The 91,586-nt window shown below is 69.3% G+C and carries 82 protein-coding genes and 9 pseudogenes (1 of these 91 only partly in view); 59 read left to right on the top strand and 32 right to left on the bottom strand.

Features of this window, described 5'->3' with window-relative positions; translation table 11 throughout:
• From ABZV00_RS13990 to ABZV00_RS13980, 3 genes are all read right to left on the bottom strand, one after another.
• Positions 1-242 (bottom strand): FAD-dependent monooxygenase (locus ABZV00_RS13990; RefSeq protein WP_355605565.1); only part of this gene is annotated, 242 nt, incomplete at its 3' end.
• Positions 243-323: 81 nt separating this feature from the next.
• Complete coding sequence (locus ABZV00_RS13985; RefSeq protein WP_355605562.1) at positions 324-611, bottom strand: hypothetical protein; 288 nt, start codon at positions 609-611, stop codon at positions 324-326.
• Positions 612-956: 345 nt separating this feature from the next.
• Positions 957-4,142, bottom strand: a complete 3,186-nt coding sequence (locus ABZV00_RS13980) for a penicillin acylase family protein (RefSeq protein ID WP_355605559.1) — start codon at positions 4,140-4,142, stop codon at positions 957-959.
• 480 nt (positions 4,143-4,622) lie between these two features.
• Here ABZV00_RS13980 and ABZV00_RS13975 point away from each other — a divergent pair, with 480 nt between their 5' ends.
• A complete protein-coding gene (locus ABZV00_RS13975; RefSeq protein ID WP_355605556.1) occupies positions 4,623-5,219 on the top strand; it encodes a hypothetical protein in 597 nt (198 codons plus the stop codon).
• Between the two features lie 137 nt (positions 5,220-5,356).
• On the opposite strand, the gene ABZV00_RS13970 is transcribed toward ABZV00_RS13975, so the two are convergent.
• From ABZV00_RS13970 to ABZV00_RS13960, 3 genes are all read right to left on the bottom strand, one after another.
• Positions 5,357-7,699, bottom strand: a complete 2,343-nt coding sequence (locus tag ABZV00_RS13970; protein WP_355605553.1) for a flippase-like domain-containing protein — start codon at positions 7,697-7,699, stop codon at positions 5,357-5,359.
• A gap of 397 nt (positions 7,700-8,096) precedes the next feature.
• A complete protein-coding gene (locus ABZV00_RS13965; RefSeq protein ID WP_355605551.1) occupies positions 8,097-8,780 on the bottom strand; it encodes an ABC transporter ATP-binding protein in 684 nt (227 codons plus the stop codon).
• The gene (locus ABZV00_RS13960) at positions 8,777-9,826 is read right to left on the bottom strand and encodes an ABC transporter permease (RefSeq protein ID WP_355605549.1); all 1,050 of its coding nucleotides are present in this window, start codon (positions 9,824-9,826) and stop codon (positions 8,777-8,779) included. Before ABZV00_RS13960 ends, ABZV00_RS13965 begins: the two co-directional genes overlap by 4 nt.
• 229 nt (positions 9,827-10,055) lie before the next feature.
• Between ABZV00_RS13960 and ABZV00_RS13955 the strand changes: the two genes are divergently transcribed.
• Together ABZV00_RS13955 and ABZV00_RS13950 are read left to right on the top strand one after the other, a co-directional pair.
• Positions 10,056-11,270, top strand: coding sequence for a sensor histidine kinase (locus tag ABZV00_RS13955; RefSeq protein WP_355605546.1), 1,215 nt, complete (start codon positions 10,056-10,058; stop codon positions 11,268-11,270).
• Positions 11,267-11,902 carry a response regulator transcription factor gene (locus ABZV00_RS13950; protein ID WP_355605543.1) on the top strand — a complete coding sequence of 212 codons (636 nt, stop codon included), beginning with the start codon at positions 11,267-11,269 and terminating at the stop codon, positions 11,900-11,902. Before ABZV00_RS13955 ends, ABZV00_RS13950 begins: the two co-directional genes overlap by 4 nt.
• A 1,060-nt stretch (positions 11,903-12,962) precedes the next feature.
• On the opposite strand, the gene ABZV00_RS13945 is transcribed toward ABZV00_RS13950, so the two are convergent.
• A complete protein-coding gene (locus ABZV00_RS13945) occupies positions 12,963-13,394 on the bottom strand; it encodes a hypothetical protein (protein WP_355605540.1) in 432 nt (143 codons plus the stop codon).
• Between the two features lie 22 nt (positions 13,395-13,416).
• Between ABZV00_RS13945 and ABZV00_RS13940 the strand changes: the two are divergent.
• The 19 genes and pseudogenes from ABZV00_RS13940 to ABZV00_RS13850 form a co-directional block, all read left to right on the top strand.
• Positions 13,417-13,992: pseudogene (locus tag ABZV00_RS13940) on the top strand (cytochrome b); the annotation flags it as partial.
• 314 nt (positions 13,993-14,306) lie between these two features.
• A complete protein-coding gene (locus ABZV00_RS13935; protein WP_355605538.1) occupies positions 14,307-16,325 on the top strand; it encodes an FAD-dependent oxidoreductase in 2,019 nt (672 codons plus the stop codon).
• Positions 16,326-16,381: 56 nt separating this feature from the next.
• Positions 16,382-17,455 (top strand): class I SAM-dependent methyltransferase, encoded by a 1,074-nt coding sequence (locus ABZV00_RS13930; protein WP_355605535.1) that lies wholly within the window; start codon positions 16,382-16,384, stop codon positions 17,453-17,455.
• Positions 17,455-17,766 carry a hypothetical protein gene (locus ABZV00_RS13925; protein WP_355605532.1) on the top strand — a complete coding sequence of 104 codons (312 nt, stop codon included), beginning with the start codon at positions 17,455-17,457 and terminating at the stop codon, positions 17,764-17,766. The genes ABZV00_RS13930 and ABZV00_RS13925 overlap by 1 nt, the downstream gene beginning before the upstream one ends.
• Entirely contained in the window at positions 17,766-18,158 is a 393-nt protein-coding gene (locus ABZV00_RS13920) for a hypothetical protein (RefSeq protein WP_355605530.1), read from the top strand. The genes ABZV00_RS13925 and ABZV00_RS13920 overlap by 1 nt, the downstream gene beginning before the upstream one ends.
• A 27-nt stretch (positions 18,159-18,185) precedes the next feature.
• A complete protein-coding gene (locus ABZV00_RS13915) occupies positions 18,186-19,292 on the top strand; it encodes an ABC transporter substrate-binding protein (protein ID WP_355605527.1) in 1,107 nt (368 codons plus the stop codon).
• Positions 19,293-19,319: 27 nt separating this feature from the next.
• Entirely contained in the window at positions 19,320-20,144 is an 825-nt protein-coding gene (locus ABZV00_RS13910) for an ABC transporter ATP-binding protein (protein ID WP_355605524.1), read from the top strand.
• An 11-nt stretch (positions 20,145-20,155) separates the two neighbouring features.
• Positions 20,156-21,019 carry an ABC transporter permease gene (locus ABZV00_RS13905; protein WP_328415148.1) on the top strand — a complete coding sequence of 288 codons (864 nt, stop codon included), beginning with the start codon at positions 20,156-20,158 and terminating at the stop codon, positions 21,017-21,019.
• The gene (locus ABZV00_RS13900) at positions 21,016-21,774 is read left to right on the top strand and encodes an SDR family oxidoreductase (RefSeq protein WP_328415146.1); all 759 of its coding nucleotides are present in this window, start codon (positions 21,016-21,018) and stop codon (positions 21,772-21,774) included. Before ABZV00_RS13905 ends, ABZV00_RS13900 begins: the two co-directional genes overlap by 4 nt.
• 28 nt (positions 21,775-21,802) lie before the next feature.
• Positions 21,803-23,185 (top strand): M20/M25/M40 family metallo-hydrolase, encoded by a 1,383-nt coding sequence (locus ABZV00_RS13895; RefSeq protein WP_355605520.1) that lies wholly within the window; start codon positions 21,803-21,805, stop codon positions 23,183-23,185.
• Positions 23,182-23,994: an alpha/beta fold hydrolase gene (locus ABZV00_RS13890; protein WP_328415143.1), complete on the top strand. Its 813-nt coding sequence runs from the start codon at positions 23,182-23,184 to the stop codon at positions 23,992-23,994. The genes ABZV00_RS13895 and ABZV00_RS13890 overlap by 4 nt, the downstream gene beginning before the upstream one ends.
• 22 nt (positions 23,995-24,016) lie before the next feature.
• A complete protein-coding gene (locus tag ABZV00_RS13885) occupies positions 24,017-24,478 on the top strand; it encodes an Ohr family peroxiredoxin (protein WP_328415141.1) in 462 nt (153 codons plus the stop codon).
• Positions 24,465-25,448, top strand: a complete 984-nt coding sequence (locus tag ABZV00_RS13880) for an EamA family transporter (protein WP_355605516.1) — start codon at positions 24,465-24,467, stop codon at positions 25,446-25,448. Before ABZV00_RS13885 ends, ABZV00_RS13880 begins: the two co-directional genes overlap by 14 nt.
• 46 nt (positions 25,449-25,494) lie before the next feature.
• A complete protein-coding gene (locus ABZV00_RS13875) occupies positions 25,495-26,355 on the top strand; it encodes an IclR family transcriptional regulator (RefSeq protein WP_355605513.1) in 861 nt (286 codons plus the stop codon).
• Positions 26,356-26,436: 81 nt separating this feature from the next.
• On the top strand, positions 26,437-27,642 hold the full coding sequence (locus ABZV00_RS13870) for a CoA transferase (protein WP_328415135.1): 1,206 nt from the start codon (positions 26,437-26,439) through the stop codon (positions 27,640-27,642).
• A gap of 119 nt (positions 27,643-27,761) precedes the next feature.
• Positions 27,762-28,604 (top strand): cyclase family protein, encoded by an 843-nt coding sequence (locus tag ABZV00_RS13865; protein ID WP_328415133.1) that lies wholly within the window; start codon positions 27,762-27,764, stop codon positions 28,602-28,604.
• A complete protein-coding gene (locus tag ABZV00_RS13860) occupies positions 28,597-30,030 on the top strand; it encodes an MmgE/PrpD family protein (protein WP_328415131.1) in 1,434 nt (477 codons plus the stop codon). The genes ABZV00_RS13865 and ABZV00_RS13860 overlap by 8 nt, the downstream gene beginning before the upstream one ends.
• A complete protein-coding gene (locus ABZV00_RS13855; protein WP_355605509.1) occupies positions 30,027-31,487 on the top strand; it encodes a dihydroorotase family protein in 1,461 nt (486 codons plus the stop codon). Before ABZV00_RS13860 ends, ABZV00_RS13855 begins: the two co-directional genes overlap by 4 nt.
• Positions 31,488-31,492: 5 nt before the next feature.
• Positions 31,493-32,368 carry a CoA ester lyase gene (locus tag ABZV00_RS13850; RefSeq protein ID WP_355605506.1) on the top strand — a complete coding sequence of 292 codons (876 nt, stop codon included), beginning with the start codon at positions 31,493-31,495 and terminating at the stop codon, positions 32,366-32,368.
• Positions 32,369-32,509: 141 nt separating this feature from the next.
• On the opposite strand, the gene ABZV00_RS13845 is transcribed toward ABZV00_RS13850, so the two are convergent.
• Positions 32,510-32,665: a hypothetical protein gene (locus ABZV00_RS13845; protein ID WP_355605503.1), complete on the bottom strand. Its 156-nt coding sequence runs from the start codon at positions 32,663-32,665 to the stop codon at positions 32,510-32,512.
• A 118-nt stretch (positions 32,666-32,783) separates the two neighbouring features.
• Between ABZV00_RS13845 and ABZV00_RS13840 the strand changes: the two genes are divergently transcribed.
• The 3 genes from ABZV00_RS13840 (at position 32,784) to ABZV00_RS13830 (ending at position 34,537) form a co-directional block, all read left to right on the top strand.
• On the top strand, positions 32,784-33,026 hold the full coding sequence (locus ABZV00_RS13840) for a hypothetical protein (protein WP_355605500.1): 243 nt from the start codon (positions 32,784-32,786) through the stop codon (positions 33,024-33,026).
• A complete protein-coding gene (locus ABZV00_RS13835) occupies positions 33,023-33,319 on the top strand; it encodes a hypothetical protein (protein ID WP_355605497.1) in 297 nt (98 codons plus the stop codon). Before ABZV00_RS13840 ends, ABZV00_RS13835 begins: the two co-directional genes overlap by 4 nt.
• 75 nt (positions 33,320-33,394) lie before the next feature.
• On the top strand, positions 33,395-34,537 hold the full coding sequence (locus ABZV00_RS13830) for an EamA family transporter (RefSeq protein WP_355605495.1): 1,143 nt from the start codon (positions 33,395-33,397) through the stop codon (positions 34,535-34,537).
• Between the two features lie 24 nt (positions 34,538-34,561).
• Here the strand turns inward: ABZV00_RS13830 and ABZV00_RS13825 are convergent, their stop codons facing one another.
• Positions 34,562-36,673: an MMPL family transporter gene (locus ABZV00_RS13825; protein WP_355605492.1), complete on the bottom strand. Its 2,112-nt coding sequence runs from the start codon at positions 36,671-36,673 to the stop codon at positions 34,562-34,564.
• Between the two features lie 105 nt (positions 36,674-36,778).
• Positions 36,779-37,348, bottom strand: coding sequence for an integrase core domain-containing protein (locus ABZV00_RS13820; protein ID WP_355605490.1), 570 nt, complete (start codon positions 37,346-37,348; stop codon positions 36,779-36,781).
• A 202-nt stretch (positions 37,349-37,550) separates the two neighbouring features.
• Between ABZV00_RS13820 and ABZV00_RS13815 the strand changes: the two genes are divergently transcribed.
• The 10 genes and pseudogenes from ABZV00_RS13815 to ABZV00_RS13770 all read left to right on the top strand — a co-directional run.
• Entirely contained in the window at positions 37,551-40,016 is a 2,466-nt protein-coding gene (locus ABZV00_RS13815) for a hypothetical protein (RefSeq protein ID WP_355605488.1), read from the top strand.
• The gene (locus ABZV00_RS13810) at positions 40,013-43,456 is read left to right on the top strand and encodes a DUF6603 domain-containing protein (protein WP_355605486.1); all 3,444 of its coding nucleotides are present in this window, start codon (positions 40,013-40,015) and stop codon (positions 43,454-43,456) included. Before ABZV00_RS13815 ends, ABZV00_RS13810 begins: the two co-directional genes overlap by 4 nt.
• A complete protein-coding gene (locus tag ABZV00_RS13805; RefSeq protein ID WP_355605483.1) occupies positions 43,453-46,620 on the top strand; it encodes a hypothetical protein in 3,168 nt (1,055 codons plus the stop codon). Before ABZV00_RS13810 ends, ABZV00_RS13805 begins: the two co-directional genes overlap by 4 nt.
• Complete coding sequence (locus ABZV00_RS13800) at positions 46,617-51,509, top strand: hypothetical protein (RefSeq protein WP_355605480.1); 4,893 nt, start codon at positions 46,617-46,619, stop codon at positions 51,507-51,509. The genes ABZV00_RS13805 and ABZV00_RS13800 overlap by 4 nt, the downstream gene beginning before the upstream one ends.
• Positions 51,510-51,546: 37 nt before the next feature.
• Positions 51,547-53,430: a hypothetical protein gene (locus tag ABZV00_RS13795; RefSeq protein ID WP_355605477.1), complete on the top strand. Its 1,884-nt coding sequence runs from the start codon at positions 51,547-51,549 to the stop codon at positions 53,428-53,430.
• A gap of 361 nt (positions 53,431-53,791) precedes the next feature.
• Positions 53,792-54,061: pseudogene (locus ABZV00_RS13790) on the top strand (plasmid pRiA4b ORF-3 family protein); the annotation flags it as partial.
• A gap of 7 nt (positions 54,062-54,068) precedes the next feature.
• Positions 54,069-54,254 carry a hypothetical protein gene (locus ABZV00_RS13785; protein WP_355605475.1) on the top strand — a complete coding sequence of 62 codons (186 nt, stop codon included), beginning with the start codon at positions 54,069-54,071 and terminating at the stop codon, positions 54,252-54,254.
• Positions 54,255-54,351: 97 nt separating this feature from the next.
• Positions 54,352-55,050 carry a hypothetical protein gene (locus ABZV00_RS13780; protein ID WP_355605472.1) on the top strand — a complete coding sequence of 233 codons (699 nt, stop codon included), beginning with the start codon at positions 54,352-54,354 and terminating at the stop codon, positions 55,048-55,050.
• 177 nt (positions 55,051-55,227) lie between these two features.
• Positions 55,228-55,515, top strand: coding sequence for an alcohol dehydrogenase catalytic domain-containing protein (locus tag ABZV00_RS13775; RefSeq protein ID WP_355605470.1), 288 nt, complete (start codon positions 55,228-55,230; stop codon positions 55,513-55,515).
• Positions 55,516-55,712: 197 nt separating this feature from the next.
• A pseudogene (locus tag ABZV00_RS13770) lies at positions 55,713-55,907 on the top strand (hypothetical protein); the annotation flags it as partial.
• 16 nt (positions 55,908-55,923) lie between these two features.
• Here the strand turns inward: ABZV00_RS13770 and ABZV00_RS13765 are convergent.
• The 4 genes from ABZV00_RS13765 to ABZV00_RS13750 all read right to left on the bottom strand — a co-directional run bounded on the left by ABZV00_RS13765 (position 55,924) and on the right by ABZV00_RS13750 (position 57,486).
• Positions 55,924-56,103 carry a helix-turn-helix transcriptional regulator gene (locus tag ABZV00_RS13765; protein ID WP_355605597.1) on the bottom strand — a complete coding sequence of 60 codons (180 nt, stop codon included), beginning with the start codon at positions 56,101-56,103 and terminating at the stop codon, positions 55,924-55,926.
• A gap of 67 nt (positions 56,104-56,170) precedes the next feature.
• Complete coding sequence (locus tag ABZV00_RS13760) at positions 56,171-56,374, bottom strand: hypothetical protein (protein ID WP_354968209.1); 204 nt, start codon at positions 56,372-56,374, stop codon at positions 56,171-56,173.
• Positions 56,364-57,026: a cytochrome b/b6 domain-containing protein gene (locus tag ABZV00_RS13755; RefSeq protein ID WP_355605468.1), complete on the bottom strand. Its 663-nt coding sequence runs from the start codon at positions 57,024-57,026 to the stop codon at positions 56,364-56,366. Before ABZV00_RS13755 ends, ABZV00_RS13760 begins: the two co-directional genes overlap by 11 nt.
• Before the next feature lie 4 nt (positions 57,027-57,030).
• Positions 57,031-57,486 (bottom strand): hypothetical protein, encoded by a 456-nt coding sequence (locus ABZV00_RS13750; protein WP_355605465.1) that lies wholly within the window; start codon positions 57,484-57,486, stop codon positions 57,031-57,033.
• A gap of 116 nt (positions 57,487-57,602) precedes the next feature.
• On the opposite strand from ABZV00_RS13750, the gene ABZV00_RS13745 reads away from it, so the two are divergent.
• From ABZV00_RS13745 to ABZV00_RS13735, 3 genes are all read left to right on the top strand, one after another.
• Positions 57,603-58,118 (top strand): sigma-70 family RNA polymerase sigma factor, encoded by a 516-nt coding sequence (locus tag ABZV00_RS13745; RefSeq protein WP_355605462.1) that lies wholly within the window; start codon positions 57,603-57,605, stop codon positions 58,116-58,118.
• On the top strand, positions 58,111-58,815 hold the full coding sequence (locus ABZV00_RS13740) for a hypothetical protein (RefSeq protein WP_355605459.1): 705 nt from the start codon (positions 58,111-58,113) through the stop codon (positions 58,813-58,815). The genes ABZV00_RS13745 and ABZV00_RS13740 overlap by 8 nt, the downstream gene beginning before the upstream one ends.
• 842 nt (positions 58,816-59,657) lie before the next feature.
• Positions 59,658-60,146 carry a GNAT family N-acetyltransferase gene (locus ABZV00_RS13735; protein WP_355605456.1) on the top strand — a complete coding sequence of 163 codons (489 nt, stop codon included), beginning with the start codon at positions 59,658-59,660 and terminating at the stop codon, positions 60,144-60,146.
• Here ABZV00_RS13735 and ABZV00_RS13730 read toward each other — a convergent pair.
• A complete protein-coding gene (locus ABZV00_RS13730; protein ID WP_355605453.1) occupies positions 60,073-60,555 on the bottom strand; it encodes a hypothetical protein in 483 nt (160 codons plus the stop codon). The genes ABZV00_RS13735 and ABZV00_RS13730 overlap by 74 nt on opposite strands.
• Before the next feature lie 512 nt (positions 60,556-61,067).
• Positions 61,068-61,661: a TetR/AcrR family transcriptional regulator gene (locus tag ABZV00_RS13725; protein ID WP_355605451.1), complete on the bottom strand. Its 594-nt coding sequence runs from the start codon at positions 61,659-61,661 to the stop codon at positions 61,068-61,070.
• Between the two features lie 74 nt (positions 61,662-61,735).
• Here ABZV00_RS13725 and ABZV00_RS13720 point away from each other — a divergent pair, with 74 nt between their 5' ends.
• A complete protein-coding gene (locus ABZV00_RS13720; RefSeq protein ID WP_355605448.1) occupies positions 61,736-62,107 on the top strand; it encodes a nuclear transport factor 2 family protein in 372 nt (123 codons plus the stop codon).
• 480 nt (positions 62,108-62,587) lie between these two features.
• Here ABZV00_RS13720 and ABZV00_RS13715 read toward each other — a convergent pair whose 3' ends face one another.
• Entirely contained in the window at positions 62,588-63,181 is a 594-nt protein-coding gene (locus ABZV00_RS13715; protein WP_355605445.1) for a hypothetical protein, read from the bottom strand.
• A gap of 158 nt (positions 63,182-63,339) precedes the next feature.
• Positions 63,340-63,927 carry a SigE family RNA polymerase sigma factor gene (locus tag ABZV00_RS13710; protein ID WP_355605594.1) on the bottom strand — a complete coding sequence of 196 codons (588 nt, stop codon included), beginning with the start codon at positions 63,925-63,927 and terminating at the stop codon, positions 63,340-63,342.
• A 209-nt stretch (positions 63,928-64,136) separates the two neighbouring features.
• On the opposite strand from ABZV00_RS13710, the gene ABZV00_RS13705 reads away from it, so the two are divergent.
• On the top strand, positions 64,137-64,520 hold the full coding sequence (locus ABZV00_RS13705; RefSeq protein WP_328414693.1) for a VOC family protein: 384 nt from the start codon (positions 64,137-64,139) through the stop codon (positions 64,518-64,520).
• Positions 64,521-64,764: 244 nt separating this feature from the next.
• Here the strand turns inward: ABZV00_RS13705 and ABZV00_RS13700 are convergent, their stop codons facing one another.
• From ABZV00_RS13700 to ABZV00_RS13690, 3 genes are read right to left on the bottom strand one after another with little or no spacing between them, the layout of a single operon-like run.
• Positions 64,765-65,997: a DUF6596 domain-containing protein gene (locus ABZV00_RS13700; protein WP_355605441.1), complete on the bottom strand. Its 1,233-nt coding sequence runs from the start codon at positions 65,995-65,997 to the stop codon at positions 64,765-64,767.
• Complete coding sequence (locus tag ABZV00_RS13695; RefSeq protein WP_355605438.1) at positions 65,994-66,317, bottom strand: YciI family protein; 324 nt, start codon at positions 66,315-66,317, stop codon at positions 65,994-65,996. Before ABZV00_RS13695 ends, ABZV00_RS13700 begins: the two co-directional genes overlap by 4 nt.
• Before the next feature lie 53 nt (positions 66,318-66,370).
• Positions 66,371-67,240, bottom strand: coding sequence for a dihydrofolate reductase family protein (locus ABZV00_RS13690; protein WP_355605435.1), 870 nt, complete (start codon positions 67,238-67,240; stop codon positions 66,371-66,373).
• Positions 67,241-67,930: 690 nt separating this feature from the next.
• Between ABZV00_RS13690 and ABZV00_RS13685 the strand changes: the two genes are divergently transcribed.
• The 3 genes from ABZV00_RS13685 (at position 67,931) to ABZV00_RS13675 (ending at position 70,631) form a co-directional block, all read left to right on the top strand.
• Positions 67,931-68,296, top strand: a complete 366-nt coding sequence (locus ABZV00_RS13685) for a helix-turn-helix domain-containing protein (protein WP_355605592.1) — start codon at positions 67,931-67,933, stop codon at positions 68,294-68,296.
• Positions 68,247-70,154 (top strand): transketolase, encoded by a 1,908-nt coding sequence (locus tag ABZV00_RS13680; protein WP_355605589.1) that lies wholly within the window; start codon positions 68,247-68,249, stop codon positions 70,152-70,154. Before ABZV00_RS13685 ends, ABZV00_RS13680 begins: the two co-directional genes overlap by 50 nt.
• Before the next feature lie 69 nt (positions 70,155-70,223).
• Positions 70,224-70,631, top strand: coding sequence for a DUF2267 domain-containing protein (locus ABZV00_RS13675; RefSeq protein ID WP_355605432.1), 408 nt, complete (start codon positions 70,224-70,226; stop codon positions 70,629-70,631).
• Positions 70,632-70,701: 70 nt separating this feature from the next.
• Here the strand turns inward: ABZV00_RS13675 and ABZV00_RS13670 are convergent.
• The 3 genes and pseudogenes from ABZV00_RS13670 to ABZV00_RS13660 all read right to left on the bottom strand — a co-directional run bounded on the left by ABZV00_RS13670 (position 70,702) and on the right by ABZV00_RS13660 (position 73,435).
• Positions 70,702-71,389 (bottom strand): annotated as a pseudogene (locus ABZV00_RS13670) (IS6 family transposase).
• Between the two features lie 190 nt (positions 71,390-71,579).
• Positions 71,580-72,470, bottom strand: coding sequence for a peptidase M23 (locus ABZV00_RS13665; protein WP_355605429.1), 891 nt, complete (start codon positions 72,468-72,470; stop codon positions 71,580-71,582).
• 647 nt (positions 72,471-73,117) lie between these two features.
• Positions 73,118-73,435: a DDE-type integrase/transposase/recombinase gene (locus ABZV00_RS13660; protein ID WP_355605427.1), complete on the bottom strand. Its 318-nt coding sequence runs from the start codon at positions 73,433-73,435 to the stop codon at positions 73,118-73,120.
• Between ABZV00_RS13660 and ABZV00_RS13655 the strand changes: the two are divergent.
• Positions 73,404-73,583 (top strand): annotated as a pseudogene (locus tag ABZV00_RS13655) (MMPL family transporter); the annotation flags it as partial. The gene ABZV00_RS13660 and the pseudogene ABZV00_RS13655 overlap by 32 nt on opposite strands.
• 51 nt (positions 73,584-73,634) lie before the next feature.
• Here ABZV00_RS13655 and ABZV00_RS13650 read toward each other — a convergent pair.
• Positions 73,635-73,757, bottom strand: a pseudogene (locus tag ABZV00_RS13650) (RNA polymerase sigma factor); the annotation flags it as partial.
• 414 nt (positions 73,758-74,171) lie between these two features.
• Between ABZV00_RS13650 and ABZV00_RS13645 the strand changes: the two are divergent.
• From ABZV00_RS13645 to ABZV00_RS13630, 4 genes are all read left to right on the top strand, one after another.
• Positions 74,172-74,624 carry a pyridoxamine 5'-phosphate oxidase family protein gene (locus ABZV00_RS13645; RefSeq protein WP_355605424.1) on the top strand — a complete coding sequence of 151 codons (453 nt, stop codon included), beginning with the start codon at positions 74,172-74,174 and terminating at the stop codon, positions 74,622-74,624.
• Positions 74,625-74,741: 117 nt separating this feature from the next.
• Positions 74,742-75,257, top strand: a complete 516-nt coding sequence (locus ABZV00_RS13640; RefSeq protein WP_355605421.1) for a polyketide cyclase — start codon at positions 74,742-74,744, stop codon at positions 75,255-75,257.
• A 589-nt stretch (positions 75,258-75,846) separates the two neighbouring features.
• Positions 75,847-76,011: a hypothetical protein gene (locus tag ABZV00_RS13635; RefSeq protein ID WP_355605418.1), complete on the top strand. Its 165-nt coding sequence runs from the start codon at positions 75,847-75,849 to the stop codon at positions 76,009-76,011.
• Positions 76,008-76,226 carry a zinc ribbon domain-containing protein gene (locus ABZV00_RS13630; RefSeq protein WP_355605587.1) on the top strand — a complete coding sequence of 73 codons (219 nt, stop codon included), beginning with the start codon at positions 76,008-76,010 and terminating at the stop codon, positions 76,224-76,226. Before ABZV00_RS13635 ends, ABZV00_RS13630 begins: the two co-directional genes overlap by 4 nt.
• A 43-nt stretch (positions 76,227-76,269) precedes the next feature.
• On the opposite strand, the gene ABZV00_RS13625 is transcribed toward ABZV00_RS13630, so the two are convergent.
• Entirely contained in the window at positions 76,270-76,899 is a 630-nt protein-coding gene (locus tag ABZV00_RS13625; RefSeq protein WP_355605415.1) for a TetR family transcriptional regulator C-terminal domain-containing protein, read from the bottom strand.
• Between the two features lie 77 nt (positions 76,900-76,976).
• Between ABZV00_RS13625 and ABZV00_RS13620 the strand changes: the two genes are divergently transcribed.
• The 4 genes and pseudogenes from ABZV00_RS13620 to ABZV00_RS13605 form a co-directional block, all read left to right on the top strand.
• Positions 76,977-78,017, top strand: a complete 1,041-nt coding sequence (locus ABZV00_RS13620) for a hypothetical protein (protein ID WP_355605412.1) — start codon at positions 76,977-76,979, stop codon at positions 78,015-78,017.
• A gap of 167 nt (positions 78,018-78,184) precedes the next feature.
• Positions 78,185-78,733, top strand: coding sequence for a dihydrofolate reductase family protein (locus tag ABZV00_RS13615; RefSeq protein ID WP_355605410.1), 549 nt, complete (start codon positions 78,185-78,187; stop codon positions 78,731-78,733).
• A 248-nt stretch (positions 78,734-78,981) separates the two neighbouring features.
• Positions 78,982-79,326, top strand: coding sequence for a DUF1801 domain-containing protein (locus ABZV00_RS13610; protein WP_355605407.1), 345 nt, complete (start codon positions 78,982-78,984; stop codon positions 79,324-79,326).
• A 338-nt stretch (positions 79,327-79,664) separates the two neighbouring features.
• Positions 79,665-79,796 (top strand): annotated as a pseudogene (locus tag ABZV00_RS13605) (aminoglycoside phosphotransferase); the annotation flags it as partial.
• Between the two features lie 116 nt (positions 79,797-79,912).
• Here ABZV00_RS13605 and ABZV00_RS13600 read toward each other — a convergent pair.
• A pseudogene (locus ABZV00_RS13600) lies at positions 79,913-80,158 on the bottom strand (integrase core domain-containing protein); the annotation flags it as partial.
• A gap of 305 nt (positions 80,159-80,463) precedes the next feature.
• Positions 80,464-81,405 carry a DUF4253 domain-containing protein gene (locus ABZV00_RS13595; protein WP_355605404.1) on the bottom strand — a complete coding sequence of 314 codons (942 nt, stop codon included), beginning with the start codon at positions 81,403-81,405 and terminating at the stop codon, positions 80,464-80,466.
• A 276-nt stretch (positions 81,406-81,681) separates the two neighbouring features.
• On the opposite strand from ABZV00_RS13595, the gene ABZV00_RS13590 reads away from it, so the two are divergent.
• The 6 genes and pseudogenes from ABZV00_RS13590 to ABZV00_RS13565 all read left to right on the top strand — a co-directional run bounded on the left by ABZV00_RS13590 (position 81,682) and on the right by ABZV00_RS13565 (position 87,862).
• Positions 81,682-82,155: a DUF6223 family protein gene (locus ABZV00_RS13590; RefSeq protein WP_355605401.1), complete on the top strand. Its 474-nt coding sequence runs from the start codon at positions 81,682-81,684 to the stop codon at positions 82,153-82,155.
• A gap of 223 nt (positions 82,156-82,378) precedes the next feature.
• A complete protein-coding gene (locus ABZV00_RS13585; RefSeq protein ID WP_355605399.1) occupies positions 82,379-82,924 on the top strand; it encodes a hypothetical protein in 546 nt (181 codons plus the stop codon).
• Between the two features lie 290 nt (positions 82,925-83,214).
• Entirely contained in the window at positions 83,215-84,996 is a 1,782-nt protein-coding gene (locus ABZV00_RS13580) for a glycoside hydrolase domain-containing protein (protein WP_355605397.1), read from the top strand.
• A 367-nt stretch (positions 84,997-85,363) separates the two neighbouring features.
• Positions 85,364-85,543, top strand: coding sequence for a hypothetical protein (locus ABZV00_RS13575; protein ID WP_355605394.1), 180 nt, complete (start codon positions 85,364-85,366; stop codon positions 85,541-85,543).
• Positions 85,544-85,594: 51 nt separating this feature from the next.
• Positions 85,595-86,695, top strand: a pseudogene (locus ABZV00_RS13570) (TIM-barrel domain-containing protein); the annotation flags it as partial.
• A gap of 552 nt (positions 86,696-87,247) precedes the next feature.
• Positions 87,248-87,862, top strand: a complete 615-nt coding sequence (locus ABZV00_RS13565; protein WP_355605391.1) for a hypothetical protein — start codon at positions 87,248-87,250, stop codon at positions 87,860-87,862.
• 36 nt (positions 87,863-87,898) lie between these two features.
• Here the strand turns inward: ABZV00_RS13565 and ABZV00_RS13560 are convergent, their stop codons facing one another.
• The 4 genes from ABZV00_RS13560 to ABZV00_RS13545 are packed head-to-tail and all read right to left on the bottom strand — an operon-like array spanning position 87,899 to position 91,459.
• Positions 87,899-88,657, bottom strand: a complete 759-nt coding sequence (locus ABZV00_RS13560) for an amidohydrolase family protein (RefSeq protein WP_355605388.1) — start codon at positions 88,655-88,657, stop codon at positions 87,899-87,901.
• Complete coding sequence (locus ABZV00_RS13555; RefSeq protein ID WP_355605386.1) at positions 88,654-89,394, bottom strand: hypothetical protein; 741 nt, start codon at positions 89,392-89,394, stop codon at positions 88,654-88,656. Before ABZV00_RS13555 ends, ABZV00_RS13560 begins: the two co-directional genes overlap by 4 nt.
• Positions 89,391-90,287 (bottom strand): dihydrodipicolinate synthase family protein, encoded by an 897-nt coding sequence (locus ABZV00_RS13550; protein ID WP_355605383.1) that lies wholly within the window; start codon positions 90,285-90,287, stop codon positions 89,391-89,393. The genes ABZV00_RS13555 and ABZV00_RS13550 overlap by 4 nt, the downstream gene beginning before the upstream one ends.
• Positions 90,284-91,459 (bottom strand): DegT/DnrJ/EryC1/StrS family aminotransferase, encoded by a 1,176-nt coding sequence (locus ABZV00_RS13545; RefSeq protein WP_355605381.1) that lies wholly within the window; start codon positions 91,457-91,459, stop codon positions 90,284-90,286. Before ABZV00_RS13545 ends, ABZV00_RS13550 begins: the two co-directional genes overlap by 4 nt.
• Positions 91,460-91,539: 80 nt before the next feature.
• Here ABZV00_RS13545 and ABZV00_RS13540 point away from each other — a divergent pair, with 80 nt between their 5' ends.
• On the top strand, positions 91,540-91,586 hold the start of the coding sequence (locus tag ABZV00_RS13540; RefSeq protein WP_355605379.1) for a hypothetical protein. The gene runs 1,174 nt beyond the window's last position; only the first 47 of its 1,221 coding nucleotides appear in the window; it begins with the start codon at positions 91,540-91,542; the stop codon falls past the right edge of the window.

Here is a 91,586-nt window from a genome sequence, read left to right as displayed (position 1 = left end):
CGCCCCCGTGCATGCAGACACAGCCTCACCGCGCGGTTCCCGACGGCCACCATCTCATCGGCCACCCCGAGACTGGCGAGCACCTCCAGGGTGCGGGGCTGAATCGCCAGGGCACGGGACTCGTGCACCCGGTCGACAGATCGATCTACCACCCGGACCCGCACACCCAGGGCGGCCAACTGCCCGGCCATGGCCAGTCCGGTTGGCCCCGCCCCGACCACCAGAACCTCGACGGCGCTCACCGGACATCGACCCGTCGAGAGCCGATGATCGCGACCGGTGCCTCCAGCGGGCCGGCTGAGGTACCGAACGCGATCACGTACTCAATGCCGACCATCCAGATCCCCTGGCTCGACGCGCGACTGACCGTCACGACCCGACGGTAGCCCCAGCTGCATCATCGACGCGATCTGCCGACGAAACTCATCCGGGGATCGAACGTATGCCCTGGTGCTTGTGCCAGCCTTGCCAAACAGCCGCGCGCCGTTGATCTCGGCAAACGCGGTGAGAACGATCAGCGACAGGAAGCGGCCGAGCGCTGGTGGGTGCCGAGGCGGCCCGCGGCCAGCGGCGACCACGCCTTCCGGATTGAGGTGGCCAAGGTGGCTCATGTCGAAGCTGGTTGGGCGTCGGGTTACCTCTGGCCTCGTCCCGGATCTCGTCGCCACTGACTTCGACGGGAAATTGCGTCGGCTCGGCACGATGGGCGTTCAGCCCCGTCTGCCTGATCAACTCGGCACTGACGCTGAACGACCTGCTCGACGTGGAGGCCGACGCCTGGCGCCGCCGGTAGAGCGCCTCAGCCGAGATGGCTGCGACGTGGATCGTCGTCCCCGCCCGGACCGCCGGCACCACGATCGCGTTCGGGAGAGCCTGCAGGCCCCGCCCGCCGGCCGTGGCGCTGCGCACGCCCCGCAGGGGCCGGCGGGTGGTTCCCGCCGGCCCTCCGGCCGAGGTCACCGTCCATAGAGCTCGAATTCGTAGAGCGAGAATCCGTATGAGGTGGCCCGGTTGACCCCGTACACCCGCACGTAGCGGGCGCTTACCGGGGTGAAGGTGGCGTTGTCGACGCCGCCGTTGCCGGTGGTGGTGCTGAACACCGGCTGCCAGGAGGTACCGTCGCCGGAGACCTCGATCCGGTACCCGATGCCGTACGCGGATTCCCAGCGCAGCACCGCCCGGCTGACCGTCCGGGCCGCGCCGAGGTCAACCCGGAGCCACTGGTTGTCCTTGTAGCTGCTGGACCACCGGCTGCCGAGACTGCCGTCGACTGCCTTGTCCGGGGTGTTGCTGGTCAGGAACTGGGTGCTCGACGCGGTGGCCGGACGGCCCTGCGCCAGGTTGGTGACGTTGTCGCCGCGTCGCGCCGGAAACGAGACGACCTGCTGGTAGGTGGGACGGTTCTGCCAGGCGATCAGCGGGTGGGTGATGCCGCCGAGCCCGGACTGGGCGATGGAGTCGGCGCACCACTGGTCGCCGGCCCCGCAGGACGTGTCACCCGGGTAGACCGTCGTGGCCGGCACCGCGGTGGCGCGGCCGAGCGTCTCGAGCAGCGCCTGCCGGCACGCGCCAAGGTTGCCGTTGCCGCAGTACGCGCGCCCCAGCCCGCCGGCGACGGGGTCGCCGAGCACGGTGCGCAGGTCCTTGTCGACGTAGCCCCACCAGCCGTACTGGAACGACGAACCCTTGTGCGCCTGCCCTTGCAACGCCCAGCTCACGGCGCCGTCACGCCCGCCGTTCTGGCCGCCTGACGGCGCCTCGTTCACCTCGATGGCATCGACCAGGGCGGCATACAGGTCGGGCCCGAGGCCGGATCGGAACTGGGCCGCGGCCAGCAGCGGCCACCAGGCGTCGAAGATCCGGATAGCCTCGGCGTGCTGGTAGACCTTGGAGCCGGGTGACGTCTCCACCCGGCGGGAGCCGGCCTGCTGCCAGGCCCGCAGTTTGCTCACGGCGGCGGCCAGCGCCGGGTCGGTGACCGGGGTGCTGTCGAGCACCCGCAGCAGTTCGCCGAGAACCTGCTGGCCACGCAGGTCGGTCACCGCCGCCTCGGCGGTGATCTTCACAATGTCGGCGCGGCCGAGCTTGCGCTGGGCGATGGCTGCGCGCACCGGACCGTCGAGCAGTTGACCCCGGTGCACCGCGCCGTAGCTGAAGTTGCCGTCGGCAGCGGCGAAGTCCTGCGCCTGCTTGTTGTTCCAGCTGACGTAGTAGTCCTGGTTGACTGACTGCGGGTGAGCCGACGCCGGGGTGTAGGTGGCGTCGTTGGTGTCCGGGTTCCAGCCCACCCACTCGTAGGCCGGCTCGGCCTTCGTCGGCAGGTTCGGGTCGGCGGTGGCGGGCCGGACCGGGTTCGAGCCGGAGTTGAAGTACGCCGCCTCGGTCGAGTTGACGTAGAACCAGTTGAACGCGTACCCGACGTTGGCCGCGGACGCCTGGAACGCCGCCGCGCTGCCCATGGCCGACGGGTCGTTGTACGCCTGGAAGCCGATCGCCGAGTCGGCCTCGTGCCGGTAGGTCGAGCGCAGCTTGGTGAACGCGGTCGGCTGCCCATTCACCAGGCCCCGGTAGGCCACCAGCCCGTACTTGGTGCGCAGCGCGCGCAGCGTGTACGAGCCGGCAGGGGTGGCGTCGGCCAGCGTCGGCGACCAGGAGTTGCGCCGCTCCAGCACCTCCATCGCCAGGCACTGGCCCCGGTAGAGGTAGCGGTTGGAGCGTAGCGTCGGGGCACTGCCGTCGGTGGTGCACAGCGGCACCGCGTACGTGTCGGTCAGGTCCTGGGAGGCCGAGGTGGCGCTCCAGGCGTAGTCCTGACCTCGACCGAGCAGCACGTAGAGGTTCAGCCCGGCGAACGCGGCGCCGCGCGCGCTGATCCCCGGCCCTTGGAGTTCCTGGAGCATGAGCAGCTGCGGGGCGAAGTAGCCGGTCTGCGGGCCGAACACGGCGACCGGGTTGCCGGTGGTGGTGTGCCGGCCGGAGACCACCACCGCGTTGGACATGCCGTGTGCGCGCAGGTTGGACAGCCCGCCGAGCAGCCCGTGGGTGGCTGTGCTGGCACCGGCGCGGGCGGCGGCCCCGCCGCTCTGTTCGTAGGCGAGGGGCTCGGCGATCACCGTGCCGGCGTCGGGGAGTACCGCGCTGGTCGCGCCCGGCGGTGTCGCGCCGTAAGGGAAGCTCTGCCCGTCGTGCAGCGTGAGCACGGTTTCCGGGTCGTTCTGCGAGCGGAACGCCTGCCAGACCCGGTCGCCCTCGGTGGTGCCGTACTTGGCCCGGGCGGCCACCCGGACCAGCGCGGACTGGATCTCGCTGCCACCGCCCCCGCCGAAGAGCCCGCCAACCACACCGGCGGTGGCGATCAAATCGGTCATGGTGAAGTGCGTCGGCTTGCCAGCGCCGGTCAGCACGTATTCGCCGGGGTAGTTGTCGTCGGCGATCGACTTGTCAATGTAGGCGTTGATGCCGGTGATGTAGTCGACCACGTCGGTGTAGAGCTGCTGGCCCCGGGTGCCCTTGAGGCGCAGCGCGTCCACCTGCGCCTGGAGGTCCGCCTCCGCGTAGGGCGAGTTGGCCCAGATGCTCTGCTCCAGCTCACGGTTGCCCGGCGCGCCGCCGGCGAACGAGGTGAGCGTGCCGCGACCGGCGTGCCGCAGCAGGTCCATCACCCAGAGCCGGTCCTGGGCCCCGGCGTAGCCGGCGCCGAACATGGTGCCGGCGCGGGTGGTTCCGGTGACGTGCGGGACGCCGGTGGCCTTGTCCCGCACGATGGTCACGTCCGCCCGCGGCGAAATGGTGCTTTCGACCTGCGCGGCGGGGACGCCGAACGAGGCGTCGTTGTAGAAGTGGGCGATCTGCTCGTCGGTCAGCCCGGCGTAGTTGTAGACCAGGTTCGCGTACTCGTCGAGCTGGTCGCTGGAGTGTGCCGGGCGGGTGCCGAGCGTCTGGTGGGCCAGGATGGCGACCAGCGTGGCGTTGCCGTTCTGCCCGGGGGGCAGGATGTCGGCGCACTGGCCGAGGCAGTAGTCGTCGGGGGTGAAGGTGGTGGCGGCGAGCGCCGGTGACGGCGGGGTGACCGTCAGGACGCTCATGGTCAGGGCGGCGGCGGTGAGCGCCGCGAGCCGGGCGCGAAGGGCGGGTCTGGGCATGGCGATCCTCCGGGGACGCGGAGTCGGGCCGTTCGGTACGCCCGGCTGCTGGTGCCGACCTCTCGCCTCCGTGCCCGGGCGTTCCGCCTGGAGGTGAGAATGACTCATGTCGATCTGGGGCAATGATCGGCGCAGGACCGCCGTCCGGGATAGCCGTCGTTCACCACGAGCCAATGCCGACGTTTCGCCGTCTTCCGCCGCCCGGAACCGGCACGGTGGGGGTGGCGCCGTTGCCACCCCGTGTTGCTCTTCCGCTGGTGCGACCAGTCACCAACTCCGTCCGCCGAGCAGTTCCAGCGGAGCGGTGACGGGTCCATAGCTGCGCAGCGCGTCCTGGAAGCCGCTGGTGTAGCTGGGCGGGCGATGCGAGTCGGACGCGGGCCCGAATGGCTCATCGACAGGACCGGTAGGGCTGGTTGGGGCGATGGCCACGAGATGCCCCGCTGCTGGGTCCTCGTACGCGGCAGTGATACTGGGTCAGTGCGAGGATCATGGGTTCATGTCGGCCGGCTGTGGACCAACGGTGAACCGTTCCTCGCTATCGACGCCATGCGTCGGAGCGAATGGTGCGGTTACAGCAACGACGACTTCGAACGGGTCGTTGACATGGCGACAGAGGACACCGCCATCGTCGTCGGGGCTGGCAGGGCGGCTCTGGTCGGCGGGGACGGGGTTGTCCGCGACGACAGTTGGGTTGAGGTCTTCCAGTCCGAGGGCGGCACGCTCGCCTTCGTGCAGGCATCTGGGCCCGACTACCCGCGTGTGCTCGCTGCAGCACTGGAGTATCCGGACGCCGAGGACGACGAGGGTGATGACCTCGCCGTCGGCAGTGGTGAACTGGCGGTCTTCAGCACAGCAATCGACGGCGCCGGCGAGTACTCGGCCCCGTTGTTGCCGGCACGGCCAGGGCCGGTGCCAATCGTTCACGGTCCACCGCAGCGAGAGCCTGACCCGGGCATGCTGATCCAGACGGGTGACATCACAGCGTATCGGTTCAAGATCCGGTGGCACACCGAGCTGGACGACGAAAGCTGCTTTGCGCGCTGGCTCCTTATCCCTGCTGGAGACGATCGCTGAGGGCGCTACAGGCGCGGCCGCTGAACCCGGACATCGCACCAGTGCAACGTTGCCCTGGTGTCGTGTGCCCTTGGTGGTCCGCTCCCGTCGAGTGTGGGCCGCAGCGCTGGTCGTCGTCTCGTTCTGCGCAGTCGCGGTTACAGCAAGCGGTGACGGGTCATGTGGCGGAGGGCCAGGTAGCCCGGCGGCACCGGGAGCCAGAAGGTCGCGAGACGGTAGATCAGGACGCCGGCGACGGCGGTGTCCAGCGGCACTCCGTAGAGCAGCAGGCCGGAGACGAGCGCGGCCTCGGTGGCACCGAGCCCGCCGGGGGTGGGCGCGGCGGAGGCGACGCCCTCGCCGATGACGCAGACCAGGATCACCGGAGGTAGTAGCGCGATGTCGACGGGCTGGCCGGTGGCGAGTAGGGCGAGGTAGAGGCAGAGGCCGTAGGTGAGGGTGAGCGTCACGGACGCGGCGACGAGCCGCCGGAGCCGGTGCTGGTGAGTCAAGGTGCGCAGGGCGGCGATGACACGGCCGGCCGCCGCGCGTGCGCGCCGCTGGATGCGGGGTGCGGCGAGGACGGCCGCGAGGACGAGCAGCGCGACGAGGGCGCCCAGCAGCAGCGGCAGCGCCTTGGTCGCGCCGTGGGTGAGGGTGCGGGCGGGCTGCCGCGCGAAGGGCAGCAGGATCGGCAGCAGCACCACGACCGAGACCACGCCGGCGGTGCGGGAGACGACCACGGCGGTGACCGCCGCCGCGGTGTCGAGTCCTTTCTGGTGCAGGTAGCGCAGGCTGAGCGCGGCACCGCCGAGGCTGCCGGGGGCCAGCCGGTTCGCGAACGACGCTGCGACCTGCACCAGAGTGGCCTCGCCGAGCGGTACCCGGTTGGCCGCGGCCAACCGGAGCACGACGGCGCTGAGGAGGTAGGTGAGGGCCGAGCCGAGCAGCGTTGCCACGACGGCCACCGGGTTCGCGTGCACCATCAGGTGGATTGCGGTGCGTAGCTCGCCAAGTTGCGGGAGCAGGAGGTGCACGATCAGCCCGAGGACCACTAGCAGGAGGATGTCCCGTGGCGCTGTCCGGACCACCTTGGCCGGGGGCCGCTCCCGGTCCGGGCAGCGCCGCAGGATCTCCTCGCGGAGGCACTTCAACAGGTCGGGGTGGGCGTGTAGGACGTTGCGGCCGGCGCGGGAGAGCACCGGCGGTTGCAGGAACGGGACGCTGTCCGCGACCGTTTCGGCGCCGAGTCGGTCGACTGCGGCTGCGACCACACTCGCCGGGTCGACCCGGCTGGCGAGGGCGACCAGTAGTTCGACGATGTCCCGGGCCCGCTGGTCGGCCGGGGCGTCGTCGACGCCGAACCCGAGGTCGACCAGGTACGCGCGGTCGCCGTCGACGAGCACGTTGGCGGCCCGCAGGTCGCGGTGCGCAATGCCCGCCCGGTGCAGCAGCGCCACCTGTCCCCATGCGTCCCGCACGGCGGCGATCGGGACCGGCCCGACGACGGCGCTGAGCGGGGCCGCGTCGATGAACTCCTGCACCAGCAGGGCGTTTCCGCCGGGTGCGGTGGCGGTCGTGACGACGGCCGGGACTCGGACGCCGGCGCGTTCGGCCAGCAGGGTCAGGTAGGTTTCGTGTTCGCTCTGCTGCTCGGGACTCAGGTATGGCGGTGTGTCGGCGACGTGCCGGTAGCGCAGGCTCCGGTAGAGCTTGTAGGCCCAGTCCGCATCGCGTTGCTGGCCGCCGGTCACCTTCACGAACAGCCGCTGTCCATCGGTGGTGACCGCCTGCCACGGCTGGGAGCCGCGGGCGTCACCGCCGATCGATTCCAGCCGCCGCACGTCGAATCCGCGTCGCCGCAGCGTCTCGCGTAGATCGTGGGTGGACTGCTGCGGTCCGACCTCGCCGACGGCGAGCCGGGTCAGGCCTACCGCGAGCCAACCGACGAGGATCCCACCGACCGCGTCGACTGGCAGATGAGCGCCGACGTGGATCCGCGCTACGGCGACCAGAGCGATCACCGTCCAGGCCAGGCGGTGCCAGCGGGAGTTGCCGGCCTGCGCCGCGACGAGGGCCAGGGCGGTGGCGACCGCGACGTGCCCCGAGGGGTAGCCGAGCGCTCCGGTGACCGTGTCCCGGAGGGTCAGTTCGGTCAGCAGCGCCGCCGGTCGTTGCCGGGCGACCGCGGCCTTGACGGCGACGGCGAGCCAGTACGCGAGGTTGCCGGCCAGCAGGAAACGCCACGCGACGCCGGTGCGCCGCAGGATGACGGCCGCCGCGGCGGCGACGAACACCGCCGCGTAGGAGCCGGCCTGCATGACGACGACCAGCATCGGCGTCAGCCATGAGGGTAGGTGGTTGATCAGGACGAACAGGTCCCGCTCCCACAGCGCTACGGGTCGGTGCCGCACCAAGACGCTGACGACGACCAGCAGACTGGCCGAGACGGCCAGGCTGACCAGCAGCGCCGGCGACGGGCGATGCCTCCGCGTTACCACCGGTCCTCGGCTGACCCCTCATCCGGCTCGATTCCCGCTGTCGGTCCGAACCCTACGGACCGCCCGCGGGCGGAACGGTTCTTGCCCGAAAATCAACCCGCTAGGGGCGACAATCAGCAGGTGGACAAGGTAATCGCGGTGCTCAGCGGTTACCGCCGGGCCTCGGCCTGGCCCTGGTACTCGTGTTGCCGGCGCTGGAGTCCGCTCGCGGGAGTGCACTCGCCGGACCTTGCCGCAGCCTGCTCGATTTCGAGCGACTACACACCAGACTCCCGGGGCTTGTGAGCTGACGGCGATCGCGGTCGCGCGGAGGATGTTGTGGGCGGCGGTCAGGTCCGCATCTTGGTGGAGCACGTCTTGGAAACCGGTCGACTGTTGGGCGTCTCGAGAACAGTGGTTACGGCATCGGTGTGGGCACTTTGAGTCGGCCGTCGTGGACCTCGGCGATCTGGTCCACTGCGGCGAGGCGGGTGTGGTCGTGGGTGACGAGCACGGTGGCGGTGGCCTGTTGATGGGTGAGTCGGGTGATCAGGTCGATGATGGCGGCACCTCTTTGGTGGTCGAGGGCGCTGGTGGGTTCGTCGACTAGGAGCACGGTGGGGTCGTTCATCAACGCCCGGGCGATGTTGACGCGCTGGCGCTGGCCGCCGGACAGCTGGTGGGGGCGCCGTTCTGCCTGTGCGGCAAGGCCGACGTTGTCGAGCAGTTCCATGGCTCGGCTGCGGGCCTTGGCCGGGGAGCGTCCGTCGAGGTGTGCCATGACTTGGAGTTGTTCGGCTGCGGTGAGCGACGGCAGCAGGTTGGGCTGCTGGAACACGATGCCGATCTTGTTCCGGCGCAGGGTCGTCAGTTCTCGGCGGCTCAGGCCGGTGGTTGTGGTGCCGTCGATGGTGACGGTGCCGGCGTCGGGGCTGATGAGGGTGGCGGCGACGGCGAGCAGGGTGGACTTTCCGGAGCCGGAGGGGCCGACGACGGCGGTCAGGCTGCCCTTGGGCACGTTCAGGGTGACGTGGTCGAGGGCGGTCAGGCGGGTGTCGCCGTCGGGGTAGGTGAGGGTGATGTCGTGCACGTTGAGGCTCATCGGGCGCTCCCCAGGGCGGTCAGCGGGTCGACGGAGGTGATGCGACGGATGGACAGGGCGGCCCCGAGTGCTCCGAGCGCGATCATCACGGCGGCCGGGACGAGGATGGTGGCGGGAGTGAGGATGAAGGGCACGGCGGCGCCGGCGACGAGGGCGCCGAGGCCGGCGGCGAGGCCGGTGCCGAGCAGTGTGCCGCCGGTCAGCAGGACGACGGCTTGGCCGAGCGCGTCCTTGAGCAGGTTGGTGGTGGAGGCGCCCAGGGCTTTGAGTACGGCGAGGTCGGCGCTGCGCTGGATGGTCCAGACGGTGAAGAAGGCGCCGATGACGAGTGCGGAGATCGCGAACAGGAAGCCGCGCATGAGCTGCAGGGAGCTGTTTTCGGAGGTGTAGGAGCCGATCGCGGACAGTGAGTTGGTCTTGGCGACCGTTGTGGTGCCGGTGGCCTTGTCGGCGGCCTGTACGTCGGCGTCGGTGGTGGTGTTCAGGGCGATGACGGTGGCGGTGGCGGTGGCGGTGGGACCGTTGGGCTTGTCGGTGGGAGGTGTCAGCTTCTGCCACAGGTCCAGGCTGGTCCAGACGACGGGGGTGTGGCTGAAGGAGGCGTCTCCGTGCACGGCGGCGACGGTCACCTGCTGTCCGCCGAGGGTGAAGGTGTCGCCCATGGCTACATCGAGGTTGTCGGCGGCGGTGATGGACAGGACCGCCGCGCGCTCGTTGATCTTGCTGCTTGCCGGGGCAAGCGTCGAGCCGGGCTGGACGCCGAAGGCGGAGACCCCGATGGTCTTGTCGCCGGCGGCGGCCTTGGTGGTAGTGATGCCCAGTGGTTGGGCGTTCTGTACGCCCGGGGTCCGGGCCCACTGCTGCCATTGGTTCTCGGTGACGGTGGAGTTCGAAAACGACAGCTTCTCACCGGTGCCCGTCGCGTTGAAAGCGATCTTGTTGGCCGCCAGGCCGGTGATCGCGGAGATGTTCTGCTGACCGAGGCCGGCGGTCAGCCCGGACAGCAGCCCGACCATCAGGGTGATCAGCACGATGACGGTTCCCATCAGGGCAAAACGCCCTTTGGCGAACTTCAGATCTCTCCAGGCGACGAACACGGCTTTGGCCTGCCCTTCATGGGGGTGGAACTGGGATGTCTCTAGCGTCGCCGCGCACCCTCTGAGTCCGCGTCTGGCGCAGGGCAGCTCCTGGTGCGTCGAAAGGCTGCACGCCGGTTCTAACTTTTGATCGAGGCCGTCCCGGGAGATGACTGCCTAGGCTGGAAGAACTGTGAGGATGACTGCTACGGCCTTGACGCCCGCAACCCGCACCCTGACCTGGTGTGTGCACGTGCTGGTCGTCGGCCTGCTCGCCCTGACCGCCGGACGGGCGGTCGTTGACAGCCGTCCGCACGCCGGGGCGGTCATCGCTGTGGCCGCAGCGTGTGGGCTGGTCTACGCGGCCGGACCTTTCCTGCCCCGCATCAGCCGCTCCCGGCGCGCCGCCGCGGTATGGCTGACCGCCGTGGTCGCCATGTGGCTGATGCTGCTGGTCCTATCGGCCGACGCGGTGTGGGTGGCCTTCCCGCTCTACTTCCTGCAACTGCACCTGCTGTCACGCCGCGGCGGCCTGGCCGCCGTCGTGATCACGGCGGCGGCGGCCATCGCAGGCTTCGGCGCTCACCAGAGTTCCGTCAGCCCGGCGATGGCGATCGGCCCGGCACTCGGCGCCGCCGTGTCGATCGCGGTGGTTTGGGGGTACCAGGCCCTGTACCGCGAGAGCGAACACCGCCGGAAGCTGATCGACGAGCTCATTGCGGCCCGCACCGACTTGGCCACGGCACAGCACACCGCGGGCGTGCTCGCCGAACGCGAGCGCCTCGCCCGGGAAATCCACGACACCCTCGCTCAAGGCCTATCCAGCATCCAGCTGCTGTTACGCGCCGCTGAACGGGCATTGCCCTCCACACCGCAGAAGGCCACCCGCTACGTCGAGCAGGCCCGCCAGGCCGCCGTTGACAACCTCGCCGAGGCTCGCCGTTTCGTCGCCGCCCTCGCCCCACTTGACCTCGAAGACACGACCTTGGCTGGCGCCCTGGAACGACTGTGTGCCACCACCAGCGCTCGCCACCGGCTCACCGCACGTTTCCACCTCACCGGCGAGCCCCGGCCGCTGCCAACCGAGCACGAGGCGGCCCTGCTGCGCATCGTCCAGTCCGCCCTCGCGAACACCGTGCGCCACGCCGAGGCAACCACCGCCGACGTCACCCTCAGCTACCTCGGCGACCACGTCGCCGTGGACATCATCGACAACGGGCACGGCTTCGACCCTCACCGGCTTCCCGCACCCGACGCCCAGAACGGCGGATTCGGGATGCCCGCGATGCGCGCCCGCGTCCTGGCCCTCGGCGGCACCCTTACCGTCGAATCCGCCCCGGGCCACGGCACCGCCCTGGCCGCCCAGTTGCCCCTTGCCTCCCCCGCCGACCACAGCGTCGAGGCAAACTCGTGACCGACAAGCCCATCCGCCTGCTCCTGGCCGACGACCACCCCATAGTCCGGGCCGGGCTGCGCGCCGTACTGGAAACCGAACCCGGCATCACAATCGTGGCCGAAGCCGCCACCGCCGAGGAAGCCGTCACCCGCGCCGGCCGCGGTGACATCGACGTCGTCCTCATGGACCTGCAATTCGGCAAAGGAATGAACGGCGCTCAGGCCACCGCCGCCATCACCGCCCGCCCCGGCGCACCCCGCGTACTGATCGTCACCACCTACGACACCGACGCCGACACTCTGCCCGCCATCGAAGCCGGCGCCACCGGCTACCTCCTCAAAGACGCTCCACCTGAAGACCTCGCCGCCGCCGTACGCACCGCCGCCACCGGCCGCACCACCCTGGCCCCCGCTGTCGCCGACCGGCTCATGAGTCGGCTACGCGACCCCCGCACCGCCCTGACCCGCCGCGAGACCGAAGTCCTCACCCTGGTCGCCGACGGCCTGTCCAACCAAGCGATCGGCTCCCGGCTTCACCTCACCGAAGGCACAGTCAAGTCCCACCTCGCCCACATCTACACCAAGCTCGGCGTCGAGTCCCGCACCTCCGCCGTCGCAACCGCAACCCAGCTCGGCCTCATCCGACGCTGACCTGACCGACCGCCCGCTGCTGGGGAGGCTCAAGCCATGGCTTCACGGTCGCTGCCGAATCTGCAGATGACGACGTGCTGCCGGCGGTGCCGATGGCGGCAGGGTCGTGGGCGGCGATCGTCGGGATGGCTCGACTCGGTGTGACCGCGGCCGCCGAGTACGAGCCGGATCTCGTGCGTCTCGTGCATCCCCGACCCAGGCACGCAGTAGCAACCGCCATCGCGGCGCTCATTGCCGGCGCCGACGTGGTCGGGCCACCCAGCCGAGATTCCCGCTGGTGTCGCTCACTGTTGGGGCGGCCCGGCGATGCCTACCCCGCAAGACGACCGCCGCGACGCCGAGGAAACACCAGGGGTCACTATGTTTCCCTGAGAAGACGCCCCGACGCCTTGAGCCTCGTCCGAACGAGCCTTAACGATTGCAAGCACGTCAGGCTCGGGACCTGACGGACTGTCGCGGTCAGGCACAGCGCCGGCGGTCGACGCGTTTGCTCGATTGCAGCGGCCGTGTGACCTGTTGATCTGCAGAACCCTCCGAAGAGGACCCGAACCTACGACACACGGTTTAGGAAACCGATGCTCTATCCCCTGAGCTACCGGGGCGCGAGGGCCTAGTCTCGCGACCTGGGCGTTCACCTGGGGTGGCAGGGGGTGGCCCGCGTTCATCCACGTCACCCGGGCCCCTGTTCGCCCAGCCCAGGACCACACCCGGAGCACACGAACCTCGGTTTGCGACCAGCGGTCGGTCGCGGTGACCCGCGTTGGCACCGGTTCACCCTGGTTGGCATCCGCTGGAGAGCACACACCGCGCACATCATCGAAGATCAACAACGTCGCGTCCATATACCCACCTTCGGCGTCGCCACCGGAGGACCACGGAGCGTTCACGCCGGGGCGCTCGGACCCCGCCGTGATACCGACTACTACGGTCCCCACCGAGCGTTCGCTCATGCCGAAGAGCGCGCACACGGCAGGGGAAGCGGCGTCTCCCCGCCCGGCTCATCACAAGCCGATGAGGCCCGGTAGGTCTCGGGAACCTCGTCCGCGCGGCGGCAATGCGTTTACGCCCGTGGCTGGATGAAGAGCGGCCGGAAGAACGATGCCTCCTCGGGGTCGGCGTGGAGGTGCCGACGCCAACCGAGAGATGACCAGAAGCCGTCGGCGCCCTCGGAGAAGGCCACGAGGCGACGGTCTGGGTAGCGGTTGTGAAGGAGGCCGATGACAGCGCGGCCGGTGCCGCGGCCGCGGTGATCGTCGTGCACCTCAATGAACTGAATCTCGAGTGCAGTGGCTCCAAGTGGCGGCACGTCGGCATAGTGATCGATCTCGACCTCGTTGTCGAGGTGAACCCGCGCGACCTCGCTGTTGTTCTCTAGGACACGCAGAAAGATGCTCTTGGAATGGGGATAGACGGGGCTGCCGTACCACCATTGGTCGTTGAATCCGAGGCCTGCTTCCTCGTACGTGAACGGGAACCAAAACCGCTCGCCCACTGAAGTGATCTCAACAAGATTCGTGTAGGTAGCGGTATTCGACTATCCGTTCATCGAGGCGCGGCGCAACAAGGACAACGAGCTGCACAACCTGCTCCAGCGGCCGCGCGACGTCCCGAACCGCACCGCCCTGGGCGCGATGGCCATCTCGTTCTACGTGGTGCTGACCCTGTCCGGCGGTAACGACGTGATCGCCGACAATTTCCACATCAGCCTGAACGCGATGACCTGGGCGGGCCGAATCGGGCTGATCCTGCTCCCGCCGCTGGCCTACTACGTCACCTACCGGATCTGCCTCGGCCTACAGCAGCACGACCGGGAGGTGCTGGCCCACGGCGTGGAGACCGGCATCATCCGGCGGCTGCCGGACGGTCGGTTCATCGAGGTGCACCAGCCCCTCGGCGCGACCGACGAGCACGGCCACGGCGAGTTCGCCGGTTGGGTCGTACCGAAGAAGATGAACCGGCTCGGCGCGCTAGGCCCGGCCATCAAGGGCTTCTTCGTGCCGATCGAGAAGCCGGCCGAGGCGCCGGTCTCCCCCGGCCACCCGCCGGTCTCGGCCCCTCCGAAGGAGAAGGAGATCAGCGGAAAGCGCTGACCGCCCGCAACACACGACCGTGGCGCCCGCCGGAATCGGCGGGCGCCACGGTCGTTTCCGTTGCCGTACGTGCCCGCCTCCATCCCGGGTCAACTGCCGGGATCCTGCCCTTGACCAGGGCGAAACCTTGCTGACTCATGAACCCGGGCCAGAATCCGGCTACCACCCGGTCACACAAAGTTAATGAACTACGAACCGTTGACTACCCGGCAAGCCTGCCTCTAGCGTTCCCCTCAATCGAACGGCGTACGGCACATCGGAACACTGTCGGATCCGTTCGGTCGAGTGGGACAGCCTGGACAGGAGGTCCGGTCGTGGCCATCGATGATCTACACCGTCTATTCGCGCCGGTCCAACTCGGCCAGGTCGCGCTGCGCAACCGGGTCTTCGTGCCCGGACACACCACCAACTTCGGGCGGGCCAACCAGCCCACCGACCGCCATGTCGCGTACCACGCAGAGCGGGCCCGCGGCGGCGTCGGCCTGATCATCACCGAGGCCGTCCGGGTGCACCCGACCAGCGCCGGCCGGCACATCAGCCTCGGCAGCTTCGACGACGCCTCGATCCCCGCCTACGCGGCGGTGGCGACGGCCGTACACGAGCACGGGGCGGCGATCTTCGCCCAGATCATGCACGCCGGCCGGCAGGCCAACGGAGACGCGACCCGGACCGCGGCCTGGTCCGCGTCGCCGCTGCCGTGGGCCGCCGGCGCGCACGTGCCGCATGCGATGGGCCACGACGACATCGCGGTGGTCGTCGAGGCGTTCGCCGCCGCCGCCCGCCGGATGCGCGCGGCCGGCTACGACGGGCTGGAGGTCCACGCCGGACACGGCCACCTGCTCCAGCAGTTCCTCTCCCCCAGCACCAACCTGCGCGACGACCGGTACGGCGGCAGCCCGGCCAACCGGCTGCGGCTGACCCGCGAGGTGTTGGCCGCGGTGTTCGCCACCGCCGGCGACCTGCCGGTCGGGTTGCGGGTCAGCGCCGACGAGTTCCTGCCCGGCGGCCTCGACCCGCGGGCCGTGCTGGAGATCGTCGCCCAGCTCCGCGCCGAGTTCCCGCTCGCCTTCGTGCACGTCAGCCACTCCGCCTACCACGGCAGCTACTCGCTGGCCACGCAGATGGCCGACATGAGCTTCGGGCACGCCCCGTTCCGCCACCACGCCGCCCTGTTCAAGCGGGAGTTCGCCGACCTGCCCGTACTGGCCGTCTGCCGGCTGGACAGCCTGCCCGAGGCGGCCGAACTGGTCGCGGCCGGCGACGCCGACCTGGTCGGCCTGGCCCGCCCGCACATCGCCGACCCGCACCTGGTCCGCAAGGCGATGACCGGCCGGCAGCACGAGGTGCGCTCCTGCCTGGCCTGCAACCAGGGCTGCATCGGGCGGCTGGAGACCGGGCTGCCGATCTCCTGCGTGGTCAACCCCGAGGTGGGCGCGGAACGCGAGTGGGCCGCGGCCTGGTCGGACCGGCCCGCCGTACGGCGGGTGCTGGTGATCGGTGGCGGCCCGGCGGGGCTTTCGGCGGCGCTCGGCGCGAACCGGGCCGGCCACCGGGTGACCCTGGTCGAGGCCGCCGACCGGCTCGGCGGTCAGGTCGAACTGGCCGCCCGCGTACCCGGCCGGGAACGCCTCGGGCTGCTCACCGACGACCTGGTCCGGGACGCTACCGCGGCCGGGATCGAGGTACGGCTCGGCGAACGGGTGGACGCCGCGACGGTAATGACCGGCGACTTCCAGGACGTGATCGTGGCGACCGGTGCCCGGCCGGCCCGCCGCGAACTGCCCGGCGGCCCGCCGGTGCTCGACCTGGCCGACGCGGTGGCGGACCTGATCGAACCGGCCGGGCCGGTCACCGGCACCGTCGTGGTGCTCGACGACGACGGCACCTGGGCGGCGGCGTCGGTCGCCGAGCAGCTGGCCCGGCTCGGGGCCAGGGTGCACCTGGTCTCGCCGACCGCGAGCGTCTGCGCCCGGATCACCACCTACTCCAAGCTCGCCCTGCTGCGCCGGTTCGCCGAGCTGGGCGTACGGGCCCAGCCGATGCGCACGGTCCGTGGCGTCGACGGGTCGACGGTGGAGTTCGTCGACGTGCTCAGCGGCGACGCCGTACGCGTGGACGGGGTCAGCGCCGTCGTCGACGCCGGCTCGGCGATCGCCGACGACGAGCTCTACCGCGCGCTGGAGGCCCGACCGGACGGCCCCCGGACACACCTGGTCGGCGACGCCAACGCACCCCGCACCGCTTTCGAAGCCATCTACGAGGGACGCCTCGCCGGCGCGTTCCTCGGCCAGTACGACACCGAGCCGGCCCGCCGGGTGCTGCTCGCCCACTAGCTCGTGTTCCACCTGGCCGGACGACCAAACCGATCGATCAACCAAGGGAGACCGACATGTTCGATGTCGAGGAACGGCTCACCCTGGACGAGCGTTCCGCCGTCGACTTCGTACTCAATCTGCGCAAGCGGTGGGCCGACACGGTCTACCCGGCGCTGCGCCAGGAGTTTAACGCCGTCGGGGAATCGGCGACGACCATCGCCGACGCCGAGACCCGGCTGCGCGAGCTGCCGCTCTATCCGTGGTTCAGCCACCTGGAGCGGGTGCAGCAGAAGATGCTGTGGAAGCTGGCCGGCGACGCGGTGCTGAGCCGCCGTACGGAGCTGGTGGACCAGTTGGCCCAGCCGGCGCAGCCGAAGGGCGCGCTCAAGCTGGACGCCGACCTGGACCTGCCCGGCTGGTACACCGACTACGACATCCACATCCAGCCCGGCGGATTCTTCTCCGACGACATGTCGGCCTACGTGTACGAGTTCGGCGCCCGCATCGTGATGCTGCGCGACAACGACGGATACAAGTTCCACTCGCTGTTCACCAGCACCGCCCTGCCGGAGGTGCCCGCGGCGACCCGGGTGGTCGACATCGGCTGCGGGTTCGGCAAGAGCACCCGCCCGTTGGTCGGCAAGTACCCGGACGCGGAGGTGATCGGCGTCGACTTCGCCGCCCCCGGGCTGCGGCTGGCGCACGTCGAGGCCGAGGCGGCCGAACTGGCCATCGACTTCCGGCAGGCAGACGGCCGAGACACCGGCATCGACGCGGACTCCTGCGACGTGGTCACCGGAACGATGGTGCTGCACGAGATGCCGGCCGAGGCGATCAGGGAAACCATCGTCGAGGCGGCCCGGCTGCTCAAGCCCGGCGGTGCGCTGCGGTTCCTGGAGTTCCAGCTCACCGGCGACCCGCTGCGCGACGCGACCGTCTACGAGCACGCCGAACGCAACAACGAACCCTTCTTCCACGCGCTGTTCGGCAGCGACCTGCTGCAGATCTGCGCCGAGGCCGGCCTCACCGAGGCCTCCTGGACCCCGTTCGACGAGCGCATGCACGGCGTACGGCCGGAGGGCTGGGGCGACCGGTTCGAGTGGCACTTCCCGTGGGCGGTCCTGTCCGCCACCAAGCCGGAGGCATGATGAGCACCGAATTCGCCTACCTGGGCGACGCGAAGTCCAGCAAGCTGTTCGACCTGGTCCTGCAGCTCGCCACCGACCTGCACGTGACCCGGCAGCGGCTGCGGGCGGTCGAGGCCCTGCTGGTCCGCGGCGGGCAACTCGACGGCGACGCCGTCGACGGGTTCACCGCGACGCCCGCCGAGCAGCCGGCGTTCAACGCCGACCGGGACGGGTTGCAGGCCCGCCTGCTCCGGATCCTCACCGAGGACGGCCCCGCCGAGCACCCGCTGCGCAACCAGTGGGAAGCGGCCATCGAGACGCGCAGCCGCTGATGGGCACCGAAGATCCGGCCGGCCTGATCGACCGCTACCTGCAGTTGTGCGAGGACCGGCAGTTGGCCGAGGCGAGCCGGCTGCTCGCCCCCGGCGTACTGATCGTCTTTCCGGGTGGTCGGGTCTTCGGCTCGCTCACCGAGATGGCCGCGGCGGCCACCGGGCGGTACCGCTGGGTACGCAAGCACCGGGACCGCTACCTGGTCGGGACCGAGGCCGGCGGCGACCGGACCTCGGTGACCTCGCTCGGCACGCTCTACGGCGAGGACAACGACGGGTCGCCCTTCGACCGGATCCGCTACGCGGACGTGTTCCTGCTACAGGACGGGCTGATCACCGAGCAGCACGTCTACAACGACCTGGCGGTCGACCTTCCGACCAGCCGCAGCTGATCCCGACTTGTGACGAGGTATTTCGAGATGAGACATGGACTACGGGTGCTCGTGGGGGCCATGGCCGCCACGCTGGTACTGACCGGTTGCAACAGCGGCGACTCCGGCGGCGACGGCGCCGCTGGTGAGCCGGCCAAGCTGACCTTCGCCATCGCCTCCGCGGTGATCGGGCCGAAGGAGGAGGTGGCCGCGTTCGCGGTCGCCAAGGAACTCGGCTACTACGCCGAGGAGAAGCTGACCGTCGAGACCATCAACACCGACGGCTCGGTCGCCGCGCTGCAGGCGGTCGCCAGCGGCAGCGGCAGCGTCACCGCCGCCGACAGCGGCTCGATCCTCGGCGCGGTGGAGAAGAACGTGCCGGTCAAGGCGGTTGGCGGGCTGGTGCAGAACTGGCCCTGGGTGATCGCCGTCAAGCCGGACAGCACGATCACCGGCGGGGCCGACCTGAAGGGCAAGAAGATCGGCGTGATCAGCCTTGCGTCGGGCTCCGCGCCGTACGCCCGGGCCTTCGTCCGCGCGGCCGGGCTCGACCCGGAGAAGGACGTCGAACTGCTCCCGGTCGGTGTGGGTGCGCCGGCGGCGGCCGCGCTCAACGGCGGCCAGGTCGACATGCTGGCGCTCTACACCCAGGCGTACACGGTCATCGAGAACGCCGGCACCACACTGAAGTACCTGCCCAACCCCGACTCGCTGACCGGCATCCGGTCGCTGTCGTGGGCGGTCAGCTCGCGCAACGAGAACAGCGACGTCAACACCCGGTTCCTGCGGGCGTCGTACAAGGCGATGCTCTTCTCGGCGAAGAACCCCGAGGCGGCCATGCGGATCGGCTACAAGGTCTTCCCGCAGATCCTCGCCGGCCAGTCGGTCGAGTCGCGGCTGGCGGCGGATACCGCGAGCCTGCAGGCCTGGCTGAAGACGGCCACCCCGGCCACCGGTACGCCGGAGGACTTCCCGGCCTGGGGCGCGATCAGCGACCAGGAGTGGGCCAAGACCCAGGCGTACACCAAGGAAGCCGGCCAGATCACCGGCGAGGTCGAGCTGAGCAAGGTGTGGGACCCGAGCCTGCTCGCCGGCGCCAACGAGTTCGACAAGGCCGCTGTCCTGCAGCAGGCCGCCAGTTACACCGCGAAGTAGCCGACCGGACACGCGGAGGGATACCCGATGGCCTACCGAACAACGGCCCGCCAACTACCGACGCCCACAGTGGTCGAGGAAAGCACCTGGATCGAGGTTGATGGCCTGCACAAGCTCTATCAACCCAAGAAGTCCGATCCGACGCTGGCCCTGAGCGACGTCAGCTTCTCCGTACGGCGGGGCGAGTTCATTTCGGTCGTCGGGCCCTCCGGGTGCGGCAAGACCACCCTGCTGAAGATCCTGGCCGGGCTGAGCCCGAAGTCGCAGGGCGTGGTGAGGATCGCCGGCCGGGAGGTGACCAAGCCGCTCCCCCAGGTCGGGATGGTCTTCCAGGCCCCGACGTTGCTGCCCTGGCGAACCATCTTCGAGAACGTGATGGTGCCGGCCGAGGTCCAGAAGCTGGACCCGGCCCGGCACCGAAAGCGGGCCCAGGAACTGCTGGAGATGGTCGGTCTCGACGGCTTCGAGCAGAAGTACCCGCACGAGCTCAGCGGCGGCATGCAGCAGCGCGCCGGGATCTGCCGGGCACTGGTGCACGACCCGGCCGTACTGCTGATGGACGAGCCGTTCGGCGCGCTGGACGCGATGACCCGCGAGTACATGAACGTCGAACTGCTGCGGATCTGGCGGGAGAGCGGGCAGACGGCGGTTCTGGTCACCCACTCGATCCCGGAGGCGGTCTTCCTGTCCGACCGGGTGGTCGTGCTCAGCCCGCGGCCCGGCCGGATCGCCGAGATCATCTCCATCGACCTGGAGCGGCCACGGGAGCTCGGCGTAATGTCCTCGGACCGCGCCGGCGTCTACGTGGAACGCATCCGCCGACACTTCAACGCCGCCGGCGTTATCGACTGACGGGGTTCGTTATGGCTACCACCAATCCGGTAAAGGATCCGGTCCGCCCGCGTACCGGGTCGCCCGCGCCCGCGCCGAAACCCGCCTGGCCAAAGCTGGACCTGCGGGACCGCCCCCAGCTCTGGCTGGTCCCGACGGTCTTCGTCGTGGTCGTCCTGGCCTGGGAGTACGGCGTACAGGTGTTCGGCGTGGACGAGTACGTGCTGCCGCGCCCGACGCAGATCGTCGACGCGCTCTGGCTGCAACTCAACGACGACCTGTTCTGGGGGCACCTGTGGGTGACCACCCAGGAGTCGCTGGTCGGCTTCGCGATCGGGGTGGGTGCGGCGGTCCTGCTGGGCACGTTCATCTCCCAGATCAAGATCGTCGAAGCCACCCTGATGCCGTACATCGTGGCCTTCCAGACGGTGCCGAAGGTCGCGCTGGCCCCGCTGTTCGTGGTCTGGTTCGGCTTCGGCCTGACCAGCAAGATCGTGATGGCCGCGGTGATCTCGTTCTTCCCGATGCTGGTCAACGTGATCGAGGGGCTGCGGGCCGCCGACGCCGACAAGATCCAGATGCTGACCGTGTTCGGCGCCAACAAGATGCAGATCTTCCGGATGGTCCGGCTGCCCAGTGCCCTGCCGTTCATCTTCGCCGGGCTGGACATCGGCATCGTCTTCGCCATCCTCGGCGCCGTGGTCGGTGAGTTCATCGGCGCCAAGGAGGGGCTGGGTTACCTGCTCCTACAGACCAACTACAACTTCGACATCGCCGGCATGTTCGCCGTGCTGGTGGTGCTGTCGGTAATGGGCCTGCTGGCCCACTTCGTGATCCGGCTCATCCAGCGCAAGGTCGCGTTCTGGGCCGAGGACACGAAAGTCATCGGCGCGTGAGCCGGCCGGGGGCCGACCCAAATCGCTTCGACGGGCGGGTCGCGCTGGTCACCGGCGCGGCCCGGGGCATCGGGGCGCGGATCGCGGCGACCCTGGCCGAACGCGGCGCGACCGTCGCCCAGGCCGACGTCGTCGAGCCCGACGGGTGGGCGGCGGCCGAGCTGGCCGGCGCGCACAGCCGGCACCACGTCGACGTCCGGTCGGCCGCCTCCTGCACCGACCTGGCGGCGGCCGTACTGGACCGGCACGGCCGGCTCGACCTGCTGGTCAACAACGCCGGCGTGGTCCGGCGCGGACCGGCGGCCACTATGTCCGAACAGGACTTCACCGACGTCCTCGACATCAACCTGACCGGCACGTTCCGGATGTGCCAGGCCGCGTACCCGGCCCTCCGCCGGGCGGGTGGAGCCGTGGTCAACATCGGCTCCACCAACGGGCACATCGCGGTGCTGGACACGCTCGGCTACTGCGTCAGCAAGGCCGGGGTGATGCACATGGCCCGGGTGCTGGCGCTGGAATGGGCGCCCGACCAGATCCGGGTCAACGCGGTCGGCCCGACCATCGTGCCCACCGACATGACCAGCGACCTGCGCGGCGACCCGGACTACCTGGCCGCCAAGCTGGCCACCATCCCGCTGGGCCGGATGGCCGGCGAGCAGGACGTCGCGAACGCGGTCGCCTACCTGCTCAGCGACGCCGCGGCCATGACCACCGGTCAGACGATCTTCGTCGACGGCGGCGTCACCATCCACTGAGCCCGACCTCCCAAGAGGAGCTACCACCATGTCATCGCCGGATATCAAGGCGGTCCTCGACGCGGTCGACGAGCACTTCGACACCTTCGTCGAGGAACTGCAACAGCTGTGCCGGATCCGCAGCCGCCGGCAGGAGCCGGACCAGATGGCGGCCACCGCCGAGTTCCTCGCCGGTTCGGTACGCCGCTGGGGCGGCACCGCCGACGTCGTCCCCTGGGCCGACTCGCACCCGTACGTGCTCGGCGAACTCGCCGGCGGGCCGCGCTCGCTGCTGCACTTCAACCACTACGACGTCGAGGTCGAGCCGGCCGGGGACGACGCCGACTGGATCAGCCCGCCGTACGCAGCGGAGATCCACGACGGCAGGCTGTACGCCCGCGGCGTCGCCGACGACAAGGGCGCGCTGATGTCCCGGATCCACGCCGCCGCGGCCTGGCGGCTGGCCGGTCTCGCGCCCCCGGTCACCAGCCGGTTCCTGATCGAGGGCAAGCAGTGGCTGCACAGCCCCGGCCTCGGCTCGTTCGTCGAGGCGCACGCCGACCGGCTGGAAAGCGACGGGACGCTGTGGGAGAACTCCTGGCTGGACGCGGACGGCCGGCCACTGCTCAAGCTCAGCGAGAAGGGCGTGCTCTACCTGCGCCTGTCGTTGCGGACCCTGCCCCGCGACCTGACCAGCCAGAACACCGCCCTGCTCGCATCGGCCACGATCCGGCTCGCCGCCGCGCTGGCCGCGCTACAGGACCCGGACGGCACGGTGCTGGTCCCCGGCTTCGCAGCCGGCGCCCGCCCGGTGACCGACGCGGAACGCGAACTGCTGGCCCAGGTCGCCTTCGACGGTGACTTCCTGCGCGCCCGCGCCGGCGTCGACGGGTTCGTCGGCGGGCTGGACGACCGGGCGGCCGCGGTGGCGATCCGTACCGTGCCCACGCTCACCGTGGCCGGCTTCGACGGCGGCGACATGCGCGACGACGTGACCCTGGGCATCCCGTCGCTGGCCCGGGCCAAGGTGGAGATCCGGCTGATCGCCGGCCAGGCCCCGGAGCGGGTCCTGGACGCGCTGCGCAGGCACCTGGCCGAAAGCGGCTTCGGCGACGTCGACATCGAGGTGATGGCGACCAGCCGGCCGAACATCACCGACCACCAGGACCCGTTCGTCACCCTGGTCGCCGACGCGGCCCGCCGGGCGTACGGCAACGAGCCGGTGATCGAGCCGTACACCCAGTGGATCGGCAACCAGGGCGTGCTGCCCGGCCGGCCGATCGTCGGCATCGGGGTGTCCCGGGCCGACTCCGGTGTGGACGGTCCGAACGAACAGATCCGGCTGGACGACTACCGCACCGGCATCAGGCACGTCATCGAGGTAATGGCAGCGATGGCCGCCAGTGCCGAGCGAAGCGAGGTGACGGCGTGAGCAGGATCCGGGGCACTGCCCAGCGTGGATACGTCGACCTGCCCTGGGGGCAGGTGCACTACCGGCACGGCGGTACGGCCGACCAGCCGGTGCTGCTGGTGCTGCACCAGTCGCCGCTGTCGTCGGCGACGTACGACGCCGTGATCGCGCCGCTGGCCGAGCGTGGCGTGCGGACGATCGTCGTCGACACCCCCGGGTTCGGGATGTCCGACGCACCGCCACGGCCGTGGTCGATTCCCGAGTACGCCGACGCGGTGTGGCAGGTCGCGGACGCGCTGGGGCTGGGCGCCGTACACCTGCTCGGGCAGCACACCGGGGCGACGATCGGCGCCGAGGCGGCACTGCTCGCCCCGGCCCGGGTGCACCGGCTGATCCTGCAGGGCCTGCCGCTCTACGACGACGCCGAGCGCAAGGCCAAGGTGGAGTCGTACGCCCCCGGATACGTCCCGGACCGCGACGGCAGCCACCTGCGGGTGATCTGGGACCGGGTGTACGGCCTGTACCCGCGGCTGACCCCGGACGAGGCGAACCGGCAGGTGGCCGAATACCTGATGACCGGGCCGGACTACGCGACCGCGTACCGGGCGGTCTTCGCGCACCGGTTGGACACCGCGGCGCTGGCCGCGATCCCGACGGTGCTGCTGCACGGCGGCGACGACCTGGTGGACCGGATGACGCCGGTGGTGACGGCTGCCCTGCCGCACGCGCCGCTGGTCACCATCCCGGGCGGCACGGACTTCGTCGCCGACGAGCAGCCCGAGGCGTTCGCCGACGCGGTCGCCGCCCAGGTCGTCGGGCAGGCGTCGTGAGCGAGCGCAGCGAGGTGGCGTCGTGACCGAGATTCCGGCCGGGCCCGCGAGCGTGGTGCCGGACAACGTCGTCTACACCGCGACCGTACAGGTCTCGGGTGGCCGGGGCGGGCGGGCGGAGTCGCTGACCGGCTCGTTCCGGGCCACCCTGACCCGCCCGGCACAGCGCGGCCCCGACGCCCCGGGCACCGACCCGGAGGAGTTGTTCGCCGCCGGCTACGCGGCCTGCTTCGACAGTGCGCTGACGGCGGTCGGCCGGCAGGAGCGGATCAGCCTCGGGGCGACCCGGGTCACCGCCTCGGTCTCGCTCGGCACCACCGACGGCGGCGGGTACGCGATCGCCGTACTGCTGGAGGTGAGCGCTCCGGAGTGTCCGCAGGCCGACCTGGAACGGGCCGTCCACGCGGCACACCGGATGTGCCCGTACTCGAACGCCATCCGGGGCAACACACCGGTGACGATCCGGGTCGATGGTCGACACTGATTCCGCGCCTGCCCGGACCACCGCCACCGGCGGTGGTCCGGACAGTGGCGGCGGCCGGACGGCGCTGGTGGTCGGCCTCGCCCTGATCTACACCCTGTGGGGTTCGACCTACCTGGGCAACCGGATCGCCCTGGAGAGCCTGCCGCCGATGGTCACCACCGCCGGCCGGTTCCTGCTCGCCGCGGTGGTACTGCTGGTGATCGCCGGGTTGCGGCGGTCGCCCCAGTTGGTGCCGACCCGGGCGCAGTTCCCCGGCGTCGCGGTCACCGGCATCCTGCTGATCGGGGTAGGCAGCACCCTGCTGGCGGTCGGGCAGCAGTACGTCGACTCCGGCCTGGCCTCGCTCGTGGTCGCCGCCGTACCGCTGTGGGTGTTGGCGCTGCGGGTCTGCACCGGACAGCGACCGTCGGCGCTGGTCGTGGCCGGGGTGTTCGGCGGGGTGGCCGGGCTGGCCCTGCTACTGCTCGCGCCGGGCACCCAACTGCACCTGGCTGGCACGTTGACGGTGCTCGCGTCCAGCGGGGTGTGGGCGGTCGGTTCGTGGCTGTCGCAGCGGATGGCGCAGCCGGCCGATCCGCTGGTCGGCATCGCCTGGCAGATGCTGATCGGCGGGCTGGCGGTCGCCGTGGCCAGCGCACTGACCGGTGAGCTGGGCGGGCTGCGGCTGGCCGAGGTGTCCGGCCGTTCCTGGATCGCCTGGGGATATCTGCTGGTGGTCTGCACGATCGTCGGCTACACCGTCTACTCCTGGCTGTTGCGGCGGGCGCCGCTGCAACTCGTGGCCACCTACGCCTATGTGAACCCGGTCGTCGCGGTCGGTTTGGGGATGATGGTGCTCGACGAGCGGTTGACCGGCCGCCAGGTGCTGGCCGGGGTGTTCGTGCTCGCCTCGGTGGCGGTCGTGGTCGCGGTGGAACGCCCCCGGCAACGCGGACCGTCGTCGCCCGCCGCACCGGCCACGCCCACCTAGGCTCCGGTTGCCCGCACAGCACATTGGACAGACAGCGAGGACCACGATGACCATCACACCTGCCGTCGACAGCGAGGACAGCCGTACCAGGTCTGGCCTGGGCCGGGCGCTCTCGGTGATCAACATGATCGCCGAGCGCTCGCCGCAGACCCTGGGCGTGTCGACGATCGCGCGTGAACTGGAGCTGCCCAAGGCGGTGGCGCACCGGATCCTCAAGGAGCTGGTCGGCGACGGTTTCCTGAGCTTCGACGAGGAGACCAAGCAGTACCAGCTCGGCCCCGGCGCGCTGGCGGTGGGGTTGGCCGCGTTGCGGGCCCTGAACGTGCCGGACATCGCCCGCCGCTACATGGTGCGGCTGGTCCGGGCCACCGGCGAGACGGCGACGCTGTCGATGCGGCAGGGCTGGTCCCGGGTGTACGTCGACCAGGTGCTGTCGCCGCACGAGGTGCGGATGTCGGTGTCGTTGGGCACCAGCCATTCGCTGCACTCGGGTTCGTCGTCGAAGGCGATCCTGGCGGCCCTGCCGGACACCGAGGTCGAGGACTATCTCGACAACCACCGGCTGGAGCAGGTGACGGCGGCGACGATCACCTCGGTGGACCGGTTGCGGGCGGAGATCGCCCACATCCGGCAGCAGGGGTACGCAGTCAGCCTCGGCGAGCGGCAGCCGGGTGCGGGCAGTGTGGCGGCCGCGGTGCTCTATTCGACCGGTCAGGTGTTCGGCTCGCTGTCGTTGTGCGGGCCGCAGGACCGCTTCGACGCGCGGGCGTGTGCGGCGCACGGTGCCCTGGTCGCGGAGGCGGCCGGCGAGATCTCGGCCGAGATCGGCTTCCGTCCGGTACCGCGCCAGGCCGGTACCCGTGATCACACGACCACTGGCTCACAGCCGCTGGTCCTGCGGTTGTGAGCGTGGTTAGGATGACGACGATTCTGTTCAGCGGACCGGCGTTTCCCTCAGCCGAACAGACCGATTGTGTGGGAGGTACCCGTGGGTGACGGACCGCTCGAAGGACTCCGGGTGCTCGACATCTCGACGATCCTGGCCGGCCCCCTGTGCTGCCAGATCCTGGGCGACTTCGGCGCCGAGGTGGTCAAGGTCGAGCACCCGCAGGCCGGCGACAGCATGCGCGGGCACGGCAGCGCCAAGGACGGCCATCCACTGTGGTGGAAGGAGATCTCCCGCAACAAGCGCACGATCGGCCTCAAGCTCTCGGCGCCGGCCGGCGCGGATCTGCTGCTGCGCCTGGCCGAACAGGCCGACGTGCTGGTGGAGAACTTCCGGCCCGGCACGCTGGAACGCTGGGGCATCGGGCCGACCGAGCTGCACCGGGTCAACCCGCGCCTGGTGATCGTCCGGATCACCGGGTTCGGGCAGACCGGGCCGTACGCCGCCCGGGCCGGCTTCGGCACCTTGGCCGAGGCGATGAGCGGCTTCGCGCACCTGACCGGCGCGCCCGACGGACCGCCGACCCTGCCGGCGTTCGGGCTGGCCGACAGCATCTGCGGGATCGCCGCCTCGTCCGCGGTGATGATGGCGCTCTGGCGCCGCGACCGCCCCGGCGGGGCCGGCGGCGGGCAGGTCATCGACATGAACCTGCTCGAACCGATCATGACCGCCGTGGGACCGGGCCCGACCGTGTACGACCAGCTCGGCATCATCGGCCAGCGCAACGGCAACCGGTCGAGCAACAACGCGCCCCGCAACACGTACCGGACCAAGGACGGCGCCTGGGTCGCCGTGTCGACCAGCGCGCAGACCATCGCCGAACGGGTGCTCGAACTGGTCGGCCACCCCGAGGTGATCGACGAGCCGTGGTTCCGGACCGGCAGCGGACGGGCCGCGCACGCCGACGAACTCGACGCGTACGTCGGGGCCTGGATCGGCGAACGGACCCGCGACGAGGTGTCCGACGCCTTCGCGGCGGCCGGTGCGGCCGTAGCCCCGGTCTACACCGCCCGGGACATCGTCGAGGACCCGCACGTCCAGGCCACCGAGATGATCACCACGGTGGACGATCCGGACCTCGGGCCGATGCGGATGCACAACGTCATGTGGCGGATGTCGGACACCCCGGGCCGGATCAGGTTCACCGGCCGGAGTCCCGGCGCCGACACCGAAGCCCTGCTGGTCGACGAACTCGGCTGCGACCCGGCCGAGATCGCCGACCTACGCAGCCGCCAGATCGTCGCCTGACCGCAACCGTCGCCGACCGCGACAGGAACCCGATGGTCGCCACCGGCGACAGGAACCAGACCGTCGCCCCGGCGACAGGAACCAGACCGTCGCCCCGGCGACAAGGAACGCGAGGAACCGTGACCGCCACCAGCTCCACCACCACCGATCGCCTGCTCGCCGCCGTGCAGGAGGGGGTCGAGGTCTACGACCTCGGCCGGCGACTGTTCTTCGGCATGCCGCAGTCGCCGAACCACCCGGCGTTCCTGCTGACCCTGCCGCGCCGGCACGGGGACTCGGTACGCGCCGACGGCGGCTCGGCGGCCAACGACCTGCTGGTGATGGGCACCCACGTCGGTACGCACGTCGACGCCCTCGCCCACGTCTCGCAGGACGGCCGGCTGTACGGCGGCGCGGACGCGGCGGCGGCCGGTACCGGCGGCCGGTACGTCGAACTGGGGGCGCACACGATCGAGCCGATGGTCCGCCGGGGCGTACTGCTCGACGTGCCGGCCGCGCTGGGCCAGGACGTCAGCCCCGACGGGTACGAGATCACCCCCGACGACCTCGACGCCACGGTGGCCCGACAGGGCAGCCCGGTCGGTGCCGGCGACGTGGTGCTGATCCGGACCGGCTGGGGCCGGCACTTCGACGACCCGGACCGGACCCGGTACATCGGGCACGACTCCGGCGTACCCGGGGTGAGCGCGGCCGGGGCCCGCTGGCTCGCCGACCGGGAGGTGCACGCGGCCGGCGCGGACACCATCGCCTTCGAGCGGCTCGCCCCCGGCGCCGGGCACAGCTCCCTGCCGGCGCACCGGATCCTGCTGGTCGAACACGGCATCTATCTCATCGAGGCGATGGACCTGGAACCGATCGCCGCCGCCGGGGTGCACGAGTTCACCTTCATCATGGCGCCGTTGCCCCTGTTCGGGGCCACTGGTTCGCCGGTCCGGCCGCTCGCGGTGGTCTCCCATGGCTGAGCCGACGCTGGCCCGCCAACTCGCCGAGTTCGCCGCCGGCACCGGATACGACTCGCTGCCGGCCCCGGTCGTCGACAGCGTCCGGAAACGGATCCTGGACATCCTCGGGCTGTGCGTCGCGGCCGGACCACTGCCAACCAGCCAGGCCGCCCTGGCGTACGTCGCCGAGCAGGGCGGGCGCGGGCAGGCCCGGGTCATCGGCCTGGCCGAGGCGGTGCCGGCGCCGCTGGCCGCGTTCGGCAACGGGGTGCTGGCGCACTCGCTGGACTACGACGACACCCACCTGCCGTCGGTGCTGCACCCGAGCGCGGCGGTCGTACCGGCCGCGCTGGCCGCCGCCGAACTCGCCGGCGCGTCCGGTCAGGACACCGTCGCCGCGATCGCGGTGGGCCTGGAGGTCTGCGTCCGGCTCGGTATGGCCGGCTACGACCTCGAGGCCGGCAACTCGGTGTTCTTCGAGCACGGCCAACACGCCACCTCGATCTGCGGGGCGCTCGGCGGCGCGGCCGCGGCGGCCCGGCTGCTCGGGCTCGACGCGGCCGGCATCCTCGACTCGCTCGGCATCGCCGCCTCGATGGCGTCGGGCCTGATCGAGGCGAACCGCACCGGCGGCACCGTCAAGCGCATCCACTGTGGATGGTCGGCACATTCCGCGGTCAGCGCCGCACTGCTGGCCAGGCGCGGCATCACCGGACCGCCGACCGTACTGGAGGGCCGGTTCGGCTTCTTCGAGGCGTTCCTGCGCGGCGAGTACGACGCCACCGCGATCAGCCGTGGGCTGGGCACGCAGTGGGCCGTACCCGGGATCTTCTTCAAGCCCTATCCGGCGAACCACTTCACCCATGCCGGCATCGACGCGGCCGGCGCGCTGCGCGCCCGGGGGCTGGACGTCGACGACATCGAGACGATCACGCTCGGCGTGCCGACCGCGGTCATCCGCACCATCGGGCAGCCGATCGAGGTCAAGCGGGCGCCGGAGACCGGCTACCAGGCACAGTTCAGCGGTCCGTACACGGTCGTCGCCGGGCTGCTCGGTGGCGGCGGACTCGGGGTCGGGCTCGCCGACTTCACCGACGAACTGGCCCGCGACCCGTACCGCCGGGCCCTGATGGCCAAGGTCGAGGTGGTCGCCGACGAACGCTGCGACGCGATCTTCCCGAACCAGTTCCCGGCCGTGCTGCGGATCCGGACCCGGCAGGGCACGGACTGGACCGAGGAGATCCTGACCAACCGAGGGGGACCGGACCGGCCGCTGTCGGACGCGGAACTCGCGACCAAGTTCCGGGACAACGTCACCGGCCGGCTCCCCGCGGCGACCATCGCCGGAATCGAAGCGGAGGTCGCCCGGCTCGACCAGGCGACCGGAATCGACGTACTGATGGCTCTGGCCGCAGGCCCGGGCAACGATAAGGAGGAGACATCATGACGGCCCTGGACCTGTTGCTGCGCAATGTACGGGTGGTCCGGCACGACAGCGCCGAGACCGAGCTGACCGACATCGGCGTGGTCGACGGCCGGATCGAGCGGATCGCCGCCGGCATCGACCCGGCCAACGCGAAGTCCGTTGTGGACGGTGGCGGCAAGCTCGCCTTCCCCGGCGTGGTCGATGCCCACCAGCACTGGGGCATCTACAACCCACTGTCGGAGGACACCGCGTCGGAGAGCCGCGCGTCGGTGCAGGGCGGGGTGACCACCGCGCTGAACTACATGCGCACCGGGCAGTACTATCTGAACCGGGGTGGGGCGTACTCGGACTTCTTTCCCGAGGTGCTGGCCGCGTCGGCCGGCCGGGCGTACGTCGACTACGGCTTCCACCTGGCGCCGATGTCCCGCCAGCACATCACCGAACTCCCCGACCTGGTCGAGTCCGGTGTCACCTCGTTCAAGATCTTCATGTTCTACGGCAGCCACGGCCTGCACGGCCGCTCGACCGACCAGAACTCGTTCCTGATGATCCCCGAGGGCGAGCGGTACGACTACGCGCACTTCGAGTTCGTCATGCGCGGTGTGCAGGCGGTCCGCGAACGGTTCCCCGACCTCGCCGACCAGATCTCGCTGTCGCTGCACTGCGAGACCGCCGAGATCATGAGCGCGTACACAAAGATGGTCGAGGAGGACGGGACCCTGACTGGGCTGGCCGCGTACCACGCCTCCCGGCCGCCGCACTCCGAGGGACTGGCCGTGTCGATCGCCGCCTACCTGGCGCACGAGACCGGGCTGCCCAACATCAACCTGCTGCACCTGTCGTCGGCCAAGGCCGTCGACGCCGCGCTGCGGATGGCGAAGGCGTTCCCGCACATCAACTTCCGGCGCGAGGTCACCATCGGCCACCTGGTCGCCGACATCACCACCGCACACGGCCTCGGCGGCAAGGTCAACCCGCCGCTGCGTCCCCGCGAGGACGTCGAGGCACTGTGGACACACGTGCTGAACGGCGAGATCGACTGGGTGGTCAGCGACCATGCCTGCTGCCGCGACGAGCAGAAGTTCGGCACCCCACGCGACGACATCTTCATCGCCAAGTCCGGCTTCGGCGGCGCCGAATACCTGCTGCCCGGCCTGCTCACCGAAGCCGCCCAGCGCGGTCTGTCGCACCAGCGGGTCGCCCAGCTCACCTCGTGGAACCCGGCCCAGCGGTTCGGCCTGACCCGCAAGGGCGCGCTCGCCGAGGGCTACGACGCGGACCTCTGCCTGGTCGACGAGGGCAGCCCGTGGACGGTCCGGGCGCAGGACTCCGAGTCGACCCAGGAATACACCCCGTTCGAGGGCTTCAAGATGACCGCCCGGGTCACCGACACGTTCCTGCGCGGTCAGCAGGTGCTCGCCGCCGGCAAGGTCGTCGGCGACCCCGTCGGCCGGTACGTCTCCCGGTCGGACCGGTAGCCGCGATGGCCCCGGTCGCCCGCAGCTATCTGTACGTCCCGGCCGACCGGGAGAAGCTGCTCGCCAAGGCGCACCTGCGCGGCGCCGACGCCCTCATCCTCGACCTCGAGGACGCCGTCACCCCGGCGAACAAGGCGGTCGCCCGTACGTCGGCCGCCGCCCACCTGGCCGACCCGCGGCCCGGCCAACTCTGGGTACGGGTCAACAGCGACCGGGCGGCCGAGGACATCGCCGCGGTGGCCAGCCCGGCGCTGGCCGGTGTCTGGGTGCCGAAGGCCGAACCGGAACTGCTCGCCGCCGTCGACGTAGCGCTGGGCGCGGCGGAGCGGCGACTCGGGCTGCCCGACCGGACGTTCCAGGTGATCGCCCTGATCGAGACCGCGCGCGGGGTGCTCGACGTGGCCCGGGTGGCGACCTCTCCCCGGGTCCTGCGACTCGGGCTCGGCGAGGCCGACCTGGCCGGCGAACTCGGCCTGCAGCCCGGTCCGGACGGGGCGGAACTCGCACCGATCCGGTCCCAGGTGGTCGTCGCCTCGGCCGCGGCCGGGATCACCGCCCCGGTCGGCCCGGTCGAGACCGTACTCGGCGACGCGGTCCGGCTCGCGGCGAGCACCCGGGCTCTGCTGCGGCAGGGCTTCCGGGCCCGGACCGCCGTACACCCCGACCAGCTCGCCACCATCAACGAGGTGTTCACCCCGAGCGCCGCCGAGATCGAGGCGGCCCGGGGGGTGCTGGCCGCCCTGGCCGAGGCGGAACGCCAGGGCACCGGCATCGCCACCCAGGCAAACGGCCAGATGCTCGACCGCGCCGTGGTTCGCGCCGCCGCCGAGGTACTCGACCGGGCGGCCCGGATGGGTGACCATCCCGGCCCGCCGTCGTAGTTCCGAACTGTCGGTCAGACGGGGTAGAGGATCTTCACCCCGTTAAGGTTCAGCGCCGATACGGAGCTAAAGCCGGCGAAGCCGGCATGATCCAGTCAAGTTTGTTGATCGGCGTGCTGGATTTGGTGTGGGTGTTGTGTTTCAGGTCGCCAGTCCTGCCTGCCTGGTGAGGCGGTCGAGGGCGGTGTTGTAGGCGCGGGCCGCCGCGTGGAGTGGTGATCGGGTTGGCGGGTCGGGGTCGGTCAGTTGCGCGGTGGCGGGGCGGATGAGTCGGTCGTGCAGCCGGGTCAGCAGCATGGCGTGGTCCAGGCCGGTGTCGGTGACCTGGTAGCGGTGGCGGTCCGTATACCGGCCAGGATCGTGCGGTGGTGCTGCGACGAGCCGTGCTGGCCGTCAAGGCAGGACGGGAGCCGCAGTGACTGACCGGGATACGGCTGTCCGCGCCGTGTACAAGAGCGTGCGTATCGCCGGTCAGTTGACGTATTACCGCAACCGGGTCGACGAGTACACCCGTGCGAATCAACAGGCCATCATCGTGCGTAACACGCTGCTCGGCTTGGCCCCATGGCGGGAGCGGTCAGTCAGTTCGCGGACGGAGGCGGCCGGACCGCAGCCGGCCTGGTTGCTGCTTTGCTGGCTTCCCTCGCGGGTTCGGTGACCGCATTCGAGGCGCTCATCGGTTTCGCCCCGACAGCGAAGTTGTACGTCGACGCCGCGGTCAGCCTGGAGGAGGCATGCCTGCGTTGGGACACCGGCGATGACCTCGCCACCGACGTCGAGCGAATCGAGCAGGTCTTCCCTGCCGAGGCCGGCCAGTGGGGGCAGCTGACGATCCCCTCCGCCTCGACCGTCCCGGCGTCGACAGCAGCATCTGACACCCGAGACGACGGCGCCGTCGAATCTCCGCACGGCCTCTGCGGGCTACGCCGAGCATGCACTGACACAAGATGATCTTTCGCTTGGTCACGGTCCGGCCGTACCTCTGTTTGGGTGAAACGTGGGCATGGGAACGTGGTGGGTGCCGCGATGGTTCTCGGCGCCGCGGCGCTGTGGGGAACGATTGGTCCGGCGCAGACGTTGGCGGCGAGCGGCATCGGCATGGCCGCTCTGGCCGGGTGGCGACATGCGGTAGGCGGCATCTGTCTGGTGGTTCTCGGGTTCTGCCGTTCGAAGATCTCTCCATCGCCGGCAAGACGACGGTCGTGGGTCCTGCTGCTGGTGGCGGGGGTAGCGAGCGCCGCGTACCAATTCAGCTTCATGTCGTCGGTGTCACACAGCGGAGCCGCAATGGGCACCGTCGTAGCCATCAGCGCAGTCCCCCTGTTCACCGGCATCGCCGGCCGCGTGCTGGACGGTGAGCGGCTGAGCGCGTTGTGGTGCAGCGGCACCGTCGGCGCAGTGGGGGGCTGCGTGGTTCTACTGCGACCCGAGACCGGGCTGGTGGACGTGGTGGGTCTTTGCTGGGGCGGCCTTGCCGGCATCACCTTCGCGGCATACACCACAGCGATGAAACGGCTGTCGGCGCGCACCCCATCGCTGATCATGGCCACCGCCGGCAGCATGGCAGCCGGCGCGCTCGTACTGGCGCCGTGGATCCACATGGACATCGCCATGGTGGTGGACGTCCGCACCGGATTACTCGTCGTGTGGTTGGGTCTCGCCGCGACAGCCGTTCCGTACCTGTTGTACGCACGAGGTTTGCGCACCGTCAAGTCCGGTACGGCCGGTGCCCTTACGCTCGCGGAGCCGTTGACCGCGGCGTTGTTGAGCGTCGCGCTGCTCGGCGAGCGGATCGCCATGGCGCAGGTCGCCGGTTGTCTGATCATCCTCAGCGGGATGCTCGCCATCGTGGTCGATGCGCGGAGACGAACGGCCGTGGCCCAACCGACTGGTCGCGGAATGGCCATCGGTGATTCCGTAACGATGGAACTGCCGTTGATGCCTTTCGCGTCCCCGGCGCTTGGCACCACCGCCACTGTGGAGATCCCGGTCATTCGCAGGGCGCCGGCCCGCATCGAGAATCCGCAAGCCGGGCCGGCCGCAACTCCGGTCGAGGTTCCGCTTCCTGGTGCCAGGTTGAGCACGACTGGAAACGCATGGCGGCATGATCAACCTGACGGCCGACCGGCTCGAGGCGCTGACAGCGCCGGTCAGCCCCGCGTTCCGTGACTTCCATTGACCCGCCGAAATCCGTCAGGCGGGGACCTCGCTTGGTTGCTGGGCCGCCTCGGCGGGCTCCACGTCGGCGATCTTGCCCAGCCGGCTGGGCCACCACATGTGCCGTCCGATGTCGAGGTTCAGCGCGGTGACCAGGACCGCCCGGACGATGATCGTGTCAAGCAGGACGCCGAACGCCACCGCAAAGCCGATCTCGGCGAAGGCGGTCAGCGGGAGGGTGGCCAGCACCGCGAAGGTGCCAGCGAGGACGAGACCTGCGGACGTGATCACGCCACCGGTCGCGGCGAGGCCGATGAGTGCGGCGCGCCGGGTGCCGTACCTCGCGGTTTCCTCGCGTACCCGGGTCATCAGGAAGATGTTGTAGTCGATGCCCAGTGCGACGAGGAACACGAACACGAACAGTGGCAACGACGTGTCGGCGCCGCCGAAGCCGAAAATGTGCCGGAAGACCAGCGCGCTCGCGCCCAGGGCGGCACCGAACGACAGCACTACCGTCGCTACCAGCACCAACGGCGCGACGACGGCTCGCAGCAGCAGCGCCAGGATGACGAGGACCACGACGAGCACGATCGGGATGATGAGGTTGCGGTCGTATCGGGCTGCCCGCTGCAGGTCGAGGTTGATCGCGGTGTTGCCGCCGACCTGAGCGTCCGCGCCGGGCACGGCGTGCACGCGGTCGCGTACCCGGTCGACCGTGTCGTAGGCCGCCGGGCTGTCGGCCGCGGCGTTGAGGGTGCCCACGACATAGGCGAGGCCACCCTTGGCGACGGGTTCGCTGACCGACGCCGGGTCGATGCCCTCAGTCGACGCGAGCGCCGCCTTCACCGCGGGGCCTTGCTCCGCCTTGCTGATTACGACGACCGGGTTGCCCGCACCGGCCGGGAAGTGCCGGGCGAGCACTTCCTCGCCCACGATCGAGTCCGGGTTGCCACGGAACGATTCCTTCTGGGTCAGCCCGGTAGCATCGAGCTGGACGAGGCCGATCGCCATGACGGCCAGTGCCAGGCCGGTGGCGACCCAGGTGATTCGGGGGCGGTTGGCTATCCGCTTGCCGATGTTGGCCCACAACCCGGTGGTGGTGGGCTCCGCGGAGCCGAACCGGGGCCGCACCGGCCAGAAGATCCAGCGGCCGACCGTCACGAGCATGGCCGGGAGCAGGGTCAGCATGACCGCGAGCCCAACCAGGACACCGATCGCGGCGACCGGGCCGAGGCCCTTGGTGGAGTTGGTCTCAGCGAAGAGCAGGCATAGCATGCCGATCACGACGGTGCCGGCGCTCGCGATGATCGCCGGGCCGGCGCGGTGCAGCGCCACCGCCATGGCCTCATGCCGGTCTGAGTGGCGCCGCAGCTCCTCGCGGTACCGCGCCACGAGCAGCAGCGCGTAGTCCGTGCCCGCGCCGAACACGAGCACGGTCAGGATGCCCGCACTCTGCGCGTTGACGGTGAGGCCGGCGTTCTTCGCCAGCAGGTAGATGACCGCCTGGGCGGCCGTCAGCGCGACGCCGGCGGAGACGACGGGCAGCAGCCACAGCCCGGGACTGCGGTAGGTGAGCAACAGGATCACCACGACCACACCGATCGTGGCGAACAGCAGCCTGCCGTCAATGCCAGCGAAGGCCTCGCTGGAGTCCGCCGCGCTGCCAGCGGGCCCCGTGACGTGCACCGACAGCCCGCTGGCGCCGGCCTTCGCGACGTCCTTCATCGAGGTGACAATATCGCCCGCCTTGTCCCACCCCTCAGGGCCGAGATTGAGCGGGACGATGATCTGCGCCGCCTGACCGTCGCCGGAGAAGATCGGGCCGCCGACCTGACCGTCGACTTCGGCCATCTGGCCGAACCTGTGCGCATCGGACACTGTCTGCGCCCGGTCGGTCTCGGTCAGTCCGGAAGACCGCTGGTAGACGACAACGGCCGGGATCGTGTCGGCCGACGCGAACGCCGCCTGCCGGTCGAGCACCTGAGTCGACTCCGCGCTACCCGGCAGCCAGGACTTGGCCTCATTGTCCTCGACGCTGGTGAGCTTGCCGGCAAGCGGCCCAGCCACCGCGACGAGAGCCAGCCAGAACACGATGATGAGGTACTTCGTCTTGCGTCCTGTGATCAAGCTCGCGACCGACCTGGCCATGATCCCCCCGTTTGGACGTCCAATCCCCGATGGACCAGGTTATGTTCCCGTCTACCCAAGCGTCCCGACATCGGCAGTACGCACCGACACCACTGCCCAAAACCCCTAGGGGCCGACACCCTCCGGCCGCTCCCGAACCGAGGTGCCACCTGTCGGATTCGGTGAACGTCTGCTCGCCGCGCACGCAGGGGGTGATCCGACGCTCGCGTCCAGGCCGCCGGCGGTGCCGACCTGCTCCCCGCGCACGCGGGGGTGATCCTCAGCCGGTGGGCGGATGGTGAGGCGTGCTCCTCTGCTCCCCGCGCACGCGGGGTGATCCCACGCTGTCCCGTGGCATGAGCGGGTTCGTCGTCTGCTCCCCGCGCACGCGGCGGTGATCCGGCCGGCGGCAACGAGGGTGACCCATGGTGCGAGCGCGATTGTGTCTTCGTGCGGTTCGGCGTCGAGGTCGGGGGCCTCCAGTGCGCCGGTCGTTGGTCGTTCGTCGTCGATGGGTGATCGCCAGTCGCAGACGGAGTGCCTGCGGCGCCGGTTGTAGAAGTCGGTGATCCAGGTGGCGATTTTCAGGCGCGCCTCGGCACGGCTACGGAACTGGCGGCGGTGGACGTACTCGACCTTGATGGTGGAGAAGGTCGCCTCGGCGACGGCGTTGTCGAAGCATCCGACGCGGCCCATCGACTGGCGCACCTTCCAACGGGCGCAGGCCCGGGCGAAGTCAGCCGAGGTGTACTCGCTGCCCCTGTCGCTGTGGAAGATCACCCCCGCGTGATGAGCACACTCGGACAAGACCTGCTGGCGCCGCCACGCCAATCGACCGACAATCAGACTGAACCGTCGGACTTGTGGCGGGGCCGCCTGCGTTAAGGAGGCGTCGCGCGTGCCGATCAAATTCGCTTCCTGGTCACGCACAAAAGATCTGGACCTGCATGTGCTGAGGGGCCAGACGGGGCCGGACCTGAGCGCCAGCCACCTGGCCTTCAGGAGGATGGACGACACCATCGTCTGGGCCCGGCAATACCTGGTTGATCCGACGAACGCCCACGATGTGAGCCTGACGTTCAGGCCGTTGATCCAGGGCGTGCTGACGGGCGACAGCTTCCGCGGCGCCGGAGTCCGGGTCAACAGGATCACCGGCGTCGTCCGGGTCGAAGACCTCCTGCCTCCGCTCCACCTGCGCAACTTCATCGTGGTGGCCGACGTCACCAACAACGCCGACGGCACGCAGTATCACCTGCCCATCCGCTTCCACATTCACGAGTCGGTCGCCCAGGTCTGGCTGACCCCGCCCAGCCTGACCATCCGCCCTGACGGTGCGAACCGTCCGGACGAGACCGACTACAAGTTTTCGGTTCGGGCTCGGTTCGACGACGGGGTGGTGGGCGACCTGACCGAAAGCCACGGTGTCACCTGGGGACCGGATGCCAACATCCACGCGGGCACCGGGCGGATCTTCCTCACCCTCTTCGATTCCCCTCCGGATACGATCACCCTCACCGCCACCCTGCCGGCCGCTTTGGGCGGCGGCTCGGCGAGCGGAGACGTCCATCTGGTTGAGCCCTGGAACAGCACCAACTTCGCCAGCATCGTGCCGGGCGGGGGCTGGCCGGGCTTTATCAACCCCGCCGTCGTCCCGAACTTCCTGTTCATTGGCGACGGCTTCACCCCCGCTGATTCCGGCACCTTCGAGCAACTTGCCGTCTCTCTCGTTCACCGCTTCAAGACCAGCCACCTAACCACCCCGTTCGACCTGCTCGCGACCTCGATGAATTTCTGGCAGGTCTTCGTACCCTCCAGCATGCGCGGCATCTCGATTCGCTGCGAGGTGTACACGACGGGTGTGGACGAGAAGCGGCGAGGCTTCATGGTCCCCAACCCGGAGAGACCGCCCGACGCCGGGGAATGGCGCCTGGAGCACCTCATCTACGCGGCCGGTCTGCCGGTCTCGACCGACCTACCCTCCAACACGGCCCGGACCAACGCGGACATCAAGACCGACTGGACCGCCTTGTATCACCCCGATCCCGCTCCGCACGCCACCGACTCACTGATCAACCGCTGGCGCCAGCTGGGCAACCGCAGCCTGGTGGAGGAGAAGGACACAACCCTGGGCATGGCGTACGGGAACCCGCCGCGCGTCAACAGCGAGAGCGACGACGAGTTCATCGCCTTCCACCCCTACCGCCTGGACCGCGACCGGCTGGATCGCTTCCTCACAACCCTGCGCGGCGACCAGGGCCACGACCTGACGGCTCTGTGGGCCGCCAGCCAGGACGGCAACCGGCCCACCAACTACGACTACGTCTTTGTCCTCTCAAGCTGCAAATGGGATCGCGGCATAAACCACGACGGCTATATCGCTATGAATGTCGAGGACTCCGCAGAGCTGCGCGGCCTGTCCATTGTCAGCGGAACGGGTGCCTACCACTGGGACCCGCCCAGCATCCCGAACTCCGTCAGCGGCCTGCGCAGTGGCCGGGCGTTGCATGAGATCGCCCACTCCTATGGGCTGGGCGATGAATATGCCCTCGCGGAGGACGCTTTCACCGGCTCGGCAGCCGACCTGGACAGGTACGGCAACCTTCAGGTGGAGACCGACGCCCAGACCGGCGGCCAGCTCGACGGCGAACAGATCAAGTGGAACTGGCTTCGGGCCCGCAAGGGGGCCCTGGTGCGCGACCTGGTCACGTCGACCGGCGCGAACCGCTGGACTGTGAAGCTCCAGCCCGGGCAGGGCGCACAGTTCGCCGTTGGCGACAAGGTCGTCCTGCGCAAGCGCGACTACCCCAATCCGCTCAGGAAGAACCCTATCGAGACCGTCTTGAGGGCGCCGGACGGCCGGACCACCGTCCTAGAGATCGACGAGCCGCGCTCGGCCGACGAGGTGACCGTGGTCGGCGCGATCAACCCGGACCTGACGTTCCTCGAGGGCGACGTGCTCTACATGCCGGCGCTCGCGCCCGACTCGGTCCGCTCAGAGACCTATCCGTTTGCGGGACTCGTGGCCAAGAACATCAAGGATTTCATCACCGCCAACCATAGGCCGCTCACCCCCGACCCGTGCGACCCGGCCGAGGCCATGAAAGCGGTGCAGGACCCGATCCTGAACGGGGTCAACCTGCCCATCTGCTTCAGCGAGAAGCCCCGCATCGTCGGCCTGTACCACGGGGGAGGCACCAAGTCCTGCGGCATCTTCCATCCGGCTGGCACCTGCATGATGCACGGCACGGCGTTAGACAGCCTAGAGTTCTGCGCCGTCTGCCGCTATGTCCTGGTGGAGATCATCGATCCCTTCAAACACTTCCAGATCGACCTCCAGTACGACGACTTCTACCCGCTGCGATGAGCGACAACGCCAGCACCCTCGAGCTGATCGCCCGCCACCTGACCCTGGCGCTCAGGCCGCTTCACCAGGCGGTCTCCGGCCCCGACGCCTTCAAACAGTTCATGCTGCGGCTGGGCTGGGGGGTCACGTCCCTGCCGCCCGAATACACCGCCCTGGGCGCGCGGGTCGAAGCGGCCGTGCAGACCCTGGAGGCCCTGGCCGACGAGCCCTCCCCCGAGGAGGCGCTGGCGCTGTTGGGCCAGGTCAAAGATGTGTACGACGCGATCCAGTCCCTCTCGGTCGCGCCGGCCGGGGTCGACGCCGCGACGTTCCTGGCCGAGATCGGCGAGCGACTGTTCGAGTTGCTGTGGACGGAGTACCTGGCCACCAGCCTCCCCGCGGCTTACAACCTGTTCCAGGCCATGGACGTGATCCAGCTTGAAAGCGTCCCCTCGAGCTCGGGCCGCCCGGCCTTCATGCGGGCCCATTTCAGATGGGACCGGATCCCGCAGATCGCCGCCGATCCGCTCTCGCTGATCAAGGGCGTCTACGGCTGGGGCACCTCCGACTTGAACTACATCCGCATCCTCGAGCACTCGGCCGAGTTGCTGGTCGCCTTCCGCCTGCCGGCCGCTCTGCGCAATGCCGAGGAGGAGTTGACCCGCGAGTACAGCGGCATCTTCGACGACCCGCTCCATGGGACGAACGTCGTGTTGCGGCTCCCCTTCTACTACCTCACAATCGCCGGGACCCGCCGGGAATTTGCCTTCGTCATGCGGGAGCTTCCGGCCGCGGGGGCCAGCCTGCCGGGCCTGGTGATCGAGCCGGACGTGCCCTCCGAGCTGCCGCTGACCCTGCGGCTGGCCCAGGACCTGGACCTGAAGATCCGCGCCGGCAGCGACATCGCCTCCCGCTTTGGCATCCTGGTCCGCCCGGACGGGATCAGCGTCAAGTACCCCTTCATGCCGGGGCAGGAGCTTCCGCGCGCCGGCTTCGGCCTCTCCTTCGATTTCCACCCTCCGAGCAGCGTTCTCCTGCTGGGCTCGGCGGGCGCCACCCGCCTCGAGGTGTCGGGCGCGGAGGCTGGCCTGCAGGCGAACTACCTCTCGGGTCAGCTTGAGCTGATCATGGCGGCAGACGTCCGCGGCCTGGCGCTGGTGCTGGCGGCCGGCGAAGGGGACAGCTTCGTACGCGACCTGCTGGGGGACGGCGAGAAGCGGGTGGACATCCCGCTCGGCGTGGAGTGGTCGAGCACCCGCGGCCTCCACTTCAAGGGCGGGGGCGGATTCGAGGTCGAGCTTCCCTCTCACCTGGAGCTCGGCCCGATCCTGGTCGAAGCCGTGCAGATCCGGCTCTACCTTCCGCCCGACGCCGGGCCGCGCCTGCGGACCCGGCTCGGCGCCAACCTGACCGGCCAGCTCGGGCCGCTGACTGCCACCGTCCAGGGCATCGGCATCCAGTTGGAACTGCTCTTTGAGGACGGTAACGCCGGCCCATTTGACGTGGGGGTCGGCCTCCAATCGCCCGACGGGGTGGGGCTGGCGATCAGCGGCGGCGGGTTCACCGGCGGCGGCTTCCTCCGGTTCGACGTCGAGAAGGGCGAGTACTCCGGGCTGCTCGAGCTGGAATTCCAGGGCACCCTGGCGCTCAAGGCAGTCGGCCTGCTGAACACCATCCTGCCTGGCGGCCAGCCCGGCTTCTCGCTCATTGTCATCATCACGGCCGAGTTCCCACCCGTCCAGCTCGGCTTCGGGTTCACGCTGACGGGAGTGGGCGGGCTGCTGGGGTTCAACCGCTCAGTAATGGTCGAGCGCCTCCGCAGCGGGTTGCGGGACGGCACCCTCGACTCGATCCTGTTCCCCGAGGACGTGGTCGCCAACGCCAACCGCATCCTGTCGGACGTGCGGCAGGTCTTCCCCCCCACGCCCGGCCGGTTCGTCCTCGGCCCGATGGCGCGCATCGAGTGGGGCACGCCCACCCTGATCACGATCGACCTGGGGCTGATCGTCGAGCTGCCCAACCCGGTCCGTTTGCTGATCCTCGGCATCGTGCGCATGGTCCTCCCCGACGAGAAGGCCCGCATCCTCCAGCTGCAGGTCAACTTCCTGGGCGTGATCGACTTCGAGGCCGGGACACTCGCCTTCGACGCGTCGATCTTCGATTCACGCCTGCTGACCTTCCCCCTGTCCGGCGACATGGCGGTGCGCCTGAAGTGGTTCGGGGACGCCAACTTCCTGCTCACGGTGGGCGGCTTCCACCCGCTCTATCAGCCCCCGCCCCTCGACCTGCCCCAGATTCGGCGCATCACCCTGCAGCTGCTTGACGCCGACAACCCGCGCCTCACCCTGGAGACGTATTTCGCCCTGACCTCGAACACCGTCCAGTTCGGTGCCCGGCTGGAGTTGTACGCCGCGGCTGGCTCGTTCAGCGTCTACGGCTTCCTGTCGTTCGACGTCCTGTTCCAGTTCAACCCCTTCTACTTCATCGCCGACATCGGCGCCATGCTGGCGCTGCGGGCGGGCTCGTCCACCATCGCCTCCATCTCGCTCGCGTTCACCCTGGAAGGGCCCACCCCTTGGCACGCCCACGGCAAGGCGACCCTGAAGATCTGTTGGTTCCTCTCCATCACGGTGCGCTTCGACCGCACCTGGGGCGAACAGCGCGACACGCGGCTCGACGACATCGCCGTATTGCCGCTGCTGCGGGCCGCCCTGTCCGACCCGGGCAACTGGCAGGCGTCGCTGGCGCCCGACAAGAACCTGATGGTGACCCTCAAGCAGATCGATCCGGGCGGCCCCCCGGTGGTCTCGCCAGCCGGCGTGCTGACGATCTCGCAGAAGGTCGTCCCCCTCAACGTCGAGGTCCAGAAGTTCGGGGCACAGACGCCAGCCGACGCCACCCGCTTCCGCATCCAGGAAGTGACCGTCGGACCGGCGGGCGACGCGGCGTCGCTGGAGACGGCGGTGGCCAGCGAAGACTTTGCCCCGGCTCAGTTCTTCGAGCGTTCGGATACCCAGAAGCTGACCGGCAAGTCGTTCGAGAAATACGACGCCGGGGTCCGCATCCAGGCCTCTGAGGAACTGAAATCGGACTACGCGGCGCTCCGACTGGTGGAGTACGAGCTGTTCTACAAGGACGACCAGCGCGCCCTGGCGCCCTGGTTCGACCTGTTCCAGGTCGAACCGCTGTCATTCGAGGCCTGGTCGGTGGGTGGCGCCGTGGCCAGGTCGCCCCTCTCGCATGCCAGGAAGGCCAAGCCCGCCGACGCCCCCGGCGAAGTCAATCTCCGGCAGGAAGAGTTCGCGGTGGTCTTCGCGCGTGACCTGAGCCCGGTGCCCACCGCAGCTTTCCACGCTTCCGAGGCCGCGGCGAATGCCCTGCTGGAGCAGATGCTGCGCCAGCAGCCGGGCCTGGCCAACGAGATCCTGGTCGTCCCCGCCTTCGAGGTGAACCGGTCATGAGCGACCCGATCGCCGCCTACACGTTCCTACCCTGGCTGCGCCAGGGAATCGCCGCGCAGATTCGACAGCCCGATACGCTGGGTCCTGGCGGGCCCGCCGAACGCGCCGAGGTGCGCATCTCCCTCAACGTCAACAACCAGGCCGATTTCGCCACCAACGACGTTCTCCTTCTCGGCCCCGGCGACGTCATCGGAATCCACCCACAGGCAGTGGTCCGGACAGAGCCGCGCAACTGGGTCACCGATTACGAGCCGAACTACCTGACCGCCATCGACTTCTACGACGAGGACTTCCCCTGGCGGTACACCCCGGCCAGTGCAGTGCGAGTCGACGCGGCCGGTGGCCCGGTGACCGACAACGGCCAGAGCAAGCTGCGCCCGTGGATCTTCCTGCTCGCCTTGGATGAGACCGAATTCACCGAAGGTCGGCCGCCAGGCGCGCCGCTGGAGGGCATCACACTAACCGGCGACCCGAACGCGGTGTTCCCTCCGCCGGACCAGGCCTGGGCATGGGCGCACGTCCACGTCTCCCGCGACATCACCAATGCGGGGGCCAACACCCCGCAGCAGACCGTCGTCGCTCTCAAGAGCCTGGTGCACGCCAACCCCGATTCCGCCCTGTCGCGGCTGGTCTGCCCGCGCAAGCTCAAGGAGGATACGGCCTACCACGCCTTCGTGATCCCGGCCTTCGAGATCGGGCGGCTGGCCGGCTTGGCGCTGCCCACCGTCGGGCAGGATGCCCTTGCCCCTTCATGGGGGAACGGGCAGACCGAGTATCCGGTCTACTACCGCTGGTTCTTCCGCACCGCCAGGCGCGGCGACTTCGAGTACCTCGTCAACCTGCTCGAGCCGCGCCGCGTGGACGAGCGGGTGGGCATCCGGGATATGGATATGCAGGCCCCGGGCTTCGGCGTGCCCGGCATGCGAGACGCGCCGGGCGATTCGGCCGTCATGGGGCTTGAAGGCGCGCTGAAGAGCCCGCAGGCCCGAACCCGCCCGGCCGAGTGGCCGCCTGCACCCCACCCCGCTTTCCTGGCTGAGTTGGCCGCCAGGGTGAACCTGCAGGAAGACGCGCTCCAGCCCCCGGCCGATGGCGGAGAGCACCCCGACCCGGTCATCAGCCCGCCGCTGTACGGGCGCTGGCACGCCCTGCAGAGCCACCTGCACGTCGATGACCCCGGCTGGGCCAACGAACTCAACCGGGATCCGCGCCTGCGCGTTCCGGCCGGCCTCGGCACCCAGGTGATCCAGGCCAACCAGGAAGACTACATGCAGAAGGCCTGGCAGCAGCTCGGCGACGTGCTGGCCGCCAACCAGAAGATCCGCCAGTTCCAGGTCTCGATAACGGCGGGCGCCAGCGCACTCGAACGCTTCTTGAAGCCCCTTGGTCGGGACCAGAAGCTGGCGGTGACCGCCCAGGTCCACCGCCGGGTTCTGGGAAGCCCGACGACCGTCGCCCGTCAGGTGGAAGAGAGCCGCCTGCCGGCCGCCTCCCTCGACCCTGCCTTTCGCCGGATGACGCGGCCGCGCGGCGCACTGATGCGCAAGGCCTTTCCCCGGCAGCGTGGCAGGCCGGGCGCCATGCTTTCGCGCATGAACACCCCCGGCGGAATCACCGCGGCCCCGCCCAAGCGGGCGCCGGAGAAGGAGATCCTGCTCGAGGGCGTAGCCCGATCCCTGCTGCCGTTCCCGCTGCCCGGCTGGCTTCGCGCGGTGTTGCTGTGGAAACCGCTGCGCGCGGCGATGGTGACGGCGGCTGTGCTGCTGCTCCTGTTCTCTGTCGTCACCCTCGGGCTCGGGCTGCCGGTAACCCTGCTGGGACTCGCAGCGCTCGGCGTGATCGAGTATGTGCGCGGCCGCCTGGAAGCCGCCACGCGCCTCGGCAACCAGAACCGCGCGGTCGCGGCCGTGCAGGCGATCCCACCCCGGCCCGGGTTCGTGCTCACCGAACCGGGCAACCGGTTGCCTCCGGGCATCGGCCGCAGCGGCTCGTCCGACAGCCCCGAAGCCGCTCGCTTCCGCCAGGCGCTGGTCGACGTGGACGCGCGATTCGAGACCCCGCTGCCGGTCAAGACCATCGGCCCGCCGCTCGACTTCGACCGCGCGGCGGCCGTCGTGGAGCAGGCCCTCAATCCGGTCACGGCGATCCCGCGCCGGGCCTTGAACCTGATTGCCATCCCGCCGACCTTCACGTATCTCAAGCCGACCGGCACCCTCGTGCCGGTCATGGCTCACCCCGTGCTCAACGAGCCGATGTACCGGCCGCTGCGCGATCTCTCCAGCGAGCTGCTCATCCCGAACCTGCACCTGATCCCCAACAACACCATCACGCTGCTGGAGACCAACCCGCGCTTCATCGAGGCGTACGTCGTTGGCCTGAACCACGAGTTCGCCCACGAGCTGCTGTGGCGCGAGTATCCGACCGACCTGCGCCCGAGCAGCTTCCTGCTGTTCTGGGAGCCGGCCGAAAGGGCCAGCCGCGACAGGCGGGTGGATCCCGCGACCCGCGCCCGGCAGTTGCGCGACTTCAAGCCACTGCACGAGTGGGGACCATCCACCGACCTGGGAACGCACGAGAACAAGCCACTGCCCACCGGGAGCGAGCCGGGCGAGTCGCGCCTGGTGCTGGTGATCCGCGGCGACCTGCTCAAGCGCTATCCGAGCGCCATCCTCTACGCCCAGAAGGCGAAGTGGGTCGAAGACCCCGACGATCCCGTCCTGCCCCGGCGGATGATCCGGGTGTTGGACGAGAGCGACCCCGATGCGAACCTCCTGGAGCCGATCTTCAAGGCCGAGGTCCTGCCCGACCTGCGCTTCATCGGGTTCGACCTAACGGCCTCACAGGCCAAGGGGTCGATCGAGCCGGAAGACGGCGACCCCGGCTGGTTCTTCGCGATCCAGGAGCGGCCCGGCGAGCCGCGCTTCGGGCTCGATATCCACGACACGACGCCGCCCGCCCCGACCCGATGGACGGACCTGTCATGGAACCACCTGGGTGACCCCGCGCAGATCGGCCTCATCGATCTGACCACCGTCCCGACCACCAACATCACGACCGTCCCCGACGACGCCATCCAGTGGGGCGTCAACGCGGCCGACATGGCGTACATCCTCTACCAGGTGCCGGTGATGGTGGCCGTGCACGCGGAGCGGATGCTGGTATGACTGATCTCGGCGAGCTTCGACAGGGCGCCGCGGCCGCCCGGCAGGCGCTGGCCAGCGCCGAAGAGAACCTGGCCGAACTGCGCCGGCGGCTGCGTGGCGGGCAGAACCGGCTCGAGCACGTCCTGCGTCGGGGCCAAGCCGGCGAGCAGGAGGCGCGAGCCATTCAGGCCGAGCTCGAGCGGCTGCAAGCCGCCCGGGCTGACGGCGAGCGGGCCGCCGCAGCGGCGAAGGAGGAATTCCATCGCCTCTGGCAGTCGATCCCCGAGTCCCCCTGGGACCTGGTCGAGCAGCTCCCCGACGACCTGCCGTTCCTGCTCCTGCCGGTGCGGGTCGAGGCGCGCTTCATGCCGGGCGCGGCGGGCAGGGAACTGTGGGTGCGCATCTTCCCCGACGACATCGCGGTGCACACCCACGAGAAGGAGCTGACCGCCGCGGAGGTGAACGACGGCCATGCCTTCTGGCGCGAGATGTGGACGGCCTCGCGTGAGACGGACCAACCTACCCGGCAGGCGCTCGAGCAGGGAGCATGGGCGAAGCTGGCCCGCTCGTCGGACAGCCGTCGGGCGGCCTGGATCGCGGCCCAGACCCGTCCCGCCACGCTGGACGTGTCCTCGGCCGAGGACCTGAGCTTCCCGGCCGTCGACCCGCAGAGCCTCAAGTCGGAGAGCTGGAGCCGGGCGCCGTGCTCAACCGTCATGCCCGACCGATTCGTGGTGATGGGTTACATCGGGGGCGAGCGAGTCTTCCGGCAGGCCGGCGCGCCGGTGCCCGACCCGCTCGTCCTCGGTCCCGACCCGCTCCGGTTGGAGGTCGAATATCGGCAGACGGGCGGCGAGCTCCAGACGGGCGCGGACTTTGCCTGGGTCGGCGATTTCGATCAGGCGGTCGCGAAGGGCATGGGCCTGCGAATCCCGCTTGATGCGACCGCCGCAGAGCGCGGGTTGGACCGCCTGCTCGTGCTCGGCCTACGGCTGTCGTCCGACGCGGTCGCCGGCCAAGACCTGGTGGAGGAGCTGTTCGACAACCACCACTACGCCGCCGACGGAATGAGCCTGCTGCCGCAGGGGACGCCCACCAACAACGCCGACGGGAAAGGTTCCGGCTTTTCGAGCGCAGGCCCCGACCCGGCCGAGAGCTTCGCCCTCGAGGTCGGCCCGCCCGCTTTCGAGCCGACCGGTCAGCCACACGAGAAGACGGACGCCCAGCGGCTGGACGGCGCCGCGGGGCGCGACCTGTGCGAGGCCCGGCGGTTCAACACCGCCCTCTTCCCGGCCACGCTTGGCTATTACCTAGAGGAGATGCTGGACCTGGACCTGGGCCTCATCGCCCGCGTACGGGATTTCTTCACCGGCTACGTCACCGGGCGCGGCCCGCTGCCGGCGGTGCGGGTGGGTAGCCAGCCCTATGGGGTGCTCCTGAGCTCCGATTTTTCCGCCTGGCAGTGGTCCGAGCGCGAGTTGGGCCGCCAGCCTGGATTCCTGAACGGGATGCTCGGGGTGATCCGCCGCTTGCAGGAGACCTGGCGGCAGCTAGCCGCGGGCGCTTCCCGAATCGGCGCAACCGCCGACCCGGATCAGGACTTCTTGCGCGCCCTGGGCCTGAACGCGGCCTCGATCGAGTTCTATCGTCGGCACGCGACCGGGAAAGAGACGATCTGGAACTTCTACGCCTTCACCCCTGGCAGGTTCTACGGCCCGGCCCTCATGGAGAACATCCGCCGCCAGGCCCTGGCGCTGCTGCAGGAACTGGGGCTGCCCCTCGACCCGCCGCCGCGACTGTTCGACCTGGCCTTCTTCGTGGACCACGACCAGATCCTCGACCCGCTGGTGGACGACGTCGCCGCGGACGAGACCGAGAAGCTGTCGGAGACGAAGCTGCTCAAGAAGGCTTATCGCATCCCCGACCCCGCGAACCCGGATGGCTTCACCGAAAGCAGTTACCTGGGCTGGCTTGCCCACAGCGCCTATGACGACCTGAAGCAGCAGCGCCTTCGACACCTGTCCGGCGAAGACCAGCCGGTGCCCCGCCCCCTGCTCTACCGCCTGCTGCGCTCTGCGCTGCTGCTCTCGGTCCACGATGCGGCGACGCGCCTGTACGCCCGGTTCGACGTGCTTCCCCTCACCGCCCGCCGGGAGGTCGAGATCGCGAACGTCACGCAGGACCGGACGGTCACCCGGTGGGAGCTGTTGGACGCCGAGGTCGGCCATGTCCTGCCTGCCCTGTCGCAGGCCAACCTGCCGGTGGGCGCCTGGCTGTTGACCCCCGACGGTCACGGTCAGCCCGAAGCCCTCACCATCGAGGCCGTGCGCGCCGCGCTCGCGGACCTGGTGGACCTGCCGACCGCGCGCCTGGAGCGAATCCTCGTCGAGCACCTGGACCTGTGCTCGTACCGGCTGGACGCCTGGCAGATGGGCTTCTTCTCCCGCCGTCTGGAGTTGCAGCGCTTCGTTTCGGGGAACGAGGGCCCCGGCGACGGCGAAGCCCCGCCCGATTCGCTGCGCCGCACGGGTCTCTATCTGGGCGCCTTCGGCTGGCTGGAGGACCTGCGCCCGGGCCCGTCTCAGCAGAAGGCCGACACCACCGGAATCCCGGTCACCCTGTACGACCCGACGAGTGACGGCGACCTGTTCGAGCAGCCCGACAATGGCGGCTTCATCCACGCGCCGTCGCTCAACCACGCCGTGGCGGCGGCGGTACTGCGCGGCGCCTACCTCACCCATTTCGACCCGGCCCGCCCGGAGACGATGGCGGTCAACCTGTCTTCGGATCGGGTGCGGACCGCGCTGTCCTTCATCGAAGGGGTCCGCAACGGCCAGGAGCTTGGCGCGCTGCTGGGCTACCAGTTCGAGCGCGGCCTGCATGATCGGTATGACGACCCATCCCTCAACCAGTACCTCCCCCTCTTCCGGGCTCAGTACCCGCTGCTGGCCGACAAGATCACGCCTGACGAGAGCGGCAGCCCCATCGAGACCAAGGAATCTCGCAATGTGCTGGACGGTTACGCCCTGGTCGAAGCCGCCTTCCTACGGGCCACCCCGGTGGCCTATCCATACGGCGTCGAGGGCCTGCCCGCCGACCCAACCTCGCCACACGCGGTCGCCGTCCAGGCCGAGGTCGCCCGCCTGGCCGACAGCCTCGACGCCATCGCCGACCTCCTCCTGGCGGAAGGCGTCTTCCAGTTGACCGAGGGCAACTTCGAACGGGCCGCGGCCTCGATCAAGACTCTCGCCGAGGGCGGGCTGCCGCCCGAACCCGAGATCGCCCGAACCCCGCGCAGCGGCCTCGCTATCACCCAGCGCGTAGCGCTGCACCTGCCGGGCGAAACGGGACCTGGGTCCTGGCCGGGGGCACCAACCGAGCGGGCGCGGGTCGAACCGGGCCTGAACCGCTGGCTGGGCGAGCACCTCCCCGCGCCCGACCGCATCGTCGTTAAGGCGAGTTGGGAGGGACACCCTCCGCACGAGCAGAGCTTGGCCGGCTTGGGGCTCCAGCCCATCGACCTGGTCCTGCTGGCGGGGGATGAGATTTTGAGCCAGGAGACGGAACTGGAGAAGCGCCTGGCCTCCGCCATCCGCGTGGACCAGCACGACGACGACCTGCAGGTCACGTTCGAGTTCATGGCCGAGCCTGCCGATCCGGCAAGCGTCAACCTGTTCCCACTTCTGCCGCTGCTGCGCCGCCTGCGGAACCTGGTCACCACCGCCCGCCCGCTCTCGGCCCTCGATTTCCACCTGCCCTCCGAAGCGAACACCAACCCGGCGGAGAACCTCAACCCTCAGGGCTACGACCTGGACGAGCTCGATGGCCGTCTGCAGACGGCCATCGGTCGGTTCGACACGGCCTTGGCAGACCTGGCCGCCGCCATCCCCGTGGACGGCAACGGGGACCCGGTGGTGGGCGCCATCGTCGCGGAAACCGTGCGAGGCTTCATCCTGGCTCTGGCACGTTTCGGCCTGCCCGACGCCGTACCGCTCAGCGCGGTGGGCGACTCGGACCGCGCCCGCCAGACCCTGGGCGACCAGGGACTGCGTCTGCTGAAGATCGGCCATGCGAGGCTGGTGCTGGCGACTGCGGCGCGGACCTCCGCGGCCGACGCCAGCCGACCGGCCAGCGAACGCCTCGCCGACTACCGCCAAGCCGCACAGGAGCTCTTCGGGCCGTCGTTCAACCTTGTGCCGCGCTTCTCGCTCAGCGCGCTGAGCGAGGTCCAGGCCGCCGCCGCCTTCCGCGATGCGCCGCCCGACCAAGGCCTGACCCGGTTCCATCACGAGAACCCCCTGCTCGTCGACGAATGGCTACAAGGGGTGGCCCGGGCCCGCCAAAGCATGGGCGACCTCGAGCAGGTCCTCATCCTCAGCGAGCTGTTCGCAACCCCGGGCGGCATCCTCAAGCCGCTGCAGCTTCCCTTCCGCGCCGGAGACCATTGGGTGGCGGTCGAGTTTCCTCCCGTCCGGCCGGAGCAGATCGGCCAGCCAGGAGTGTTCTACCCGCAAGGCGAGTTCGTGTCGCTCGTGCAGTGCCTGCCGGCGAGCGGCTTCGACCCGGCCGCCCAGCAGAGCGGCCTTCTCGTCGACGAATGGAGCGAGGTGATACCCGGCAAGGTCGAGACCACCGGCATCGCCGTGCATTACAACCAGCCCAGCACCGAGCCGCCGCAGGTCCTGCTGCTTGCCGTCACGCCACAGATCACCGGACAGTGGACGTGGGGCAAGCTGGAGGGAATCCTCAACGACACCCTGGAGCGCGTGAGACAGCGGGCCGTCGAGCCGGACCAACTCGGGAGCACTGCGCTTGGCCACCTGTTGCCGGCGGTGCTCTCGGCCGTCACCACCCGCCGCTTCGCCACCATCTCCACCGATCTGACCCACCAGACGGCGATCCGGGAATAGCCGGGCACATCTGGCGCAGACACGCGAAGGAGGGCCTGTGCCACAGATTCCGATACCGCGCGCCACCAAGGCACTGTTTCTCTCCGAGGTCTTCTTCCCCAGCATCACCACCTGGAACAGGCTGGAGGGCCGGCCGCGCGGCCACGACTTCGACCGCAGCCTGCGAGCGGAGGTGCGCGACCCGCTGTGGATGATCTGCCGTCAGTGGCAGTTCGGCGAGTTCGACGGGGAAGACGCAGGCTCGGCGGTGGAAGCCAAGGTCCAGCTTGCGACCGCCCGGGTGAACCGCTTCGCCGGGCTCGATGGGCCCGCCATCGCCTACGACGAGCGCCTACCGCTGGAGGCCCAGGTCGAGCGCGAGCCCATCCCCCTCGACCTGATGACGCGCGCCCAGCTGGGCCGCCACTGGCTCAAACTCATCGCCGCGCTCGGCGACTTCAAGGCCCTCTATCTAGGGCAATACCCGTTCGACGACCCGCCCGCCGGTAGCGAGGCCGAGGCGCACCTGCGCAGTGACCCGCAGTCCTGGTCGACCCTGCACGCCCTGCAAAGGCGCATGCCAGACGGCGGAAAGCTGTATGAGGCCATCAAGGCCGTCCCCGACGAGCACGCCGCATGGCTGGCAGCCGCCGTGCCGGACCCGGACAGGCGCAAGGCGCTGGGCGACGCGGGCCAGAGGTTCGTGGACTGGTTCAGGCGGACCTACAGCCAGTCCGAGACCGGCGACCCGGTCACATGGTCGCCCGGCTATCTGGAGTATCAGTTCGCCTGCTCCGCCCCCGCCGCCGTGGCTGGTGAGCGTCAGACCGTGCTGGTGGCCGAGCAGTACGCCCAGGGGCATCTGGACTGGTATGCCTTCGACGTGGACGCTCAGTCGGTCGGCCTCTCCGACGCGAATGGGGCGGAGATCCCGCCTGCGGTCGTGGAGGTCCAGCCGCCGCTGAGCTTCGTCCCCAGCCCGATCGTCTTTGGGGGAATGCCGGCCGCGCGCTGGTGGGAGTTCGAGGATCGCAGGACCGATTTGGGTGATTTGAAGCCCAGCACCACCGACCTGGCGACGCTGGTGCTGTTGGAGTTTGGACTGGTGTTCGGCAACGACTGGAGCCTCGTGCCCTATGTGCTCCCGGTCGGCACGCTCAGCGAGGTGTTTGGGGTAGTCGTCAAAGACGTCTTTGGGGCGAGGACCCTGGTCCGCGCGGCCGGGCAGCCTGACGGCGCGGAGCGGACGCGCTGGGGAATGTTCGACCTGAGCCTGCACCGTGAGGGCCGGGTGTTGGAGCGACTGTTCCTGCCTCCCGCGGTGGGGAAAGTGCAGGAGAGCGCGCCGCTCGAAAAAGTCATCCTGGCGCGGGATGAGATGGCCAACATGGTCTGGGGCGTCGAGCAGACCATCCCGGCGCTGGCCGGCGGAGGCGCGAACGGCTTCGAGGCCGCCAAGGCCCTGGAGCGGTATCTGGTCTCGCTTGGGCTGCCCCACGTCGAGCCACCCAGGCTCGACACCGGCGCGCTGATTCAGTACAAACTCGGCCGCGGCGTGCCGGAGAACTGGATTCCCTTCATCCCGGTCCACAATCCCGGCTCGAGTCGGGACGTCCGCCTGCAGCGGGCGGCCATGCCGCGCCTGATCCCGGGCGCGCTGGAGGCGCCTGTGGAGCCGCGCGGCTCGTTCCTTCGCCCCGGGCTGGACGAGACTGCGCGCCGGCCCTACTTCGTCCACGAGGAGGAAGTGCCCAAGGCCGGCGTGGTCCTCACCCGCACCTACCAGCGCACCCGGTGGAGTGATGGTCAGGTCGTCACCTGGCTCGGCCGCCGCAAGCAGGTCGGCCTGGGTCAGGGCTCGAGCGGCCTCGCCTGGGACCGGATCGAGCCGTCCACCACAACGTCAACATCAGCAGGAGATCAAACGGCGCCGCTGCATTGAGTGTTGGCAGGGTCGAGGCAGGTCAGTCTTCTCCGCTACATGATCGTCCTCCATGAAGAACTGCAACTGATATGAGGCTTGGTCATTGGGGAGCTGCCGCCGGCCGACAGGCTGATGCTGGACGCGTACGTGGCGCAGACCGCGGACCGGGTCTGGACCCTGCGTGACGCGACGCTGCTGACCGCTTTGGACGCCGGACGCAGGCTCGACCAGCTGCGCCAGTTTCTCGCCGACCGTGCCACCCATGAGCTGCCCAACCCGGTAACCACGCTGCTCGCCGACGTCGAGGCGCGGACCGGGAGGCTGCGTAACCTGGGCGTGGTCCGGTTGATCGAGTGCGCCGACCCTCGCCACCGACCGCGGCGCCCGATTCACCTACGTCTACGACTTCGGCGACGAGTGGACGCACACCGTCACCGTCGACGACATCTGGCCCGGTGGCCCCGACAACGCGTTCACGTTCCTCGACGGCGGTGGGGCCTGCCCGCCGGAAGAGGTCGGCGGCGCTGCCTGGTGTCAACACCTGCTCGCCGCTCTGGCCGACCCGGCCAGCCCAGACCGCGACGACGCTGTTGAGACGCTCGGCGCGGGCTTCGATCCCGCCCGTTACCACCGCGCAACGGCCGGGTAGGGCAGCCGTGAGCACCAGTCGACACCGCGCGGCACTCGGCGAATTCTTGGACGCGCTGGTAACCCGGCCGCGGAGCCTGGGCGTGGAGGGGATCGTGGTGGCACTCGTCGCGCACGCCCAGCGGCTACCCGCCAGCAGTCGCCGGGAACTCGCCCGGATCGGCGCGGAACTTTCCGAGCGCTACGCACGCTGACGGCCCAGTCAGCTAGCCGGACGATGTTGCCTGACGGCAAGTTAAGTTTTCCTTATCGGGTTGTCGATCTACGAGGGAAGCTCGGTACCTTGCCCGGATGCGACACATCAAGACCGTAATCGCCGCGCTCATCGTGGGTCCGCTGGCCTGGGTCCTGCTCGCCGCTGGACAAGGCCGGTCCCTGCGGGTGTTCGCGGATGCGCAGGACAGTGGTGATTCGCTCGACCCTAATGCTCTGCTGAAGCCGTTGCTGGTACTGGCGGCTGCTGGCCTTCTCCTCGGGCTCATCGCCACCGTCCGGATCTCCCCGATCGGCTCGGTGCTGACCGGACTTGCGTACACGGTCAGCTACGCAGGCCTGTTGTTCAGCCCGGCACGGCTGCTGGACCTACTCAGTCACAAGCTGAGCGTGGCGGGTTACCAGATTGACTTGCTCACCCCCGTACGGACCGGGACGACGCTGCTGCTGGGCTCGCTGCTCCTGGTCGGGGTCGCCAGTGTCCAGCGGTGGCGGCGCTGGCCGCAGTCGGACGCCGATGAGCCGACGATCGTTGTCCCGGACACGATGATTCCGCCGGTATCGGAACGGGACCGCCCGCTCGGCGCGGACGGGCTCGGCTCGACGAAGCAGGGTGAGGATCCGACGAAGCCGGGTAAGTCCGACGAACCGGCGCCGGCGATGGCCGGCGGTTCACGCTGGACCGATTCGCCGCGCAGCCATTCCACGAACGAGCCCTGGCAGTCAGACGCGACGCGCTGGCAGTCCCCGCCGCGGGGGACGGGCTACCCGAGCTGACCGGGAAGCCCGCGTCAACGGTTCAGGCAAGTCGGCGCAGGGCAACACCGAGCGTGGCGATGCCCTCCCTGCTGACCCTGGTACGTCGCGACCTTCGGACGACGGCCGCGGCGCTCGGCATGCCACCTGCGCGACCGAGGCCCGATACGCAGACGAGCGGCCGAGAAGGAGGATGGAATGCGAGCGGTGCGATTCCGACAATACGGCGGTCCGGAGGTCCTGGAAGTGCCGCGGCCGTCGGCGGGACCGAGGCAGGTGGTTGTCGAGGTCGTCACCGCGGCGTTCAACCCTGGGGAGATCGGTATCCGGGAGGGCATCTTCGCCGACATCTGGCCGGCGACCTTCCCGGAGGGGCAGGGTAACGACTTTTCGGGGGTGGTCGCCGAGGTGGGACCGAAGGTCGCCGGTTTCGCCCCCGGACAGGCCGTGTACCGTGCCAAAACTCGCTGCGCGGGGCTGACCTGAGGCTTCGTTGATCCGGTCAGGCCGCTCGGTGATACTCGTTGATCACGCCGCCGAGGATCCGTCGTCGCCGTATCGGCGCGTTGATCGGGATGACGACGCTGGGATCTTGGTTCGGTGGCCGTTGGGCGAGGCGGCTCTGTTGCATCGAACGTCGGCAAGATCGAGGCAGACTTGAGCAGTGAAGTCATCGACCCGACCTGGACCGTGGCTGCCTCCGACGTCCGCGTTCGCCGGGGTTCCGGTTCCCACCGGAGGTGATCGTGGTCGCGGTTCGATGGTATCTACGCTTCAACCTGTCGTATCGGGACGTTGAGGAACTGCTGGTCGAACGTGGCGTGGAGGTCGATCACGTCACCGCCTACCGGTGGGTGCAGCGGTTCACCCCACTGCTGGCCGACGTCGCCCGCTTCAGCCGCCACTAGCCAGGTGACCGTGCGCGGTGGAGCGGTAGGTCACTCCGCTCCACCGGGCCGGTCGCTGGTTGCGTGAGGCGCGCTCGATGCGCCAGATCCTCTGCCGGCTGTATTCGAGGGCCTCGGCGGCGGCGCGCACGGTCACGCCGGCCTCGGTGCGAAACTGGCGCAGCAGCCGGCCGAGCTGCCGACGCGGACACCCACCGCGAGCCCGACCCCGACGCTCGTTGCCATCCCGTCGATCAGGGCTCCCATCGGGGGCACAACTCAGGCGGCGTTGCTCGGTGCAGCAGGCCGGGCAGCGGCGCGAGGAGGATGAGTTCCTCCAGGCACATCGGGCACTGCCGCAGGTGGGTTTCAAGTTCCTGCCGTTCGAGCGGGCCGAGGGCGCCGATGAGCAGCGAGGCGACCGAGGTCGTGAACGGGCACGGCGGCTCAGCTGTCATGGTGGGCTCCGCGTTGCCGATCGAGCCAGCCCGGCCAGAGCCGCTGGGCGACCTGTAGTGGCAGGCGGCCACCGAGGTGCATGGCTCGGGCCACGCCGCGGTAGCCGGGCGGGAGGCCGGCAGCGATGACGATGTGTCCGATGAGGACCGGTGTGATGAGGTACGTGGCCCATCGGTGCACCCGCTGCAGCCAGACGAACCAGGGGCCACCGGTGACCAGGACCAACCCGATGCCGCTGCCGATCAGGGCCACGAACAGCCCGACCATCAGCAGGTTCGCGACCCGTTGTCCCGGGTCGAAGTGGCCCTCGTGCCGGGCGAACCGGCCGGTCATGAATGCGCCCGGCCAGCGGGCGAACCACCTCAGATCGCCGTGGTCGTAGCGCAGCGACTCCCGGAGGAAGGCGCGGGTTGCCCGTACCCCGAGCGTCACCGCGCTGGCGGCCAGTGCCGTCAGCGCCCAGCCGGCATCCAAGTGCAGGCTGGTGTCGGCGACCCCGGTCATCCGGGCGGCAACGCTGGGTTGCCCCTCCCGCCCGCCGACCAGCCACCAGCCAGTACCCAGCAGGACCAGCACGGTGAGATAGGTGAGTGCGTGGAACCACCGCGTGGCGCGGGAGTAACGCCGTACAGTGCCTGGAGCCCGGGCCATGGCGTCAGTAGCCGTACGGATCGGTGCCGGAGGATGTGGGCGACCCACCATCGCCGCCCGCGCTGGGCGAGGGCGCCGGCCCGCCGCCACTCCCGACGGTGATCGGCGTGGTGGCCTCGGCCCCGGCCGGGGAGTGGTTGGCGTTGCGCAGCGACACGTGCATCGTGTGCTGGCCCGAGGGCGCGTCGGTGATCCGGGTGGTGTTCGACTCGACGATGAGGTAGTCGGATTCGTTGTCGTCGAACCAGATGTGGACGTGGTGCTGGCCAGACTCGCTCGGGCCGAGCGGCACGCTGCTGTCGACCTTGATGGTGAACGGGGTGGACACGGTAGCGCCGCTGACGGGCTCGACGACGAGGACCGACAACTCGCCGCTGTCGCCCCCGGTCGCGCCGTTCGGTCCGGTGCAGGCGGCCAGTGTGGCCAGCATCGCCACGCCTATCGCAATCTTGAGTCTCATACAAGTACTACCTGCGTCGACCTGGGGAGGGATTTCTCGCCCAGGAGAGATCCCGCAACGACGTGTCGTGCGTAGTACTGAATGTGGGTGTCAGTGACGAGGCTATGGTCGCTGGGATGGCGGCCGGGGATCCGCAGTCCACGGCGAGCTTCGTGCGCCGCTTCCAGGCCCGGGTATACGGCCTGGCGGTGAGTATCGTCGGGGTCACGGCCACGGCCGAGGACGTCGCCCAGGAGGCGTTCGTGCGGGCGTGGCGGTACGCCGGCGGCTACGATCCCCGCCGCGGCGCCGTGCTGCCGTGGCTGCTGTCCATCACCCGCAACGCGGCAATCGACGCGATACGGCTGCGCCGCGATCGCCCCTACGAGCCGGAGGTGATGGTGGCGCTGCTCACCGCCGCCGAAACCGCCATCACCGCACCGACCGACGAGGTCGCCGACGCCGACCGCATCCGCGTCGCCCTGCGCGAGCTGCCGCCCGAACAGGCCACGGCCGTCGTCCTGGCGATCTTCCACGGACTCACCGCCAGGGAGATCGCCGAGCGGCAGGGCCTACCGCTGGGCACCGTCAAGACCAGGATCAGGCTGGGCCTGTCCCGGCTACGCGATCATTTCGAGGTACGTGATGAGTGAGCTGCCACAGTGCCCCGACGTGCGCGGCGTGCTTCCGGAGCTCGCCACCGGTGCGGCCGCCGGGGATGATCGGGCCTGGGCCCTGGCCCACGTGGCGCGCTGCCAGGACTGCCGCCGGGAACTTCACCACCTGACCACGACCGCCGATGCCGTCCTGCTGCTCGCGCCCTCCGTCGATCCCCCGCCGCAGTTCGAGAGCAGCGTCCTCGCCCGGCTGGACGCGGCTCCCGCGCCGCCACCCCGCCGGCGTTTCGTGGCCCGGCGGCGGGTCGTGGCGGCCCTGGCGATCGCGGTCTCCGTGCTGGTCGGCGCCATGGGTGGGGCGCTGTTCGTCCAGTCACGTACCGCAGACGACCGGCGCCTAGCCGACCAGTACCGGCAGACCCTCGCTGTCGCCAACGGTCGCTACCTCAAGGCAACCACCCTGACCACTGCCGACGCACGACCAGCGGGCACCGTCTTCCTCTACCAGGGGAACCCCTCCTGGTTGCTGGTCACCATCACCGCCGCGCCCGCCGACGGCCCCTACGTAGCCTTCGCCGTCGACCGTGCCGGCGCCATGCACCCGATCGGCACCTGCCAGGTCACCAACCGCACAGGAACTTACGGATACCAGCTCCGGCTGGCGGTCGCCGAGGTCAGCCAGATCCGCCTCCAGTCGGCCGACGCCGTGCTGACCGGGGCGCTGATGCGTTAAGGGATCGTCAAGATCACTTGTCGCAAGACTTCCTGCAAGATCGAGCTTGGGGCCTACAACTCGGTCTACAGGATCGCGACAAAAGGTGTCCTACTGACAGCCCTATCCAGCAACCGATGGCCGCCCTGCCGCCCGTCTGGAACCTCGTGACGGGAAGATCTGCGGCGCCGAGACGGCGCGATGGCTTAATGCAACAGCGCCTGCTCGGCTCGCCCGGGTCGATGGCAGGCGGGATGGCTCCCTCCGCAACCACCCACGGCCCGGCACCCGCCGACGGTCTTCGGCCATCCGGGAGCCGGAGCGCCGCCGCCGGAGGCGCCCTAACCGCAACCCGCACGAACTGCCAGCTCGCCGACGCCGCCGGCGCGCGATCCCCTACGCCGCGCGGGTTCTGGCCGCGCGGCCCGGCCGGCTGCCGGCCCATCACACCACCGGTCAACGGTCTGTCGTTCTGCGGCGGCCCTCCGGGCTTCTCCACTTCCGCGCCAGCCGCCGGGCGTCAGGCGTGGCGGCCGCAGAGCGACAGCGGCAGCGGCAGGCGCGCGCCCTGGCGGCGGCGCGTGGGGCCCGATGCGGGCCGCTTGAAGACGTACAGAAACTTTGAACTTCGCCGGGCAGCCGGCTGTTGTCCCGTCACGGGAGATGCTTGACGATGGCGTCCCACCAGACGCTTGACATGATCCTTAAGACGCGTCGCGGAGGCGCTCACGGTCCGCGACAGGGCCGCGCTCATCGCGGTATGAGCGGACGTTCAGCACGCGCCGAAGTTCGTCCACTGCCGGATCATGTGACGAGGTGCACTGGGCGTCCTCAACCATCCTGATCTGATGTCTAGGAGAATCATGGATGTGCTGAGTCTGCGTACTGTCACGATCGACGACTGGCCGTTGTGGCGAGAGACCCGCCTCGCTGCGCTCGCCGAGGCACCATACGCGTTCAAGTCTCGGCTCGCCGAATGGCATAAGGGTGGTGAGGAGCGGTGGCGTTCGCGCTTGGCGATGCTGGGCAGCTACAACATCGTTGCGTTGCTCGACGATCATGCCGTTGGCATGGCTGCTGGCGTTCCCGGTGATAACGGCATCAGCGAGCTGAGGTCCGTGTGGGTTGGCCCTAAGGCTCGGGGGCGCGGTGTTGGAGACCGTCTGATAGCGGCCGTCGAAACCTGGGCACTGCGGTCAGACGCTAGGACGTTGAAACTCGCGGTGATCCCGGGCAATGAAGCCGCCATCGCTCTCTATCGACGCAATGGTTTCGTCGTCACCAGACAGCTTGGGAGCCTGTTGTCCGACGGTGTAACCAGGGAACAGGTAATGGAAAAAGCGCTCCGCTGATAGGGATACGACTGTGGTACCCAAGGCGTCGTCGCAACACACGCTCGTCGGCATGTGAGTGCACCGCGACCGCCGCGCGCTGTGCAGTCTCTGCCAGCCACGGCAGAACACTGTTCTGGATCATGTCGCCGACCGCGGCCAACTTGGCAGGACGGCCGTCTGGATCGAGAAGGTCCATAATCCCATCTTCGTACGAGCCGTAGACGTAACCGTTGGCCCTTCCAGCCACATAGCCGAGCGGATGGCCGACCAACCAATCGATGTCGCGCAGGACGACCGCGGGATGCGCCTGCCGCCAGCGCAGTAACGCGTGGTCACGCACTACCAACTGCAAGCTGATCAGCAGGTTCTTGCCAGCCCTGTTACGGGTCGAGCCCTGAAGGACGATCTGTTCAACCCGGCCATCCACGCTCCGCTCCAACGATGTGGACGAGGCCACCCACTGGAATCCCGCCGGCGCCAGCCGATCCCCGAGCCAGGACCCAGCCGCCTGAACAACGTCACCTGGGCGTGTGGCCGTACCGAGAGTCAGCGCTGGTTTCACTCGGTCATCCTGCCAAGACCCATGACGTCGGTCGTAACCTCCGCCCCAAGGGGCGGACCACTCCTACGATAAGTCCGAACACGGCCAGCATGGCCGATCGATCATGACTGGGCGTCAAGCGTCCTGCGACGCCGTTTCGTCAACCATCATGGGAGACCAGGCACCGGGCAGCCGGCTGTGTCGTACTCCGGTTGATGCGTAACACGTTGACTCCGCTTGATGGGTTACGCGATCCCCCGGCTCGCCGGCTACCGACTGTGAACCCCGGTGGTCTAGGACGCGGATGCGGCAACATCCGCTTCTGCCGATGTGCGTGTGTTGTGACCAGCCGCGACAGCATGATCCAAGACCATCACCGACAGGGCTGCGCAAGGCAGTCACAGCGGGCCGCGGCATACCCTGAGCACACTTTCGCGGAATGCCGTGCCAGCGTTGGCTGATGTCATCCGGCCCGCGATGACCTCCTGAGCTGCGGCATGGCCGAGGCCGATGATCGCGGCGAGGTACCAGGTGGTGGGCATCGCGCGGTCGAACTCCCGGCGACGGCGCCCACGCTCGATTAGCCGAAGCAGCCCGCCCATGACCGGTTCGTGGCGCTCCCGCTCGTCGCCGCTCTCCGGCGCGACAACCGCCGGAGTGAGCAGCACCGGATAACGCTCCAACAGCGCCCAACTGGCGTCGACCCAATGTGCTAGGGCGTCGATGGCGCTGCCACGATCGAGGTCGAGGCCGCCGAGTCCGCTCGCGACCTCGGCCGTGATGTGCCGCGTTACGGCCTGCAGCAGCGCGTCGCGGGACGGGTAGTGCGCGTAGATCGTCTGGCGGGAGACTCCGGCAGCAGTTGCGATCTCGTCCATTGATGCGTCTGGTTTTCGGCCCAGTAAGGCGACCGCGGCGTCCAGGATCACGGCGATACTGCGCCGCGCGTCGGCCCGCTGCCGTCGCTGCCCTGGCTCCCGTACCTCAGACACGGTTGTCAAGCCTACCGCCCGGAGCTAAGTTGGACACGCCTGTCAGAGCTAGTTTGATCGACGCGGAGCTGAGTATGGATGTCAAGATCGCGACCTACCTCATCCAGTACCCGCAGGAAGTCACCTTTGGCGAGGAGGACGCGGAGGCAGTATTCGACCGGTACCACACGCCGGACTTCGTCATGCGCAACGACGGCATCTGTCTTGACCGGCAGAAGCTGCTCGCGCACGTCCGACCGGCCCGCAAACGCGCCAAGGGTGTCCGCGTCGAGGTACACGAGACCATGAGCATGGCTGACCGGGTGGCCGCGCGGTACACACTGACCGCAGACATGGCTACCGGGAACACGATCGCGACAGAGATCTACATGTTCGGCCAACTTTCGGCGGACGGACGGCTTCGGCGGGTCGACCAGATCACCCGCGACGTGTCACCCAGCCGATGAGTCTCCTACGTGCCACATTGAGGCGGACGGCCTGATCGTGCACCTGGTCAAGCTGGCTGCTGCCGTCGTCACTGACGATCGATCCGCCGGCAGACCAAGTCAGGCCACCCACCGTGTCCAGCTCGAGGTTCTCGGATAGCCGGACATCGGGTACGACCTCCCCGTGCCAGCAGCCGGTGATGCCTCGGAGCGGAGTCTCGCAATCGGCAACCCAAGACACGCCTCGCATTGCGGCTTGCACGGTCATCAGAATGCTGCTGATCCTGTCGCATCGCCGTGGGCGGAGTGCCCGGATCTGCCGCGATCCGCGCGCTACACGGCGTTACGAAGTGCTGACTCGGCCGCCATACGCACATGCCGAGATGAGTGCGCCTGATCTTGCGGGCCAGGGCGTCATGCACGATAGACAGAACGCGCAGTCTGACTGCGCGTTCTGTCGGATGGCCATGGACGCAACGGCCGCCGGCCTACGTCGCCATGTCAGTCGTCGGGCTCCACGGTGAACCACCAGTCACCGCTGACGTGGACCTGCAGCCTGACGCCGAGTCCTGTCTCCGTCCGCACCTCTTCTGGTGCGTCGGCCGGGGTGCCGGGAACGTAGGAGTAGTACCAGTTCCACCTCCAGGAGCTGTCGCGGAGGTGGAACGACGTGCCGGGGCCCCAGCCGCCCTTCTCAATCCGGTGCACATTCACGCCAGAGTGCTCGATCGCGTCGGACACCCGCGTGAACGCAGCCTCGCTCTCAGCGTCGAACGGCAGCTCGGGGTCGTCGGGATTCGCGCAACTCGAGTCGCGGTCCCGGAACGCTCCGTGCGACCAGGTGAACACGCGGCACGCCGGACGACCCCACGCCGCTTTCTCGTCGATGTACAGGGTGAGCCCCAAGTCGTCTGCCACCGGCAGAACCTGACGTTCCAGGTCCGCGACGTCGTCAAGCTGCCTTTGGCGCGGGAACACCGGCGGCTCACCCTGGTTGATGAGCGAATGGACGTCGTACCCGCCAGGCATGACGAACCTGCCGCCGCCGGGCAGCTCGATTGGGCCTGCCGCCGTGAGTCCGACGACCGCGGCCACGACCGCGGCGACGCTGCCAAGCGCCCGCCGGCGCCGGCTGCGGCGCATTGCTCGCCGTGCGGCGGCGAGGGTACGCCGGGCGTCGGGACCGGCATCCGGGTAGCCCGGGGCGCCCGCCCGCAGCCGGGCGAGAACGTCATCATCGTGAAGCTGGACGCTCATCGCAGATCCCCTTCCGCGAAGATCTCGCGCAGCCGGGCGATCCCGCGCGCGTGGTGGGACTTAACCGTGCCGACCGAGATCCCCAGTTCGTGGGCAACCTCGGTCTCGGTGAGGTCGAGCAGGTGTCGCAGCACCACGACCCGCCGCTGCGCCAGCGGCAGCCGGGCCAGAGCCTGGACCACGGCGTTGCGGGCGACGACGGCACCCGTGTTGTCAGGCCCGGCCTGTTCGGGCAGCGCGCCCGGGTCGACGACGACCTCGCGACGCGTGCGCCGCCACCCATCCACCCGCAGGTTGACCAGCACCCGACGCGCGTACGCCTGCGGGTCGCCGTCGCGCGCCACGCGTCGCCAGGATCGATACATGCGCTCGTAGGTGGCCTGGACCAACTCCTCCGCACGGACCGGGTCACCACACAGCAGCACAGCAGTGCGTAACAAATATCGACCGGACGCGATCACGAACGAGACGAACTCCTGATCACGCGTGTCCCCTGGCCTGACGCGGACGGGGGCACCCCCAAGCTCATCAACCACCGTGGGCGCCACGGGTACGGAGCCAGCGGCAGATGGCTCGCTATACATGCTCACACTCATCACCACGCAGCAGCATCACTGAACGTTGTCAACGGATCAGGTCAATCCCAAGCGGCGCCCGGCAGGGCCATACGCGCATCGATGACGCCAAGCAAGGTCAAGCGACCGATCATGCCGCTGTCCGGGCGCCCATGATGCTGGCCATGGTGCATGGTCATGTCGATGACAGCGTGTCGTAGCTCGCGTACGTTGGCGCCGTGGCGACTTTTTGGACCTTGGGATGCGATGCCGACGATCCCCAGCGGATCGCTGCTTTCTGGGCGCTGGCCCTCGGCTATGTCAAGGAATCCGGTTTCGACGAGCCCGACAACGCGTCCATCGTCGACCTGGATGGCCGGGGCCCTGCCATTGGTTTCCTCAAGGTGCCCGAGGGCAAGTCCGCCAAGAACCGTATGCATATCGATATCCGGGTGGCCGGTCCAGGCCCCTGGGACATGGCCGAGCGCGCCCGACTGATCCGGCAGAAAGTGCCCGAGCTGGTTGCCGCCGGGGCGACGGTGGTCCGCGAGGAGTGGTACGGCGACGTCCTCGGGCACGTCGTCATGCATGACCCCGAGGGCAACGAGTTCTGCGTCGCTTGATGCCATGATCAGTGCCGCATTCCGGCATCCGGATCTGCCGCAATCCGCGCGCTACGCGGCGTCACGAAGTGCTGACTCGGCCGGCATACGCACATGCCGATGACAGTGCGGTGCCGACCGTCAGAAGTTGAACGACCTCATGCGGGTATTAGGCCGATCTGATTGCCATTACCGGGGCATCGTCTGCGCGTCGCGGTGTCGGCGGCCGTTGCGCGCGCGGGGTTTCGATCGGGATCCGTGGGCGCTACCGCAGTTGGTCGCGGCGGCGGGTCAGGTAGGCGGTCTCGGCGGTGTTGCCCGCCAGGTTGACGGCTTTGTCGTAGGCCGCGCGCGACTGCTGACTCTGGCCCAGTCGGCGCAGCAGGTCGGCGCGGGTGGCGTGGTAGGCGTGATAGCCGGCCAACGTGTGCTCAAGGCGGTTGACGGCCGCGAGGGCCACCTCTGGGCCGTCGAGCTCGGCGACCGCGATGGCCCGGTTGAGGGCGATGACCGGTGACGGGTCGAGGCGGACGAGTTGGTCGTAGAGGGCGAGGACCTGTGACCAGTCGGTGTCGCGTATGTCGCGGGCGGAGGTGTGCACGGCGTTGATCGCGGCGAGGATCTGGTAGCGACCCGGGGCCACCCCGGCGGCGGCAGCGGCGAGGCGCTCGCGCACCAGTCGGTGGCCCTCGGCGATCAGCGTCGCGTCCCAGGCCCCACGGTCCTGCTCGTCGAGGGCGACCAGTTCGCCGCTGGCCGAGACCCGGGCGGGGCGGCGGGCCTCGGTGAGCAGCATCAGCGCCAGCAGCCCGGCCACCTCACCGTCCTCCGGCAGCAGAGCGCGGATCAGGCGGGTGAGCCGGATCGCCTCGGCGGTCAGGTCGTGACGCACTGGATCGGTGTCGGGGCCGGTCGCCAGGTAGCCCTCGTTGAACACGAGAAAGAGGACGGTGAGGACGGCGGCGACGCGTGCCGGGAGATCCTCGGCGGCCGGCACGCGATAGGGGATCCGAGCCGCCTTGATCTTGGCCTTCGCGCGGGTGATCCGCTGCCCCATGGCACTCTCGGCCACCAGGAAGGCGCGGGCGATCTCGGGCACGGTCAGGCCGCCGACCATGCGCAGCGTCAGCGCCAGGCGGGCTTCCATCGCCAGCGCCGGGTGACAGCAGGTGAAGATCAGCCGGAGCCGGTCGTCGTCGATGGCGCCGAGAGGCTCGGGCGGGTCGTCGTACACCATCTGAGCCTCCTTGTGCTTGTCGTCGCGTTTGCTCTCACGCCGGATCCGGTCGATGGCCTTGCGGTTGGCGGTGGTGGTCAGCCAGGCGCCGGGGTTGGGGGGCACGCCGTCGGCCGGCCACCGCTCGACGGCGGTCGCGAACGCCTCGGCGGCCGCTTCCTCGGCGATGTCGAGGTCACCGAAGCGCCTGGTCAGGGCGGCGACCACCCGGGCCCACTCGTCGTGGTGGGCCCGGGTGATCGCCTCCTCGACGTCACTCACTGGAACGGCCGCACCTCGATCTTCCGATCGCAGACCTTCGACGCCTCGGTGGCGAGATTGAGCGCCACATCCAGATCGGGGGCCTCCCACACCCAGACGCCGGCGAGGTACTCCTTCGACTCCACGAAAGGCCCGTCGCTGAACACCGCCTGCTCGCCCCGGTTGTCGATGACGGTGGCCGCGTCGGTGTCCGCGAGTCCGCCCGCGAAAACCCAGTAGCCCTCGGCGATCAGTCGTTCGTTGAACGCGCTGATGGCAGGCTGCCTGTCCGTGCTGCCGGGATTGCTCTTGTCATCGATCACGGAAACCAGGTACTGCATCTGAAGATCATCTCCTGTGGTGTCAAGACAGCGTGGTTCGGTGGTCAGGGACTTCAGGCCGTTGCATACCGCGGGCGCCCGGCCGGCCGGTAGACCTGGATCGTCACGCCCTTCGAGTCGACCCGCGACTCGACCAGGTCGAGCGCAAGATCCGGACCGGTCTCCGGGAACAGTCTCGCGCCCTGGCCGAGGATCACCGGGATCACGATCAGAGTCATCTCGTCGACCAGATCGTTCTCCAGCAGCCACCGGGTCAGTGCGCCACTGCCGTGTACCTGCAGCTCACCCCCGGGCTTGGCCTTCAGCTCACTGATGGCCGCCGCGAGGTCACCGCGGAGAACGGTCGTGTCCTCCCAACGCGGCGCGGTGAGCGCGGTCGAGGCAACGTACTTGGGGGCCTCGTTCAAGGCCACGCCGATGGGATGTGCGCGCATCTGGTCGATTGATCCCCAGGAGCCGGCGAACAACTCGTAGGTGCGCCGGCCGAACAGGAACGCGTCGGCGCGCTGGTAGGTCTGCGTGATGAACGTCCTGGTCTCGTCGTCACCCGCCCCCCGAGCCCATCCGCCGCGCTCGAATCCGTTCCTGCGGTCATCCGACGCGGCGCCGTTTCCCTGCATCACTCCATCGAGGGTGACCTGGGTCATGGTCGTCAGCCTCATGATCGCGGTTCCTTTGCCTTGGCGCCGCCCCTTGTGGGCGGCCTCACCCCTGCTACGAACACCACCGCCCCGATCCGACACCCCCTCCCGGATTTCTTTGAAGAACTTTCCGGGACGCCTCTTCGGCAGCACGTCGGAGTCGAGCCTGTCGGCCCCCGAGGTTGCGCACCGCCGCTCGGCCTGACCGGCCGCATCCAGCGCTTCGGCGGCTACGCCACCGACGAGGTTGCCCTCGCGCCCGAGCCGTTCGACGCCCGCCACCACCGGTCAGGATCTTCGCGTCCGCGAGGCGGTCACCCGGGCCCACCACGAGGAGTGTGCCCGGGTGGTCGCCGCCCTGACCAGGCGCTTCGGTGACGCGACATCGCCGAGGAAGCGGCCCGCGATCATCGCCCGAAATGCGGGCAACGCGGCGTCGACCGGCTCCCCAACGTGACCATCCCGCCGCATCGGCTCCCGCCGGGCAACTCCGCGAGCCAGTACCGCAGATCCGCACCCATGTGCCGGTACAGCGCACGGTAGTTGCGCCGGTCCACGCTCAACCTGCGGGTGGCATGGTGCTGGACGTCGGCGTACGCCCGCTCGGCGGCGCGTAGCTTCCGCTGCCAGGTGCGCTGCGGCCGACACGCGCCAGCGAGCCGTCCAAGATCAGGTGTGCGGATCTGCCGCTGACCGCGCGTTGCTGGTGGGCACCATCCATCGCGCGTCCCGGCAGCAGGCGGCGGATCAGTCACGCGGTGTGACGACCAGGCACTACCGGCCGGCGAGCTGTCACCCATCAACTGGAATGGATGCGTAACGCATCAACTGGAGCCTGACGCCGGGCAGCCGGCTGCCTGCGCCGGTTGAACCCGCCCACGGCGGCCTCGGTTGATGATTGACACCTGGTCGGCCTGGTGCTCGTTGCGCCTGTAACTCAGGCGGGAGGAGCACCGGGTGGGACTCGCGGAGTTGAGCGTCATGGAGCAGCGATTTCACGCGTTGATGGAGTGCCTGGGCGGCACTCCGAAGACGGAGGTCGCCGCCCGGTATGGGGTGTCGCGGCAGACGATCCACAACTGGCTGGCTCGGTATGCCGCCGAGGGCGTCAGGCGCGGCCGGCAACGCGGTGGCCTTCGCGCTGGCCGCCGTGCCGTACCTGGCGGTGGCGGGCTGGCTGGTCGGCTCCCGGTCGTGGCCGGCCCGCTCTGCCCCTGTCAAATCGGCGGTTACCGGGTAATGCGGGTCTTTCCTGACTACGGTATCTGCGGAGGCGATGCCGGTGACGATGGAAGCAGAGCGCACCCTGCGCGCGGAGGAGCTCACCCGACTGGGTGAGCTCGCCGCCCAGCTCCGAGTGGACGCGATCCGGTGCAGCACCAGGGCGGGATCGGGGCATCCGACCTCGAGTCTGTCCGCCGCGGACCTGCTCGCGGTGCTGATCTCCCGGCACCTGCGTTACCAGTGGACGGACCCGCGCGGTCGGACCAACGACCACCTGATCTTCTCCAAGGGCCACGCCTCGCCGCTGTTGTATGCGGTCTTCAAGGCGGTGGGCGCGATCACCGATCAGGAGTTGGTCGAGACCTACCGCCAGTTCGGGTCGCGCCTGCAGGGACACCCCACGCCGGCCCTGCCCTGGGTCGACGTGGCCACCGGGTCGCTCGGTCAGGGACTGCCCGTCGGGGTCGGGATCGCGCTCGCCGGCCGGTACCTCGACCACCTGCCGTTCCACGTGTGGGCGCTGTGCGGCGACAGCGAGATGGCCGAGGGCTCCATCTGGGAGGCGCTGGACAAGGCCGGCCACTACGGACTGCGCAACCTCACCGCGATCGTCGACATCAACCGGTTGGGGCAGCGGGGTCCGACCGAGTTGGAATGGGACCTGGACACCTACCGCCGCCGGGTCGAGGCGTTCGGCTGCCAGGCGCTCGTCATCGACGGCCACGACCTGGCCGCGATCGACGAGGCGTTCGGCCGGGCGCGGCAGGCGACGGGTCCGACCGTGGTGCTCGCCCGGACGGTCAAGGGCAAGGGGGTGCCGGAGGTCGAGAACCAGCCCGGGTGGCACGGCAAGCCGCTGAAACCCGACATGGCCGAGCGGGCCGTGGAGGCTCTCGGCGGGGTACGCCAGATCCGCGTCACCGGGCCGCAACCCGAGTCCGCCCCGCCCGCCGGCGCCCCCGCCGGCGCCCCCGCCGGCGGCCCCGTCGGCGGCCCCGTCGGCGAGCCGCCCACGCTGCCGCGGTACGACAAGGGGGCGAAGGTGGCCACCCGGAACGCGTACGGTGACGCGCTGCGCGCGCTGGGCTCGCGGCCGGACGTGGTCGCCCTAGACGGTGAGGTCAGCGACTCCACCCGCGCCGACAAGTTCGGCGAGGCGTATCCCGACCGGTTCTTCGAGATGTTCATCTCCGAGCAGCAACTGGTCGCCGCCGCGGTCGGGCTGCAGGTACGCGGCTATCGGCCCTTCGCCGCGACCTTCGCGGCGTTCTTCTCCCGCGCCTACGACTTCGTGCGGATGGCCGGCATCTCCCGGGCCGACATCGCCCTGTCCGGGTCGCACTGCGGGGTGGAGATCGGGGCGGACGGTCCCTCGCAGATGGGGCTGGAGGACCTGGCGGCCATGCGCGCCGTGCAGGGGTCGACGGTGCTGTATCCCAGCGACGCCGTGTCCTGCGCGGCCCTCGTCGCGCAGATGGTCGACCGCAAGGGCGTCAACTACCTGCGCACCACCCGAGGCAAGTACCCGGTGCTCTACGACAACGAGGACGCCTTCCCGGTCGGCGGCAGCAAACTGCTCCGCGGCGGCGACGACGACGACGTCGCGCTGATCGGCGCCGGGGTGACGGTGCACAACTGCCTCGCCGCCGCCGACGAGCTGGCGCGCGAGGGGATCAAGGCCCGGGTCATCGACCTGTATTCGGTCAAGCCGCTGGACCGGGATCGGTTGCTCGACGCCGTCCGGGCCACCGGCGGTCGGCTGCTGGTGGTCGAGGATCACTACCCGGAGGGTGGCGTGGGGTCGGCGGTCCTCGAGTCCCTGGCCGACCTCGCCGAGCCGGTGCGGGTGAAGCACCTGGCGGTACGGGGCCTCCCCACCTCCGGTACCCCGACCCAGCTGATGGACCAGGCCGGGATCGGGGTGAGCGCCATCGTCGCGGCGGCACGCGCCGCGGAGGCTCCCGGCCAATGACGCGGCGGGCGCCGTTTCACCCTTGGACGCGCGGGTAGACGCAGCATTCGCGGCAGGAGGGGGTTCGAGGTGAATTACGCGGAGTTCATCCAGTCGGTGTCGACGCGACCGAAGATGTCACCGACGCTGGCCGAGCCGATCACCCGTGCCACGCTCGCGACGTTGGCGGAGCGGCTCAGCGGCGGCCAGGCACGGGATCTCGCCGTGCAGCTCCCCGAGGGGCTGCGGGGTGACCTACGCAAGCCCGACGAGGAGGCCGAACCGTTCGAGCTTCCCGAGTTCTTCGAGCGGGTGCAGCAACGCGCCGCGGTGGAGTTCCAGACGGCGACCGACGGGGTGCGCGCCGTGCTGGACACGCTGCGGGACGCGGTCAGCGCGAAGGAGTACGAGGACTCCATCGCCCAGTTGCCGAAGGAGTTCTGGCAGCTGACGGGGCCGGCGGCCACCCGGCTCGAACCCCGGCGGATTGGCACGTAGGCCCGGCGGCGCCGTTGCGTTATCGGATCGGCGGACGTGTTGAACCCGGGTCCAGGCCCCGCGGTTCACATCAGATCGCTTGGGTGAGTTCGGTGAACGCAGCGACGACCCGCGTAGCGGGCGGGGCGTCGACGGCGAGTTCGTAGTGGCCGCGTCGGAAGTTCTGCATGAACGCGTGTCCGGCGATGATTACCTGTGCTGTCTTGTCCGTTCGTAGCCCGCGCATCGGTCTCCACCGCTGTTTGAGCTGGCTGTGATCAGCCTCGATCGGGTTGTTCGCGTACCGTTCGACGTGGTGCCACGCGGACGGGATCAGCTCGTCGAGCACGCCGGGTAGACCGGCGCGGCGTCGGTGACGACCTCGCCGGGTGTCACCTTCAACGTCGACAGCGCTCGTCGGAAGAATCGCCGGGCCGCGCCGGCGTCGCGGCGGGCCGAAACCAGCACATCGATGACCTGCCCGTCCTGGTCGACCGCCCGGTACACGTACCGCCACACACCGTTCACCTTGACATACGTCTCATCAACGAACCACCTGTCGCCAGGTGAGTGCCGGCAGAAGCGGGCGGCGTCGGCCAACAGCGGCGTGAACCGCTGCACCCACCGGTAGACCGTGACGTGATCGAACTCGACCCCACGTTGGCCAGCAGTTCCTCAACGTCGCGATAGGACAGGTTGAACCGCAGATACCCGTGGACCGCGACCACGATCACCTCAGGCGGGAACCGGAAGCCGGCGAACGCGGACGTCGGAGGCAGCCACGAGTCAGGCTGGGTCGACGACTTCACTGCTCAAGTCTGCCTCTATCTTGGCGACGCTCAACGCAAGTGTGAGTCAGTCAGGCAAGAGGGAGAAACAACTGACGAAGCCCTACCGACCGGCCACATACCGCAGGCCGACGCCGCGCTCCAGCGGCAGCAGAGGAAACGCGGCTCCGGTTGCCCGCGGTCAGGCGAGGATGGCGTTCACGACCTCGGTGGCCCGCCACTCGTGCTGGGCGTACAGCCAACCGAACGCCGACACCTGCACCGCCTGGGCCGCGGCGGTCAGCGGGAGGTCCTGCCAGCCGGGGATCGCCTCCAGGGCGGTGAGGAACTGACGGGTCGCGAACTCCGGCTTCATCAGGTCCCGCACGTTCCCCCAGCCGGTGCTGGGCCGCTGCTGGAAGAGCCCGACTGAGTCGTGGTCCCAGCCGATCGCCTGGTGCGGGTAGTCCTGCGACTCCGGCAGCACGCCACTGGCGTAGTTGTAGAGGTTGCTCTCCTGCATCGCGGTGGCCACCGCGATCACCAGCCCCCGGCGCGGCACACCCATGTCCCGGCCGGTACGCACGATCGCCTTGGCGTTGTCCATCTGCGCCTGGTCCAGCCCGGCGACCGGGACGATCCGCTTGGGCTTGGGCTTGGGCTTCGGTTTCGACGTCGCCTTGGGCTTGGGCGCGGGCGTTGTCGTCGACGGGGAGCTCTCCGGGGCGGGGGTTTCGGTGACCGGGGCGGCGGGCTGGCGGGCCTGCCCGCGGGAGGCCGCGTCGGCCTCCGCCCGCTGGGCGATCTCGGCGCGCTGGTCGGGGGTGAGTGACTCGCCGGCGGGGTCGGCGCCGATGAAGGTGACGCCCACGAGACCGAGGCAGCACACGGCGCCGGTGGCCACCGCCATGCGGGTCCGGCCGGGTCGGGCGGCGAAGGGTTTACCGAGGCCGCCGAGGCGGGTACGCAGCCAACCGGTGGAGAGTCGGGGTTGGGACGTGCCGACTGGCTGATCGATGGAGGGGATATCGTCCGAACGGTCAGCCGGGCCGCCGAGGCCGCGCGGGTGGTCGGGATTGCCGTCGTTACGCATCCGCCGAGGCTAGGCGGGAGAAACCATGGTCACCCAGGGTGATCAGGTGGCGGTGCTCACACTTCACCCTGCGCAACGGGATCCTCCTCCCCAGTCCGGCGGCGCCGGTAGGGATCCTCGCCATCCGGGCATACCGCCCCTCCCGCTGCCACCCCACAGCGCAGGGTACGAACGGCGCGCGCGGACGTCCCTCGCCAGGTGATCCACTAACTCGTCCGTTCGGGCGATGTCGGACTCCACCAGTTGCGACGGGCCAGCGCCAGATCAGGGGATTCGCCTATAACTGATCATGGTTTCCTGATTTATGATCATCCGCGGTTCCCCTGCTGTTCACCGGACCGACGTTCGATGCTCAGATGCCCGCCGCCACATTCCAGAGAAGGCCTGCGGCGACACCCACCACGAGGCTGAGCGCGGCAACTGTCGCCGCGAGCCTCGCCGACCACCTGTGGGGCTCGAGAATTGAGTTATGCCGGTTGACGTCCGGTTCTGCGTGTGCTGGACGCTGGCGGGCCCGACACGATGGAGGCCATGAGGGCGCCGTTGCCTATCGGATCGGCGGACGTGTTGAACCGCGCCGAATCCACGGTCAGATCGCTTGGGCGAGTTCGGTGAAAGCAGCGGCGACCCGCGGAGCGGGCGGGGCGTCAACGCCGAGTTCGTAATCCGCGTCGGAGGTTCTGCATGAAGGCGTGGCCGGCGATGATCACCTGTGCTGTCTTGTCCGTTCGTAGCCCGCGCATCGGTCTCAACCGGTGTTTGAGCTGGCTGTGATCAGCCTCTATCAGATTGTTCGAATACTGCTCGACGTGGTGCCACGCCGACGGGATCAGCTCATCCAGCACGCCGGGGTAGACCGCAGCGGCGTCGGTGACGACCTCCGCGGGCGTCACCTTCAATGTCGACAGCGCCCGGCGGAGGAACAGCCGAGCCGCGCTGGCGTTCGGCGTGCTGCTGGACACCATGATCGTCCGCTCGGTGCTGGTCACCGCGCTGACTCTGGACGTAGGTCGATGGATGTGGTGGCCCAGCAAGCTGTTCAAGCACCACGAGCCCGAGCCGCCGGCGGGCGAGGCCAACCCCGAACCCGCTTCCCTGGGCGCAGGCAGGTGACAGCCTTCCGCCGCGGGCCTTCCGGCGCCGGACCGGAAGGCCCCGCCTCTGGAGGTGACGCCGCTTGGGAAGGCTGGCCGTACGGTGCGCGGCCAGTAGGTAGCAGGAGCGGGCGGCCGCATGGTCGCCCGCCATCTCCAGCAGGTGTGCACGTACGGCGTGAAGGCGATGGTGACGGGCCCTCCGGTAGTCGCTGTTCAGATGCTCGCGCTCGTCCACGGCGACACTGAAACGCCTACTATCCGATGTGGTCTATCGGCGGATGCTCCACGACGCGAAGATCGCCGAGAGGACGAGCCCGACGCGAGGACGGCTTGCAGGGCCCGTTGGGGACCAGGTGCGCCGCCGACCCGATATCGCCGGCACCAGACGCGGTGCCCGACGAGATCGCCGACAGGATGAGTCGGCCCAGTGAGCGGTCGATTCGTTGCTGGAAAGACCGCCGTGAGCCCGACCGGCTACCAGGCTCGGAGGTCCAGGCCGTGCCGCTTGCGTTCAAGTCCACTTGAACACCGATCCTTGAACGGGGGCGCCTGTCGAGCGGGAGAACCGCGAGCCCCTCGCAAACGTATGAAGGAGGATCCCCACGTGGTACCCGAACCGCCGCGCACCCTGCGGCAACGTAAGCAGGACACGCTCGCCCGCCTCGAAAACGACCTGGACGCATGGGTCGCCTCAGCGGACCGGGACGGCAACGCCTACCTGGTGCCGCTGTCCTTCCTCTGGGACGGCGCGGCATTCACCTTCGCGACAGCCGAGTCCAGCCCGACCGGGCGCAACTTGCGTTCCTCTGGACGGGCACGACTGTCCGTCGGTCCGACCCGCGACGTGGTGCTCGTCGACGGCACCGTCGAGACGTTCTCGCGCGAAACCGTGCCAGCCGATCTGGCCGACGCATTCGCCGCGAAACTCTGGGATGCACGGGTAGGCACGACCCGCTACGCGTACTTCCGGGTGACACCTCGACGGACACAGGCGTGGCGGGAGGAGAACGAGCTCGCCGGCCGGGACCTGATGCGTGATGGTCGCTGGCTGGTCTGACGGCAACCACCGGGTACGAAATCGCTCGCATGTAGCGGGCAGACGGGTCGAGGATCACTACACGGTCGCGCGCTTCGCGGCAGATCCGGATGCCGGGCGTTGGTGGAGGATGGGTGCATGATCGGTGACCGGTGGGGCGTGACCGACAGCGAGAAATTGCGCTGCTATCCGTGCGACGACTTCGTCGTCTCACCCGCGCTGCAGGCGTGGCGGGGTGTGCGCGTCGAGGCGTCTGCCGAAGTGGTGTGGCCGTGGGTTGCACAAGTGCGGCTTGCGCCGTACTCCTATGACTGGATCGACAACCTCGGCTGCCGTTCACCTCGAGAGCTCGTAGGCCTTTCCGAGCCGCAAGTCGGAGAGAGATTCACTACTGCTGGCGGGCGGGAGCTGGGCAGGATCGTCTCGGTCGACCCGGGGAAACAGCTGACGGGCACCATCATGGGCGCCTTCATGTCCTACGTCCTCGTGCCCCAGGAGCACGACACGCGCTTGCTGCTCAAGGTCGTCATGCAGACCACCCGCTGGGTCGCCCTCGGGCTGTCCGTCGGCGACCTGATCATGGCTCGACGTCAGCTACTGAACCTGAAGCAACTCGCCGAGCGTCACCACCACCAGGGCACGGCCAAGGATTGAGGATCAAGCCTCATCGGCAGGAGCGGACGCTGGCGGGGCGCGGATGGGCCCGCGGATGAGTGGGGATCTCGGCGTCATCTGGCGGTTCTCCGTCTACCCAGCGCGGGGTCGAGGTCTGGACAGGCGTGACCGTCGGCGAACAGAAGCCCTTCGACGATCTCGACCTCTACCTGATCACCGCCCTGCCGTCCCTCTGCATGCTGGCCGCCCAGAAACCGGCAGTCGACAGCGGACTGGTCAACGCGCCGTGGATGGTCGCCACCCCCGCCGTGGTCAACGGCGCAAGCTTCGCATACCGAATGCGGCCCCGACCCACCGACGACACCCGCACCACATTCGAGTTCGGTGTGCGCAGCCAAGGCCGGCCACCGAGAAGCTCAGCGAGGGCACGGACTCGACCTTCGCCGATCCGCAGTTGGCGGCCGAGCACCTGGAGATCGTCGAGCGAAGCATGGGCGGCCGAGCCGACCTTTACGTGCCCTGGGCCGGGCGCTGTCGCGCAAGCAAGGTCCGGACCGCAGGACCGGGCAGCGCCCGTCGAAGCGCTGGGAACACGCGTCGGCGCGGCCCGGTCGGCGCACACGCCCGCGTGGCGAACCTGCGCCGCGACGGCCTGCACAAGCTCACCACCCGGCTTGCTCGTGAGTACGGCACGGTTGTGGTCGAAAACCTGAACTTGACCGGGATGCTGTCTAATCGGCGTCTGGCTCGACACATCGCCGACGCCGGGTTCGCCGAGATCCGCCGGCACTGACGTACAAGACCGAATGGAACGGCGGTCGGCTGCTCGTCGCCGACCGCTGGTACCCCTCCTCCAAGACCTGCTCGGGTTGTGGCAAGGCGAAAGCCAAGCTCGCCCTGTCCGAGCGCGAGTACCACTGCGAGGCGTGCGGCCTGGCCATGGACCGAGACCGCAACGCCGACGCAGCACCAGAGCGGGCTCGGCTCAGCGGCAGCGGTCGCAGGTGAACCCCATCGGTCTGCCACCGTCATGAAAGCCGGATTGGGTCGCTCACGCTCGTGTGTCCTCGCGCTCAGATGCGTCGCGCGAGGAGCGTTCGATCGCGAGGGCGTCGAGGTGACGTGCGATGGCGGCCGTCAACGACTCAGCCGTGTGGATGTCCGGCCGCATGGCCGCGTGCACGGCGAGGCCGTCTAGCAGGGCGTGTAGCCGTTCGGCCTCCGCCCGTACGTCGGTCGGGGCCAGACCGGCCACGGACAGGTCGGTGACCATCGCTTGACAGCCGGCACGCAGGGCGTCGTATCCCTCGTCACGCAGGGCCCGAAGCGCAGGGTCGACCATGGCCCGGGAGTTGAAGGCCAACCAGACTTCGTTCTCTGCCCGCCGTTCGTCGTCGAGCGGGAGCAGTTCCGCCAGCAGGCGCTGCGCTCGTCGCGTCGGGTCGGGCTCGGGCTCCAACCCGGCGAGGCGGGACTCGATCCGGTCGATGACCGTCCGGAACGCGAACACCATGAGTTCGGACTGGCTTGCGAAGTAGTGACGCAGCGAGCCCATCGACAGTCCCGCCTCACGGGCGACGTTGCGGACCGAGGCTTGCTCCAGACCGTCGCGGCGCATCACCCGCAATACCGCCTCGACCAGCTCTCGTCGACGCTCTGCCGGATCCACCACTTTGGGCATTGACCTTTTATATCACAGCTGTGTTAGGCTGGCCCGACTTAGCACAGTCGTATCACGAAAACCTCCGGAGACAGACGGTGACGCTCTCCCGCAAGGCCGACGTGCAGCCACGACCGCCCCGGCGTGGCCTGACCGCACTGCTCCGCAGTCGCGGCGTCCACCTCACCGCCATCGGTTGGCTCGGGGGCAACGCGGTGGTCCTTGCCGTGGCGGGAGACGCGCTCCCGTTCGACTGGCCGGCTGCTGCGCCCCAGACGCCGATCGGCCACCTGGTGGACGCCAACCTGGCCCTCGCCGAGGTGCTCCTGCTCACCGTGCTGACGTACTGGCTCACGCGCAAGCGGACGCTGCCCAACCTGGCTGACCGCGCGCCGGAGCGCTCGGTGGCCGCCCGTGAGACGCTGTTCCTGCTTCTCTATGGGGCTGGTGGGCTGGGGCTGGGCTTCATCCTTGCCCGACTCGCGGGATGGCACCCCTTCGGGCTTCACCTCGCCGGCTCGATCTATGGAACGCACGAACACGTCAGCCCCGCCGAGTCCATCGCGTGGGCGACCTACAACCTCCTCGTCTACGCGGTCGTTCCGCTCCTGTTCTTCCGGCGGCGCTACTCCGCCGAGGCGCTCAACCTCCGCTCGAGCAACCGCCGGGCCGACACCGTTCTCATCGGCGCGATCCTCTTGATCGAGTCACTCGTCCAGATCGCCGTGCTCGCTCCAGGGATCTTCGATCTCACGCCCGGTCAACTCGTGCTCGGGGCTTCCCTCACCTTCATTCTGTACCTCGCTGGCGCCGTGCTACCCGCCATGATCTTCATCTACGCGATCCTGGTGCCGCGCTTTCTCCGACTCACCGGATCGACCGCGACCACGGTGATCCTGGGCGGGCTCACCTATACGGCGCTGCACATCTGGGACGCATGGACGGTGTTCACCACACCGGGCAACGCCACCCTGTCGGTCGCCTTCCTGCTGTTGACCTACTTCGCGCCGGGAATGTTCAAGACGGTGCTCACGGTGCGAACCGGCAACGCATGGGTTCACGTCTGGGCATACCACGCACTGGCGCCGCACACCCTCATCGACGCACCACACATGGTCCACGTCTTCCATCTCAAGTAAAGGCGCACCAGCCGCCGCGACGACCCTCCTCGCGCCGCACACGCCCCGACGCTCACCGTGGCGCATCGCCGCCCCTAGGAGGTCACCAAGCGGATTTCGACGGCCAGCAATCCCGATCGCAAATTCCGTATCAGTTGATTACCACCATCACTCGGAAGGAACCACCCATGCGGAAAATCATCGCCTCCACATACGCCACTCTTGACGGGTACATTGACAAGCCCCACCTGTGGTCCATGCAGCACAACAGCCAGGACGCTATGGAGTACGCCCTGAAGCTCACCCTGGGTTGCGACGCACTGCTACTCGGCCGCGTCACCTACCAGGGCATGGCCGAAGCCTGGCCCAACATGGGTGGCAACCCCTACGGCGACCACGTCAACAGCATCGCCAAGTACGCCGTCTCCGCTACCTTGGACGAGCCCGCCAACTGGGGCAACTCGACGATCATCCCGGGTGGCGACCTAATCTCCGAGGTCACCAAGCTAAAGTCCCAACCCGGCAACGACATCCTCACCTGGGGTTGCGGCCGGCTCACCGACGACCTCGCCAAGCACGGGCTGCTCGACGAGTACCGCATCTGGATCTACCCCGTCATCAAGGGCGAGGGCGAACCCCTATTCCGACCCGACAGCGCCACCCCCGTGCAACTCACCGGCACGACGACATTCACCTCGGGAGTCGTCGTCCTCACCTACCACCCCACCACCACCTGAAGAACACCACCCTGCATATCAACCAGCGGCCGATGTCTCGGAAGCGACGACACCGCACCCGAGACATCGGATTGGCCCCCAGGCAGCGGATCCGCTCGGACGCGCCCCGCGAAGGCCACTTCGAAGGGCTGCCGGTTCGCCGTGTCCGGGCACCCCATTGAGGAGGAACTCGCCGAGTTCTACCTCCGCCACGACACGTTCTCCGTAAGACCCGTGCTTTCCAGCGAGCGGCAATCAAGGAGAAGACAGTGAACGACGACGTCACCCAGTACATCAACAAGACGCAGCCGTGGCAGATCGACGTATGCGAGAAACTACGTGCGATGATCGGCCAGACCATCCCAGGTGCCGAGGAACGGCTTCAGTACGGCAAGCCGCACTACATCAAGAACGGGCACCACGCGGCCGTCATCGCGGTAGCCAAGGCCAAGGTCTCGTTCATGGTGTTCAACGCAACGGACATCCCTGAGGTCAAGGGATTCCTCCGGGCAATGGGCAACGGCGAACGCAAGACCGTCGACATCAAAGAAGGGCAAGACGTCGACTACGGCGCACTCGCCAGCATCCTGGAAAAGACCACGGCTGCCTTGTAGCTGAGAGGGTGTCTGCCGTGGCAGGGTCTGGCGCACACCTGCAACCCTGAAATCGCCCCACCGGCTTGCTTGAGCCGTGGGGTCTGTGGATCTAACGGTGTTTTCGGCCTGACCTGTCGGGCGTTGTGCCTGGTGAGGAGAGTGCCGTGAGGACCGCGTCGAGCATCCGGCGCGCGGGCGACCCGTGGTGGTCGCCCGCGTGCCGGGGAACTGTCAGGTGCCGCCGACCACCACGACTGCGTCCGTCGCCGCCTCGACGCGGTGGATCGGCACGAACCATCACGTGTTGACGGAGTTGCCGCACGAATGGCTGGACCCCCTCTTCGCCCCGCCTACCCAACCTGATCATGACCACGCACCTCCTACGGATCGTCGACTGGGCGTGGGCAACCAAGGCTGCGGCCTGGGTCGAACTCGCGTTACTCGTCCAGTGGCTCATCGGCAGCGGCCACAGCGCCGAACAGGCAGAACTGAGTTCCCCCGCTTTGATGAAGCGGTGGTTACCTGCTGCCGGCTGGCGCAGGAGCGGCGATAGCTGGCTCGGCCTGGTCGTGCTTGCGGGTGTGCCAGGCGGGCTCGTATTCGTCGGGGTGAGGTAGCCGAGTTCTCTCTGGATGCGGTGGGTGTTGTACCAGCCATCGATGTACGCAAAGATCGCGTTCTCGGCCTCGTCGCGGGTCCGCCACCTCGTGCGGTAGACGAGTTCGATCTTCAACGTGGACCAGGAGTTCTCCATCAGTCCGTTGTCGTACGAGTCACCGACGGAGCCCATGTACGGCAGGATTCCGTTGTCCTGCAGGCATTCCATCAGACTATGATCAAGAAGCTCCATGAAAGCGGGGGTGGCTCACTCCGACTCTGAACGCTATTGACGCCGTGAGGCTGTCTTCGATTCGAAGTGTCGGGCTGGCCACGTGAGCGCAGTGCCCGCGGCGCCTGGGTGAACCACGAGGACCTCCCTGGGTCGGGTGCGGGCTGTCTGGTAGCGCCACACCAATCCGGGAGGTCCTCACCCTTTCAAGACCCGGTCACGTCACCAACGTCCATGGACAGAACAGTTAGGGCCACGACCTCAAGGAGCGGCTCAGTCCGCAGGGCGACGGCCGATCTCGGCGGGTCACGGTCTGGTCGAGTTTGTCAGGGCCGGTTGTGCACGAACCACGCGTCACCGGCGGGCAAGGCAACGGCGACCTCCCACCGGCTCAGGTCGAGGTTCGGGGCGAGCGCCTTGAGCTGGCCGGCCGCGGTCCATGCGTCCTCACCCGGTGCCGGGCGACGACCCACCTGGAACTGCAGCATGGTGCCCCACGACGCGACCAGGCGGGCGTCCCACCGGTGGCGCCACTGCGCCAACACCTCGGCGAGCGTCCGCCGGTACTCCTGGGTGAGCGCACCGAAGAAGTCCACCCAGTACCCCGAGCTGCGGACGTCGCTGGTGGGCAGCAACATGAGCAGGACGCTGTCAGGCGTGTACCAGTAGCCGGTCTGCGTCACGAAACGCACGCTGCCAAGCACCCGGGCGTAAAGGTCGGCGTCGGCGAGCAGGCGATCGTACAGCGCCCGCTCCAGCGCCTGGCGCGGAGTCGGCAGCGCCACATCCGACACCAGGGCCGTCAGGTCCAGGTCGACGCCCGCCATGCCACGCGCGTAGTACTCGACCTCGCCCTCGTCGACCACGTCGTCCTCGCTGTAGTGGCGGTAGGCCAGCCAGGGTTCGGAAGATTCGGCCGCCTCGACGAACGCACGCAGCTCCGACTCCGACGGGCCCGGTTCGGGCTCGGGCCGGATCCTCAGCGTGTCGTCGAAGTCGTCGGTGACCATGACGGGCCGGCGTCCGATGACCGGCACCAGTGCGTCGGCAGCCTGCCATGCCTCCTGCAGGCGATTGGGGTCGATGTCGGCGACGAGGACAGTGCCCGACGGGCCGTGCCCGATCGGCAGGCCTGCCAGTGGCGTGCCGACGAACGCCGCTTCGATCTGGTCGAGGTCGTTTCGCACGGTGAAAGTGTCTCCGATCATCGACGCCACGCGGCGTAGAGGTGGGTCCAGGTGCACATTAGGATCCGGCAAGCAACGCACGCACCATCGCCCAGGTCTGGTCGAGAGGTTGCCTCGCCGAGTCTCCGCGGCCATGGATGGCGCCATTCACACCGCCGCCTCAATCCGCCGACTTCCTTGTTCAGTCCTACCGCACACGCGGTACCTTCCCGGCTTCTGCGGCATCCGCAGCAGCCGGATGCGCCGCTTGCGGTAGCGCGAATTACCTGCGTCTGCAGGACGACTGGCGGTGCGCCCGGCGACATGATCAGACGACATCCAAACTTTCGAAGTGAGACGCGCGAAAGGTGGAGGGTCATGAGTTCATCGAAAGCCCTGACGTCAACCCGGCGTGTGCTTGTCATCGCCGGAGCCGTGCTTGTGCTTGTCATCGCCGGGGCCGTCCTGCTCGGGACTTTCGGGCTTGTCGGACCGCCGGACGTGCAGGTCGAGGCCCAGCCGCTCGTCGCCAACGATGCTTACGCTTTGACCACCGGGCGACTCTTGAGCGCCGTGGGCGCGTTGGTGGCGCTGGCCGGCACGGCCATCGCTGGGCTGGCTCTGGCCCGCTCCGCTGGTCGTATCGGCAGCGGTAGCGGGAAAAGGGGGGCCATCGTTGCGCTCGTGGCGGGCGTGATCGGCATTGTCCTTGGCGGGTACGTGGTGGCCGCGGCCGAGGGTGGTGCCGGCACCGGCTACGGAATAGTTGGTGGCTTCGCATCTCTGGTGTTTGGGCTGATCGCCACGGCCCTCGGCGGGCTGGCTCTGGCCCGCTCCCGCCGCACCGTCTGATCGGCTGACCGCAGCGAATACGAGCGCGTGTTCGAGTCTGCCTGAAGACCGCCGCACCAAGTTCTAGCGCGCCGTAGGCGCCCGCCCAGCCTCATGCTCGGGTAGCTGCCCAGAGCCGCAGACGTACCGGCAGGCACCCCTTCAGCAGGCATTCAGTCACGCAGCGCTACATGGCCCTTGGTAACAGCTTCCTTCACGGCACCCCAACTCAGGAAGGAGAACGATGCGACACACCATCTCGATCTGGCGAACACTCGCTGCCGGCCTCGCCGGAGGCATCGCGTTCGTGCTAGGTACGTTCGTCACATTCCGGCTGCTCGGCGGTTCACGCCTTGGCGCGGAAGGGTTGTTGTTCGACCCCGATACCCAGCATCCCAAGGTCATCACCGTGTGGAAGGAACTGGAGCCACTTCCACGGATTCTGGAGAATCCGCTGATCATCCTCGGCGGGATGCTCGCGTTCGGGATCGGCTACGCCTTCGTTTACCGGTCCATCGCTCCTGCGTGGACGACTGGCCTGCACAGCAGGGCATGGCGGCTCGGCCTCGTCGTGTGGCTGGGCACCGTGTTCGCCGAGTTCATGGGCCCATTCAACGTGCTGCACCAGCCCCTGAGCGTCAGCGTTCTGGCCTGGGCGATGTGGGCGGTATGCGCCTTCGCCGAGGCGTATGCGCTGGTGTTCGTCTTGGACCGCGGCCTGTCTAAGGGCCGTGAGCAAGGCGAACGCGGCGCCGCGCATCGCTCGACCGCAGCCGAACCTCTTGCCTGACGCCAACCGGGGGAGACGCCCATGAACATCACTGTGTTCGACTCGACGGGCCGCGCCGGCCGCAACATCCTCAACCTAGGAGTTCTGCCGGCAGTTCAGCGTGGAGTTTCATGCTCGATATTACCAAGAAGTTGTCGCTATCGCGCACCCCCTCCGCCCGGTCGGCTCGGGTCGCCGCCCGACCAGCTGAGCCCGGCGTCCAAAGTGGCTTCTTGCCTCGCGGCGGGTGCTGATCAATACTGATCGCTATCAGTCGGATCCCGGCAATATCGCTCACAGGAGTTGATCACGTGCCTCCTTCCGCACCGTCGAACATCACCCGTCCACCGACCACAGCGGTCCGATCACGCCGCCTCAGCGCGGGGCTCGCGGCCGTCGCGCTCTTGGTCGGATCCGTCGCCGCACCCACTCCGGCCAGTGCGCGGCCGCCCGCGGACGCCCTCAAGATCTGGGTGCCGACCGGCGACTTCGCGTCCTCGTCGTTCGAGCGCGTCCCGCAGGTCACCCCGGAGTCGGTGCCTACCGGCACCGACCGACAACTGTCCTTGACAACCGTCCGGGGCGGACAAGCGTCCGCCCAAATCGCCGTGGCTAGCGCCCAGGACCTCGAGAAACTCCAGGTGCAAGTTGGTCCGTTGAAGCCGACCGGCAAGGGCGGCGCGATCTCGAAGGCGATCCAGGTCCGCTATCCCGCCTACATCCCCGACGACCGGGGCGGGATGATCGCCGACCCGCTGCGCGAGGTCGACCGGGTGGACGTGCCCGCCGGCCAGGCGCAGCCGGTCTGGTTCACCCTCGCCGTACCACCGGACGCCCGCCCCGGCACCTATCACAGCCGGATCACCGTGACCGCCCACAAGGTCAAGGCGGTCGAGTACGACCTGACGGTGAAAATCGCCGACGTGACCCTGCCGCCGGTCGCCGAGCGGGACTTCCACCTGAATCTTTGGTTCCAGCCGGACACCGTCGCCGACCAGGCCGGCCTCGAACTGTGGTCCGACCAGCACTTCAAGGCCATCCGGCCGTACCTGGAGGACCTGGCCTCGCGCGGCCAGCGCGTCATCAACTCGGCGATCGCCGAGGACCCGTGGCCGGTGCTGTGGCCGGACGGCCAGTGGCGGTCGCAGACCTACGTGCCGTACCACTCGACCGTCGACTGGTTCCACGACGGCGAGCAGTGGTCCTTCGACTTCGCCAACTGGGACCGTCTGGTCGAGGAGGGGATGCGGGCCGGCGTCGGCCCGTACATCCACGCCTTCGGGCTGCTGATGTTCCGGGGCTACCAGCACGTCGTCTACACCGACACCCGGACCGGTCAGCGGGTGGACCAGGAGGTCTCACTGGGTGGCGCGGAGTGGAGGGACGCCTGGTCGGCGTTCCTCGTCGCGTTCGAGAACCACGTACGGGACCGGGGCTGGCTGGACCGGACCTACCTCGCCTTCGACGAGCGGCCCGCGAGCGAGATGCAGGTGGCCATCGACCTGGTCCGGGAGGTCGCACCGGTCTTCGTCGACCAGATCGCGATCGCCGGATCCGCGAGCACCGACGCGTTCGCGCAGGACCTGTCGCTCAACTACTCCGACGTTGACAACTGGTCGCAGGAGATGATCGACCGGCGCCGGGCGGAGGGCAAGAAGACCACCTTCTACACCTGGTCCAACCCGGCCTACCCGAACACGGTGACCCCGGCCGCACCCCTCGGCGCACGCGTGCTGTCCTGGCTCAGCGCACAACGCAACCTCGACGGCTACCTGCGTTGGGCGTACAACTCGTGGCCGCAGGACCCGTACACCGACGGGTCATACCGCTACCGCCAGGGCGACGAGTACCTCGTCTACCCGGGCAAGGACGGACCGGTGTCGAGCATCCGGTGGGAGCTGTTCCGCGACGGTCAGGATGACTTCGCCCTGCTCGACCAGCTAGCCGATCGCGGTGGCCAGGACCACCCGGTGCGGGTGGCGGCGCTGGCCGGTGTCGAACCCGCGGCCACCCCCGGGCCAGCCGCCTACCAGGCGCTGCTCGACGCCCGAGCGGCGGTCGTTGAGGCATTGGCAAACTACCCGACCGACTGACCACCGGCCGCCACCGGCACGGCCGGCGGCGTGCCGCGCACGCCGTGTCGCGTGACCTGCGGCGGCCACCGCCGATCGGCCGCGAGCGCCCCTCACAGGCCGCCTCGACCGAGCGGGCGGTGGCCGTCGCGGCCCCCGCATGCCCGCAATGCTCCACCCTCCCGGGCCACCGCCGGGCGGGACAACACCGGTCCGATCTGCCGACCGCCAGGGACCGCCCCAACAAGCGTCCAATCCGACCTCCGGCATGCCGCGGTGACGTGGTCCTGAGTCACCCGGCATGCCCACCCCGATGATTGGTAGGGAAATGATCAGGTTTAACCGACAACGGCGTTCGTTGACACTGGCCGCAGTAACGGCGACAGCAGTGGCGGCAGCATTGCTTTGCAGCCCGCCTGCCGCCTCGGCAGCTGCGGGCAGCCTGGGCGACATCTCCGGATTCACCGCCGAGGGCGACTCCTACACCTTCCGCTCCGGAGCTGCGGCGCTGCGGGTGAACTTCGAGAACGACCTGCTCCGCGTTTGGCTGGCGCCGGACGGGACGTAAACCGACCCGGCCAACGACGACCCCGGCGACCCCTCGGCGCCGGACGCCGACATCGTCGTCAAGCGGGACTACGGTGCGGTCGGGTCCACGTACACCGACACCGGTGACGCCTACGTCCTCAAGGCCGACCAGGCCACGCTGACGGTGACCAGGCACCCCCTCACCCTGCGCCTTGCGGACGAGACCGGCCGCACGCTGTGGGCGGAGACCGCGCCGCTGTCCTGGTCGTCAGCGGGTACGACGCAGACCCTGGCTCAGGGATCGAAGGAGCAGTTCTTCGGCGGAGGGATGCAGAACGGGCGGTTCAGCCACCGGGACACCACCATCGGCATCTCCCGGGACTACAACTGGAACGAGGGCGGCAACCCGAATGCCGCACCGTTCTACCTGTCCAGCAACGGTTACGGGGTGCTACGGAACACTTTCGCGTCTGGTGACTACACCTTCGCCATCCCGGTGCGCACCACCCACGAGGAGCAGCGGTTCGACGCCTACTACTTCGTTGGAGATGCCCGTGAGGTCATCGACGGCTACACCGAGCTGACCGGCCGCCCGGCGATGCTGCCGATGTACGCCCTGGAATTTGGCGACGCGGACTGCTACCTGCACAACGCCAATCGCGGAGAGCGCGAAACGCTCCGTGACGCTACCGCGATCGCACAGGGCTACACCGACCACGAAATGCCTCTGGGGTGGATGCTGGTCAACGACGGCTACGGCTGCGGCTACGAGGACCTTCCCGAGACCGGCGGAATGCTCGCGGGCCACGGGTCCGAGCTGGGCCTGTGGACCGAGTCGGATCTGACCAACCAGGCATACGAGGTTCAAAGCGGGGTCAGGGTCCGCAAGAGCGACGTGGCCTGGGTCGGGCCGGGGTACCGCTTCGCGCTTGATGCCTGCGAGAAGTCGCGCGACGGCATCGAGCAGAACAGCAATGACCGCGCCACCGTCCTGACCATCGAAGGCTGGGCCGGCACGCAGCGGTGCGCTGTCACCTGGAGCGGGGACCAGTCCGGCTCCTGGGACTACATCCGCTGGCAGATTCCCACCTATGCCGGCGCAACCCTGTCCGGACAGCATGCGGCGACCGGCGACGTCGACGGCATCTTCGGCGGCAGCGCGGAGACGTACGTGCGGGACCTGCAGTGGAAGATGCTTCTGCCCGGCACCTACGAACGCCGGGTCGTCGGCGTGGATGTCGAGGGCGGCGTTGATCAAATGGGCGTCAGCCAGGTCACGGCGGGTGACCGGGGTTATCCACGCGCAGTAGGCCTGCTTGCTGACGTCCAAGCAGAACAGGTCACCGCCGAGGCCAACCTGCGCCGCCTCCCCGGACGTCGGACCATGAGTCCTGACGAAATCCGCCACATCGTGGAAACGTTGAGAGACATCAAGCCATGCTCCGCGACACCGACCCTGTCGACAAGGCCCTGATCTACCGCTAACTGGGGCTGACCTTGACCGACCGACTGCACGGTGTCCGCTCAGGCATCCCAAGTGGCTGATGTACTGAACAGTGTCCGAAGCCCGAGACCGACACCCACAAGGCGCTCAAGGAGCGCAAGGCCCGCACGTGGGAGTCTGTCGGCGGCACCGTGCAGGTCGAGGTGTGGCGGCCACGCGCCCGCCGCCGACCGGACGTCCTGGCCATCGGTCGACAATACCTTCGACACGCATCGGGAGTTCCTGCCCGAGCAGAGCGTGATGGACGTGGTGGTGCAGGGCACCACGGCGTACATCGCCGGCGACACCTACGGCGAGGGCACCACCGGCCCGATCCGCGGAACGGCGCAGGTGGCCGCCGTCGACATCGTCACCCGCAAGCTGCTGTGGCGCGAGGAGATCAAACCGGACTGGCAGTCGTACGAGAGCCTGTACGTGGTCGGGAACCTGCTCTACGCGATGGGCCGGCGCCCGCGCGGGGCCTGGTTCGCCTACGACCTGACCACGCGCACGATTGTGATGGAGGGTGACCTCGGCGGGTACGGCCAGTTCAACGGGGTCGACGGCCGGGTGTTCTCCTGGGTGCACTGGACCAACGACACCTCCGAGCTGCCGGCCGTCCCGGATCGCGAGGTGACCACGCTGTACGACAATGTGTCGCGCGGCTGGTACAACAACCGGGCCTTCAACTTCACCCCGGACGGCAGGTCGACCTGGGGGATGCTCGGCATGGACCTCGCCCGCTTCCCGCCCGAAGCCGGGCAGCTCGCCGCTCCGCAGCCACTCGGCGACGGCGGCGGACGCCCCGTCCCGCAGCGCGGCCTCGATGAACCGGTAGACGCTGCTGCCGATCGTTGCGGGGCCGCCGCTCGGTGACGCCTCGCGGGCGCTGCCGGGCGGCGGCCCGCTGCCTCATCCGCTGGCTCGGGAGACCGTGTGGGCGGACAGGTCGAGCCGGAACAGTTCGGCGGCGTTTCGCCAGGCGACGCGTTCGGCCAGTTCGGGCGGCAGGTCGGCGGCGAGCACCGCCCCGTACGCGGCGGCCGGGTCGATCAGCGTGGCGTCGGTGCCGAAGAGCAACCGCCGCGGGTTCACGGCCGCCGCCACCGCGGCGAAGCGACCCGCCTCCGTGTGCGAGAAGCAGGGCTCCAGCCAGAGCCGATCCACCCCGTTGGCCGCCTCGATGGCGTGCCGCCACCCGTTCGCGCCCATGTGCCCGGCGATGGCCCGCACCCCGGGGATGTCCGCCACCGCCTGGGCCAGGTCGAGCGGCGTCGTGTCCCAGGTGTGCACGAGGGCGGGCAGGCCGTGCGCGGCGGCCAGTTCCAGGGCCGCCCGGGTCGGCGCGGAGTTCGCCGGCGAGCCGGTGTAGTCGGTGTGGATCTTCACGCCGACGAACCGGCCGGTGGGCAGCAGGTCGCGCAGGTCCCGTTCGGCGTCGTCCAGCCGGCGCGGGTTGATTGTCAGGTAGCCGAGCAGCCGGTCGTTGCCTTCCAGCACGCGGGCCATCGCCCGGTTGCCGGCGGCCGCGTCGTAGATCACCGCCTCGGTGGCGGAGACCACGGCCAAGTCGATGCCGTACCGGTCCATCACCGCGAGGTTGGTCGCGACCGCGCCGACCTCCATGCTGAAGAACCACGGCCCCCAGTGGGCGTGCACGTCGATGATCATCGGGCCAGCCCCAGGATCCGGCGGGCGTTTCCCCCGGTCACCGCCGCGACCGCGGACGGGCCGATCCCGGTCCGGGCCAGCCGCAGCCGCGGCACGACGGGCTCGTAGAACGGGGTGCGGGAGCCGTAGAGCAGGCGCTCGACGCCGAGGTGCGCGGCGACGGTCTCCAGCGCGTCTGGCGAGTTGAGCAGCCGGGTGGAGGTGTGGAAGCCCGGCTCGTCGCGGGCCACCACCACGAAGTCGCCCAGGTGGTAGAAGTGCGTGTCGAGGAAGACCACGGTCGCGCCGCGCAGCGGCCGCCAGAACCGGCGGACGTCCCCGCCGGTGAGCACGACCAGGCCCGCCTCGGCGGCCCGGCGGGCGACGTGCCGTACGGACGGGTAGTCCGCCTCGACGCGCTGCTCGTCGGGGAACAGCCGAACGGCCCGGAAGCCGCGCTCGGCGAGCCGGACGACCTCCCGTTCGGCGCCGAGCGGGTCGCGCAGGTCCAGCCCGCCGACCGGCAGTACGCCGGGGCCGGCGAGGGCGGCCACCTCGTCGTTGCCGCTGGCAACGTCGAACAGGGCGGCGCGGAGGCTCGCGACGGCTGCCCGCTCGATGCCGTTGGCGGCCAGCGTGTCGGCGACCGCCGCGGGCTCGCCGCCAGGCCCGGGCCGGTCGGCGTACCGGCCGACGAGCACGTCGATGTCGAGGGTGACCGGCGGCAGGTCGCCGGCCACGAATGGGTTGCCGGTCACCAGCGCCCTGCCACCCGCAGCACCCGGTCCCGGTCGTCGTCGGGAAGCGCCGGTGCGTGCGGGTCGCCCGCGTGGCCCGCCGGGATCCGCCTTTCGTCGGCGGCGATCCAGAGCATGCGCTGCACGTACCCTTCCATCGGTTCGGTGAAGGTGACCTGGGCCAGCCGGTCGAGGTCGACGGATGCGGCGCAGAATTCGTCGTACCGCTTGTCGGCGTAGGCCCGCAGCACCCGGGCGGTGACCGGGACCGCGGCGGCGGCCAGGCCGACCAGGGCCGCCTCGGCGCCCCACATGAGCGACGGTCCGAACATCCGGTCCTCGCCGGTGACCGCCAGCCGGTCGGCGCGGTGCGCGGCGGCCAGGGCTGCCTGGCAGGCGAGGGCGTCGTGCAGGCGGGCCACCTTCACCCCGGCGACACCGGGGTGTCGCAGCAGCTCGGCCAGCGTGGGCTCGGCGTACGGCCGCAGGTAGAGGTCGAAGGCGAGCATCGGCAGGCCGGCGGCGTGCCAGAGCGCGTCGTGGTGGGCAACAGGATCGTCGGCCACCGGGAAGACCAGCAGGCCGGCCGCACCGAGGGCGGCCGCCCGCGCCGCCTGCGCAACCACCTCGTCGGTCCGCTCCCCCGGCCGGCCGCCGACGCCGACGATCACCGGCGCCCCAGTGTCGACGGCGCGGCGGATGACCAGAGCGCGGGTGGACTCGTCGTGGTACGGGCCGCGTCCGGTGTGCGCAAGCACCGCCAGGGCGTCCGCCCCGTCGGTGACCAGCCCTCGCAGATAGCGGCCGAGCACGTCCGGGTCGACGGCGCCGGTCGCGTCCACCGGGGTGGCGGTCGCGGCGATCAGCCGCCAGCGCAGCCGGTCGCGCAGCTCGGCGGCGATCGGAGCGATCACGAGGTCACCGCGGCGCGGACGGCCCGGGCGATCTCGTCGACGTGGGCGTCGGTGTACCGCTCGTTCCAGTCGACCACCAGTAGGGTCCGCTCGATCATCCGCTCGGCGACCGGGAACGACCCGGGTCCGTAGGCCGGCAACCGGTCCGCCGGTGGCACGGTCAGCGGGAAGCGGGAGGCGCCGTAGACGGGGGCCTCGGTCAGCGCCGGGGCGCAGTGCAGCGGCTGTTCCAGGTAGCCGGCGCGGGCGGGGATCCCGGCGGCGGCTAGTTTCCCGGCCACGCCGTGGTTGGTCAGCGGCGGGTCCAGCACGATCGGGAACAGCCACCAGGCGTGCGCGTCCACGTCCGCCGGCAGGTGCACGCCGGGCAGGTCGGCCAGCGCGTCGACCAGCCGCCGGGCGGTGCGTCGCCGGTCGGCGAGCACCCCCGGCAGCTTCGCCAACTGGGCCCGGGCGACGGCTCCGGCGAGTTCGGTCATCCGGTAGTTCAGGCCGAGGCCGACGTGCCGGCGGGACTCGTCGCGCGGCCAGCCCTTGTCGGCGAAGAGCCGCATCCGGCGGGCCAGCACCGCGTCGTCGGTGACGGCCAGACCGCCGTCGCCACAGGTGATGTGCTTCCACTGCTGGAGGCTGAAGCACCCGATCGCGCCGGCCGTGCCGGCGAGGGTGCCGTCCGGGTAGCGGGTGAGCCACGCCTGGGCGCAGTCCTCGATCAGCGGCACGCCGGCGGCGTCGGCGACCGCGCGCAGGTCGGCGGCGGCGCCGAACAGGTGCACCGCAAGGATCGCCCGCGTGCGCGGCCCGATCGCGGCGGCGACCGCCGCCGGATCCAGGTTGCCGGTGTACGGATCGACGTCGGCGAACACCGGCACCGCGTTCTGCGCGAGAATGGGCGCGACCGTGCCGAAATCGCTGATCGGAGAGGTGATGATCTCGTCGCCCGGATCCGGCGCGACGGCGGCGACGGCCAGGTGCAGGGCCGCGGTTCCCGAACTGGCGGCGACGGCGTGCGACACTCCATGGCGGTCGGCCATCTCGCGTTCCAGGGCGCGGACCTCCGTGCCCCAGACCGAGCTGAGCATGCCCGACTCGAGCACCCGGCTGACCGCGGCCAACTCCTCCGCGCCGATCGTCCGGCCGCTGGCGTCGGCCATGCTGGGAAACGACGACACGTACCCTCCCGGGCTACAGTAATACCGGGCCTGACCGTAATCTTGTGCTGCGAACAATGCAACCCCGACAGGAGGCAGCGGTGACCATCGAGATCGGGGTCATCGGTCCGCACGACCTGGTCGACGA

It is taken from the genome of Micromonospora sp. NPDC005173, from assembly GCF_040608515.1.
Taxonomy (GTDB): domain Bacteria; phylum Actinomycetota; class Actinomycetes; order Mycobacteriales; family Micromonosporaceae; genus Micromonospora.
This window is presented reverse-complemented; position numbering and strand designations above follow the sequence as displayed.

Bases quoted from the DNA above. Each gene is read 5' to 3' on its own strand.
- ABZV00_RS13905 (WP_328415148.1), top strand. From the start codon at position 20,156: ATGGCTACCACCAATCCGGTAAAGGATCCGGTCCGCCCGCGTACCGGG.
- ABZV00_RS13965 (WP_355605551.1), bottom strand. From the start codon at position 8,780: ATGAGCCTCAACGTGCACGACATCACCCTCACCTACCCCGACGGCGAC.
- ABZV00_RS13710 (WP_355605594.1), bottom strand. From the start codon at position 63,927: ATGTATAGCGAGCCATCTGCCGCTGGCTCCGTACCCGTGGCGCCCACG.
- ABZV00_RS13955 (WP_355605546.1), top strand. From the start codon at position 10,056: ATGACTGCTACGGCCTTGACGCCCGCAACCCGCACCCTGACCTGGTGT.
- ABZV00_RS13775 (WP_355605470.1), top strand. From the start codon at position 55,228: ATGCGAGCGGTGCGATTCCGACAATACGGCGGTCCGGAGGTCCTGGAA.
- ABZV00_RS13895 (WP_355605520.1), top strand. From the start codon at position 21,803: ATGTCATCGCCGGATATCAAGGCGGTCCTCGACGCGGTCGACGAGCAC.
- ABZV00_RS13740 (WP_355605459.1), top strand. From the start codon at position 58,111: ATGAGTGAGCTGCCACAGTGCCCCGACGTGCGCGGCGTGCTTCCGGAG.
- ABZV00_RS13925 (WP_355605532.1), top strand. From the start codon at position 17,455: ATGAGCACCGAATTCGCCTACCTGGGCGACGCGAAGTCCAGCAAGCTG.
- ABZV00_RS13745 (WP_355605462.1), top strand. From the start codon at position 57,603: ATGGCGGCCGGGGATCCGCAGTCCACGGCGAGCTTCGTGCGCCGCTTC.
- ABZV00_RS13960 (WP_355605549.1), bottom strand. From the start codon at position 9,826: ATGGGAACCGTCATCGTGCTGATCACCCTGATGGTCGGGCTGCTGTCC.
- ABZV00_RS13800 (WP_355605480.1), top strand. From the start codon at position 46,617: ATGACTGATCTCGGCGAGCTTCGACAGGGCGCCGCGGCCGCCCGGCAG.
- ABZV00_RS13875 (WP_355605513.1), top strand. From the start codon at position 25,495: ATGACCATCACACCTGCCGTCGACAGCGAGGACAGCCGTACCAGGTCT.
- ABZV00_RS13930 (WP_355605535.1), top strand. From the start codon at position 16,382: ATGTTCGATGTCGAGGAACGGCTCACCCTGGACGAGCGTTCCGCCGTC.
- ABZV00_RS13915 (WP_355605527.1), top strand. From the start codon at position 18,186: ATGAGACATGGACTACGGGTGCTCGTGGGGGCCATGGCCGCCACGCTG.
- ABZV00_RS13850 (WP_355605506.1), top strand. From the start codon at position 31,493: ATGGCCCCGGTCGCCCGCAGCTATCTGTACGTCCCGGCCGACCGGGAG.
- ABZV00_RS13810 (WP_355605486.1), top strand. From the start codon at position 40,013: ATGAGCGACAACGCCAGCACCCTCGAGCTGATCGCCCGCCACCTGACC.
- ABZV00_RS13590 (WP_355605401.1), top strand. From the start codon at position 81,682: ATGAGTTCATCGAAAGCCCTGACGTCAACCCGGCGTGTGCTTGTCATC.
- ABZV00_RS13845 (WP_355605503.1), bottom strand. From the start codon at position 32,665: ATGCTGCTGACCCGGCTGCACGACCGACTCATCCGCCCCGCCACCGCG.
- ABZV00_RS13805 (WP_355605483.1), top strand. From the start codon at position 43,453: ATGAGCGACCCGATCGCCGCCTACACGTTCCTACCCTGGCTGCGCCAG.
- ABZV00_RS13565 (WP_355605391.1), top strand. From the start codon at position 87,248: ATGGACGTGGTGGTGCAGGGCACCACGGCGTACATCGCCGGCGACACC.
- ABZV00_RS13585 (WP_355605399.1), top strand. From the start codon at position 82,379: ATGCGACACACCATCTCGATCTGGCGAACACTCGCTGCCGGCCTCGCC.
- ABZV00_RS13860 (WP_328415131.1), top strand. From the start codon at position 28,597: ATGGCTGAGCCGACGCTGGCCCGCCAACTCGCCGAGTTCGCCGCCGGC.
- ABZV00_RS13920 (WP_355605530.1), top strand. From the start codon at position 17,766: ATGGGCACCGAAGATCCGGCCGGCCTGATCGACCGCTACCTGCAGTTG.
- ABZV00_RS13615 (WP_355605410.1), top strand. From the start codon at position 78,185: ATGCGGAAAATCATCGCCTCCACATACGCCACTCTTGACGGGTACATT.
- ABZV00_RS13820 (WP_355605490.1), bottom strand. From the start codon at position 37,348: ATGGGCCGCGTCGGATGCTTCGACAACGCCGTCGCCGAGGCGACCTTC.
- ABZV00_RS13695 (WP_355605438.1), bottom strand. From the start codon at position 66,317: ATGCAGTACCTGGTTTCCGTGATCGATGACAAGAGCAATCCCGGCAGC.
- ABZV00_RS13750 (WP_355605465.1), bottom strand. From the start codon at position 57,486: ATGAGACTCAAGATTGCGATAGGCGTGGCGATGCTGGCCACACTGGCC.
- ABZV00_RS13855 (WP_355605509.1), top strand. From the start codon at position 30,027: ATGACGGCCCTGGACCTGTTGCTGCGCAATGTACGGGTGGTCCGGCAC.
- ABZV00_RS13830 (WP_355605495.1), top strand. From the start codon at position 33,395: ATGGTTCTCGGCGCCGCGGCGCTGTGGGGAACGATTGGTCCGGCGCAG.
- ABZV00_RS13680 (WP_355605589.1), top strand. From the start codon at position 68,247: ATGGAAGCAGAGCGCACCCTGCGCGCGGAGGAGCTCACCCGACTGGGT.
- ABZV00_RS13560 (WP_355605388.1), bottom strand. From the start codon at position 88,657: ATGATCATCGACGTGCACGCCCACTGGGGGCCGTGGTTCTTCAGCATG.
- ABZV00_RS13720 (WP_355605448.1), top strand. From the start codon at position 61,736: ATGGATGTCAAGATCGCGACCTACCTCATCCAGTACCCGCAGGAAGTC.
- ABZV00_RS13985 (WP_355605562.1), bottom strand. From the start codon at position 611: ATGAGCCACCTTGGCCACCTCAATCCGGAAGGCGTGGTCGCCGCTGGC.
- ABZV00_RS13780 (WP_355605472.1), top strand. From the start codon at position 54,352: ATGCGACACATCAAGACCGTAATCGCCGCGCTCATCGTGGGTCCGCTG.
- ABZV00_RS13735 (WP_355605456.1), top strand. From the start codon at position 59,658: ATGGATGTGCTGAGTCTGCGTACTGTCACGATCGACGACTGGCCGTTG.
- ABZV00_RS13625 (WP_355605415.1), bottom strand. From the start codon at position 76,899: ATGCCCAAAGTGGTGGATCCGGCAGAGCGTCGACGAGAGCTGGTCGAG.
- ABZV00_RS13640 (WP_355605421.1), top strand. From the start codon at position 74,742: ATGATCGGTGACCGGTGGGGCGTGACCGACAGCGAGAAATTGCGCTGC.
- ABZV00_RS13825 (WP_355605492.1), bottom strand. From the start codon at position 36,673: ATGGCCAGGTCGGTCGCGAGCTTGATCACAGGACGCAAGACGAAGTAC.
- ABZV00_RS13660 (WP_355605427.1), bottom strand. From the start codon at position 73,435: ATGGTGTCCAGCAGCACGCCGAACGCCAGCGCGGCTCGGCTGTTCCTC.
- ABZV00_RS13880 (WP_355605516.1), top strand. From the start codon at position 24,465: ATGGTCGACACTGATTCCGCGCCTGCCCGGACCACCGCCACCGGCGGT.
- ABZV00_RS13910 (WP_355605524.1), top strand. From the start codon at position 19,320: ATGGCCTACCGAACAACGGCCCGCCAACTACCGACGCCCACAGTGGTC.
- ABZV00_RS13755 (WP_355605468.1), bottom strand. From the start codon at position 57,026: ATGGCCCGGGCTCCAGGCACTGTACGGCGTTACTCCCGCGCCACGCGG.
- ABZV00_RS13980 (WP_355605559.1), bottom strand. From the start codon at position 4,142: ATGCCCAGACCCGCCCTTCGCGCCCGGCTCGCGGCGCTCACCGCCGCC.
- ABZV00_RS13665 (WP_355605429.1), bottom strand. From the start codon at position 72,470: ATGCGTAACGACGGCAATCCCGACCACCCGCGCGGCCTCGGCGGCCCG.
- ABZV00_RS13760 (WP_354968209.1), bottom strand. From the start codon at position 56,374: ATGACAGCTGAGCCGCCGTGCCCGTTCACGACCTCGGTCGCCTCGCTG.